At 63.0% G+C, this 100,818-nt stretch carries 98 protein-coding genes and 2 tRNA genes (1 of these 100 running past the window's edge); 42 read left to right on the top strand and 58 right to left on the bottom strand.

Going from position 1 to position 100,818, the window contains the following annotated elements; genetic code table 11:
• Positions 1-393, top strand: a 393-nt coding sequence (locus AC0Z42_RS08750; RefSeq protein WP_485467826.1) for an IS3 family transposase, incomplete at its 5' end; no start/stop codon positions are given.
• Positions 394-426: 33 nt separating this feature from the next.
• On the opposite strand, the gene AC0Z42_RS08745 is transcribed toward AC0Z42_RS08750, so the two are convergent.
• The 6 genes from AC0Z42_RS08745 to AC0Z42_RS08720 all read right to left on the bottom strand — a co-directional run bounded on the left by AC0Z42_RS08745 (position 427) and on the right by AC0Z42_RS08720 (position 4,074).
• On the bottom strand, positions 427-1,089 hold the full coding sequence (locus AC0Z42_RS08745; RefSeq protein WP_485467825.1) for a CerR family C-terminal domain-containing protein: 663 nt from the start codon (positions 1,087-1,089) through the stop codon (positions 427-429).
• A 106-nt stretch (positions 1,090-1,195) separates the two neighbouring features.
• A complete protein-coding gene (locus AC0Z42_RS08740) occupies positions 1,196-1,660 on the bottom strand; it encodes a copper chaperone PCu(A)C (protein ID WP_485467824.1) in 465 nt (154 codons plus the stop codon).
• A gap of 17 nt (positions 1,661-1,677) precedes the next feature.
• Entirely contained in the window at positions 1,678-2,277 is a 600-nt protein-coding gene (locus AC0Z42_RS08735; protein WP_485467823.1) for an SCO family protein, read from the bottom strand.
• Between the two features lie 66 nt (positions 2,278-2,343).
• Entirely contained in the window at positions 2,344-2,721 is a 378-nt protein-coding gene (locus tag AC0Z42_RS08730) for a DUF2946 family protein (protein WP_485467822.1), read from the bottom strand.
• Between the two features lie 7 nt (positions 2,722-2,728).
• Positions 2,729-3,328: a helix-turn-helix domain-containing protein gene (locus tag AC0Z42_RS08725; RefSeq protein WP_485467821.1), complete on the bottom strand. Its 600-nt coding sequence runs from the start codon at positions 3,326-3,328 to the stop codon at positions 2,729-2,731.
• Between the two features lie 62 nt (positions 3,329-3,390).
• Positions 3,391-4,074 carry a Crp/Fnr family transcriptional regulator gene (locus AC0Z42_RS08720; protein WP_485467820.1) on the bottom strand — a complete coding sequence of 228 codons (684 nt, stop codon included), beginning with the start codon at positions 4,072-4,074 and terminating at the stop codon, positions 3,391-3,393.
• Between the two features lie 136 nt (positions 4,075-4,210).
• Between AC0Z42_RS08720 and AC0Z42_RS08715 the strand changes: the two genes are divergently transcribed.
• Positions 4,211-5,845, top strand: coding sequence for an acyl-CoA synthetase (locus AC0Z42_RS08715; RefSeq protein ID WP_485467819.1), 1,635 nt, complete (start codon positions 4,211-4,213; stop codon positions 5,843-5,845).
• A 6-nt stretch (positions 5,846-5,851) separates the two neighbouring features.
• On the opposite strand, the gene AC0Z42_RS08710 is transcribed toward AC0Z42_RS08715, so the two are convergent.
• The 3 genes from AC0Z42_RS08710 to AC0Z42_RS08700 form a co-directional block, all read right to left on the bottom strand.
• Positions 5,852-7,234 (bottom strand): MFS transporter, encoded by a 1,383-nt coding sequence (locus AC0Z42_RS08710; RefSeq protein ID WP_485467818.1) that lies wholly within the window; start codon positions 7,232-7,234, stop codon positions 5,852-5,854.
• Positions 7,231-7,947, bottom strand: coding sequence for a ribonuclease T2 family protein (locus AC0Z42_RS08705; protein WP_485467817.1), 717 nt, complete (start codon positions 7,945-7,947; stop codon positions 7,231-7,233). The genes AC0Z42_RS08710 and AC0Z42_RS08705 overlap by 4 nt, the downstream gene beginning before the upstream one ends.
• A gap of 68 nt (positions 7,948-8,015) precedes the next feature.
• Positions 8,016-9,116: a branched-chain amino acid aminotransferase gene (locus tag AC0Z42_RS08700; RefSeq protein ID WP_485467816.1), complete on the bottom strand. Its 1,101-nt coding sequence runs from the start codon at positions 9,114-9,116 to the stop codon at positions 8,016-8,018.
• Between the two features lie 233 nt (positions 9,117-9,349).
• Between AC0Z42_RS08700 and AC0Z42_RS08695 the strand changes: the two genes are divergently transcribed.
• The 4 genes from AC0Z42_RS08695 (at position 9,350) to AC0Z42_RS08680 (ending at position 13,011) form a co-directional block, all read left to right on the top strand.
• Positions 9,350-11,896, top strand: coding sequence for a PepSY domain-containing protein (locus AC0Z42_RS08695; RefSeq protein ID WP_485467815.1), 2,547 nt, complete (start codon positions 9,350-9,352; stop codon positions 11,894-11,896).
• A gap of 105 nt (positions 11,897-12,001) precedes the next feature.
• Positions 12,002-12,184: a hypothetical protein gene (locus AC0Z42_RS08690; protein ID WP_485467814.1), complete on the top strand. Its 183-nt coding sequence runs from the start codon at positions 12,002-12,004 to the stop codon at positions 12,182-12,184.
• A 147-nt stretch (positions 12,185-12,331) separates the two neighbouring features.
• Positions 12,332-12,484 carry a hypothetical protein gene (locus AC0Z42_RS08685; RefSeq protein ID WP_485467813.1) on the top strand — a complete coding sequence of 51 codons (153 nt, stop codon included), beginning with the start codon at positions 12,332-12,334 and terminating at the stop codon, positions 12,482-12,484.
• Positions 12,485-12,612: 128 nt separating this feature from the next.
• Positions 12,613-13,011, top strand: coding sequence for a bacteriohemerythrin (locus AC0Z42_RS08680; RefSeq protein WP_485467812.1), 399 nt, complete (start codon positions 12,613-12,615; stop codon positions 13,009-13,011).
• A gap of 4 nt (positions 13,012-13,015) precedes the next feature.
• Here AC0Z42_RS08680 and AC0Z42_RS08675 read toward each other — a convergent pair whose 3' ends face one another.
• Positions 13,016-13,891 carry a hypothetical protein gene (locus tag AC0Z42_RS08675; RefSeq protein ID WP_485467811.1) on the bottom strand — a complete coding sequence of 292 codons (876 nt, stop codon included), beginning with the start codon at positions 13,889-13,891 and terminating at the stop codon, positions 13,016-13,018.
• A gap of 288 nt (positions 13,892-14,179) precedes the next feature.
• On the opposite strand from AC0Z42_RS08675, the gene AC0Z42_RS08670 reads away from it, so the two are divergent.
• Complete coding sequence (locus tag AC0Z42_RS08670) at positions 14,180-16,417, top strand: TonB-dependent siderophore receptor (RefSeq protein ID WP_485467810.1); 2,238 nt, start codon at positions 14,180-14,182, stop codon at positions 16,415-16,417.
• Here the strand turns inward: AC0Z42_RS08670 and AC0Z42_RS08665 are convergent.
• Positions 16,414-17,166 carry a nucleotidyltransferase domain-containing protein gene (locus tag AC0Z42_RS08665; RefSeq protein ID WP_485467809.1) on the bottom strand — a complete coding sequence of 251 codons (753 nt, stop codon included), beginning with the start codon at positions 17,164-17,166 and terminating at the stop codon, positions 16,414-16,416. The genes AC0Z42_RS08670 and AC0Z42_RS08665 overlap by 4 nt on opposite strands.
• A 79-nt stretch (positions 17,167-17,245) precedes the next feature.
• Here AC0Z42_RS08665 and AC0Z42_RS08660 point away from each other — a divergent pair, with 79 nt between their 5' ends.
• Positions 17,246-17,812, top strand: coding sequence for a methylated-DNA--[protein]-cysteine S-methyltransferase (locus AC0Z42_RS08660; protein WP_485467808.1), 567 nt, complete (start codon positions 17,246-17,248; stop codon positions 17,810-17,812).
• A 1-nt stretch (position 17,813) separates the two neighbouring features.
• Here AC0Z42_RS08660 and AC0Z42_RS08655 read toward each other — a convergent pair whose 3' ends face one another.
• A complete protein-coding gene (locus AC0Z42_RS08655; protein ID WP_485467807.1) occupies positions 17,814-18,530 on the bottom strand; it encodes a hypothetical protein in 717 nt (238 codons plus the stop codon).
• Between the two features lie 115 nt (positions 18,531-18,645).
• Between AC0Z42_RS08655 and AC0Z42_RS08650 the strand changes: the two genes are divergently transcribed.
• Positions 18,646-18,858, top strand: a complete 213-nt coding sequence (locus tag AC0Z42_RS08650) for a hypothetical protein (RefSeq protein WP_485467806.1) — start codon at positions 18,646-18,648, stop codon at positions 18,856-18,858.
• Between the two features lie 18 nt (positions 18,859-18,876).
• Here the strand turns inward: AC0Z42_RS08650 and cydX are convergent, their stop codons facing one another.
• From cydX to cydD, 5 genes are read right to left on the bottom strand one after another with little or no spacing between them, the layout of a single operon-like run.
• On the bottom strand, positions 18,877-18,990 hold the full coding sequence (gene cydX, locus AC0Z42_RS08645; protein WP_308920210.1) for a cytochrome bd-I oxidase subunit CydX: 114 nt from the start codon (positions 18,988-18,990) through the stop codon (positions 18,877-18,879).
• A gap of 24 nt (positions 18,991-19,014) precedes the next feature.
• Positions 19,015-20,169, bottom strand: a complete 1,155-nt coding sequence (gene cydB, locus AC0Z42_RS08640; protein WP_485467805.1) for a cytochrome d ubiquinol oxidase subunit II — start codon at positions 20,167-20,169, stop codon at positions 19,015-19,017.
• 11 nt (positions 20,170-20,180) lie between these two features.
• Positions 20,181-21,752 (bottom strand): cytochrome ubiquinol oxidase subunit I, encoded by a 1,572-nt coding sequence (locus AC0Z42_RS08635; RefSeq protein WP_485467804.1) that lies wholly within the window; start codon positions 21,750-21,752, stop codon positions 20,181-20,183.
• A gap of 59 nt (positions 21,753-21,811) precedes the next feature.
• The gene (locus AC0Z42_RS08630) at positions 21,812-23,491 is read right to left on the bottom strand and encodes an amino acid ABC transporter ATP-binding/permease protein (protein WP_485467803.1); all 1,680 of its coding nucleotides are present in this window, start codon (positions 23,489-23,491) and stop codon (positions 21,812-21,814) included.
• The gene (gene cydD, locus AC0Z42_RS08625) at positions 23,488-25,161 is read right to left on the bottom strand and encodes a thiol reductant ABC exporter subunit CydD (protein WP_485467802.1); all 1,674 of its coding nucleotides are present in this window, start codon (positions 25,159-25,161) and stop codon (positions 23,488-23,490) included. The genes AC0Z42_RS08630 and cydD overlap by 4 nt, the downstream gene beginning before the upstream one ends.
• Positions 25,162-25,295: 134 nt before the next feature.
• On the opposite strand from cydD, the gene AC0Z42_RS08620 reads away from it, so the two are divergent.
• A complete protein-coding gene (locus AC0Z42_RS08620) occupies positions 25,296-25,880 on the top strand; it encodes a GbsR/MarR family transcriptional regulator (RefSeq protein ID WP_485467801.1) in 585 nt (194 codons plus the stop codon).
• Positions 25,881-25,930: 50 nt separating this feature from the next.
• Here the strand turns inward: AC0Z42_RS08620 and AC0Z42_RS08615 are convergent.
• The 6 genes from AC0Z42_RS08615 to AC0Z42_RS08590 all read right to left on the bottom strand — a co-directional run bounded on the left by AC0Z42_RS08615 (position 25,931) and on the right by AC0Z42_RS08590 (position 31,378).
• Positions 25,931-26,005, bottom strand: a tRNA-Arg gene (locus AC0Z42_RS08615).
• Between the two features lie 97 nt (positions 26,006-26,102).
• Positions 26,103-26,179, bottom strand: a tRNA-Pro gene (locus AC0Z42_RS08610).
• A 92-nt stretch (positions 26,180-26,271) separates the two neighbouring features.
• Positions 26,272-27,609 carry a phosphoglucosamine mutase gene (gene glmM, locus AC0Z42_RS08605; RefSeq protein WP_485467800.1) on the bottom strand — a complete coding sequence of 446 codons (1,338 nt, stop codon included), beginning with the start codon at positions 27,607-27,609 and terminating at the stop codon, positions 26,272-26,274.
• A gap of 39 nt (positions 27,610-27,648) precedes the next feature.
• The gene (gene folP / locus AC0Z42_RS08600; RefSeq protein ID WP_485467799.1) at positions 27,649-28,494 is read right to left on the bottom strand and encodes a dihydropteroate synthase; all 846 of its coding nucleotides are present in this window, start codon (positions 28,492-28,494) and stop codon (positions 27,649-27,651) included.
• Between the two features lie 113 nt (positions 28,495-28,607).
• Positions 28,608-30,488: an ATP-dependent zinc metalloprotease FtsH gene (ftsH, locus tag AC0Z42_RS08595; RefSeq protein WP_308920202.1), complete on the bottom strand. Its 1,881-nt coding sequence runs from the start codon at positions 30,486-30,488 to the stop codon at positions 28,608-28,610.
• A 206-nt stretch (positions 30,489-30,694) separates the two neighbouring features.
• Positions 30,695-31,378 carry an RlmE family RNA methyltransferase gene (locus AC0Z42_RS08590; protein WP_485467798.1) on the bottom strand — a complete coding sequence of 228 codons (684 nt, stop codon included), beginning with the start codon at positions 31,376-31,378 and terminating at the stop codon, positions 30,695-30,697.
• Positions 31,379-31,420: 42 nt separating this feature from the next.
• Here AC0Z42_RS08590 and AC0Z42_RS08585 point away from each other — a divergent pair, with 42 nt between their 5' ends.
• Entirely contained in the window at positions 31,421-31,891 is a 471-nt protein-coding gene (locus tag AC0Z42_RS08585) for a YhbY family RNA-binding protein (RefSeq protein WP_065307652.1), read from the top strand.
• A gap of 91 nt (positions 31,892-31,982) precedes the next feature.
• Here AC0Z42_RS08585 and AC0Z42_RS08580 read toward each other — a convergent pair whose 3' ends face one another.
• From AC0Z42_RS08580 to AC0Z42_RS08555, 6 genes are all read right to left on the bottom strand, one after another.
• Positions 31,983-32,426 carry a DUF4149 domain-containing protein gene (locus tag AC0Z42_RS08580; protein ID WP_485467797.1) on the bottom strand — a complete coding sequence of 148 codons (444 nt, stop codon included), beginning with the start codon at positions 32,424-32,426 and terminating at the stop codon, positions 31,983-31,985.
• Entirely contained in the window at positions 32,426-32,902 is a 477-nt protein-coding gene (gene greA, locus AC0Z42_RS08575) for a transcription elongation factor GreA (RefSeq protein ID WP_308920198.1), read from the bottom strand. The genes AC0Z42_RS08580 and greA overlap by 1 nt, the downstream gene beginning before the upstream one ends.
• A 159-nt stretch (positions 32,903-33,061) precedes the next feature.
• Complete coding sequence (carB, locus tag AC0Z42_RS08570; protein ID WP_485467796.1) at positions 33,062-36,298, bottom strand: carbamoyl-phosphate synthase large subunit; 3,237 nt, start codon at positions 36,296-36,298, stop codon at positions 33,062-33,064.
• Complete coding sequence (gene carA / locus AC0Z42_RS08565; RefSeq protein WP_485467795.1) at positions 36,291-37,469, bottom strand: glutamine-hydrolyzing carbamoyl-phosphate synthase small subunit; 1,179 nt, start codon at positions 37,467-37,469, stop codon at positions 36,291-36,293. The genes carB and carA overlap by 8 nt, the downstream gene beginning before the upstream one ends.
• A gap of 295 nt (positions 37,470-37,764) precedes the next feature.
• Entirely contained in the window at positions 37,765-38,172 is a 408-nt protein-coding gene (locus AC0Z42_RS08560; RefSeq protein ID WP_485467794.1) for a GlcG/HbpS family heme-binding protein, read from the bottom strand.
• A gap of 69 nt (positions 38,173-38,241) precedes the next feature.
• Entirely contained in the window at positions 38,242-39,153 is a 912-nt protein-coding gene (locus AC0Z42_RS08555; RefSeq protein WP_485467793.1) for a patatin-like phospholipase family protein, read from the bottom strand.
• A gap of 487 nt (positions 39,154-39,640) precedes the next feature.
• On the opposite strand from AC0Z42_RS08555, the gene leuA reads away from it, so the two are divergent.
• A complete protein-coding gene (gene leuA / locus AC0Z42_RS08550; protein ID WP_485467792.1) occupies positions 39,641-41,347 on the top strand; it encodes a 2-isopropylmalate synthase in 1,707 nt (568 codons plus the stop codon).
• Positions 41,348-41,516: 169 nt separating this feature from the next.
• A complete protein-coding gene (locus tag AC0Z42_RS08545; RefSeq protein ID WP_485467791.1) occupies positions 41,517-43,097 on the top strand; it encodes a methyl-accepting chemotaxis protein in 1,581 nt (526 codons plus the stop codon).
• Here AC0Z42_RS08545 and egtB read toward each other — a convergent pair.
• The gene (gene egtB / locus AC0Z42_RS08540; RefSeq protein WP_485467790.1) at positions 43,094-44,371 is read right to left on the bottom strand and encodes an ergothioneine biosynthesis protein EgtB; all 1,278 of its coding nucleotides are present in this window, start codon (positions 44,369-44,371) and stop codon (positions 43,094-43,096) included. The two genes, AC0Z42_RS08545 and egtB, sit on opposite strands and share 4 nt — an antisense overlap.
• 9 nt (positions 44,372-44,380) lie before the next feature.
• On the bottom strand, positions 44,381-45,379 hold the full coding sequence (gene egtD, locus AC0Z42_RS08535) for an L-histidine N(alpha)-methyltransferase (protein ID WP_485467789.1): 999 nt from the start codon (positions 45,377-45,379) through the stop codon (positions 44,381-44,383).
• Here egtD and AC0Z42_RS08530 point away from each other — a divergent pair.
• The 3 genes from AC0Z42_RS08530 to AC0Z42_RS08520 all read left to right on the top strand — a co-directional run bounded on the left by AC0Z42_RS08530 (position 45,378) and on the right by AC0Z42_RS08520 (position 46,907).
• A complete protein-coding gene (locus AC0Z42_RS08530) occupies positions 45,378-45,608 on the top strand; it encodes a hypothetical protein (protein ID WP_485467788.1) in 231 nt (76 codons plus the stop codon). The two genes, egtD and AC0Z42_RS08530, sit on opposite strands and share 2 nt — an antisense overlap.
• A 146-nt stretch (positions 45,609-45,754) precedes the next feature.
• Positions 45,755-46,447: an ABC transporter ATP-binding protein gene (locus AC0Z42_RS08525; RefSeq protein WP_485467787.1), complete on the top strand. Its 693-nt coding sequence runs from the start codon at positions 45,755-45,757 to the stop codon at positions 46,445-46,447.
• A gap of 172 nt (positions 46,448-46,619) precedes the next feature.
• Positions 46,620-46,907 carry a hypothetical protein gene (locus AC0Z42_RS08520; protein WP_485467786.1) on the top strand — a complete coding sequence of 96 codons (288 nt, stop codon included), beginning with the start codon at positions 46,620-46,622 and terminating at the stop codon, positions 46,905-46,907.
• 172 nt (positions 46,908-47,079) lie between these two features.
• On the opposite strand, the gene AC0Z42_RS08515 is transcribed toward AC0Z42_RS08520, so the two are convergent.
• The 7 genes from AC0Z42_RS08515 to AC0Z42_RS08485 all read right to left on the bottom strand — a co-directional run bounded on the left by AC0Z42_RS08515 (position 47,080) and on the right by AC0Z42_RS08485 (position 53,819).
• A complete protein-coding gene (locus tag AC0Z42_RS08515; RefSeq protein ID WP_485467785.1) occupies positions 47,080-47,841 on the bottom strand; it encodes a GNAT family N-acetyltransferase in 762 nt (253 codons plus the stop codon).
• An 89-nt stretch (positions 47,842-47,930) separates the two neighbouring features.
• A complete protein-coding gene (fdhD, locus tag AC0Z42_RS08510; RefSeq protein WP_485467784.1) occupies positions 47,931-48,785 on the bottom strand; it encodes a formate dehydrogenase accessory sulfurtransferase FdhD in 855 nt (284 codons plus the stop codon).
• A 60-nt stretch (positions 48,786-48,845) separates the two neighbouring features.
• Positions 48,846-49,484, bottom strand: coding sequence for a hypothetical protein (locus AC0Z42_RS08505; RefSeq protein WP_485467783.1), 639 nt, complete (start codon positions 49,482-49,484; stop codon positions 48,846-48,848).
• A 91-nt stretch (positions 49,485-49,575) separates the two neighbouring features.
• Complete coding sequence (locus AC0Z42_RS08500; RefSeq protein ID WP_485467782.1) at positions 49,576-51,033, bottom strand: Ppx/GppA phosphatase family protein; 1,458 nt, start codon at positions 51,031-51,033, stop codon at positions 49,576-49,578.
• 158 nt (positions 51,034-51,191) lie between these two features.
• Positions 51,192-52,274: a calcium:cation antiporter gene (locus AC0Z42_RS08495; RefSeq protein WP_485467781.1), complete on the bottom strand. Its 1,083-nt coding sequence runs from the start codon at positions 52,272-52,274 to the stop codon at positions 51,192-51,194.
• An 88-nt stretch (positions 52,275-52,362) separates the two neighbouring features.
• Positions 52,363-53,514 carry a GGDEF domain-containing protein gene (locus tag AC0Z42_RS08490; protein WP_485467780.1) on the bottom strand — a complete coding sequence of 384 codons (1,152 nt, stop codon included), beginning with the start codon at positions 53,512-53,514 and terminating at the stop codon, positions 52,363-52,365.
• Between the two features lie 29 nt (positions 53,515-53,543).
• Entirely contained in the window at positions 53,544-53,819 is a 276-nt protein-coding gene (locus AC0Z42_RS08485) for a hypothetical protein (protein ID WP_485467779.1), read from the bottom strand.
• Between the two features lie 144 nt (positions 53,820-53,963).
• Between AC0Z42_RS08485 and AC0Z42_RS08480 the strand changes: the two genes are divergently transcribed.
• Together AC0Z42_RS08480 and AC0Z42_RS08475 are read left to right on the top strand one after the other, a co-directional pair.
• Positions 53,964-54,749, top strand: a complete 786-nt coding sequence (locus tag AC0Z42_RS08480; protein WP_485467778.1) for a spermine/spermidine synthase domain-containing protein — start codon at positions 53,964-53,966, stop codon at positions 54,747-54,749.
• Positions 54,750-54,876: 127 nt separating this feature from the next.
• Positions 54,877-57,756: a bifunctional diguanylate cyclase/phosphodiesterase gene (locus tag AC0Z42_RS08475; protein WP_485467777.1), complete on the top strand. Its 2,880-nt coding sequence runs from the start codon at positions 54,877-54,879 to the stop codon at positions 57,754-57,756.
• Here the strand turns inward: AC0Z42_RS08475 and AC0Z42_RS08470 are convergent.
• The 5 genes from AC0Z42_RS08470 to AC0Z42_RS08450 form a co-directional block, all read right to left on the bottom strand.
• Positions 57,753-58,802 carry an MORN repeat-containing protein gene (locus tag AC0Z42_RS08470; RefSeq protein ID WP_485467776.1) on the bottom strand — a complete coding sequence of 350 codons (1,050 nt, stop codon included), beginning with the start codon at positions 58,800-58,802 and terminating at the stop codon, positions 57,753-57,755. The genes AC0Z42_RS08475 and AC0Z42_RS08470 overlap by 4 nt on opposite strands.
• 80 nt (positions 58,803-58,882) lie before the next feature.
• Positions 58,883-59,764 (bottom strand): LysR substrate-binding domain-containing protein, encoded by an 882-nt coding sequence (locus tag AC0Z42_RS08465; protein WP_485467775.1) that lies wholly within the window; start codon positions 59,762-59,764, stop codon positions 58,883-58,885.
• A 69-nt stretch (positions 59,765-59,833) separates the two neighbouring features.
• Entirely contained in the window at positions 59,834-60,454 is a 621-nt protein-coding gene (trhA, locus tag AC0Z42_RS08460) for a PAQR family membrane homeostasis protein TrhA (protein WP_485467774.1), read from the bottom strand.
• A 58-nt stretch (positions 60,455-60,512) separates the two neighbouring features.
• Complete coding sequence (locus tag AC0Z42_RS08455; protein ID WP_485467773.1) at positions 60,513-62,021, bottom strand: NYN domain-containing protein; 1,509 nt, start codon at positions 62,019-62,021, stop codon at positions 60,513-60,515.
• Between the two features lie 89 nt (positions 62,022-62,110).
• Positions 62,111-63,217 carry a dienelactone hydrolase family protein gene (locus AC0Z42_RS08450; protein ID WP_485467772.1) on the bottom strand — a complete coding sequence of 369 codons (1,107 nt, stop codon included), beginning with the start codon at positions 63,215-63,217 and terminating at the stop codon, positions 62,111-62,113.
• Positions 63,218-63,448: 231 nt separating this feature from the next.
• On the opposite strand from AC0Z42_RS08450, the gene AC0Z42_RS08445 reads away from it, so the two are divergent.
• From AC0Z42_RS08445 to AC0Z42_RS08430, 4 genes are all read left to right on the top strand, one after another.
• Positions 63,449-63,865: a BON domain-containing protein gene (locus tag AC0Z42_RS08445; protein WP_485467771.1), complete on the top strand. Its 417-nt coding sequence runs from the start codon at positions 63,449-63,451 to the stop codon at positions 63,863-63,865.
• Between the two features lie 25 nt (positions 63,866-63,890).
• Entirely contained in the window at positions 63,891-64,415 is a 525-nt protein-coding gene (locus AC0Z42_RS08440; protein ID WP_485467770.1) for a hypothetical protein, read from the top strand.
• A gap of 102 nt (positions 64,416-64,517) precedes the next feature.
• On the top strand, positions 64,518-64,880 hold the full coding sequence (locus AC0Z42_RS08435; protein WP_485467769.1) for a flagellar basal body protein: 363 nt from the start codon (positions 64,518-64,520) through the stop codon (positions 64,878-64,880).
• A 64-nt stretch (positions 64,881-64,944) separates the two neighbouring features.
• Entirely contained in the window at positions 64,945-66,252 is a 1,308-nt protein-coding gene (locus tag AC0Z42_RS08430) for a right-handed parallel beta-helix repeat-containing protein (RefSeq protein ID WP_485467768.1), read from the top strand.
• Here the strand turns inward: AC0Z42_RS08430 and AC0Z42_RS08425 are convergent.
• The 6 genes from AC0Z42_RS08425 to AC0Z42_RS08400 all read right to left on the bottom strand — a co-directional run bounded on the left by AC0Z42_RS08425 (position 66,239) and on the right by AC0Z42_RS08400 (position 72,970).
• On the bottom strand, positions 66,239-67,864 hold the full coding sequence (locus tag AC0Z42_RS08425; protein ID WP_485467767.1) for a CehA/McbA family metallohydrolase domain-containing protein: 1,626 nt from the start codon (positions 67,862-67,864) through the stop codon (positions 66,239-66,241). The genes AC0Z42_RS08430 and AC0Z42_RS08425 overlap by 14 nt on opposite strands.
• Positions 67,865-67,972: 108 nt before the next feature.
• The gene (gene paoC, locus AC0Z42_RS08420; RefSeq protein WP_485467766.1) at positions 67,973-70,171 is read right to left on the bottom strand and encodes an aldehyde oxidoreductase molybdenum-binding subunit PaoC; all 2,199 of its coding nucleotides are present in this window, start codon (positions 70,169-70,171) and stop codon (positions 67,973-67,975) included.
• A complete protein-coding gene (locus AC0Z42_RS08415) occupies positions 70,168-71,148 on the bottom strand; it encodes an FAD binding domain-containing protein (protein WP_485467765.1) in 981 nt (326 codons plus the stop codon). The genes paoC and AC0Z42_RS08415 overlap by 4 nt, the downstream gene beginning before the upstream one ends.
• Complete coding sequence (paoA, locus tag AC0Z42_RS08410) at positions 71,145-71,780, bottom strand: aldehyde dehydrogenase iron-sulfur subunit PaoA (protein WP_485467764.1); 636 nt, start codon at positions 71,778-71,780, stop codon at positions 71,145-71,147. Before paoA ends, AC0Z42_RS08415 begins: the two co-directional genes overlap by 4 nt.
• A complete protein-coding gene (locus tag AC0Z42_RS08405) occupies positions 71,773-72,411 on the bottom strand; it encodes a carboxymuconolactone decarboxylase family protein (protein ID WP_485467763.1) in 639 nt (212 codons plus the stop codon). Before AC0Z42_RS08405 ends, paoA begins: the two co-directional genes overlap by 8 nt.
• 85 nt (positions 72,412-72,496) lie before the next feature.
• Positions 72,497-72,970, bottom strand: a complete 474-nt coding sequence (locus AC0Z42_RS08400; protein WP_485467762.1) for a (R)-mandelonitrile lyase — start codon at positions 72,968-72,970, stop codon at positions 72,497-72,499.
• A 260-nt stretch (positions 72,971-73,230) separates the two neighbouring features.
• Here AC0Z42_RS08400 and AC0Z42_RS08395 point away from each other — a divergent pair, with 260 nt between their 5' ends.
• The 8 genes from AC0Z42_RS08395 (at position 73,231) to AC0Z42_RS08360 (ending at position 81,413) form a co-directional block, all read left to right on the top strand.
• A complete protein-coding gene (locus tag AC0Z42_RS08395) occupies positions 73,231-74,067 on the top strand; it encodes an IclR family transcriptional regulator (RefSeq protein ID WP_485467761.1) in 837 nt (278 codons plus the stop codon).
• A 28-nt stretch (positions 74,068-74,095) separates the two neighbouring features.
• Positions 74,096-75,250 (top strand): acyl-CoA dehydrogenase family protein, encoded by a 1,155-nt coding sequence (locus AC0Z42_RS08390; RefSeq protein ID WP_485467760.1) that lies wholly within the window; start codon positions 74,096-74,098, stop codon positions 75,248-75,250.
• Positions 75,247-76,824, top strand: a complete 1,578-nt coding sequence (locus AC0Z42_RS08385) for a class I adenylate-forming enzyme family protein (protein WP_485467759.1) — start codon at positions 75,247-75,249, stop codon at positions 76,822-76,824. The genes AC0Z42_RS08390 and AC0Z42_RS08385 overlap by 4 nt, the downstream gene beginning before the upstream one ends.
• Before the next feature lie 75 nt (positions 76,825-76,899).
• On the top strand, positions 76,900-78,066 hold the full coding sequence (locus AC0Z42_RS08380; protein ID WP_485467758.1) for an ABC transporter substrate-binding protein: 1,167 nt from the start codon (positions 76,900-76,902) through the stop codon (positions 78,064-78,066).
• Positions 78,067-78,163: 97 nt separating this feature from the next.
• Entirely contained in the window at positions 78,164-79,036 is an 873-nt protein-coding gene (locus tag AC0Z42_RS08375) for a branched-chain amino acid ABC transporter permease (RefSeq protein ID WP_485467757.1), read from the top strand.
• A complete protein-coding gene (locus AC0Z42_RS08370) occupies positions 79,033-80,013 on the top strand; it encodes a branched-chain amino acid ABC transporter permease (RefSeq protein WP_485467756.1) in 981 nt (326 codons plus the stop codon). Before AC0Z42_RS08375 ends, AC0Z42_RS08370 begins: the two co-directional genes overlap by 4 nt.
• Positions 80,006-80,719: an ABC transporter ATP-binding protein gene (locus AC0Z42_RS08365; RefSeq protein WP_485467755.1), complete on the top strand. Its 714-nt coding sequence runs from the start codon at positions 80,006-80,008 to the stop codon at positions 80,717-80,719. The genes AC0Z42_RS08370 and AC0Z42_RS08365 overlap by 8 nt, the downstream gene beginning before the upstream one ends.
• Positions 80,712-81,413 carry an ABC transporter ATP-binding protein gene (locus AC0Z42_RS08360; protein WP_485467754.1) on the top strand — a complete coding sequence of 234 codons (702 nt, stop codon included), beginning with the start codon at positions 80,712-80,714 and terminating at the stop codon, positions 81,411-81,413. Before AC0Z42_RS08365 ends, AC0Z42_RS08360 begins: the two co-directional genes overlap by 8 nt.
• Positions 81,414-81,417: 4 nt before the next feature.
• Here the strand turns inward: AC0Z42_RS08360 and AC0Z42_RS08355 are convergent, their stop codons facing one another.
• The gene (locus AC0Z42_RS08355; protein WP_485467753.1) at positions 81,418-82,401 is read right to left on the bottom strand and encodes an HDOD domain-containing protein; all 984 of its coding nucleotides are present in this window, start codon (positions 82,399-82,401) and stop codon (positions 81,418-81,420) included.
• A 129-nt stretch (positions 82,402-82,530) separates the two neighbouring features.
• Here AC0Z42_RS08355 and AC0Z42_RS08350 point away from each other — a divergent pair, with 129 nt between their 5' ends.
• Entirely contained in the window at positions 82,531-83,115 is a 585-nt protein-coding gene (locus AC0Z42_RS08350) for a DinB family protein (RefSeq protein ID WP_485467752.1), read from the top strand.
• A 1-nt stretch (position 83,116) separates the two neighbouring features.
• Here the strand turns inward: AC0Z42_RS08350 and AC0Z42_RS08345 are convergent, their stop codons facing one another.
• Positions 83,117-83,509: a VOC family protein gene (locus AC0Z42_RS08345; protein ID WP_485467751.1), complete on the bottom strand. Its 393-nt coding sequence runs from the start codon at positions 83,507-83,509 to the stop codon at positions 83,117-83,119.
• 83 nt (positions 83,510-83,592) lie between these two features.
• Between AC0Z42_RS08345 and AC0Z42_RS08340 the strand changes: the two genes are divergently transcribed.
• From AC0Z42_RS08340 to AC0Z42_RS08320, 5 genes are all read left to right on the top strand, one after another.
• Entirely contained in the window at positions 83,593-84,132 is a 540-nt protein-coding gene (locus AC0Z42_RS08340) for a GNAT family N-acetyltransferase (RefSeq protein WP_485467750.1), read from the top strand.
• A 143-nt stretch (positions 84,133-84,275) separates the two neighbouring features.
• Positions 84,276-85,850, top strand: a complete 1,575-nt coding sequence (locus AC0Z42_RS08335; protein ID WP_485467749.1) for an oleate hydratase — start codon at positions 84,276-84,278, stop codon at positions 85,848-85,850.
• A 126-nt stretch (positions 85,851-85,976) separates the two neighbouring features.
• Positions 85,977-86,192, top strand: coding sequence for a hypothetical protein (locus tag AC0Z42_RS08330; RefSeq protein WP_485467748.1), 216 nt, complete (start codon positions 85,977-85,979; stop codon positions 86,190-86,192).
• 96 nt (positions 86,193-86,288) lie between these two features.
• The gene (gene lepB, locus AC0Z42_RS08325) at positions 86,289-86,963 is read left to right on the top strand and encodes a signal peptidase I (protein ID WP_485467838.1); all 675 of its coding nucleotides are present in this window, start codon (positions 86,289-86,291) and stop codon (positions 86,961-86,963) included.
• Between the two features lie 47 nt (positions 86,964-87,010).
• Positions 87,011-87,874 (top strand): NAD-dependent protein deacetylase, encoded by an 864-nt coding sequence (locus tag AC0Z42_RS08320; protein ID WP_485467747.1) that lies wholly within the window; start codon positions 87,011-87,013, stop codon positions 87,872-87,874.
• Between the two features lie 12 nt (positions 87,875-87,886).
• Here AC0Z42_RS08320 and AC0Z42_RS08315 read toward each other — a convergent pair whose 3' ends face one another.
• Entirely contained in the window at positions 87,887-88,951 is a 1,065-nt protein-coding gene (locus tag AC0Z42_RS08315) for an aldo/keto reductase (RefSeq protein ID WP_485467746.1), read from the bottom strand.
• Between the two features lie 140 nt (positions 88,952-89,091).
• Here AC0Z42_RS08315 and fghA point away from each other — a divergent pair, with 140 nt between their 5' ends.
• Positions 89,092-89,958 (top strand): S-formylglutathione hydrolase, encoded by an 867-nt coding sequence (gene fghA / locus AC0Z42_RS08310; protein ID WP_485467745.1) that lies wholly within the window; start codon positions 89,092-89,094, stop codon positions 89,956-89,958.
• A gap of 193 nt (positions 89,959-90,151) precedes the next feature.
• A complete protein-coding gene (locus tag AC0Z42_RS08305; RefSeq protein WP_485467744.1) occupies positions 90,152-90,562 on the top strand; it encodes a histidine phosphatase family protein in 411 nt (136 codons plus the stop codon).
• A gap of 206 nt (positions 90,563-90,768) precedes the next feature.
• On the opposite strand, the gene AC0Z42_RS08300 is transcribed toward AC0Z42_RS08305, so the two are convergent.
• The 5 genes from AC0Z42_RS08300 to AC0Z42_RS08280 all read right to left on the bottom strand — a co-directional run bounded on the left by AC0Z42_RS08300 (position 90,769) and on the right by AC0Z42_RS08280 (position 96,747).
• Positions 90,769-91,692: a restriction endonuclease gene (locus AC0Z42_RS08300; protein ID WP_485467743.1), complete on the bottom strand. Its 924-nt coding sequence runs from the start codon at positions 91,690-91,692 to the stop codon at positions 90,769-90,771.
• Positions 91,693-91,901: 209 nt separating this feature from the next.
• Positions 91,902-92,567: a dienelactone hydrolase family protein gene (locus AC0Z42_RS08295; protein WP_485467742.1), complete on the bottom strand. Its 666-nt coding sequence runs from the start codon at positions 92,565-92,567 to the stop codon at positions 91,902-91,904.
• Positions 92,568-92,643: 76 nt separating this feature from the next.
• The gene (locus AC0Z42_RS08290; RefSeq protein WP_485467741.1) at positions 92,644-94,959 is read right to left on the bottom strand and encodes a xanthine dehydrogenase family protein molybdopterin-binding subunit; all 2,316 of its coding nucleotides are present in this window, start codon (positions 94,957-94,959) and stop codon (positions 92,644-92,646) included.
• Positions 94,952-95,419, bottom strand: a complete 468-nt coding sequence (locus AC0Z42_RS08285; protein ID WP_485467740.1) for a (2Fe-2S)-binding protein — start codon at positions 95,417-95,419, stop codon at positions 94,952-94,954. Before AC0Z42_RS08285 ends, AC0Z42_RS08290 begins: the two co-directional genes overlap by 8 nt.
• Positions 95,420-95,439: 20 nt before the next feature.
• Positions 95,440-96,747, bottom strand: a complete 1,308-nt coding sequence (locus AC0Z42_RS08280) for a c-type cytochrome (protein ID WP_485467739.1) — start codon at positions 96,745-96,747, stop codon at positions 95,440-95,442.
• Positions 96,748-96,919: 172 nt separating this feature from the next.
• Between AC0Z42_RS08280 and AC0Z42_RS08275 the strand changes: the two genes are divergently transcribed.
• The 4 genes from AC0Z42_RS08275 to AC0Z42_RS08260 all read left to right on the top strand — a co-directional run bounded on the left by AC0Z42_RS08275 (position 96,920) and on the right by AC0Z42_RS08260 (position 100,349).
• On the top strand, positions 96,920-98,587 hold the full coding sequence (locus tag AC0Z42_RS08275; RefSeq protein ID WP_485467738.1) for a Na+/H+ antiporter: 1,668 nt from the start codon (positions 96,920-96,922) through the stop codon (positions 98,585-98,587).
• A gap of 97 nt (positions 98,588-98,684) precedes the next feature.
• Entirely contained in the window at positions 98,685-98,987 is a 303-nt protein-coding gene (locus AC0Z42_RS08270; protein WP_485467737.1) for a DUF3144 domain-containing protein, read from the top strand.
• Between the two features lie 124 nt (positions 98,988-99,111).
• Positions 99,112-99,426: a metalloregulator ArsR/SmtB family transcription factor gene (locus tag AC0Z42_RS08265; protein WP_485467736.1), complete on the top strand. Its 315-nt coding sequence runs from the start codon at positions 99,112-99,114 to the stop codon at positions 99,424-99,426.
• Positions 99,423-100,349 carry an acyl-CoA desaturase gene (locus AC0Z42_RS08260; RefSeq protein WP_485467735.1) on the top strand — a complete coding sequence of 309 codons (927 nt, stop codon included), beginning with the start codon at positions 99,423-99,425 and terminating at the stop codon, positions 100,347-100,349. Before AC0Z42_RS08265 ends, AC0Z42_RS08260 begins: the two co-directional genes overlap by 4 nt.
• Here the strand turns inward: AC0Z42_RS08260 and AC0Z42_RS08255 are convergent.
• Positions 100,322-100,818, bottom strand: partial view of a gamma carbonic anhydrase family protein gene (locus AC0Z42_RS08255; protein ID WP_485467734.1) — the 3' portion only. 46 nt of this gene lie beyond the right edge of the window; only the last 497 of its 543 coding nucleotides appear in the window; the start codon falls outside the window, past its right edge; the stop codon is at positions 100,322-100,324. The genes AC0Z42_RS08260 and AC0Z42_RS08255 overlap by 28 nt on opposite strands.

Genomic DNA, 100,818 nt, shown 5'->3' with positions numbered 1-100,818 from the left:
CTGCCGATCGCGGCCTTGAGGATGGCCATCGTGCAGCGCAAGCCGCCTGCCAATCTGATCTGCCATACCGATCAGGGCAGTGTGTACGGATCGGCCGCTTATCGTAGCGTGCTGCAGGAACATCAGTTACGGCCCAGCATGAGCCGGCGCGGTAACTGCCACGATAACGCCGTGGCCGAGAGCTTCTTCTCGCAGCTAAAAAACGAAATCACGCACAATACGACGTACGCCACACGCGAAGAGGCCAAGGCCGCTATCGTCGATTACATCGAGGTGTATTACAATCGGATGCGCTTGCATCAAAGCTTGAAATACCGCACCCCAGTCGAGGCTGAGGTGCAGTACGCATCGATTAAAAATCCCCCGCGCCGCGAGGGAGTGACTCTCCATTAAAACCGGGATACCTCAGAGACAGCTTAGGCGCCTTCATGCCGCCACCTCTGCCGTGTATTGCACCCGCATGCCGGCCAGCGCAGCCAGCGAAAACTGCGCCACATGGCTGGCGATGGCGGCGATGCCGGCCTGGTCGTAGGTGATTTCGGGCGCCACCAGTTCATGCACGATGCGCGAGCGCGCATAGAACACGGCCTGGCCGATCACGCTGAACACGCATTTCTGCACCACGGCAGCCGGCATGGCGTCGCCCACCACGCCGCGCACCAGGCCGGTGAACAGCGCATGCTGGGGCCGCACATTGCGCTCGGCCAGCTTGTGGATGGCGGCCGTCGGCTCGATCAGCTCGCGCGCCACCAGCCGGCTGAACAGCGACGCGGAACCGCTGCGCAGCATGTCGGACACCAGCGCTTCGATGCCCAGACGTAACTGCTCGACAGGCGGCAGGTTGGCCGCCGCACTTGCCTCGGCCACTGTCGGCGCCGAGGCGTCGGCCAGCTCGCGCGCATGGTCGAACGCGGCCAGGTGCAGCTCTTCCTTGCTGTGGAAATAGTAATTGACCATCGCCACATTGACCTGGGCCGCCTCGCAGATCTTGCGCACGGAGGTGCTGGCATAGCCATGTTCGGCAAACAGCTCGGCCGCCGTTTGCAAAATGCGCATGCGGGCCGGCTCGGTATTGTTTTCGATCGTCATGATTTATAGAAAATTAAACAGTTGTTTGAGATCATATCAAACAACCGTTTAATTTTCAAGCAGACGTAAAAAAACCCGGCGCACCGGGTTTTAAAAGAAGCAACGATCAGTGCTTCATCGCCGGCATCGCGCTCGCGCCCAGCGGACGGGCCACGGCATTGACTTCGATGATTTCGCGTTTCTTGTCGTCGCCTTCCAGCACCAGGGTCAGCGGCACCTTGTCGCCCGCCTTCACCTGGCCCTTGAGGTCAAGCAGCATCACATGATAGCCGCCCGGCTTCAATTCGACGGCCTTGCCGGCCGGCAGCGCGAGTTCCTTGACCTGGCGCATGCGCATCATGTTGTCGCTCATGCTCATTTCATGGATTTCGGCCACGCCCGCCACGGCGCTGCGCACTTCGACCAGACGCATGGCTTTCGGCGCGGTGATCTGCATGAAGGCGCCGGTGGCCTTTTGTTGCGCCACGGTGGCGCGCACCCATGGCTCGCTGACGGTGACCGTGCCTTGCGCGGCGACGGAGAAGGAAAGCACGGCCAGGGCGGCGGCGACGACGGTTTTCAGGTGGAACATGATGTGATCCTTTGTGGTTATAAAGTGTATTTGGCGGTCATCAAAGTCTTGATGTCCTGCGCGCATTCGTCGGCCGTCAGCTGGTGCTTGAGGCCCAGGCGCATGCGCCCTTCCTTGTCGAGCACATAGCTGATGGCCGTGTGGTCCATGGTGTAGGAACTGCCGCTGGCCACGCGGCGGTAGAACACCTTGTAGTTGAAGGCGGTCTGGGCGGTGCTTTTCGGATCGGTGCGCAGGCCGAGGAAGCCCGGATCGAAGGCGCGCATGTATTCGCCCAGCAAGGCCGGCGTATCGCGCTCGGGGTCGATGCTGATGAAGATCACTTGCAGCTTGTCGGCGTCCGCCCCCAGCTTGCTGCGGATTTCAACCGCGCGCGACAGCGCCGTCGGGCACACGTCCGGGCATTGCGTGAAGCCGAAAAAGACCATCACATATTTGCCCTTGAAGTCGGCCAGGGTGTAGACCCTGCCGTCGGGGCCGCTCAGCTTGAAGTCGGGCTTGTAATCGCCACCGGTCAGATCGATGCCGTTGTAATGGGGTTTGGGTTCTGGCTTGCCGCAGGCGGCAAGCGTCAGCAATCCCGCCGTGCCGGCGAGAAGGAGTAGGCGACGTTTCATATTGGTCAGGCCCGATAGGCGTAGTGCTGCGTAGACATGGAGCCGCGTGGCGGCAGGAATAGGGAATCAGGCGGCCGCAGGCGGGCCGCGCGGGCGCGCGCCGCTCCAGGCAAACTGTGGCTGCGGAGACTGGTAGAACAGTGGCGGGTACAGGTCGTGGCCAGTAATCACCGCGACCAGCACAGGCGCCGGTGGCGGCAAGGCCAGGTTGCCCGCATGGTGCATGCAGTACAGGCAATGTTCGATATGTTGAGGCTGCGGACCGGATGGCGGCGCCAGGTCGGCCTGCGTGTAGACGGCGCCGCTGGCCGAGCAGATCTCGACGGCGGCATTGCCCTGGCTGGCAGCAAACGCATGGGACAAGCCGGGCAACAGGGCATTAAGCAGCAGCGCCAGGCAGGCGAACCACAGACTCCACTGCTTGCGCTGTAAAAAATGTCCCATGCCGCGATTATAACGGAGTATCGGGTGCGCGCAGGAACAGCGTCGGGCGCACGCCAGCAACATCGGTGCAGGCGTCGCAAAACGCCGGCACCGAGGCAAAGCCGGAGCCGGCCGCCACTTCCGCCAGCCCCCGCTCATCACCAAGACCGGCTTGCGCGGCCGTATGCAGGGCATGCGCCAAGCGCTGTTCGCGCACCAGGCTGAGCAAGGCCTCGCCTTCGGCAAACAGGCGCGAGCGCGCCTTGTGCGGCGTCACCTGCCACAGCGCGGCCAGGCGGGTGGCCGTCCACTGGCCTTGCGGCGACTGGAAAATATGCTGCGCCAGCGCGCGGCTCCAGCGCTTGCCGCCGCCAGGCTGCGTTTCCCCTCCTTCCTCTGCCTCGTCCTGTTCCAGCGCCAGGCTGAACACGGCCGGTTTGCCACGGCCCGGCATCACGTCGCAGGCAAAGCGCAAAAAGGCCGGCACCACAAAACTGTCGCCGCTGCCCAGTTTCCGGGTGGCGATTTCGTTGTGCAGGGTAACAAAACCCTGGCGCACGGTGACGCGCAGGCGCAGCGGAAATCGCAGGCCCAGCAAGTGCTGCGGATAATGGGAAACCAGGGCCATGCGTCAGCTTGCCTCACAAGGAAAGCTGCCAGCATGCCATGCTTTGCGCGCGCAGTCTGTCATCACAGCGACGCCACGCCGTAATGGCGCAGGCCGTGCAGGTCGACCACGCGGATCGCCTGCCAGGCGATGCTGATCAGGCCCAGTTCGGCCAGCCGGCCCAGCGCCAGGTTGACGCGCTGGCGCGAAATGCCGGTCAGCATGCCGATTTCTTCCTGCGACAGTGCAAGCACGCTGGAAGTACGCGGATAGAGCATGGGATGAAACAGCTGCGCGATCGCCTGCGCCACCTGCGCATCGACATCGAGCAGGCGCTGGTTCTGGATGGTGGCGATGAACTGGCCCATGCGCTCGTTGAGCTGGCGTATCACGTAAGCATTGAACGACAGGCTTTCGGCCAGCAGGCGGTGGAACAGTTCGGCCGGCACCAGCAGCACGCTGGAGGCGCGCACGGCCACCACGTCGTAGCGGCGCAATTCGCGTTTTAACACGCTGCCCTCGCCGCACCAGCCGCCGGCCGGCACACCGGAAAACGTGGCGCCACGGCCATCGGCGTTGTACACGGCCAGTTTGATCAATCCGGCATGCACGCCGATCCAGTGCAGCGAAGGCTCGCCACGGCGCGTGATGTAAGCGCCGGCTTCAAACTGGCGCAGCTCGCTGCCGGCGCGCAGCAGCGCCTGGTGGCCGGCGTCCAGCGCCTGGAACCATGCATGGCTGTCGAGTTCGGGCAAAGCGTGATCCATTCCATCCTTCAGTTGTCACTACAGTTGTCACCTCAGTTGTCACCTCGGCGACATTGCATTTCCGGCAGCAGTGCTATGCTGAGGGACACCAGCCCCGTCTACAGGGAGCAGCATTTTTTCAATCAGGAGACACACCATGGCACCCGATTTCAACACCGGCTTGGGCAAGAACAGCGCCAATTATGCCGCCCTCACCCCGCTCGACTATATCGCCAGGGCAGCCGAAGTATATGGCAATCGCCTGGCAATTGCACATGGCGGCGTGCGCCAGAACTGGCGCGACACCTATGCGCGCACGCGCCGTCTTGCGTCTGGCCTGATGAAACTGGGCGTGGGCGTCGGCGACACGGTGGCCGTGATGCTGCCCAATACGCCGGCCATGGTGGAAGCGAGCTTTGGCGTGCCGATGGCCGGCGCCGTCCTCAATGCGCTGAACATCCGGCTGGACCTGGCCTCGCTGACCTTCATGCTGCGCCATGGCCAGGCCAAGGTGTTGCTGGCCGATACCGAATTTGCCGAGCTGGCGCACCAGATGGCGGCGCAGATTCCCGGCCTGCGCGTGATCCAGGTCAATGACGAACTGGGGCCGCAAGTGGATGCGTTTGCCGAACTCGACTACGAAACCCTGCTGGCCGGCGGCGACCCCGATTTCGCCTGGCAGCCGCCCACCGACGAGTGGGATGCGATCGCCCTCAACTACACCTCCGGCACTACCGGCGACCCGAAAGGCGTGGTGTATCACCACCGTGGCGCGGCGCTGAACGCGCTGTCGAATATTTTAGAGTGGGACATGCCCAAGCACGCGGTTTATCTGTGGACCTTGCCGATGTTCCACTGCAATGGCTGGTGCTTTCCCTGGACCATCGCCGCGCGTGCCGGCGTCAATGTGTGTTTGCGCAAGTTCGAACCGAAGCTGGTGTTCGACCTGATGCGCGAACTGCGCGTCACCCATTATTGCGCGGCGCCTATCGTGCATGCGGCGCTGGCCAATGCGCCGACCGGCTGGCGCGAGGGAATCGACTGGACCGTGCGCGGCATGGTGGCCGGCGCGCCGCCGCCGGCAGCGATGGTGGCGCGGATCGAAGCGATGGGCTTTGATCTGATCCACTCGTATGGCCTGACGGAAGTGTATGGCCCGGCCGCCATCTGCGCCGAGCAGGAGGAATGGGCGGCGCTGTCGCCTGAAGAGCGTGCCGTCAGGAAATCACGCCAGGGCGTGCGCTACCACTTGCAAAGCGAGGTGGCGGTGCTCGACCCGGAGACCATGCAGCCGGTAGCGCCGGACGGCGAGCAGATTGGCGAGATCATGTTCCGCGGGAATATCTGCATGAAGGGTTACCTGAAGAACGAACAAGCCACGCAAGACGCATTTGCCGGCGGCTGGTTCCATACAGGCGACCTGGGCGTGCGCTATCCGGACGGCTATATCAAGCTGAAGGACCGCAGCAAGGACATCATTATTTCCGGCGGTGAAAACATTTCAAGCGTGGAAGTGGAAGACGCCTTGTATCATCACCCGCAAGTGCTGGCCGCCGCCGTGATCGCCCAGCCCGACGAGAAATGGGGCGAGACGCCTTGCGCCTTCGTGGAACTGCGCGAAGGCGCCAGCGTGACCGAAGCCGAGCTGATCGCCTTTTGCAAGACCAACCTGGCCGGCTTCAAGGTGCCGAAAGCCATCTACTTCGGTCCCCTGCCGCGCACCTCGACCGGCAAGATCCAGAAGTTCGAACTGCGCAAGCGCATGCAGTCGGACCAGGCGATCGACGTCTGATCGCCGTCAGGTGTGCGCAGGCGGCTGCGCCACCACCAGCCGTGAAAAGCTGGCGATGCAGGCCAGCGCCGCAAAGCCGGCCGCCAGCAACAAGGCATAGGTGGTGCCGCGCGCGGCCGACACCGTGAAGCAGTAGGCCACCAGCGCGGCGCCGGTGGCCTGGCCGACCAGGCGCGAGGTGGCGACCACGCCGCTGGCGCCGCCACTGCGGTGCGGTGGCGCGCTGCCCATGATGGCTTTCAGGTTGGGCGCCTGGAAAAAACCGAAACCGATGCCGCACAGCGCCATGCGCCAGGCTATATCGATCACGCCGGGGTCGGCCGGTATCCACACCAGTGTCAGCAGGCCGGTGGCCAGCGCGGCCAGGCCGATGCCGCCCAGCACACCAGGCGAATAACGGTCGCTCAATCTGCCGGCAATCGGCGCCATCACCGCCACCAGCACCGCCCACGGCGTCATCAGGAAGCCCGTCTCGATCGGCGAGCGGCCAAGGGTCACTTCAAAATAAAACGGCAGCGACACAAACGCCAGGCCCTGCGCGGCAAAAGTGCAGATCGCCGTCATCGATGACAAAAAGAACAGCGGCCGGCGAAACAGGTCGACCGGCAACATCGGCGCCTGGTGGCCGCTTTGCCGGCGCAGCAGCAGAATGAAAAAGATCACCACCGCCGTGAGCTCTGGCAGCAAGATGGTCAATGGCGCATGATGGGCGGCGTCGCCGAACAGCAGGATCAGCAGGCCGAAGGCGCCCACGTTATACAGCGCCGTGCGCCCATCCATTTTATGCCCGGACAGCCTGGTTGCCGGCAGCATGCGGCTGGCCACAAAAAAACCGGCCACGCCCAGCGGCACATTGATGGCGAACAGCCACGGCCACGATGCGGTGGCCAGTATCAGCGAAGCGGCCGTGGGGCCGATGGCAAACGCCACCGCCACCACCAGCGAATTGTTGCCGAAAGCCCTACCCTGCAAGCGCTTGGGGTACAGCACGCGCAGCAGCGCCGTGTTGACGCTCATTATGGCACTGGCGCCGACGCCCTGGAACAGGCGCGCCACCACCAGCGACGGCAGCGACCAGGCCAGCGCGCAGGCCAGCGACGCCAGCGTAAACAAGAACATGCCGGAGATAAACACGCGGCGGTAGCCGACGATTTCACCGAGGGCCGAAAACGGCAGCAAGGTTGCCACCATCGCCAGCTGGTACACATTGACGATCCACACGGAGGCCGCCGGCGTCGTGTGCAGCTCGCTGGCAATCGCCGGCAAGGCGGTATTGGCAATCGCCGTATCGAGCGACGCCATGCCCACGCCGATCGCCAGCGACAGCATGGCCCAGCCGCGCGCGCCGGGCGGCAAGCCGTCCTCGCCCACCATGACTGCCTGCTTCATTTCTGACAATCGATCACCTTGAAGTCTTTCGAGTAGCAGATGCGCAGTTCGCCCGAGTGTTTTTCATAGCCCAGCCAGCGGCCTTTCAGCTGCGGATTGTGTTCCTTCATCCACTGGAACAGCGCGTTCTTGTCCATGCTGGTGTCGGGCAATTTCAAGGCCTGGAACAGTTCGCGCTCCTTCTCGAAATAGTCCCTGGCCGTGCCGAAATCGCAGGCGCCATGCTTTTCCCATTCGCCCTGCAGCAGCGCTTCGCCGGGCTGCATGCACATGTATGGCAGGATTTCGGCCGGCGCCAGTTTCGGCAGGTTGCCCTTGCAGTAGCGCGGGTGCAGGTCGGTCTTGCGCGGTGGCGTGACGGAAATATCGTCGCAGCTGGCCGGGTTGCTTGACTGCGCCCACAGGCCGTGCACGATCCAGCCGAACTGGTGGTTGTCCGAGCACTGGAACGCGGCCTTTTTGGAAATTTCACCACGGCGGCGCTGGCTGTCGCAAAAGCCGGGCGACCAGGACAGCGCCAGCATGAAGTAATCGGTGGGCACATTCGTGCTCTGCTTGTAGCAGGTATTTTTTTCGTCCGACGGCTTGACGTCGTAATCGGCATAACTGACATTGCGCGGAATGGCGCACTGGGCGTCGGCGGCATGGGCCAGGCCACCGGACAGGCTCAACATGAGTGTGGCAAGGGCGGGCAAGATGAAACGCAGCTGCATGGGATTCCTCCAACGATGTAAAAACGCCGGCAACAGGGTGCCGGCGCGGTATCAGCTCAGGCTGTTGATCAGCAGACGGTGTGCATCCAGCCGTGCGTGTCCGGCGCCGTGCCGTGCTGCAGGCCCAGCAGTGCTTCGCGCAGGGCCAGGGTGACGGCGCCGTTTTCGTTGTTGTTGATGGTCATTTCAAAGCCATTGGCCTTGGCCACGCCGACCGGCGTGATGACGGCGGCCGTGCCGCAGGCGAATACTTCGGTCATGCGGCCCGACGCGATATCGTCGCGCCATTGCTGTACCGACAGCTTGCGCTCTTCGGTGGCGTAGCCCAGGTCTTTTGCCATTTCCAGCAGGCTGCGGCGGGTAATGCCCGGCAACAAGGTGCCCGTCAGTTCCGGCGTGACAACCGTGACCTTGTCGCCGTCTTTATAGACGAAGAACAGATTCATGCCGCCCATTTCTTCGATGAATTCGCGGTGCACGGCGTCGAGCCACACCACCTGGTCGCAGCCTTTTTCCTGCGCTTGCGACTGGGCCATCAGGCTGGCCGCGTAGTTGCCGGCGCACTTGGCTTCACCGGTGCCGCCAGGCGCTGCGCGCACGAAGTCTTCGCTGATCCACACGGTAACCGGTTTCACGCCTTGCGGGAAGTAAGCGCCAGCAGGCGAAGCGAACAGCACGAACAGGTATTCTTCCGATGGACGCACGCCCAGGTAAGGATCGGTGGCGATCATCAGGGGACGCATGTACAGGCTCTCGCCGGTTTTCGTCGGCACCCAGTTGCGGTCGATCGAGATCAGGGCGTCGCCCGCTTCCAGGAACAGCTCGACCGGAATCGCCGGCATGGCCAGGCGCGCCGCGCTGCGGTTGAAGCGCTCGGCATTCTGTTCAGGGCGGAACGTCTTGATGCTGCCGTCAGGCTGGGCAAACGCCTTGTAGCCTTCGAAAATGGCCTGGCCGTAATGCAGCGACGAGGCCGACGGGTCCAGCATCAAAGGGCCGTAGGCTTTCAGCTCGCCCTGCTGCCACTTGCCGTCACGGTAAGGTATCACCACCATGTGGTCGGTAAACACGCGGCCAAAGGCCGGCTTGTTCATGCGCTCGCCGCGTTCGGCGTCGGACAGGGGGTGGGCGGAAGGCGTGATGGTGATGTTCGAGGTGGACGTGGTCATGGGAGTTCGATGAAAGTGTAAGTCAGGCGGCTATTGTAGTCCTTCGTTGCAGCGACGGCGGCAGGCTGGCCATGCGCACGGGACAAAATGGCAGTATGCATGGCAAAACGCGGCGAGACAAGCTTGCGGCAAGCGTTGCGGCCCAAAAACCGGCCTGAAGATTAGCGCGAATCATTCTCATTTGCGATATGATGTGTCCCTTGTCCGCTGCGTCCCTGCCTGAAAGCCGATTCATGAGTACACCTACCCTCGCCGGCGTACCGGCCACGCGCTCGACCACGCCAACGCAGCAGCGGGCCGCAGTCGCACGCCAGCGCAACGCCACGCGCCGCAGCTGGCCCAGCTGGAAGCAGGTCTGGTTCCAGCTGCACTGGTTTATCGGCATTACCGCCGGCACCGTGCTGATGGTCATCGGCTTGTCGGGCGCCACGATTTCGTTCAAGGATGAACTGCTGGACCTGATGAATCCCGGCGTGCGCCAGGTGCCGGTGGAAACGCGCGCGCTGCTCACGCCGGGTCAGCTGGCTGGCGTGGCGGCCGCCGAACATGGCCAGCGGGTCGCCTCCGTCACCCTGTATGCCGAACCCGGCGCCGCGCCGCGGGTATTGTTTGCGCCGAAAGCCGGCCAGCGCCGTGGCGAGTCGGTGTATGTGCATCCCTATACCGGCGCGGCGCGGCCCGAGATGCAGGGGGCAGGCTTTTTCGAGTGGACCGAGTCCCTGCACCGCTGGCTGCTGCTGCCGCGCGAACCGGGCCGCCAGGTAGCAGGTGCGCTGGCGCTGTGCCTGCTGGGCCTGGCGTTGTCGGGCCTGTATCTGCGCTGGCCGCGCCGCCCGCTCGACTGGCGCACCTGGCTGACGTTCGATCCGGCCCTGAAAGGCCGCTCGTTCCTGTGGAACCTGCACGCCGTAACCGGCACCTGGTGTCTGGTGGTGTACGTGATGCTGACCATGACCGGCCTGTACTGGAGCTACGACTTCGTACGCGACAATGTCGACGCCTGGGCCGGCAGGCCGCCGCGCATGGCGCAGGCGCCTGCCAAACCCGGCCAGGCGCGCGAGAAAAAAGCGCCGGCATCGATCGCGCCGGCGGTCGATGTCAGCCTGGCCTGGAATACCTTCCGGCAGCAGGCAGGAAATTGGACCCTGGCCACCGTGCGCATGCCGGTGCGCGCCAGCGAAGCGGTGCAGTTCACCTGGCTGGGGGCGGACGCGCCGCATGACCGCGCGCGCAATTCGCTGTCGGTAATGGCGGCCGACGGCGCCATCACGGAAGAAAAGTTGCACGACCAGCAGGCGCTCGGCTCGCGCCTGGTCAGCATCATCTACCCGCTGCACATGGGCACCTATTTCGGCTTGCCGGGCCGTATCATCGTCACCATCGCCAGCCTGTGCATGCCGCTGTTCGGCATTACCGGCTGGATGCTGTACCTGGGCCGGCGCAAGGCCAAGAAGGCCGTTGCCGCGCAGCGCGCCATGCTGGGCGCCGGCGCGCCCGGCCCGCATGTCAGCGGCTTGCCGACCCTGGTGGCATATGCCAGCCAGTCGGGCCAGGCTGAACGGCTGGCGCTGGAAAGCGCGCGCGCCCTGCAGCAGGCCGGCGTGCCGGTCGAGGTGCAGTCGCTCGATCAATTGTCACCGGCGCAACTGCGCCATTACGAACGCGCGCTGATCGTTGCCAGCACCTTTGGCGAGGGCGAAGCACCGGACGGCACGCGCCGCTTTGCGCGCCTGCTGGGCGATGCCGGCGCGCCGCAGCTGGCCGGGCTGGAGTTTGGCCTGCTGGCGCTGGGCGACCGCCACTACAGCGAGTTTTGCGGCTTCGGCCATGCGCTCGACTTGCGCTTGCAAGCGCTGGGCGCCACGCCGCTGTTTCCCCTGATCGAAGTCGACAAGCACGACGCCCATGCGCTGGCCGCCTGGTCGCAGGCGCTGGCGCGCACCAGCGGCAGCCCGATCGACGCCATCGGCCGTCAGGAAGAAGCATCCTACGACGCCTGGCGCCTGACGCGGCGCGTGCTGCTCAATCCGGGCAGCCAGGGCGGCGCGCTGTATGAAATCGGCTTGTCCGGCCCGGCTGGCAGCCATTGGGAAGCGGGCGCGCTGGCCGAAATCATCGCCTGCAATATCGACGGCAGCGAAGGCGAAGACAGTGGCGGCAGCGCGCCGCATGCACCGCGCAGCTATTCGCTGGCATCCATGCCGCACGATGGCGAGCTGCAATTGCTGGTGCGCCAGGAACGGCACGAAGGCGAGAACAACGGCGGCTATGGCGTGGCCTCGGGCTGGCTGACGCAGTTCGCGCCGCTGGGCGGCGAGGTCAAGCTGCGCCTGCAAGCGAACCCGGCCTTCGCGCCGGCGCTGGCGGACGTGCCGTGCATCTATATCGGCAACGGCTCGGGCCTGGCTGGCCTGCGTTCTCACCTGCGCGCGCGCCGGCAGGCCGGGTTCGGCCGCAACTGGCTGCTGTTCGGCGAGCGCCAGCAAAGCACCGACAGCATCTGCGCGCAAGAACTGGAAGCGTGGCTGCAAGACGGCCACCTGGCGCGCCTGGACCGCACTTTTTCACGCGACGGCACCGAACGTGAATACGTGCAGGACCGCCTGCGCCGCGAAGCGAACGCGCTGCGCGCCTGGCTGCTGGACGGCGCCATCGTGTATGTCTGCGGCAGCCTGCAGGGCATGGCGGCCGGCGTCGATGCGGTGCTGCTGGAGGTGCTGGGCCAGGAGGGGCTGGACGAGTTGCGCGCGCAGGGCCGCTACCGCCGCGACGTTTATTGATCGGGCACAAACGATGATCAAACCCGGCGCCCTGTGTGGGGCGCCGCACGGTCGGGCCATGCCATCGGCCTACAGTAGGGCCATCTTTCTACTCTGAGGTGTGCCATGAAAAACCCCTGGATGAGCATGTACCTGAGCGCCGCCAACCGCGTCGCCAGCACGGCGCGCGGCCAGGCCACGGCCGCCATCAAGCGTGAAGCGGCAAAGAACACGCGGCAGCTGACGCAAGTGTGGTTCGACTCCTTCCTGCCGGCGGGCAAGCCGCGCAAAAGTGGCAAGCCAAAGTAGCTGCAAGATGCGTCTGCGGCGTGCTGCAGTGCGTCACAGCAATAAGTTGAACTTATCGCCATCTGGCCTACACTGCAAGCATGGTGACATAGGAGTTCCGGCTGGCGCCGCATCCCCGCGCCGCCGCCGGCCTGCCGGGAGATAATCATGTTGACGCTCAAAGTGCTGGCCTGCCTTGCCCTCTCGTCGCTGATGCTGGTGCCGGTGATGCTGCCCCGCTCCAGTGCCGCGCTGGCGCAATTGATGCAGACGCCCTATGTCGATGCCCATGCCATGTGGTCGCACTGGCCCCAGCGCTGACACGCTCTGGGCCGTCATCTGCGCGTGGTCCCATCGAACCTTTGATACAGGTCATGGATTTCCACGGTCAGCACGCCCACACTGACACAGCCCGGTCAGCCCGATGACGGGCTTACACAGGAGCTGGCATGTTGACATCTCAATGGAAACAAGACATGGCGCTGGGCAACCCCGCCATCGACGCGGCGCACGAAGCGCTGTTTGACGAACTGGCGCGGCTGGACAAGCTGGGCGACCAGCATTTCAGCGCGGCCTTTCGCGAACTGATCGCGACCGTGGAGCGCGATTTCCGCGAAGAAGAAGACCTGATGGAGGCCATCGGTTTTCATTCGCTGGCCAACCACCGCGAGCAGCATGCGCGCGTATTGAGCGGCCTGCACCACGCCTGGGCCGCCGTCGACGAGGGCGACCTGGCACAGGGCCGGCACGCACTGACCTTGCTGCCGCAGTGGCTGCTGTTCCACCAGGCCACGATGGACCTGGCGCTGTCCGCCGCCCTGGAAATGGTGCAGCGCCAGCCTGGCTGACGCCTTACAGTATCAGCACCGTTGCCCGCTCGGGCATCACCACCCGGTAGTGGCCCGGGTATTTGTCTTCGCCATCGAACATTTTGCAATACACGGGCAGGTTGATGTCATTGACGGCGGCGTCGTTCATCGGCAAGGTGGCGATCAGTTGCTGGTCCTGCATCAGTTGCAGGGCGCTGCCGCGCTCGGGTGCGCAAAAAGCCAGCGACTGCACTTCGCTGGAGAACAAACGCTTGTACCACGGCGTGATCGCGTGCACGGCCAGCCTGGCGTCATGCAGAACTTGCGCCACGCGCGCCACCGTCCAGGCGTCGCGCGCCACCGCAGGCTGGATCACCATATTGGCCGTCAACTCGCCCTTGCCCTTGTTGACCAGGAAACTGCCACCCTCGGCAGCAATCTCGTCATTGATGGGCACGACGAACACGCCGCCCTCGCCCACCTTGATCGCCACAGGCGCGCCATCGCCCTGCAGCGCCACGCGCACATCGTCGATGGTGGCGCTGAGCTTGGCCGGTATCAGGCGCAAGGCCATCACCACGTTGCCGCGCGAGACCTGCCACACTTTCTTTGCCGTCAGGTAGCTGTCGCGGTAGGCGGTAAAACGTACGCGCGGCGGGGCCGCCATATTGCTGGCCGTAACCGTCACGGACTGGGGCGTCACTTCCAGCAGTTCCGCTGCTACCGGCTCGGGTTCGGGTACAGGCGCGGGAATATCTTGCGCCGGTGCTGCGGCGGGTGCGGCTGGCAGCGCCTGCGGCGGCGGCGCCAGCTGTTCCTGCGCCGTCACGGCAGGCGGCGTGTGCGCTTCCTGGGCATGGCCCGGCAGCACGGCGCACAGGCCGGCACAGGCGATCCCGATCCCGATTCTTCTACGCATGCAATTGCTTCCTCTGGCAAATATCCTGTCTGCATTATCGCAGAACCGTTTAAGCCATGTGTACGGGCGTCTCGGCCTGATTTGCAACACCAAATGCACCGTTGCGGTGCAAATACTTGCTCATTTAATCAATAAGACTTATATTGATAATGATTCTCATTCATATAATGAGAGATCACTGTATCGTTATCCAAGCCAGGCCGGGCCGGCAGCACGCCACCCCACCAGCCACTGCGCCGCGCGCCAGAAGTGATAGGACACCCACAATCAAAAATATCCAGGATGATCATGTCTTTACACGCCCCTACCACCCGCCCTGCCTTGCGCCCCCTGCCGCGGCTGTTGCGCCTTACCCTGCTGAGCCTGGCCGCCGGCACCTGCCTGCCGGTGCATGCGGCCGATACCGCGCCCGAAGCCGTTGCCGACCCGACCTTGCCGGCCGTCACCGTCACCGGCCAGGCGGCGCAAGCCACCGAAGGCACGCGTTCGTATACCAGCGGCGACGCGCGCAGCGCCACGCGCATGGAATTGTCGCTGCGCGAAACGCCGCAATCGGTCAGCATCATCACGCGCGAACTGCTCGACGACCTGGGCGCGATACGGCTGGACCAGGCGCTGGGCTTGACCACCGGCATCCAGGTGGGCCAGCAGGACAGCGAACGCACCAGTTTTTATGCGCGCGGTTTCAGCATCAACAATATCCAGGTCGACGGCATGCCGCGCGGCGCGAATTCGCCGCTGCAAGATACGGTGCTGTATGACAGGGTGGAAGTGGTGCGCGGCGCCAACGGCCTGATGGGCGGCACGGGCGACCCGTCGGCCACCATCAACATGATACGCAAGCGCCCCACGAAAACCTTCCAGGCCAGCGCCGGCGTCAGCCTGGGCCGCTGGGACAACCATCGCGTCGAAGCCGACATTTCCACGCCGTTCAGCCAGGATGGCAGCGTGCGCGGCAGGGCCACCGCAGCCTGGCAGGAACGCGATTCGTATTTCGACATGTATCACGAACGCAAGACGGTCGGCATGGCCGTGCTGGAAGCGGACTTGCGCCCCGGCACCATGCTGACGGCCGGCATCGACTTCCAGGACAACACGCCGACTGGCGCCACCTGGGGCGCCGTCCCCTACTGGAATGCGGACGGCAGCCTGGCCAACCTGCCGCGCAATACCAGCTTGACGACGCCATGGAGTACCTGGGCCAACGACCAGCACACCGTGTTCGCCTCGCTGGACCAGCACTTGCCCGGCAACTGGAAGCTGCACCTGGGCTATGCGCGCACGGAAAGCAGCAACAACACCACGGTGGCCTATGCGGGTTCCGGCTATCCGAATCCGCAAACAGGTACCGGCATGAGCTTGTGGACCGGCGCCTGGGGCGAAGGCAAGAGCACGGCCGACAATTATGATCTGTATGCCAACGGACCGTTCTCCTTGCTGGGCCGCAAGCACACGGCCATCATCGGCTGGAATGGCGGCAATACGAAGTCGACGTCATTAGGCGGCACGGCCGAGATACTGTATCCGGCCAAGGTGCCCGACTACCGCAGCTGGACCGGCAACATCCCCAAGCCCGTCTTCACGCCGGACGGCTCCCATACGCGCGATGTGACGCGCCTGGCCGGCGGCTATATGGCCATGCGCCTGAGCCTGGCCGATCCGCTGCACGTGATCATCGGCGCACGCAGCAGCAACTACCGCACCGAAACGCGGGCCTGGAACACCAGCGGCGTCTACACCGGCACCAGCGATGCTTCCGAAACGCGTAATGAAATCACGCCGTATGCGGGCGTGGTGTTCGATATCAGCCCGCAATACTCGGCCTATGCCAGCTACACCGAACTGTTCACGCCGCAGTCCAGCCGTGACCGCAACAACCATTTCCTCGATCCCGAAACGGGCGACAACCTTGAAGCGGGTGTCAAAGGCGAATTTTTCGACGGCAAGCTGAACGCCTCGGCGGCCGTCTTCAAGGTCAGGAAGAAGAACTTGGCCGAACTCGACACCACGGTGCCGCAAGGCTTTGTGCTGCCGGGCGGCGGCTCGGCCTATGTGGCCAATGGCGAAGGCATCAGCGCCAGCGGCATCGAATTCGACGTCTCGGGCCAGCTGGCGCCGGGCTGGGAAGCGAGCGGCGGCTATACGCTCCTGAAGGCCGAGGAAGCCGACGGCAAGCGCGCCGTACCGAACCAGCCGCGCCACTTGCTGCGCCTGTCGACGGCATACCGCTTCGAAGGCCGCTGGCAAGGCCTGAAAGTAGGCGGCAGCGCCACCGCGCAAAGCGCCACCTACAGTGAAACCTGGTACGGCCGGCCACCGGCGCGCGATACCACGGCGCGCATTCCGCAAGCGGGCTATGCCTTGGTTAACCTGATGGCCAGCTATGCAGTAACGCCCAGGACGACGCTGCAGCTGAACGTCAACAACCTGCTCGATAAAAAGTACTACCGCAACATGGGCTTTTATGACAGCGTGTTCTGGGGCGAGCCGCGTAATGTGAATCTCAGCTTGCGCACCACGTTCTAACGGCTGCGCCAGTGTGCCGGCGCCGGCAAGTCGTAGCCTTCAAGCAAAGGGCCGCCGGCTGGCGCCAGGATGGCGCCAGTCACTTGCGCATAGGCCTGCTGGCCGGCCGGCAAGTCGCTGGCCAGCAGCCGCTGGGCGCCATCGAGCTGGGCGGCGATGGCTGCATCGTAAGCCTGCAGGCGGCGAAACAGATGCTTGCCGCCGCCGCTCCACTGGCCTGCCGCGCGCAAATGCAGGTCGGCCAGCATGCCGTACAGGTCGCAGGCCACCGCCATCGCTTCGCCGGGATGGCGGCTGTCGACCAGGTCTTCCAGCGCGGTAGTGATCGCGTAACGGCGCTGCTGCAATTGCGGCAGCGCCAGCGCTGGCGGCCCTTCTGCATGGATGGCCTGCGCCAGCGACCGCAGCGCTTCATATTGCGCGCTGGGGGCCGCGATATTCTCGCCTTCGAGCACCATCATCGCCAGCGGCACCTTGCCGCCAGGCGCATCGATCTCCCTGCAAAAATACTCGAACGTGGCCAGGTCGTGCGCAAACAGTTCCACCGTCCGCCCTTCCCATACCAGGGTGCTGCGCCAGGCAGCATCGACATGGTCGAACAGCAACAGCAAATCGATATCGGAACTGGGCGTCTGTCGTCCGGTGGCAAACGAGCCGCCGATCATCGCCGACACGGCGCCCGGATAACGTTCCTGCACCAGCCGCATGGCCTGCGCGCGGATTTCTTCGTAAGTAGCAATAGTTTCCATCGACATCCTCCTTGCCGCCATGCTACACGGGTTTATATCCTGATAAACTGGACGCTATCGCCGCTGACAAGGAATGTCCATGCACTGTGTCTACAAGATCATGCCCTCGCCGGTGGGCGAACTGACCCTGGTGGCGCGCGGCGAGGCGCTGGCGGCCATTTTATGGCAGGACGACAAGCCGACACGGGTACGCCTGGGCGAGCTGCGCGAAGACGGTGCGCATCCGGTGCTGCTGCAAACACAGCAGCAATTGCGCGAGTATTTTGCTGGTACGCGCCAGCAGTTCGAGGTAGCGCTGGACTTTGCCGGCACCGATTTCCAGAAAGAAGTGTGGCAGGCGCTGCTGACAATACCCTACGGCCAGACCCGCAGCTATGGCGACATCGCGCGCCAGATCGGCAAGCCTGCCGCCGTGCGCGCAGTGGGGGCGGCCAACGGCAAGAACCCTGTTTCCATTATCGCGCCCTGCCACCGGGTGATCGGCGCCAGCGGCGCGCTGACCGGTTTTGCCGGCGGCCTTGAGGCCAAGCAGACCCTGCTGGCGCTGGAGGGCATTGCCTTGTCAAGCGACCGGGACGCGGAAAAAACCGGCCTGGCCTTGCGCCGCGCCAAACAGGTCGACCTGGCGCAAGGCAACCTTTTCTAGTTTATTCCCCCAGCAAGGCCAGCGACTCCAGCCACGCCGCTTTCCAGGCCCGCAGCAGCGGCTGGGTGGCAAACGCTTTTTTCAGGTGCGGCATCGGCACGCGATGCACATCGTGCAGGCCGAAAGCCAGGGTGACGGGATTCCACAGGTAATTATTCTTGCCGCCGCGCGAATTCTTGCGCACGCGCGCGCCGTCGTCGCCAAAGATGCCCTCGCCTTTCAGCATGCCTTGCTCCAGGTTGATCTTGCCGATGCCCGCAAACGCTTGCAATATCTCGTTGCGCTCCAGGCCTTTCAGGCTTTCCTGCGGCATGGCCGGCGGTTCAGGCGCCACCGGCGTGGGATTCAGCAATTCCTTCACCAGTTTCAGCAGGTCGCGCTCCTGGAAATGCAAACCGTCCAGCGAGGCGCGCAAGCCTTGATCCTTCAGGGCGATGGCCAGGTTGCCCGAGTCGCGCGTAAAGCGCAGCCACACATCCTTGCCGCCAGCGGCCAGGTGCTGCTTGTCGTCGATAAAGACCACCGGCGCCGCATAGCGCGTCACGCCGTCATGGAACAATTCGGCCCACTCATCCGAATGCTCGATCCACACATATGGCAAGCCGCCCTCTTCCAGCAGCCGCGCCAAAGTCCAGGGCGTGCCGGTCTGCGCCTGCAGCCAGCTGCAAGCTTCGTCGGCGGTGGCACGGTAGGGCAAGGAAGGGAGAGTGGTGGTCATGATGCGGTCCAGTCAAAAGAATGGTGCGCAGTGTAGCACTGCGCTGCATCCAAAGCGGCCCCGGCCGCGTATACAAAGAAGTCCACGCAGCCGTTCTTTCATGAAAGGAAGCATCATGCGCCACTTCAGCAGACAAGCCGACGCCATCGAACAGTCCCTCTACCTGGCCACGCGCATGGACCAGGCGTTTGAACGACTGCGCCTGCATGACAATGCGCAGGCGCGGCTACGCTGCGCCCAATGGGTGACGGCCTGGGCGGTGGCGGCCGGCGCCGATGCGCCGCGCGGCATGAAGCTGCGCATCCGCGGCGAATTCATCCTGCTGTAGAGAATGCCGCGCCGCGTTTCAGCGATACTTCTCGGGCGTCGTGTCGCCGTCGACCATTTCGTACCACATTGCATTGAGCACGGCGAACATCGCCGCCAGCGGAAGGCCAAGTATCCAGGCGAAATACCACATGATGATTTCCTTTACAGTCAATGATTAGTAGGCGTGGCCGTTGCCGTCTTCGATGGCCTGGCCATCGACCTTGCCCCACAACACTTTATAAACCCAGCTCGTGTAGGCCACGATCAGCGGAATAAAGATGCTGGTGGCCACCAGCATGATGAACAGGGTCATGTGGCTGGACGAGGAATCCCATACCGTCAGGCTGGCGCGCGGATCGAGCGAGGACGGCAGAATGAACGGAAACATCGATGCGCCGACGCTGAGGATGATCGCGGCAATGCCCAGCGCGCTGGCCAGCAGGGCCGGCACGGCGCGGCGCTGGCGCAGGAAAACCAGGGCCAGCAGCGGCGCGGCCAGGCCCAGCACGGGAGCGGCCCAGGTCCACGGGTGGGCCGCGTAGTTGGCGAACCAGGCGCCGGCCGCCACTTCGGCCGTCTTGAACATCGGGTTCGACGGGCCAGCCACGGCAATAGCGCTGGTAATGCGGTAGCCGCCGACCGTGGCCCACAACGCCACGCCGGCGGCCGCATACAGCAGCACGGTGGCGACCGCCGCCACGCTGCCATAGGTGCGCGCGCGTTCGGCGACAGGACCGTCGGTTTTCACTTGCAGCCAGGTGGCGCCATGCATCACCAGCATCGCCACCGACACCAGGCCCGCCAGCAGCGCAAACGGGTTCAGGAGGCCAAGGAAGCTACCTTCGTAAAAGATATGCATGTCGTCGGAAAAGCGGAACGGCACGCCTTGCAGCACATTGCCGATTGCCACGCCGAAAATCAGGGCCGGCACGAAGCCGCCGATAAACAGGGCGATATCCCAGCGCGCGCGCCAGCGCGGATCGTCACGCTTGCTGCGAAATTTGAAGGCAACCGGACGCAGTATCAGCGCCACCAGGATCACGAACATGGCCAGGTAAAAACCAGAGAACGAGACGGCATACAGCTGCGGCCAGGCGGCAAAGATGGCGCCGCCCCCTAAAATCAGCCACACCTGGTTGCCTTCCCAGACGGGGCCGATGCTGTTGATGATGACGCGCCGTTCCAGGTCCGTCTTGCCGGCAAACGGCAGCAAAATGCCGGTGCCCAGGTCAAAACCGTCGGTGACGGCAAAGCCGATCAGCAGCACGCCGATCAAGAGCCACCAGATCAGGCGCAGGGTTTCATACGAAATCAGTTCATGCAAAATCACGATGCGACTCCTCAGGCAGGTTGGACGGCGGGTGGAACATGCAATGCGGCAGGCGCATGCACTTCCGGCCCCTTGCGGATGGTTTTCAGCATCAGCTTCATTTCGATCACCAGCAGCACCGTATAGATGGCGGCAAAGCCGGCGATGGTGATCAGCAAGGTCGTCACGCCCAGGTTCGACACCGCCACGGCGGTCGGCAGCACGCCTTCGATGACCCACGGCTGGCGGCCCACTTCGGCCACGATCCAGCCCGCCTCGGCGGCCACCCACGGCAGCGGTATGGCGAACACGGCCACTTTCAGCAGCCAGCGGTGGGCGTCCAGGGTGCGGCGCACCGACAGCACAAAAAACGTTCCGGTCAGCAAGATGAAGAACATGCCCAGCCCAACCATCACGCGGAAGGACCAGAACAGGGACGGCACGGACGGCACCGTGTCTTGCGCGGCCCTGGCGATCTGCTCTGGCGTGGCCAGGCGCGGATCGTCGACATAGCGTTTCAGCAGCAAGGCGTAGCCGAGCGACGGGCCTTTCGATTCGAACATGGCGTTCGCCTCTTCCGGCACCACGCCGCCGGGCGGCACGGCGCGGATGGTTTGCAGCGCGTCATAGGCCTTGATGCCGTCGCGTATCAGCAGTTCGCCGCGCTCGACCAGTTGCGCGAGGCCGGGAATTTCGGTATCGAGTGAACGCGTGCCGATCAGGCCCATCACCATCGGGATATGCAGCGCATAGTGCGTTTCGCGCGCGGCCTGGTCGGGAAAGCCGATCGCCGTGAAGGCCGCCGGCGCCGGTTCGGTTTCCCACATCGCCTCGATGGCGGCCAGTTTCATCTTCTGGTGTTCGGACGCCAGGTAGCCGCTTTCATCACCGAGCACCGCCACCGACAGCGACGCCGCCAGGCCAAAGGCGGCGGCCACCGTCATCGAACGCTTGGCCAGCGGCACGTGGCGGCCCTTGAGCAAGTACCAGGCCGACACGCCCAGCACGAAGATGGCGGCCACCGTATAGCCGGCCGACACGGTGTGCACGAACTTGGCCTGCGCCACCGGGTTGGTCAGCACGGCGCCAAAGTCGGTCACTTCCATGCGCATGGTTTGCGGATTGAAGGCCGCGCCGACCGGGTTCTGCATCCAGCCGTTGGCGATCAAGATCCACAAGGCCGAAAAATTCGAGCCAATGGCGACCAGCCAGGTGGTGGCCAGATGGCCGCGCGCGGACAATTTATCCCAGCCAAAGAAGAAGATGCCGACAAAGGTCGCTTCCAGGAAGAAGGCCATCAGGCCTTCGATCGCCAGCGGCGCGCCGAAAATATCGCCCACATAATGGCTGTAGTAGCTCCAGTTCATGCCGAACTGGAATTCCATCACGATGCCGGTGGCCACGCCCATGGCGAAGTTGATGCCGAACAGCACGCCCCAGAATTTGGTCATGTCGCGCCAGATGGTGCGGCCCGTCATCACGTAGACGGTTTCCATGATGGCGAGGATCACTGACAAGCCGATGGTCAGCGGAATGAAGATGAAGTGGTAGAGCGCTGTCAGCGCAAATTGCAGTCTTGATAGTGCAACAATATCGAGGTCCATAGGTGTTCCTGTTTGTTCCCTTAGGTGTATTTCATTAAAACAACGGTGCTGCAAACTTGTTAATCGGCCCGCAGGCTGCCGAGCGCCTGCTCAAATTCGGCCGTGCCGCGCCGCGCTTCGGCCACGATGCGGCCGTGGCGCAGTGTCACCAGGCGGTCCGCCAGCTGCGCCTCGCGCCGCAGATGCGTGGCGATCAGGAGGCTGCGTCCGGCGCTGCGCCCGGCCAGCCTTTGCAGCACGTCACGCGCGGTGCCGGCGTTCAGCGCCTCGGTGGCTTCGTCGAGCAGCCACAAGGGCGAGTCGTGCAGGAACAGCCGCGCCAGCGCCAGGCGGCGCGACTGGCCGCCCGACAGGCCCAGGCCGCCCTCGCCCAGCGGCGTGTCGAGGCCCTGGGTGAGCGCACGCACTTCCTGCGCCAGGCCCGCCGCCTGCAAAGCCTGCCACAGGCGCGCATCGTCGGCACCGGGGTCGGCCAGGCGCAGGTTGTCGCGCAGGCTGTCCTGGAACAGTTCGGTTCTTTGGGTAAACAGGCAGGCGCGCGGCGCGCTCACCGTGCCGGAGAGCGCCGTGATTTCACGCGCCGCCAGCGCCAGCAAGGTCGACTTGCCGGCGCCGCTGGGGCCGATCAGCGCCACCTTTTCGCCGGGCGCCACCACCAGACTCACGCCATGCACGACGGCCGCATGGCTGCCGGCATGCATCGCGCTGACCTGCTGCAGGCGCAAGCCCGCCGTGGTGGTCGGGACGGCTGGCACCGCTGGCTCTTCTGCGCGCGGGTTCAGGCGGCGCAGCGCCAGCAGCATGCGCCCCGCTTCCAGTGCGCCACGGCGCAGGCCGGCAAACGGTTCCATCGCGGTCAAGGCCAGCAGCACGGCCAGCGCCGCCGCCGGCACGCCGATCTGTTGCTGTTCGACCAGCGCGGCGGTGGCCAGCAGCACGCCGGCCAGAGTGAGGCTGCCAACGGCGCCATAGGCGGCGCCGGCGTTGGCGTCCAGGCGCTGCAGCGCAATATCGGTAGCCGCCAGCGACCGGTCGAGCTGCGCCAGGGACTGGCACTCGGCGGCGAGGCGCCCGGCCATCACCAGGTCGGTCTGGCCGGCCACCAGGTCGATCGCGGCCGAGCGCAGTTTTTCCATGTTTCGTGCACGCAGCGCGGCATGGCGGCGCGCGCGGCGCAGCACATGCCAGCCGATGGCGCCGCCGCTGATCAATAGCCAGGCGGCAAACACCAGGCCCAGCGTGATATCGAGGAATGCCAGCGCCAGGCCGGCCAGCAGCGCCGCGCACACGGCCGAGAACACCGGCACCAGCAGGCGCAGGTACAAGGCTTCCAGCGCGTCGATATCGGCCGTCAGGCGAAACAGCATTTTGGTCGGCTGGCGCAGCAAACGGCTGCCGGCGGCGGGCAGCGACCAGCGGCGAAACAGGCGCACGCGGATGGCGGCCAGCGCGGCGAACGTGGCGTCGTGCGTGACCAGGCGCTCGGCATAGCGGGTGCCGGTGCGACCGATCGCCAGCAGGCGTATGCCGGCCGAAGGGGCAAACACATCGAACGCCAGCGCAGTGGTGCTGGCCAGGCCGGCAAGCGAGGTGGCGGTAATGAACCAGCCGGACAGGCCCAGCAGCGCCATGCCGGCCACCACTGTCAGCGCTGACAGGGCCGCGCCCAGCAGCATTTTGCGCGGCTGGCCCAGCAACAGCTGGCGCAACAGGGGATTGCGTATCAACGACGTTTTCATGCTTGCAGCTCCCGGGTTTGCACGCCCAGCAGCACGCGGCGGGCCAGGCGCGCCGCCAGAACCGGATCATGCGTGGCGACGATCATGGTCTTGCCTTGCGCCAGGGCCAGCAAGGCGTCGGTCACGCGCGCCGCCGTTTCGCTGTCGAGGTGGGCCGTCGGCTCGTCGACCAGCAGCAGATCGGCGTGCGGATGGATGGCCACGCGGGCCAGCGCCAGGCGCACCGCTTCGCCGCCGGACAGGCCTTGCGCGCCGTCGCCCAGCATCACGCCAGGCTGCGCCTGGGATACCGTGGCCAGTTCGGCCAGGTGCAGCGCGGCGCCAACGCCGGCGGCGTCCGCCCCGGCGCGGCCCAGGGTCACGTTGTGGCTGACGGAGGCGGCAAACACGTGCGGCCGCTGGCCCATCCAGGCCATGCGCTGGCGCAGGCCCGCAACCGTGGCGTCGTCCAGCGCCACATCGCCAATCCGGATGGCGCCGCCATCGGCCGGCAGCAAGCCGGCGATCAGCGACAGCAAGGTGGACTTGCCGGCGCCGCTGGCGCCCAGCAGGGCCACATGTTCGCCGGGCAGCACCTGCAAATCAAAACCGTCAAACAGCGCTGCCTCGCCGGGATGGGCAAATTGCAGCTGCTGCAGTTGCACGGCCGGCGGCGTGGCGTGCGCAATGGCAACGGCAATCGCAGGCGCGCCCCCGCCCGGCATGGCGACGCCGCCATCGGCCAGGTCGGCCAGAGCGGCCAGGCCCGCCTCGCCGGCCGCCTTGTCATGCCAGACCGCCGCCAGTTCGCGCAGCGGCTCGAAAAAGGCCGGCGCCAGCAGCAGGATAAAGATGCCTTCACCCAAGCTGAGCTTGCTGCCCCAGCTGCCGAAGTTGAAGGTGCCCAGCAACGAGAAACCGATATACGCCGCCACCATCGCCAAGCCCAGCGCGGAAAACAGTTCCAGCACCGCCGACGACAGAAAGGCAATGCGCAGCACGGCCATGGTGCGGCGGCGCAGGGATTGTGCGCTGGCGTCAAGCCGCTCGGCGGTGGCGTCGACGGCGCCCAGCGCGCGCAAAGTCGCCAGGCCGCGCAGCCGGTCCAGCAAAAACGCGTTCATGCCGCCCATTTCCACCATCTGCGCGCGGCTGGCCGCTTGCGCGCCGATGCCCACCAGCGCCATGAAGACAGGAATCAAGGGTGCCGCGACCAGCAGCACCAGCGCGGCAAGCCATGACAGCGGCGCGATGGCGGCCAATATCACCAGCGGCACCAGCAGCACTTTCCAGCGCGTGGGCTGGTAGCGCACCAGATAGGGCACGATGGCTTCGGCCTGCTCGGCGATCACGCTGGCGGCCTGGCCCGACTGGGCCCGCTGGCGGTCCAGCGGCGAGCGCTGCGCCAGGGCCAGCGCCACCCGGTCCCGCAAGGCCGACAAGTGAACGCGCGCCGCCGCATACATGGCGCGCGCGCCCCATGCCTCGCCAGCGGCGCGCAGCACGCCCAGCAGCAGCACTGCGGCGGCCGGCAATACTGCCTCGCGCCAGCCCGCGCCGGCCGTCATCGCCGCTATCGTCCCGGCCAGCAAGGCCGCCTGCGGCAGCCATAAAAGCGCGGCGCCGCCCTGGATGACGCTGGCAAGACGGGGCAGGACGAAACGCGGCAAGGCAAGAGGCGTGGTGGACATGACAGATTTTTCGTTTGCTAGAACTTCTTGAGTTTTCAGTAATTTCTGTAAATTCGATTTTTTGTATAATACTGCGAAACGTGACAAATATCAATTGACCCGCTGCAAATAGAGTGCAAAACTTCCAGATAATTATGAAAACTCACCATATTGAAATGACGCCGCTGATCCTGACTTTCGTCAGCCATTTCGGCGAGATGGGCAGCCGCTGGGGCTTCAACCGCACGGTGGGCCAGGTGTATGCCCTGCTGTTCGTGTCGGAACAGCCGCTGCATGCCGATGAAATTGCCGAGCATCTGAGCTTTTCGCGCTCGAACGTCAGCATCGGCCTGAAGGAATTGCAGGGCTGGGGACTGATACGGCTGACGCGCATTCCGGGCGACCGGCGCGAGTATTTCTCGTCGCTGGGTGACGTATGGCAAATTTTCCGGGTGGTGGCGGCCGAACGGCGCCGTCGCGAAGTGGCGCCAACTTTGACGGTGCTGCGCGAATCGCTGATGGCACCGGCCAATGAACCGGGCGACAAATATGCGCAGGAGCGCATGCGCGAAATGTATGAACTGGTCGACCTGGCCAATACCTGGTTCGACGACCTGCAGCGGCTGTCGCCCGAATCGATGGCGCAACTGATGAAGATGGGCGCCAAGGTGCAAAAGCTGTTGAATGCCAAGGATCGCCTGTTTGGCACCGGCAACAAGAAGGAACAGGAAGAAGAGTAGAGACTGAAAATCCATGCGGATGCGCGAGCGCATCGAGGGCCAGCGATCGCTGGTCCGCCCAGAGGGAATCGAACCCCCATTCACGGTTTAGAAGACCGTTGTCCTATCCGTTGAACGATGGGCGGAAAGGTGCAGTATTTTAACTGATGCAAAGGCAGGATAGCCTATCCCTGCCAGCAATGAAAAACGGGCTGTCATTTCTGACAGCCCGCTTTATGACTTTGGTCGGAGTACAAGGATTCGAACCTTGGACCCCCTGGTCCCAAACCAGGTGCGCTACCGGGCTGCGCCACACTCCGAAGACAAGATAATAAGGCCTGGCAACAATTTCGTCAATTGCCAGAGGCAAAATAGATGGAAATAACTATCGCCCTTCCCTGTGAGGCCGGCACTACATGGCCAGCTTGTCGGCGATGCGGCGCGCCATGCTTTCCGCCTTCGCCGCATCTTTCGCTTCGACCATCACGCGTATCAAAGGTTCCGTGCCCGAAGCGCGTATCAGCACGCGACCGGTGTCGCCCAGCTCGGCTTCCACCCTGGCGGTCTCTGCCACCATGGCGGCGTTCTGCTGCCAGTCGGTACCGGGCGCCACGCGCACGTTGATCAGGGTTTGCGGGAACAGCACCAGTTCGGCGAGGCACTGCTGCAGGTTCTGGCCACTGCGCTTGAGCGCCGACAGCACTTGCAGCGCCGACACGATGCCGTCGCCGGTGGTGTGCTTGTCCAGGCACAGCAGGTGGCCCGAGCCTTCGCCGCCCAGGATCCAGCCCTTTTCCTTCATCACTTCCAGCACATAACGGTCGCCCACCTTGGCGCGCGCAAATCCGATGCCCTGCTGCCTGAACAACACTTCCAGCGCCATATTGGTCATCAGGGTGCCGACGGCGCCAGCCACCGCGCCGGTTGCCAGGCGGTCTTTCACCATCACATACAGCAGCTCGTCACCGTTATACAGGCGGCCAGTGGCGTCGCACATGATCAGGCGGTCGGCGTCGCCGTCGAGCGCGATGCCGAGGTCGGCGCCGTGCTCGACAACAGCGGCAGCCATCGCCTTGGTGGCAGTGGCGCCAAAGCCGGCGTTGATATTGAAGCCGTCCGGTTTGTTGCCGATGGCAATCACTTCCGCGCCCAGCTCATGGAATACGTGGGGCGCGATATGGTAGGCGGCGCCATGCGCGCAATCGACGACGATCTTCAGGCCATGCAGGTCCAGCTCGTTCGGAAACGTGCTTTTGCAAAACTCGATATAGCGCCCCTGTGCATCGTCCAGGCGCTTGGCGCGGCCCAGCTTTTCGGAGGGCACGCAATCCATCGGCAGCTCCAGCGCCGCTTCGATTTCCTCTTCCAGGCTGTCGGGCAGCTTGGTGCCCTGGCCGGAAAAGAACTTGATGCCGTTGTCATGGTAGGGATTATGCGAAGCGGAAATCACCACGCCGGCCGTCAGGCGCAGCGCGCGCGTCAGGTAGGCGATCGCCGGCGTGGGCACCGGGCCGGCCAGCAGCACGTCGACGCCGGCGGCAGCCAGGCCCGCTTCCAGCGCCGCTTCCAGCATGTAGCCGGAAATGCGCGTGTCCTTGCCGATCAGCACGGTCGGGCGCACCTTGGCGCTTTGCGACTGGGCCAGCACCTTGCCGGCCGCGTAGCCGAGGCGCATCACGAAATCAGGAGTGATCGGGGCCGTGCCCACCAGGCCGCGGATGCCATCGGTACCAAAATACTTGCGCGTCATATTGTTCTCTTTTTGTTGTTTATCATAAATCTTACTAGGTCAGCTTGCCATTCGCCAGACCTTCAGCGCATCGACAGTTTCAGCAACATCATGCACACGCACAATTTCGGCGCCTTGCGCTACCGCAGCAAGCGCGCCGCCGATGCTGCCTGCCAGGCGCTGCTCCACCGGGCGGCCGGTAGCGGCGCCCAGCATCGATTTGCGCGACAGGCCGGCCAGCACCGGCAGGCCCAGCTCGCCGCGCAACTGCTTCGTTGCGCGCAGCAAGGCGTAATTCTGCTCAACCGTCTTGCCAAAGCCAAAGCCGGGATCGATGCACAGGCGCTCGCGCTCGATGCCGGCGGCCATCATGGTATCGACCCGTTCACGCAAAAAATCCGTCACTTCGCGCACCACGTCGTCGTATTGCGGCTGATCCTGCATGGTTTCGGGCACGCTTTGCATGTGCATGATGCACAGCGCGCAGTCGCTGTCTTTCACGGCCTCGATGGCGCCGGGGGCGCGAAAACCATTGATATCGTTGATCATGTCGGCGCCGGCCAGGATGGCCTCGCGCATCACTTGCGGCTTGTAGGTGTCGACCGATAAAGGCTTGCCGCAGTCACGCAGCGCATACAGCACCGGCATCACGCGCTGCAGTTCGTCCGCCAGCGGCAACGGCGGCGCGCCAGGGCGGCTCGACTCGCCGCCGATATCGATGATGTCGGCACCGTCCGAAATCATCTGCTCGGCGCGCGACAGGGCAAACTCCAGGTGCTGGAACTTGCCGGCGTCGGAGAACGAGTCAGGCGTGATATTGAGGATGCCCATGACCAGGGCGCGCCTGCCCTGCTCTTGCGCCTGCAGCTGGAAGCCGAAGCGGCCGAATTGTAAATAGTGTCGCATGTGAATCTGTGTGATCGGAAAAAAGAGGGAAACGGTAACAAAAAAGGGCAAGGATTGCTCCTTGCCCTTTTCTTGTCATTGCCGCCTGGCCAAGTATCAGCAGGCAGCGACGATCAGGCTGGCGCCGTCACGTTCGGCGAGATGCCACCGGCACCGCTGTCGCCAGCGTTGCGGCGTGGCGGGATGACTTTTGGCGGACGCGGCTCCAGGCCGGCCATGATGTCGTTGATCTGCTCGGCGTCGATGGTTTCCCATTCCAGCAGGGCCTTGGTCATCATTTCGACCTTGTCGCGGTTGCTTTCCAGCAGCTTGCGCGACAGCGCATATTGCGTGTCGAGGATGCTGCGGATTTCGGCGTCGACCTTTTGCTGGGTCGCTTCCGAGATCGTTTTCGTGGCGCCACCGAAGAAACCTTCGTTTTCGCTGTCTTCATAGACCATCACGCCCATGCTGTCGGACATGCCGAAGCGGGTGACCATCGAGCGGGCGAGCTTGGTGGCGCGCGAGAAGTCGTTCGAGGCGCCGGTCGACATTTGTCCGACGAAAATCTCTTCGGCGATACGGCCGCCAAACAGGATGGAAATTTCTTCCAGCATCTTGTCCTTGTAGGCCGACAGATTGTCGTGTTCCGGCAGCTGCCAGGTCAGGCCCAGTGCCCAGCCACGCGGCATGATGGTGACCTTGTGTACCGGGTCGGCTTTCGGCAGCAACTTGGCAACTACTGCGTGACCGGACTCATGGTAAGCCGTATTGCGGCGCTCTTCCTCGCGGATGATCATCGACTTGCGCTCGGGACCCATGTAGATCTTGTCTTTCGCGTCTTCGAAGTCGCTCATTTCCACCAGGCGCTTGCTGCGGCGCGCGGCGAACAGGGCAGCTTCGTTGACCAGGTTGGCCAGATCGGCACCCGAGAAACCAGGCGTGCCGCGGGCCAGGATGTCGGCCTTGACGTCGGTGCCGATAGGCACTTTGCGCATGTGCACGTTCAGAATCTGTTCACGGCCGCGGATATCGGGCAAGCCTACCGACACCTGACGGTCGAAACGGCCCGGGCGCAGCAGCGCTTTATCGAGCACGTCGGCACGGTTGGTGGCGGCCACGACGATCACGCCGGAGTTCGCTTCAAAACCGTCCATCTCGACCAGCAACTGGTTCAGGGTCTGTTCGCGCTCGTCGTTGCCGCCGCCGGTACCGGCGCCACGGTGACGACCGACCGCGTCGATCTCGTCGATGAAGATGATGCAAGGCGAGTGTTTCTTGGCGTTTTCAAACATGTCACGCACGCGGGAAGCGCCCACGCCGACGAACATTTCAACGAAGTCGGAACCCGAGATCGAGAAGAACGGTACCTTGGCTTCGCCGGCAATCGCACGTGCCAGCAGGGTTTTACCGGTGCCCGGAGGACCGACCATCAGCACACCGCGTGGAATGCGGCCGCCCAGTTTCTGGAATTTGCTCGGGTCCTTGAGGAAGTCGACCACTTCGTTGACTTCTTCTTTCGCTTCGTCGCAACCGGCGACGTCGGCGAAAGTAACGGTGTTGCTTGCTTCATCCATCATGCGGGCTTTCGACTTGCCGAACGAGAAAGCCCCGCCCTTGCCGCCGCCCTGCATCTGGCGCATGAAGAAGACCCAGACGCCGATCAGCAACAGCATCGGGAACCAGGAGACAAAAATCGATTGCAGGAACGATGGTTCCTCAGGTGGGCGCACGTCGAAGTGCACGCCGTTGTCGCGCAGGTCACCGATCAGGCCCTTGTCGAGACTGGTCGCGGTGGTGCGCACCTTGGTATCGTCCATCAGCTTGGCGGTAATCGACGAACCTTCGATCACGACGTCCTTGACGCGCTTGGCTTTGACCTCATCCAGCAAATCGGAATAAGCGATGGCCTTGCTGCCGCCCGTGGCGCCATGGCTATCAAACTGCTTGAACAGCATGAACAGCAGCAGCAGTACGACGACCCAGATGGCAGATTTGGAAAACATGTTATTCACGAAGACTCCTTGGATGCAGTGCGCATCTTTTTGCTATAGCTAGAAACACGATTTTACTCGCAATAAGCGGGCCGTGCCAAAGCCCGACTATCCGTGTGCGCCAAAAAAACCGCGCTCACGTCAAGAAATGAAATGCAGTATAAACAATTTGGCCATATTCACCGGCATCGCCACTGCACTTCTCGTCCCCATGTGCGGATACCGGGTCAAATATCAAGAGCGGAATCGTCTTCTTCAACGGCATTTTTCAGCGGGTTCTTCAGCCCCCGGCCCATCAGGAAGATTTCGGATGACTTGTCGCGGCTGGCCTTTGGTTTCTTTTGCACCACGACTTTGAATTCAGCACGGAATTTTTCCACGATCTGGCTGAAGCCCATATCCTTGAAGCACTTGACCAGCAATACGCCTGAAGGCTTCAAATGCAACTGCGAAAATTCGATGGACAGGTCAATCAGATGCTCCATGCGCGCCGCATCGGCCGTGGCGATGCCCGACAGATTGGGCGCCATGTCCGACAGCACCAGGTCCACTTTGCGTCCCTGCAACACCACTTCCAGCTGGCGCAGCACGCGCGCTTCGCGGAAGTCGCCCTGGATGAAGTGGAAGTCGGCGATCGGCTCCATCGCCAGCATGTCCAGGCCGATCAAAGTACCATTGACACCGCCGCCATCCTTGCCGGCCAGCTTGCGCCGCAGGTACTGGGCCCAGCTGCCAGGCGTGCAACCGAGGTCGACAATCACCTGACCATGCTTGACCAGTTTCTCGTCTTCATCGATTTCCTTGAGCTTGTATGCGGCCCGGGCACGGTAGCCCTCTTTTTGCGCCAACTTCACATAAGGGTCATTAATGTGGTCATGCAACCAGTTTTTGTTTAATTTCTTCTTTGCCATTCGCGTAGAATACTGCTTTTAAGGGAATTACTAAAAATTATTATGCTAAAACTTACACCCGTTGAGCGCAGCGCACTGCGCGCCGAAGCACACGCGCTGAAGCCTATCGTCATTATCGGCGAAGCGGGCTTGACACCTGCTGTCCTCAAAGAGATCGACCTCGGCCTGGATTCACACGGCCTGATCAAAGTACGCGTGTTCGGCGACGACCGCGAAGCGCGCGTCGGAATGTACGAGACGATTTGCGGCAATCTCGGCGCCGCTCCCGTACAACACATAGGCAAACTGCTGGTAATCTACCGTCCGAAAAAAGAAGTGGTGAAGGAGAAGGTCAGTTCCGGCAAGGGCATGCGCGAAGTGACCATCGTCAAAGCCAGCGCCAGCGGCACCAAGCGCCCGAGCGTGACGAAAGTCATGATCAAGGGCAATGAGCGCGTGACCGAAGGCGGCTCCATCAAGCGTGCCAAGCCGCGCCAGAAGAGCGCCAAGAAAAGCGCGCTGGGCAGCAAGTAAGCCCACCCTCAGCCGCCGCCAGGCGGTTGAAACAGGAAGCGGAGCATGGAATTTTCCATCGCTCCGCTTTTTTATTGCCATTACAATATGGTCAGTGTTGTTTCCAGATCAGCACACCCGCCAGCAAGCTCTGTACCGCAAACACCAGGGTCGACACGCCGTGCAGCATGCCGAAGCGGCTGCGCATGGCGTCATCCATGATGCCCGACGGCGCCTGCGCCTTCAGTTCGCTCATCAAAGGCGTGATGCCGAAATGGCTGACCAGCGCGCACACCAGCATGGACAGCACCAGCGCGCCGAGCAGGCGGCGGCGCTTGGGCTCCAGCGCACCGGGCGCCCATTGCAGCAGGGCCAGCAGCGCCAAAGCACAAGCGATCGACAGCCAGGCTTCGGCACGGAACATGCTGCCGGCGATATTGCCTGCCAGCACACGGTCGCTCAGGGTGCCAAACAGCGTGGGCGCGACAACAAAGCCGATGGTCCACAGGCTGCCGGCCCACAGGGTGGCCACCAGGATGCGCAGGCGGACCAGCATCAGATGTACAGTACTTCCAGGATTTCGTATTCGCGCGGGCCGGACGGCGCCTGCACTTCGACCACGTCGCCGGCATACTTGCCGATCAGCGCGCGGGCGATCGGCGAGGTCACCGATACCTTGTTCAGCTTCAGGTCGGCTTCGTCGAGGCCGACGATCTGGTACGTCACTTTCTGGCCCGACTCCAGGTCTTCCAGGTTCACGGTCGAGGCGAACACCACGCGGCCTTCCGCGTCGAGGGTGGTCGGATCGATGATCTGGGCGGCGCCCAGCTTGCCTTCCAGTTCGGCGATACGGCCTTCGACGAACGCCTGGCGTTCCTTGGCGGCGTCGTACTCGGCGTTTTCCGACAGGTCGCCGTGCGAGCGCGCTTCGGCGATCGCATCGATGACGATACGGCGTTCCTTGGTCTTCAAATGATGCAGCTCTTCCTTCAGGAGTTCTGCGCCGAATTTGGTCAATGGGACTGAGGTCATGTTATCTCTACTATCTGCTAGTTATCAGTGTCAGGTCGTGCAAACGACGTCACCAAGTGAAAACCACAGAGGCCGCGCGCTGCTCTGCACGGAACTCTGTGGTTGATAAGCATGCAGTGTACCGCCTAACGGCGGCCACTGCAAATAACACGCTGGCGATTACGCCTCTTGCAAGGTCTTGTGCAGACCCTGCAGATCGTACACGCGCAATTCGTCGAGGTGACGGATGCCTTCGACGGCCGCTTCCGCGCCGGCGATGGTGGTGTAGGTCGTCACGCGCGAGGCCAGGGCCGAGGTGCGGATGGCCCGCGAATCGACGATGGCGCTGCGTTTTTCTTCGACGGTGTTAATCACCAGCACGATCTCGTGGTTTTTGATCATGTCGACCACGTGCGGACGGCCTTCGATCACCTTGTTCACCGGCGTGACGGCAATCCCGGCCGCCGCGATCACGGCCGCAGTGCCCTTGGTGGCGACCACCGTAAAGCCGGAATCGACCAGGTCACGCGCCACTTGCACGGCGCGCGGCTTGTCGGACGACTTCACGCTGATGAAGACCTTGCCGGTCTTCGGCAGGTTGACGCCGGCGCCCAGCTGCGATTTGACGAAGGCTTCGCCGAAAGTCAGTCCCACGCCCATCACTTCGCCGGTCGACTTCATTTCAGGGCCCAGGATGGTGTCCACGCCCGGGAACTTGACGAACGGGAACACGGCTTCCTTGACGCTGTAATACGGCGGCACGACTTCCTCGGTGATGCCTTGCGACGCCAAGGTCTGGCCAACCATGCAGCGGGCGGCAATTTTCGCCAGCTGCAAGCCCGTGGCTTTCGATACGAAAGGCACGGTACGCGAAGCGCGCGGATTGACTTCCAGCACGAACACCACGTCTTTCAGTTCGCCCTCGATTTCCTGCTTCTGGATCGCAAACTGCACGTTCATCAGGCCGACCACGTTCAGGCCCTTGGCCATCAGCGCGGTCTGGCGTTTCAGTTCGGCGATGGTGTCAGCCGACAGCGAATATGGTGGCAGCGAGCAGGCCGAGTCGCCCGAGTGCACGCCAGCCTGTTCGATGTGTTCCATCACGCCGCCGATAAACGTGGTTTCGCCGTCCGAGATGCAATCGACGTCGCACTCGATGGCGTCATTCAGGAAGCGGTCCAGCAGCACCGGCGAGTCGTGCGAAACCTTGACCGCTTCGCGCATGTAGCGCTCGAGGTCGCGCTGCTCGTGGACGATTTCCATCGCCCGCCCGCCCAGCACGTAGGAAGGACGTACCACCAGCGGGTAGCCGATTTCCTGTGCCAGCGCCAAAGCGTCGGCTTCGGTGCGGGCGGTACGGTTCGGCGGCTGGCGCAGTTCCAGCTTGTGCAGCAGTTGCTGGAAGCGCTCACGGTCTTCGGCCGCATCGATCATGTCGGGCGAGGTGCCGATAATCGGCACGCCGTTCGCTTCCAGGTCCAGCGCCAGTTTCAAAGGCGTCTGGCCGCCGTACTGCACGATCACGCCGACTGGTTTTTCAATCGCGACGATTTCCAGCACGTCTTCCAGGGTCAGGGACTCGAAATACAGGCGGTCGGAGGTGTCATAGTCGGTCGACACGGTTTCCGGATTGCAGTTGACCATGATGGTCTCGTAGCCGTCTTCACGCATGGCGAGCGCGGCGTGGACGCAGCAATAGTCAAATTCGATACCCTGCCCGATACGGTTCGGGCCACCGCCCAATACCATGATCTTTTTCCTGTCGGTCGGATTCGATTCGCACTCTTCGTCGTACGTTGAATACATGTACGCGGTGTCGGTCGAAAATTCTGCCGCGCAGGTGTCGACGCGCTTGTAGACGGGACGGATGCCCAGCGCATGGCGCTGCTGGCGCACGGCCGTATCGGTCGTCTGCAACAGGAAGCCCAGGCGGCGGTCCGAGAAACCTTTTTGTTTCAGCTTGTACAGCGTGGTCTTGTCCAGGCCGTCCAGCTTCTGCGTGTCCAGCCACAGTTCCAGGTCGACGATTTCCTTGATCTGGATCAGGAACCATGGGTCGATCTTGGTCAGATTGTGCACTTCTTCCAGGGTGAAGCCCTGGGCAAACGCGTCGCCCACGTACCAGATGCGTTCCGGACCAGGCTCGCCCAGTTCTTCTTCGATCTTTTCGCGGTCCTTGGTCTTTTCGTTCATGCCGTCGACGCCCACTTCCAGGCCGCGCAGGGCTTTCTGGAACGATTCCTGGAACGTGCGGCCGATCGCCATCACTTCACCGACCGACTTCATCTGCGTCGTCAGGTGCTGGTCGGCGGTCGGGAATTTCTCGAACGTGAAACGCGGGATCTTGGTAACCACGTAATCGATCGACGGTTCGAACGAGGCCGGCGTGGCGCCGCCCGTGATCTCATTGCGCAGTTCGTCCAGCGTGAAACCGACTGCCAGCTTGGCGGCAATTTTCGCGATCGGGAAACCGGTGGCTTTCGACGCCAGTGCCGACGAACGCGACACGCGCGGGTTCATCTCGATGACGATCATGCGCCCGTCAGCAGGGTTGATCGAGAACTGCACGTTCGAGCCGCCGGTGTCGACGCCGATCTCGCGCAGTACCGCCAGGCTGGCGTTGCGCATGATCTGGTATTCCTTGTCCGTCAGCGTTTGCGCCGGCGCGACCGTAATCGAGTCACCCGTGTGTACGCCCATCGGGTCGAGGTTTTCGATCGAGCAGATGATGATGCAGTTGTCCGCCTTGTCGCGCACCACTTCCATTTCGTACTCTTTCCAGCCCAGCAAGGATTCTTCGATCAGCAATTCCTTGGTCGGCGAGGCTTCCAGGCCGCGCTTGCAGATCGTTTCGAATTCTTCCTCGTTGTAGGCGATGCCGCCACCGGAACCGCCCATGGTGAACGATGGACGGATAATGGTCGGGAAGCCGACCGTGCGCTGCACCGCCCACGATTCTTCCATCGAGTGCGCCACGCCGGACTTGGCCGAACCGAGGCCGATCTTGGTCATCGCGTCCTTGAACTTGGAACGGTCTTCGGCCTTGTCGATCGCTTCCGGCGACGCGCCGATCAGCTCGACGTTGTATTTCGCCAGCACGCCATTGTTGAACAGGTCCAGCGCGCAGTTCAGCGCGGTCTGGCCGCCCATGGTCGGCAGGATCGCGTCAGGACGCTCCTTGGCGATGATGCGCTCGACCACCGACCATGTGATCGGTTCGATATACGTGACGTCGGCCATTTCCGGGTCGGTCATGATGGTTGCAGGGTTGCTGTTGACCAGGATGACTTTGTAGCCCTCTTCGCGCAAGGCCTTGCACGCTTGCGCGCCGGAATAGTCGAACTCGCAGGCCTGGCCGATCACGATCGGGCCAGCGCCAATAATCAGAATACTTTTGATATCTAAACGTTTAGGCATTTTTCTTTTTCTCCTCCGCGTCCATCAGCTTGATGAAGCGGTCAAACAGGTAAGCAACATCCATCGGGCCCGGCGACGCTTCAGGGTGGCCCTGGAAGCAGAAAGCCGGCTTGTCCGTGCGGGCAAAGCCCTGCAGGGAGCCGTCGAACAGCGATTCATGGGTAACGCGACAGTTGGCAGGCAGAGTGGCCGCGTCGACGGCGAAACCGTGGTTTTGCGAGGTGATCAGCACCTGTTTCGTTTCCAGGTCTTGTACCGGGTGGTTGGCGCCGTGGTGGCCGAACTTCATCTTCAGCGTTTTCGCGCCGGAAGCGATCGCCATGATCTGGTGGCCGAGGCAGATGCCGAAGGTCGGGATGCCCTTTTCGATCAGCGCCTTGGTAGCGGCAATCGCGTAGTCGCACGGCTCCGGGTCGCCGGGGCCGTTCGACAAAAAGATGCCGTCCGGATTCAACGCCATGGCCTCTTCGGCCGTCGCCTGCGCCGGCAGCACGGTGACCTTGCAGCCGCGCGCCGTCAGCATGCGCAGGATATTGCGCTTGACGCCATAGTCGAACGCCACCACGTGGTATTTCACGTCGGCATCCAGAAGCTGGCCATAGCCCTCGCCCAGGGTCCATTCCGTTTCGCGGTATTCATAGGCGGTTTTCACGGACACGACTTTCGCCAGGTCCATGCCGGCCAGGCCGGGGAAGGAACGGGCCAGGTCCAGCGCCTGCGCGGCGGATGGCTCATTGCCTTGCGTGCCGACCAGGATGGCGCCGCCCTGCGCACCTTTTTCACGCAGGATGCGCGTCAGCTTGCGGGTATCGATGCCGGCGATGGCGACGATATTTTCAGCTTTGAGGTAGTCGGACAGGGAAAGGGTGGAACGGAAGTTGGATGCCAGCAAAGGCAGGTCACGAATGATGAGGCCGGAAGCATGAACCTTGGAAGATTCGACGTCTTCCGGATTGACGCCCGTATTGCCGATATGCGGATAGGTCAGGGTGACCATCTGGCGGCTATAGCTGGGGTCGGTAAGGATTTCCTGATACCCGGTCATCGAGGTATTGAAAACAACCTCGCCCGTGGTATGACCGGCGGCGCCGATCGAAAATCCTTTGAAGATCGTTCCATCAGCAAGCGCTAATATGGCTGGAACGGCAGGGCCAGAAAAAAATGGCGGCAAGGGCAACTCCTGATAAAGTTACCGTAGCTGCGCCACGTCAGACCGACCGCCAAGATACCCGAGCTGCGTGCGCTCAGGGTGTTTCAACGGTCATTTTGAATGATGGGATGGGTAGTCGCTACGGTATGTGTGTGATTGGCTAAACCTTTGAATTATAACCAAAAGGCAGCTTTTCCACAAGGAAGAAAATAGAGAATCGGCGGCAAAATATTTTCAAGCCAGCACAAAACACGCGCCCATGAAAAAAGCCGTCCGGCTTGCGCGGGGCGGCTCGTCAGGCAATAGCGGTTATTACTTATGCCGTCAGCGCGGCAATACCGGCTTTCGCGACCTGCGCATCTTCATTCGAGCGCACGCCCGAGACGCCGACCGCGCCCACATAGTGGCCTTCATAGATGATGGGCACGCCGCCTTCGAGCAGGCCGTCGATTTCCGGCGCGCTCAGGAACGACACGCGCCCGCCGTTGATCATCTCTTCATAGATGCGCGATTCGCGGCGGCCCAGCGCGGCTGTCTTGGCTTTCGATGGCGCGATATGCGAAGAAATCGGCGCCACGCCGTCCATGCGCTGCATCCACACCAGATGGCCGCCATCGTCGACGATGGCGATCGCCACCGCCCAATTGTTCTTGACCGCTTCCGCTTCGGCGGCGGCGGCGATTTTCTTGATGTCTTCCAGGCTCAGTACCGGTTTCGATTGCATGATGCTTCCTTGTGATGGTGATTCGATGATGCAAAATTGTAGCTGAAACAGCCCTGCCAACAACAGCATTTACTGTTCGCGCTTTGCTTTCAGTTTCTGCTTGAGCTGCGCCATCACGGCAAACGTCGCCTGCTCGCCGGCCAGAATGGCCTGGTTGCGGCTGGCGAAATCATTGCCTTTCATGGTACCCAGGCTGGGCTGAATCACCACATCGGCATCCTTCAGCTCGAACTGGTTGATGCGCTGGCCCATGATGGCGAAGGTCTGCATGATCACCTCCATCGAGCTGATGGCTTTTTGCGTGTCGGTTTGCGAGGAAATATTGACGGCGATAATGAAGTCCGCGCCCATGTCGCGCGCAAAACGCACCGGCACCGGCGCCACCAGGCCGCCATCGACATAGGTATGGCCGCCGATTACCACCGGCTGGAACACGCCCGGCACGGCCGACGAGGCGCGCACGGCCATGCCAGTATTGCCGCGCTGGAACAGGATCGGCTGGCCGTTTTTCAAGTCGGTCGCCACCACGCCAAACGGAATCTTGAGTTTTTCCAGCGATACGCCGCCGACGGCCTTGTTCACATAGCTTTGCAGCGCTTCGCCTTTCAACACGCCGGACGATTTGCCGAACAGCGGCAGCGCCCAGTCCGAGATCGCCGCTTCATCCATGTCAAACGCCATCTTTTGCAGCGCAAAACCGGAGTTGCCCGCCGCATACAAGGCACCGACCACGCTGCCGGCGCTGGTGCCGGTAACGATATCGGCATTGATGCCCTGCGATTCAAGCGCCTTGATCACGCCGATATGCGCAAAACCGCGCGCCGCCCCGCCACCGAGCGCCAGCCCGATCTTGATCTTGCGCGGCGTGACGGCCACCGGCACTGGCGGCGTCAATACTTGTACGGGTTTCGGGGCAGGCGTTTCGCAGCCGGCCAGCACAAAGGCGGCCAGGGCAAGCAGGGTCAGGCGTTTAGGGAGCATAGTGGACGAGTAGAAGCCGCGCGCGGCAGTGACAGCAAAGGAAGCGCCGATTGTAGCGCAAGCGGCGGCACGCCCGCTGAGGCGGTGCTTAAAAGAACTTTCCGCAAACGCAGCAGCACGCGTGCGCAAATTGCCCGATCGCCAGAAATCTGCTTGACAGCCAAACACAAACTCCATTACATTGAGTGCATGTCCTCCTTCAAACTTCCATCCCCTTCCCTGCTGTCGCTACCGCGACTACTACTAGCACGCGCTTGAGTTTGCCGCTTTGCTGCGCCTGGCCACACGCCGGCGTGTTTTAAAAAAACCCTGGAAGGTTTGATGATGTTTGCACCATCCCCAATACACACCGCAATCCCTGCAGCCGCTGCCGCCGCTACTGGCCGCCTATCGCTACCGACCGCTTGCCTGGCCTAGCGTTGCGTGGCCGCCCGGCAAGCTTGCGCCACACCCCATTTCGCTTTCCCCCTTTCAGGAGTACCCGATCATGATGTTGCAAAATCCAGCTTCCAAATACCGCGCCTTTCCTCCAGTCAAATTGACCGACCGTCAGTGGCCGAACCAGATCATCGACAAGCCGCCGATCTGGATGAGCACCGATTTGCGCGATGGTAACCAATCGCTGATCGAACCGATGAGCGCCGAGAAGAAGCTGCGGTTCTTTGAAATGCTGATCGCCATCGGCCTGAAGGAAATCGAAGTGGGTTTTCCATCGGCTTCGCAGACCGACTTCGATTTCGTGCGCAAACTGGTCGATGAAAAGCGCATTCCCGATGACGTCACCATCATCGTGCTGACCCAGTCGCGCGAAGAGCTGATCCGCCGCACCGTCGAATCCGTGGTTGGCGCCAAGCGCGCCATCGTCCACCTGTACAACTCGGTGGCACCGGTGTTCCGCAAGGTCGTGTTCGGCATGTCGCGTGAAGAAATCACCAATATCGCCACCACCGGCACCACCCTGGTAAAACAACTGGTGGCGCAGCATCCGGAAACGGAATGGGGCTTTGAATACACACCAGAGTCGTTTTCAACCACCGAACTCGATTTCTCCAAGCATATCTGCGACGCCGTCAGCGCCATCTGGAAGCCGACCCCGGCCAACAAGATGATCATCAACCTGCCATCGACCGTGGAATGCAGCACGCCGAACGTGTACGCCGACCAGATCGAATGGATGTCGCGCAAGCTGGCGCGCCGCGATTCCATCATCATCAGCGTGCACCCGCATAATGACCGCGGCACCGCCGTCGCATCGGCCGAGCTGGCGGTGATGGCCGGCGCCGACCGGGTCGAAGGCTGCTTGTTCGGCAATGGCGAGCGCACCGGCAACGTCGATTTGGTCACTTTGGCGATGAATTTGTACACCCAGGGCGTGCACCCGGGCCTCGATTTTTCCGATATCGACACCGTGCGCAAGTGCGTGGAAGAATGCAACCAGTTGCCGGTGCACCCGCGCCACCCGTACGCCGGCGACCTGGTGTTTACCGCGTTTTCCGGCTCGCACCAGGATGCGATCAAGAAAGGTTTTGTCAAGCAACAACCGGACAGCATCTGGGAAGTGCCGTACTTGCCGATCGACCCGGCAGATCTCGGCCGCAGCTATGACGCCGTGATCCGCGTCAACAGCCAGTCCGGCAAGGGCGGCATGGCGTATTTGCTGGAACAGGAATACGGCCTGGTGTTGCCGCGCCGCCTGCAGATCGAATTCTCGCGCGCCGTGCAAGCCGTGGCCGACGCCACCGGCCGCGAAATCGCCGCCCAGGATATCCACGACATCTTCCAGAAGGAATACCTGGAGCAGACGGCACCGTACGCCTACGCCTCGCACCGCATGGTGGAAGACACCAGCAGCGACGAATCGGTGCAGATCGACATCAGCCTGTCGCACCGCCAGTCGCCACTGGCGCTGCAAGGCGGCGGCAACGGTCCGATCGACGCCTTCGTCAATGCGCTCGGTCTCGACATCAAGCTGATGGACTACCACGAGCACTCGATCGGTTCGGGCGCCAACGCCCAGGCCGCCTGCTATGTCGAACTGCGCCTCGATAACGGCCCTACCCTGTTCGGCGCGGCCATCGACAGCAATATCGTTACCGCCTCGTTCAAGGCCGTGCTGTCGGCCGTGAACCGCCGCCTCAAACAAGTGGAAGGCGAAAAAACAACAGCCGCCGCTACGCCCGCAACTGCTGTGTAGTCCCAATCCTACAGGGCGTCAGCAGCATAAAAAGCGGAACGACTTGATTGTCGTTCCGCTTTTTCATTTCTTGCTTTCAATTGTTGATGCAATCGAAGTATTACAAACCGTATAATCAAATGAGAAGAAGACCATCGGGGACAGATTTCTCGCTACCGAAGGAAGCATCATGAAATTGACGGATATAAAGATAGGCGTGCGGCTGGGTGCCGGTTTTGGCATGGTATTGCTGCTGATGGTGGTGCTGATCGCCACCGGCCTGTTGCGACTCGACAAGATAGGCGCGCTCAGCGAGTCCATCATCCACAGCGACTGGGCCAAGGCCGACGCCATCGCCACCATCCGCAGCACCACGCGCTCGAATGCGGCGCTGGTGCTGGAACTGTTCATCCATGACGATGCGGCCCGCTCGAACGCCATCCACGGCGAGATCGACGCCAACAAGGCCACCATCACCAAATCGCTGGAAGTACTCGACCGCCTGGTGCATACGCCCAGCGGCCTGGAACTGCTGGCGACCCTGAAACAGCAGCGCAAGGCCTATGTTGTCTCGTTCAGCCAAGCCGACAAGCTGCTGATGGCCGGCCAGCGCGAGCCGGCCGCCGAGCATGTGCGCAAGGACACCCTGCCCGCCCTGGCCCGCCTGCAAGCGACCGTCAATACCCTCAACGATCTGCAGCGCGGCATGGTGCTGCAAGGCGGCGAACAGATCCAGCAAAACATTTCGCTGGCCAATATCATGATGTCGGTTCTGGGCACGGCCGCCGTGCTGATCGGCGTGGCCTTTGCCTGGTATGTGACGCGTTCGATCACCGCCCCGCTGGCGTATGCATTGAACGTGGCGCGCGCGGTGGCGGCAGGCGACCTGAGCAGCAAGATCGTGACCGATGGCAAGGATGAAACGGGGCAGCTGCTGCAGGCGCTGCGCGAAATGAACGACAACCTGGCCGGCCTGGTGGGCCAGGTGCGCGGTGGCACCGGCGCGATTGCCGTGGCATCGAGCGAAATTGCCAGCGGCAATGCCGACCTGTCGGCGCGTACCGAGGCGCAGGCCAGCGCCCTGGAAGAAACTGCCTCGTCGATGATCGAAATGACCGGCACCGTGCGCAGCAACAGCGACAATGCCCGCCAGGCCGACCAGCTGGCCCGCTCGGCGGCCGAAGTGGCGCAGCGCGGCGGCACCGCGATGGCGCAGGTGATCGGCACCATGGACGCCATCAATGCCTCGTCGAAGAAAATCGTCGACATTATTTCCGTGATCGACGGCATCGCTTTCCAGACCAATATCCTGGCCTTGAACGCGGCGGTGGAAGCGGCGCGCGCCGGCGAACAGGGGCGCGGCTTTGCAGTGGTGGCCTCGGAGGTGCGCAACCTGGCACAGCGCTCCAGCGCGGCGGCCAAGGAAATCAAGGACCTGATCGCCGACTCCGTCAGCCAGGTCGGCCAGGGCGCGCAGCTGGTCAGCCAGGCCGGCAGCACGATGGAAGAAGTGGTGGCCAGCGTGGGCCGGGTCAGCGCAATCGTCGGCGAGATCAGCACGGCCAACCACGAGCAAAGCGAAGGGATCGAGCAGATCAATGCGGCCATCATGCAGATGGACCAGACCACCCAGCAAAATGCGGCGCTGGTGGAACAGGCTGCCGCTGCGGCGGCGGCCATGCATGACCAGGCCAGCGCACTGGAGGCGCTGGTCAGCCAGTTCAAACTGGACCAGCAGCCGGCCGGCCGCCGCCAGCTGGCGCTGGTTTAATCTACCTGATCTACCTGGCGCGCCAGGCGTATGCCGGTGAATTGCCAGCGCGCGCCGGCCGGGAAGAAATTGCGGTAGCTGGCGCGCGCATGGCCGGCCGGCGTGGCGCATGACGAGCCGCGCAGCACATACTGGTTCAGCATGAACTTGCCGTTGTATTCACCGAGCGCGCCCGGCGCCGTGCGGTAGCCCGGGTACGGCGCATAGCTGCTGCTGGTCCATTGCCAGCAGTGGCCAAACATTTGCCGCAAGCCGGCGCCCGACATTGCCGCCGCCGGATGCAGCCCGCCGCACTGCATCGGCACGCCGTGCGCCGCCAATTCCCACTCCGCTTCCGTCGGCAGGCGCGCGCCGGCCCAGTGGGCATAGGCGTCGGCCTCGAACAGCGACAGATGGGTGGCCGGCCGGTCCAGCTCCAGCGGCTGCAGGCCGTGCAGGGTGAATTCCAGCCAGCCGCCCGCATCATTTTGCTGCCAGTACAGAGGGCATGCCAGGCCCTGGCTGCGCACCCAGTCCCAGCCTTCGGCCAGCCACAGGCTGGCATTGCGGTAGCCGCCGGCCTCGATAAAGGCCAGGTACTCGCCGTTGGTGACCAGGCTGGAAGCCAGTTCGAACGGGGCGACGAATTGCTGGTGGCGCGGCAATTCATTGTCGAAGCAAAAACCGTCGCCCGCGTAACCGATTTCGCTCAGACCGCCGTCAAACGCGATCCAGCCCGCCTTGCCGCTTGGTGCCGCCACCGCGCGCGCGGCAGGTGCGTCCAGATAGGCGGGAAACAGCGCGCTTTGCGCCAGCAGGTGCTTGACGTCGGTCAGCAACAATTCCTGGTGTTGCTGTTCGTGTTCCAGGCCCAGGGTCAGCAGCATGGCCAGGCGCTCCTGCTGCGCCGGGGCCAGGCCGCTGTCGAGCAGGCGCGCCATGCGCGCGTCGACGTCGGCGCGGTAGGCGCGTACCTGCGCCATGCCGGGGCGCGTCAGCAAGCCGCGCTGGGCGCGCGGGTGCTTGTCGCCGATGCCGTTGTAATAGGAATTGAACAGCACGCGGAAGGCCGGATGAAACGGCGCGAAGCCGTCTTCCAGCGCTTCCAGGATAAACGTTTCGAAAAACCAGGTGGTGTGGGCCAGGTGCCATTTCACGGGACTGGCGTCGGGCATCGACTGCGCGCCGCAATCCTCGTCGGACAGCGGCGCGGCCAGCTGCAGCGAGTGCTGGCGCACGCGGTGGTAGTGCGCCAGCAAGGGGTCGCTGGCATGCGGGGCATTGGCAAGGTGCATGGTTATTCCTTAATCGCGAATCGCGCGCGCGTGAATCACGGCAAACCAGTTTTGTTCATCGGTCCAGACATGGTCGGCGGCAAAGCCGGCCTGCTCCAGCAGACCGACGAAGCTGGCGCGCGTATATTTATAGCTGTCTTCCGTGTGTATGCGTTCGCCTTGGGCAAAACGCCGCTGGCCGCCCTGCCAGCGCACCAGCTGCTCGCTGCGCGCTTCCAGGTGCATCTCGACGCGGCTCTCGCTGGCGTTGAAAAAGCCGTGGTGACGCCACTGGCGCACGTCGAAATCGGCGCCCAGCAGCAGGTTCAGGTGGCGCAGCATGTTCAGGTTGAAGGCGGCCGTGACGCCCAGCGCATCATCGTACGCGGCGTCGAGCACGGCATCGTCCTTGATCAGGTCGACGCCGATCAGCAGGCTGCCGCTGGCACCGGCGCTGGCGCGTACCGAGCGCAAAAAGGCGATCGCCTGGTCCGGCGTGAAATTGCCGATCGAGGAACCAGGATAGAAAAACATGCGCTTGCTGTCGCGCACGGACGCGGGCAGTTCGAGGCCGCTGAAAAAGTCCAGCCCCAGGCCCAGCATGTCGATCGCCGGGAAGCGCTGCCGCAGACGGCCCAGCGATTCGCTGAGGAAATCATACGAGATATCGATGGCCACGTACTGCGCCGGCTGCAACAGCGGAAACAGGCTGGCGGCCTTGGCGCAATTTCCGGCGCCCAGGTCGACCAGGGTGCTGCCCGGCCCCACGACTTGCGCAATGTCGGCGCCATGGCGGGCAAAAATGGCTGCCTCGGTGCGCGTCGGGTAGTACTCGGGCAAGACGCAGATGGCTTCGAACAATTTGGAACCGAGCGCATCGTACAGGTACTTGGGCGAGGTCCAGGCTGATGGCGCCAGCAGGCCTTGCGCGACCTCGGCTATCGTTGCGGGAGTGGCTGTCGCCTTCGAAAGCGGCGTGGTGTCGGACTGGCGAAGATCTGTCGATGGCGGCGCAAAGGTCTGGGTCATGGGCTGGCTGAGATTGTTAGAGGTGGCGACAATGGTAGCGGCCCGCGCCGCCAGGGCGGCACGGCGCAGGCATCGCGTCATTGGGGAAACCGGCGGCAAACAGCCGTTTCGCAATGGCATGGCGATGACGTTTTTCCATCATAGCCGAATATCAAAACCCCGGTTGTACGGCAGTTCACTTACCTTTTCTTTGAAAACAGTTGAATCCGATTTGCAATTTGTTGCGTAAATGAAGTTGTGCAAGCAAAAGAAACAAGCCTGTCGTATACTCCACATTGCCGGCCAAACAATCCGCCGCGCGCCAATGCAGTTTCCAGGCACCCCTTTCCCCCGCGTGCCGCCGCTTTTAATATTGCTACGAAGATCGCGACCATCATGCTCGAATTGCGCCACCTGTCCAAGTCCTATGCCAACGCGCGCCCCGTGCTGGCCAATCTGTCATGCCGCTTCGAGGCAGGCGAATTCATTGCCATCATGGGCGACTCCGGCGTCGGCAAGTCGACCCTGCTGAACCTGATCGCCGGCCTCGACACGCCCGATGGCGGCGTCGAAGCGCAGCCTATCCTGATCGACGGCATCGCCATGTCCAGCCTCGACGACGCAGCCGCAACGCGCTTGCGCCGCGCCCGCATGGGTTTCATCTTCCAGGCCTTCCACGTGCTGCCGCACCTGACCCTGCTGCAAAACGTGGCCCTGCCCTTGCTGCTCAACGGCCTGCCGCAAGAACGCGCGGCCAGCATGCTCGACGCGGTGGGACTGGGCGGGCGCGGCGGCGACTTTCCGCAGCAGCTGTCGGGCGGCGAAATGCAGCGCGTGGCGATCGCCCGCGCCTTGGTGCACAAGCCGGCGCTGGTGCTGGCAGACGAACCGACCGGCAACCTCGACCCGGAAACCGCGCACGGCATCCTGCAACTGCTGCGTGCCGAAATCAAGGCCAACGGCAGCTGCGCCATCATGGTCACGCATTCGCTGGCAGCGGCCGAGATGGCCGACCGGACCATGATACTGACCCGCAACGGCTTGCAAAATACAACACCAGCCCCAAAAATGCGCGAAACACTTAGTTAATTTTACTGACCATCTATCACATTTTTTGTTATCGTAGTATTATTCTTTAAATTGCTTTCATGTTAATTTTATTAAAAATATGGTCATCGAAAGCAGCACTGCAGTACTGCGATAACGACCACTGCGGAACCGGAACACGGTTTCGCCCCACCCTGGCCTGAAGGAGGAGTATATGAACGTTCGGCAAAAAAAGATGGAAATGATCGAAGCGATGAACCGGGCGCGTGCGCTGGAACCATCGAGCTTTGTTCCCAACAAACTGCTCGACACCCTGATTGAAAAACTCAATCTGAAAAACGATGCGGAATTGTGTCGCGTGCTGGAAGTGCAGCCGCCCATCATCAGCAAGATACGCCACGGCAAGTTGGCCGTGGGCGCGACGATTTTGTTGCGCATGCATGAAAAGTCGGATATCTCGATCCGCGACCTGAAAGAATTGTCGTCGACCGCAACCCACTGATCTTCGTGTCCCTGCCTGGCCTGGCCCGCGCTCACGGCGCCGCCCGTTTCGGCCTACACAACCTGCAGTCCGCTCTCTACAGAGCAACCCTGGCAACATCAAGGAAGCACAGCCCAAACCATGCTGTCTGTTTCTGCCACCAGGATCTATCCCGCTCTGCCCCACTATTGCATCAGCCCGGCGTCACCCCGTAATGACGCGCATAGCGCTCGTCCAGATTCGCCAGCGGCATCATCATGAACATGTCGGCACTCTCGAAATCAGGATCCCAGGCCGGCTCGCCACAAATCCACGCGCCTGAACGCAGATAACCCTTGATCAATGGTGGCACCTGCGGCTTGTGCGCCGCTTCCACCTGGTGGATCGGAAATGGCAGGTGCGGCGTGACGCGGTATTCGGAAGGCGCCAAATGCTTTTCCGCCAGCGCCTGGTACACCGCCACCGCATTGTGGCCACCGTCGGCCAGGCTGATGCTGGCGCAACCGACCAGGTAATCGCAGCGCTCGCGGCGCATGTATTCGGCCAGGCCCGACCACAGCAGCATGATCACGCTGCCGCCACGGTACTTGGGATGGATGCAGGCGCGCCCCGCTTCGACCATGCGCCCGCGCAGGTGATTCAGGCGGCTGAGGTCGAATTCATTCTCGGAATACAGGCGGCCCAGCTTGGCGGCTTTTGAGGCGCTCAGCACGCGGTAGGTGCCGACCACTTTCAGCGTATCGGCATCACGCACGATCAAATGATCGCAATGGGCGTCGAACTCGTCGCTGTCGAGGCCATCGGCATTCGCCAGCGAAGTGAGGCCCATGGTCTCGATAAAGACCTTGTAGCGCAGGCGCTGCACTTCGCGCAATTCCTCGGCCGTGCTGGCCTGGCTCAGTACCAGTTGTACTGGCCGCGACTTGACGTCATTTGTAGCGATTATGTTTTGCATGGTGTCATCCCTGGTGAACAAGACAACCCCAGCGTACTTGCCTAATATGTCAGGAAAATGACAGTGGAATGTCATTTCCATGACGCATCTCAGCTCACCCGTGGCGGCGACAGGCTGATGTGTGGCGTGTAATCAACAAACGCATCCTGGCGGCAGAAACCCACCAGTTTCATGCCCGCATCGGTGGCGATGCGGATCGCCAGCGAGCTGGGGGCCGAGATGGTCGCCAGCAAGGGAATGCGCATGCGCGCCGCCTTGCGCGCCAGCTCGTAGCTGCCGCGGCTGGACAAAAACACGAAGCCGCGCCGCAGGTCGGTGCCTTGCAGGGCCAGGTGGCCGATCAGCTTGTCGAGGCCATTGTGGCGGCCGATATCCTCGAACACATACAGGATCGCGCCGTCTGGCGTGCACCAGGCGGCAGCATGCACGCCGCCGGTAGCCTGCATCAGCGCCTGGTGAGCGCGCAGGCCGTCGGCAGCCTTTGCCAGGGCCTGCGGCAAGTCGACCGTGATCAGCGCCGGCGGCAGCGCTGCGGGCTGCAGGTCGAGCATTTCCAGGCTGTCGATGCCGCACACGCCGCAGCCGCTGCGCCCCGTCAGCGCGCGGCGCCGGTCTTTCAGGCGCACGAAGTCTTCCTGGGCGATGGTGAGGGCCACTTCGGCGCTGTCCCCGCGCAAGAATACTTCACAGTCGAAAATGGCGGCGGCCGACGCCACCACGCCTTCGGTCAGCGCAAAGCCATAAGCAAATGCTTCCAGGTCGCGCGGGGTGGCCATCATGACCACGTGGGAAATGCCGTTAAAGACCAGCGCGACCGGGATTTCCTCGGCGACGTGGTCGATGGCGGGGGTAAAGGTGGCGCCGCGATGGCGCACGATGGCGCGCTCGACGAAGCCGGCGCGCTCGATTTCAAATGTTTCGGTGTCTGCTGACATGGCTACCATGGGATTTCTATGCAAGCCCCATGGTAAACCAGAATCGCCGCGCCGGCAGGACGGCCGCTATCAGTCCTTCTTTGGACGGCCGGTTTTCAGCTGCGGCAGGCCGGCCAGCACGTTTTGCAGGGTGGCCAGGTCGATTTGGCTGATCAATGCCACGCCAATGCGCAGCAGTTCGCTTTTCTTGATCTCGAAGCCGGCCTTCAGGCAGGCTTTTTTCACCTGCCCCAGCACTTCATATTCGGCTTCCGGCATGGTGAAGCTGTCGCGCACCAGCTTCGGCTTGCGGGCTTTTTCCTTGGCGACTACGGCGGCCTTGGCGGCAGGCGCTTTTTTCACGGCGGCTGGCTTGGCTGCCGGTTTCACGGCGGCCTTGGCTGCTGGCTTGGCCGCTGGTTTGGCTACCACCTTGGCGGCAGGCGCAGGCTTGGCAACTGCAGCGACCTTGGCTACGGCAGGCTTGGCGGCGGGTTTCGCCGCTGCTGGTTTCGCCGCGGCGGGCTTGGCTGCCGCAGCTGGAGCTGGGACTGCCGGCTTGGCAGCCGCCTTGGCACGTGGCTTGGCCGGGGCTTTTGCCGCCGGCTTGGCTGCCACAGCGGTCGCTGGCGCGGCGTCAGCGGCGGCTGCCGCATTGATCGATTCGGTGGTCGGGAACATCGAAGCAGGAGCGGCGACGGGCTTTTTAGCTGGCGCGGTTTTGGTCATGAGTCATCCAATCAGGTAAATAATATAAACAATATATACGGTTTTTAAAATTTTTGCTCGTGAAAAAAATTTATGGCAGTCGCGCAAGCGCTCAGGCACTGGCGCGTATCGTGAAATCGACGCCCACTTCATCCCAGAATTCCTGCTCTTTTTCGATCCAGAACGACACGGTGGGATGGTGCGCCACCCAGCCGCGCTTGATATCGAGGTCGATGCGGTTCTTCATGCGCAGGCGCAGTTCGCTGAAATCGGCCTCGATGCGCGCGTGCATCAGCAAAATCGACAGTCGCAGCGCCAGTACCGCCTTGGCGAAGTCGGCATCGGCCAGCACGTCGTCGACCTTGCGCAGGTTGCCCTTTTGGACCAGGATCAAACGGCTCATGATCTTCTGTTCGCGCGTGGTAAAACCGGGCAAGTCGGCGTTTTCAATGATGTAGGCGGCATGCTTGTGATACCCCGTCTGCGACACCACCATGCCGGTTTCGTGCAGCAGGCTGGCCCAGCGCAGCGGCTTGACCAGCGCCTCGGAGGTCGGTTTCAACTGCGCGTACAGCGCCAGCGCCTGCTCGGCCACGCGCTGTGCGCGGCGCTGGTCGACATGGAATTTGTCCATGCAGGCCTGCACCGACTGTTCGCGCCGGTCGCGCTTGGTCGAGCGCAGGAACAGGTCCCACATCACGCCCATGCGCAAACCAGCCTCGATCGGCGTCATGGCGGGAATCGCCAGTTCGCGGAACAGGCCGATCAAGATCGCCAGGCCGCCGACGATGGTGCCGGCGCGGTCGGGCCGCAAGCCCGGCAGGTCGATCTTGCTGGTGTGGCCCAGTTCGATGAAGCGGCGCGCCAGCGCGTCCAGGCTGGGCCCGGTCAGCAGGCCGTCGCCGAGCTTGTTGCGGGCAATGATGTCGGCAATCGTGCGGATGGTGCCGGAAGAACCATAGGCGGTCTTCCAGTGCTGCGGCATGTACGGCGGCGCGCCATCCTCGAAGTGGCTGCGCGCCGACAGAATTGCCGCTTCGAACGATGGCGCGTCGATGCGCCCGCCGATAAAGAACGACAGGCTCTGCTTGACTGTGCCCAGGCTAAACGATTCAACCCGTTCCACGTCCTGGCCGCGGCCCAGTATCAGTTCGGTCGAGCCGCCGCCGATATCCATCACCAGGCGCCGCTCGCCGGGAATCGCCAGCGAATTGGCCACGCCCATGTAGATCAAACGCCCTTCTTCCTCGCCCGAGATGATCTCGATCGGGTAGCCGATGGCTTCTTCGGCCAGCGGCAAAAAGACGGTGCCGTTGCGCGCCACGCGCATCGCCGAGGTGGCCACCACGCGCACCGCGTCGAGCTGGTAGGTATCGAGCACGGCGCGAAAGCGCTGCAGGCACGCCAGCGCGCCCTGCATGGCCGCCTCGGTCAGGTCGCCATGAGCGTCGAGGCCGGCGGCCAGGCGGATCGGGTCGCGCACGCTCTTGATGACGCGGATGGTGTCGCCATCATGCTTGCCGACGTGTAAACGAAAACTGTTGGACCCCAGGTCCACCGCTGCATACATACTGGCCTCTTGTCTGGTCACTGCCATGCCCGCCGGCCCGGAACAGGCCGGCGGGCATGGAAATTATATAAATCATTTAAACGATTTAAAAATCCTACCACACTACCGCCATGATATGACAGGGGCATGACAGGATCGTGACAGGCAATCGCCGGTTTTTACGGCACGATGGTGGTAAAGAGGTAGACCGCAAAGATCACCAGGTGCACCGTGCCCTGCATCACCGTGGTGCGTCCCGTGCCCAGCGACAGGGTGGCCACCATCAGCGACAGCAGCAGCAAGACGGTCGACTTGATGTCCAGCCCCAGGGTGATCGTCAGGCCGGTGGCCAGCGACACCACCACCACCGCCGGAATGGTGAGGCCAATGCTGGCCAGGGCCGAGCCGAGCGCCAGGTTCAGGCTCGTTTGCAGGCGATTGGCGCGCGCGGCGCGCACCGCTGCCAGGCCTTCGGGCAGCAGCACGATGGCGGCAATCACGATGCCGACCAGGGTTTTTGGCGCGCCCATGGCGGCGATCGCCGTCTCCAGCGCGGGCGCCAGCGACTTGGCCAACAGCACCACGGCGCCCAGGCACACCAGCAGCGCGATGGCGCTGATCCAGGCCACCGTCGGGGTGGGCGGCTCGGCATGCACTTCTTCGTTGCCGACCGCTTCCTTGGGCAGGAAGTAATCGCGGTGGCGCACCGTCTGCACCAGCACGAAGGTGCCGTACAAGACCAGGGAAATGACGGCGATGAAGATCAGCTGGCTGGAGTTGTAGTACGGCCCGGCCGCGCTCGACGTATAGTTCGGCAGCACCAGCGTCAATATGGCGATCGCCGCCAGCGTGGCCAGCGACGCGCTCACGCCCAAGAGGCCAAAGGTCTGTTCCCTGTGGCGCCCGGCACCCAGCAGCAGGCAGATGCCGACGATGCCGTTCAGGATGATCATGATGGCGGCAAACACGGTATCGCGCGCCAGGCCGGTGGTTTCGGGGCCGCCGGCCAGCATCAGCGAGACGATCAGCGCCACCTCGATCAGGGTCACGGCCAGCGCCAGCACCAGGGTGCCGTACGGTTCGCCGATGCGGTGCGCCACCACTTCGGCGTGGTAGACGGCAGCGAGCACGCTGGCGATCAGGCCAAGCACCAGCAGGATCTGGTAGGCGCCGCCAAAGCCGAAGCTGGCGCCGCCCAGGAACAACCAGCCCGCGATCGGGGCGGCCAGTGGCCATACGGGCAGGGAGGTGAGACTTTTCATGAACAGGCCTGGCAAGAGTGGAAAATGAGTGCAAAACACAATGTCTTTCGCATCATAACTTGCTTGGCTTAAATATAAGTTAGAGCGTTCAGACGTCCAGTGCGCTAGTCTCCGGGGCCGCCATCACGCGGTTGCGTCCCGCTTGCTTGGCCGCCTGCAGCGCCTCGTCGGCGCGCTTGAACAGGGCCACCGTGCTGTCGTCGGCGCGGATGGTGGTCACGCCCAGGCTGGCCGTCAGGCTGAGCACGGCTTTTTCCGTTTTCACCGGCAAGGCGGCGACGGCGGCGCGGATGCGTTCGGCCACCATCAGCGCGTCATTCAAGCTGGTGCGGGGCAGCTGGATGGCGAATTCGGCGCCGCCCAAGCGGCCCATCAGGTCGCTGTCGCGCAGTTGCTGGCGGCAGATGTCGACCACGCTTTTCAACACCGCGTCGCCGACCGGGTGGCCATAGCTGTCGTTGACGCGCTTGAAGTCGTCTAGATTGAGCACCACCAGCGCGGTCGGCAGGCCGGGCCGGCGCGCCAGCGCCATCCACGGCGCCAGCGCCTGGTAAAAGCCGCGCCGGTTCGGCACGCCCGTGGCAGCGTCGACCACTTCCAGGCGCGCCAGTTCGCCGCCCAGCTTTTCGCGCGACAGCAGCAGATAGCCGAAGGCATTGGTCAACATCATCAGGTACAGCGCGCCGAAGCCGGCCAGCTGCATCAGCTCGGCGTCAAAACCGGGCACGAAGGCGGCCAGCACGCCGCGCACGGCGATCAGCAGCGACAGCAGGCCCATGGCGACGGCCAGGAAGCGGCGCAGCATGCTCGCCTCGCGCCACTTCAGGCACAAGGCGGCCACGCCGGACAGGAAGAAACCGGCCACGATCAGCGAACCGCCGGCGCTGCGCAGCAGCGGCGCGACGTCAAACACATGGCACAGCGCGAACAGCAGCACGGCCACGCCCAGCGCCGGCAGCAATCGCCGGCGCCAGCCGCTCTTGCCGGCCGCCTGCCACAAGGCGCCCGCGTCGAGCGCCATGCCGGCAAACAGCAGGCTGTTGCCGAGCAAAACGGACAGGAAATCGGGCACCACGCCGCGCAGGTACAGCAGGCACCAGGCTACAGCCTGGCACTGCTTGGCCAGCGCCCAGGTCGACATGGCGAACGACTTCTTGCGCTCGTATTCAAAGAAAAACAGCGCGGCGCACAGGCTCAGGTTGCCCAGCGCCAGCGCCAGGACCAGGGTCTTGATATCCATGCTTCAGTCCAGAGCGCGTGCGTGCGCCATCAGATCTCGTGTTCGACATTGGTGCTGCCGTCGCCGACCTTGCTGGCCCAGGCCTGCACGAAACAGTGCTTTTCCTCTTCGGTGGGCGCGTCGTACCAGAACACGATCAAGGTACCCTTGTGGTCGTGGATCTGCGCCACTTTTTCGATGAAATGCGCGTTGCCGGCCTGGTCGGCCATGGCCGCAGCGTAACCGTAGACGCGCGTCAGCCGCTCAATACGGTCGGGCTCGGTAAAACTGTTGGTGGCGGTAATGGTGGGGTGATCCAAAAACATGCTTGTCTCCATGGTGCCCGATCTTGCCGGCAGCTTGCCGAGGCGCCGCGGCCCTATGGGGATAATAAATCGGGTATGCTGTCAGGAGCTTATCAGATTTCTCTGAATGCAACAAAACCTGGCCTGTTTTCCACCGATTCATTGATGCCCATCGACGCACGCACTACCGCCCCTCCCCATCCTCTGGTGCACACCGAGGGCGACCGGCGCCGGCTGGAGTTTTGTCCCGGCATGATCCAGAGCGAAATGCTGCTGTCGCGCCCCGATCACCTGCTGCTGCGCTACGCGCGCGCGATGATGTGCTTTACCCTGTTCGTGCCGCGTCCGCGCCATATCCTGATGGTGGGCCTGGGTGGTGGCTCGCTGCTGAAATTCTGCCACCGCTACCTGCCTGACGCGCGCATCACGGTGCTGGAGCTGCGCGCCGACGTGATCGCGCTGCGCGAGCAATTCATGGTGCCGCCCGACGACGCCCGCCTGCGCATCATCGAAACCGACGCCGTCAGTTATATCCGCCAGCATCCGGCCAGCGCCGACGTGCTGCTGCTCGACGGCTTCGACGCCAGCGGCCTGCCTCCGGCGCTGGGCAGCGCGCGCTTCTATGCCGACTGCCTGCGCGCGCTGGTGCCCGGTGGCGTGCTGGTGGCCAACCTGTTCAATTACGATCCGCACTATGCGGCCATGCTGGGGCGGCTGATGCTGACGTTTCGCGGCCAGGTATGCCACTTCGACGGCATCGCCGGCAACAACCGCATTATCTTCGCGGCCAAGCCGGAACGCATGCAGCCCGGCCAACGCTACACAGGCCGCTCTGCCCGCATGGTGCGCCTGGTGCGCTGGCGGGCGCTGTTCGGCCTGGGCTTCCTGAACCGCCTGCTGCCAGCGTGGCAGCTGTGGCGTTTGCAACGGCGGGCGCAGCGGCCGGATTGAAACGGTGTTGCATAATGGCACTGCACGGCTGCAAAATCAGCACGCCAGACAGCGTTTATGACACACTACGGCTGCGCCGGCCCGCCCTCGCTGTTGGCTACATCCATCCTGAACGAGAACTCTTTCCATGCTGCGTGGCCGCCTGCCCTACTCCCTTTCCGCCGCGGCCGCGCTGACGTTTGCCTGCGGGGTGTCGGTGACGGCGGTGCTGTTTGCCGCCATCAGCCAGCTCGAGTATGACAAGATGAGCCTGAGCCTGCAGCAGCGCGCCGGCGCGCGCGTGGCCGCCATCGAGCAGGGCCTGGACGACGCGGTCGAAGTGCTGACCACCACCAACCAGCTGTTTTCCGCCATCGTGCCCGTCACGCGCCAGCAGTTCCATGACTTCACCACGCCGCTGCTGCAGCGCCATCCGTTCATCCAGGCTTTCAATTTCCACCGCCGCGTGCCGCATGCGCAGCGCGCCGGCTTCGAAGCCGAGCTGCGCGCCATCGTGCCCGGCTACCGGATGCTCGAGATGCATGACGGTGCAATGCTGCCGGCCCCCGTGCGCCCGCACTACATGGTGGTCGACTACCTCGAACCGATGCAGGGCAACCTGCCCGCCTTCGGCCTGAACGTGCGCCCCGACGGCTTGCTGGCCGGCGCCCTGGAACAGGCGGTGACGGGCAACCTGACGGTGGCCACCGGCCTTTTGAGCCTGGCCCAGGGACCGGAAAAAGGCTTCGTCATCCTGCGCCCCGTGTACCGCCAGGGCGCGCCGCTCGACACCCCCGAGCAGCGGCGCGCGGCCGTGATCGGCGACACGGCCGCCATCATCCGCGCTGGCGAACTGGTGCAAAAAATCCTGTCGGGCGCCGAGCTGCTGGACGATCCGCAACTGGAAGTCGAAGTATTTGCCGGTGCCGGCGCCGCAGCGAACACGCGCATCTTCCGGCACGGCGCGGTGGCCGAACAGGACGGCAACACCGGCTGGCACCGGCTGCCGCGCTGGCTGCATTTCGCCTATCACAGCCGCTATGACAGCGGCTTTGCCGCCGCCGGCCGCTCCTGGCACGTGCGCGTGGTGGCGCACCCGCGGCCCTTCATGGCCGACCACCTGGGTTCGTTGTTTACGCTGATCACGGGCTTTCTGTTCAGCCTGCTGACGGCCGCTTTCGTGCAGTCGCTGACGCAGCGCTCGCGCCGCGTGCAGCTGCTGGTCGAACAGCGCACGGCCGACCTCAAACGCAGCAACGAGCTGCTCAGCGAAGACGTGCGGGCGCGCCAACGCACCGAACGGGCGCTGCAGGAAAGCGAAAAGCGCTTTCGCCGCCTGCTGGCGCTGTCCTCGGACTGGTACTGGGAACAGGACGCGCATTTCCGCTTCACGCACATCACCAGCGGCTTTGCCGACAAGTCCAATATGCCACTGGAGCGCTTTATCGGCGCCACGCGCTGGGACCATAATCCCGACATGCGCAATGCACGCTGGGGCAAGCAGCACATCGCCACGCTGCAGGCCCACCTGCCATTCTTCCACCTCGAATATGCGATGGCCGACCGCGACGGCAAACTGCGCTGGTTCAGCATCAATGGCGAGCCGCTGTTCGATGAGCTGGGCGACTTCAAGGGCTACCGCGGCACCGGTTCCGAGATCACCGAACGCAAGCTGGCCGAACAGCAGATACAGCATATCGCCCACCATGACGTGCTGACCGGCCTGCCCAACCGCGCCCTGCTGCACGACCGGCTGGTGCAGGCGATGGCACTGTCAAGGCGCAAGAACCGCGCGCTGTGGGTGCTGCTGATCGACCTGGACCGCTTCAAGTTCGTCAATGACAGCCTGGGCCACAAGGCTGGCGACCTGCTGCTGAAAACCATCGCCGCGCGGCTGCAAACAAGCCTGCGCGAAAGCGACACCGTGGCGCGCCTGTCGGGCGATGAATTCGTCGCCATCCTGTGCGAGCAGGCCGATGAAGCGCTGGGCCAGGCGGTGGTGCAGCGCATCATGGACGCCGTGGCGCAACCGGTGCTGTTGGACGGCAAGGAATTTTTTGTGACCTGCAGCATCGGCGTGGGCGTCTACGACATCACGCAGTTCGACGCACCCGGCGACGTGACCCTGAACGGCGAAACGCAGAACCTGATCGAGCAGGCCGACATCGCCATGTACAGCGCCAAGAAACAGGGCCGCAACAACATCAAGTTTTACACCAAGGCGATGAACCAGGCCACGCTGGAACGGCTGCGCATCGAAACGGCGCTGCGCAACGCCCTCGAGCGCGACCAGTTCGTGCTGCACTACCAGCCGCAGCTGGACCTGGCGAGCGGGCGCATCGTCGGCGTCGAAGCGCTGCTGCGCTGGCGCCATCCGGAGCTGGGCATGGTCGCGCCCAACCGTTTTATCGCGCTGGCCGAAGACACCGGCCTGATCGTGCCGATCGGCGCCTGGGTGATGCGCCAGGCCTGCGCGCAGATGCAAGCCTGGCATGCGGCCGGCCTGGGACAGCTGCGCCTGGCGGTGAACCTGTCGGCGCGCCAGTTCAATGAACCGAACCTGGTGGCCTCGATCGCCGAAGTGCTGGCCGAAACCGGCCTGGCGCCGGCCTGCCTGGAACTGGAACTGACGGAAAGCCTGTTCATGCACGACGTGGCGCTGGCGGTGAGCCAGCTGCACGACATGAAGGCGCTGGGGGTGCAGCTGTCGATCGACGATTTCGGCACCGGCTATTCCAGCTTTGCCTACCTGCGCACCTTCCCGATCGATGTACTTAAAATTGACCGCAGTTTTGTCGGCGACGTCGCCAGCGACCTTGATGACGCGGCCATCGTGGTGTCCATTATCGCGCTGGCGCACAACCTGAAACTGCGGGTGGTGGCCGAGGGCGTGGAAACGGCGGAACAGCTGGACTACCTGCGCCGCCACGGCTGCGACGAGGCGCAGGGCTTTTACTTCAGCCACCCGCTGCCGGCGCATGAGGTCGAGCTGCTGCTGCGCGGCGAACTGGTCACGCCGGCAGGCTAGTGCGTGACGCTCAGCGTGTAATTGAACGGCACCACCATGGCGCAAGGCTGGCCGGCACAGCGCCCCGGCGTATACTTGACCAGCATGAGGATCGAGCCGGCCAGCTTGCCCGCTTCGCTGTCCGGGCTTTCCAGCATGGTCACATGCTGCGGCACGCCTGCCTCATTGATGCTGACATTGGCGCGAAAGGTGCCCGTGGTGTAGCCATACGAGATCATTTTTCCCATCGCGCGCGAAATTTGCAGCATGCCCTTTTCCGGATAAGGCGGCGCATCGTCCTCCTGCAAGGCCTTGTACCTGGTTTTCACCAGCGCTTGCTGATCCGGCGTCAACTCGGCATACGGCTTTTCCGGCGGCACCACAAAATTGCTGCCGGCGACCTGGCGTATGTTCGAACCGGTACGCGCATCCTCGCGCTTGATGTTGTAAAGCTTGGGCGTCTCCGGCTGCGGCCGCTGCGTCAGCTGGAAACTGCCATTGAATCGGGCTTTCAGCACCTGCCCGTTCGGGTACAGTATCTCGCCGTCCCCGACCGGCTTGCCCTCGTGAAATGGGCCATGATAGGCGCCGCCCAGCGCAAAGGTCATGCTGCCGGTTCCTTCCGGGCCATGGCTCCAGCCGCCTTCATAACGGTCGCCACCGGCAAAGGCGGCCTTGACGTTGCCAACCGGCTTGCCTTGCTCGAAGCTGGCTTCCAGCTTGTTGCCGCTTTTGAACACCACCACCGCAGGCCCATGCAATTCGCCGTTCCGGTACGTGCCCTCGTGCACGCTGCCATCGGCCCACTGCGCGATGCCGGCCCCCTCCGGCACGCCCCTGACCAGCGGACCTTCATACCGCTCGGTTGGTTTGCCATCCTTGCTCCATTGCAAAGCACCGGGTCCGCTGGCATAACCTTCCTGGCAGGCGCCACTCCAGTACGCCACCTGACCGGCAACCCGCGCATGTTCGGCAATGCGGCAGTCCGGCTTGCCGGCGTAGTCGATCCCGGCGGCAGCGGCGCCGGAGGTGCACAGCAAGGCAATCAGGGAAAAGCTGGCATTCATAATACTTTTGCAATAGTTAAAGTTGCAAGATATTAACATAAGCTATACGGAGGAAAACACACGCATTCTCACGCCTAGCCTTAAAGCTTATGCTGCAAAAATTCGAGGAAACAGCTGATGCGCTGCGCCAGCTGGGTGTTGCGGTAATACACGGCGTGGATCTGCTGGCGGTAGCCGGTGTAGAACGGCTGCAGCACTTTCACCAGCCGTCCTGCCGCGATGTCGCCCTTCGTCATGAAGTCCGACAGGCAGACGATGCCCTGGTCGTGCAGCGCCAGCTGGCGCAGGGTTTCGCCGCTGGAGGCGGCCAGCGCCGGCACGATCTGCAGGCTGTTGCCGGCCTCGTGGCGCAGCGGCCAGTTGTTGCCCAGGTCGTACTGGGCAAAGCCCAGCAGCGCGTGATTGGCCAGCGCTTCCGGCGTGGCCGGCTCGCCGTGGCGCGCCAGGTAGGCCGGCGTGGCCAGCAGGTACAGCGGGCTGGAACTCAAGGCGCGCGCATGCAGGGTCGAGTCGGCCAGGGCGCCGATGCGGATGGCGATATCGGTGCGGTGTTCCAGCAGGTCGGCGATCTGGTCGTTGCTGGTCAGTTCCAGGCGTATCTCCGGATACATGGCGCGAAACTCGGCCACGTGCGGCACCACGCAATGCAGCATGAACGGTGACGCGGCATCCACGCACAGGCGCCCGGCCGGCTTCTGGCGGCGGATGCGGATGGACTCTTCCACGTCTTCCATGGAAGCGAGGATGGTGCGTGCGCGCGCCAGGAACAGCTGACCTTCTTCGGTCAGCTCCATGCGCCGCGTGGTGCGCGTGAGCAAGGATGTGGCCAGCTTGTCTTCCAGGCGCGACAAGGCCCGGCTCACGCCCGAGGTGGTTTGCCCCAGATGGACGGCAGCCGCGCTCAGGGTGCCGCTGTCGATCACGGTAACGAAAATTTTCAGGTCGTCCGAGTTGATGTCCATTCTTGCCCTTGTTTCACAGATCCGGGCATTATAATGGATTATCGGCAATAGTCAGGGCGGCGCCCAACGTCAGGCAACGTAGAACAAAATGGCGACAAAATGGCAGCTGCTGCCGGCCAGCACGAACAGGTGCCAGATGCCGTGGCCATGGCGCAGCTTGTGGTCGGTAGCGTAAAAGCCGATGCCGCCCGTATAGCACAGGCCGCCGGCAGCCAGCCACAAAAACCCGTTCCACTCCAGCGCCGCCAGCAGCGGCTTCAGGCCGATGACGATCAGCCAGCCCATCAGCACATAGATCACCAGCGACAAAATGCGCGCGCCCCTGGCATACAGATATTCCTGCACGATGCCGATCAGGGCCAGGCCCCACACCACGCCAAACAGCGACCAGCCCCATGGCCCGCGCAGGGTCACCAGCATGAAGGGCGTGTAAGTGCCCGCTATCAGCAGATAGATGGCGCAATGGTCGAGCCGCTGCAGCACCGTCTTTGCCTTGCTGGCGCGCACGCTGTGATACAGCGAGGAAGTCAGGTACAAGGTCAGCAGCATGGCTGCATACACGCTGCAGCTGACGATTTTCCAGGCGTCGCCGGTGCGCGCCGCCGCCACGATCAGGACCACGCCGCCGATCGCGGCCAGCGCCGCGCCAGCCACGTGGGAAATGCTGTTGAAGCGTTCGCCGGGGTACATGGTTACAGACCCCAAGCAAAGACTGGGGTCGGTCCCTGCCCTTGCTTCAGGGATTCAATCAACTTTCTTCAACCTTCTTGCGCGCAGGACGACGTGCAGGCGTCTTGCGTGGCGGCTTGGCCGGCTGTTCTTCCACCGTTGGCACGACCTCGACCACCGGCGCCACTTCGACCACAGCGTCAACAGCTTCAACCGCCGCCTTGGCCGGCTTCTTGGCAGCTGCCGCCTTGCGGGCCGGCGTACGCTTCGGTTTCGGCTTGACTTCGGCTGGCGTTTCGACCACAGCCTCGACGACCGGTTCGATCACCGGCTCCGGGATGAACTCGATCACCGGCGCAGCTTCCACGATCTCTGCAACAACAGCGCGCGCTTCGCGGTTGTTGCTGTTGCGCCCGCCACGGCCATTGCGGCGCGAACCGCGCTTGCTGTCTTCCGCCACGGTCTCGACCGCCTCAGGCGCTGGCTGCACCGGCTCCTGCACCGGTTCAACGGTGTCGACCTGCGTTTCCACTTCGGCCACCGGCACGAAAGCCTGTGGCGCGGTGTCATTGCGGCGGTTGTCGTTCTGCTTGCGCCCGCCACGGCCATTGCGGCGCGTGTCGCGGCGGTTGCCGGCGTTGCCAGGATTGCCATGCTCGCGGTTGCCTTCTTCCGCCATCACCGCGTCAGCAACAACGATGTCGCTGACGGTGTCGACGCTGGCCGCGACCGGCGCGGCGGCGGCCACCTGGCCGCTGCTGCGGTACACATAGGCGCCCGATTTTTCATCGCGGCCGAATTCCAGCAAGCCGCGCGCCTGCGCTTCTTCCAGCAGGTTGCCGAAGGTGCGGAAACCGTAGAACGATTCGCTGAAGTCGGGCTTGCGGCGCTTGATCGCTTCTTTCAGCATCGAGGCCCAGATCTTGCCGCTGTCGCCGCGCTCGGACACCAGCGCATCGAAGGTCTCGACCGCCATCTCGATCGCCTCGGTCTTGCGCAACTCGTATTTTTCCTTGCGGCGCACTTCTTCGTCGGCCGAACGTTTCGGCGCCGGGGTATCACGCTCATCGCGCTCGTTGCGCGCATCGCGCTTGGCGGCCGTGCGGCGGCTTTCACGCACCAGGTCGTCATAAAAGATGAATTCGTCGCAGTTGGCCACCAGCAGGTCGGACGTCGACTGCTTCACGCCCACGCCGATCACCTGCTTGGCGTTTTCGCGCAGTTTCGATACCAGCGGCGAAAAGTCGGAGTCGCCGCTGATGATGACGAAAGTGTTGACGTGGGCCTTGGTGTAGCACAGGTCGAGCGCATCGACCACCAGGCGGATGTCGGCCGAATTCTTGCCGGACTGGCGCACATGGGGGATTTCGATCAGCTCGAAGTTCGCTTCGTGCATGGTGCCCTTGAAGCTTTTATAGCGGTCCCAGTCGCAATAAGCCTTCTTGACAACAATGCTGCCCTTGAGCAGCAAGCGTTCGAGGATCGGTTTGATGTCGAATTTTTCGTAGTTTGCATCGCGTACGCCGAGGGCGACGTTTTCAAAGTCGCAAAACACGGCCATGCTGAGGTTTTCTGGGGATGACGCCATAGGGATTTGTTCTCAAGTGATTGGGTAGGCTTGCCCCGATTATACCGAAGCGGACAGTTGCAGCAGGCCTTATCGTACGCGCCACCGTGTTACCCGCCCGCCGGCCACACCACATCGTCATTGACCACGTACAAATGACAGGGCGCGCTGCTGCCCTGCTGGCAGGAATCGAGCGCGCGAACGTCCGGGCTTTCGCCCTCCTCGGCCCAGCCCCAGGCGCCGCTGGCCGAGACGGCAAACGCGCGCGGCTGCAGCTTGTCCAGGAACGCACGGTAGGCGGCGCGCCCGCTGCCGGCCAGGTAGGGCACGGCGCCGATATCGGCGGCACTGGCAAACTGGGTGGCTGGCGCCGACGCCAGCTCGGGCAGCGCCACCACGGGCGCAGCCGGCATGCCGATGCGGCGCAGGAAACGCTCGGTGGGCGCCAGCCACACTGCCACGCCGTCGCGGCTGCCCAAGGTCAGGTGGGCGTCGCGCTTGAAGGCGCCATAGGCAAACAGCTCGGCCTGGCCGCCAGCCTCTGCATAGGCTTGATACAGGCGGCGCACCAGCGACGGCGCGAAATAGCCATCGTTCTCGCCATACAGCCACAGGCTGGGAACCTGGCTGGCCGCGCCCAAAGTAGCAAAAGCTGCACCCAGCGCCGACTGCCAGTCGCACACGCCATCACTGACGCGCAGACCGCCGGCAAAGTTGAGCACGCCGCGCACGCCGGGCGGCGCCTGCGTGGCCAGCGACAGCGCCGCCAGCCCGCCATACGATTGGCCGGCAACAACCATGCGGCTGGCGTCGACCCAGCGCTGGCGCCGTGCATAGGCCAGCGCATCGCGCATGTCGCGCGCCTGGCCGGCGGCATTGGCCGCCATGTCGCAGCCATGGTCGCGGTATTCGCCGGTCGAACCGGCATAACCGGCGCGCATCGGCAGCATCACCGCGTAGCCGCGGCGCACGAATTCGGTAGCCATATAGATGAAGCGCTCGCGCGGCTGTTGCCGTGCCGGCCCCGGCTGCTTGCCATGATTCATCAAAAGCAGCGGAAACGGACCCGGTCCCGGCGGCCGGAACACGGTCGTTTCCAGCCGCTCGCGGCCACCGTCGCCAGACGGCACCATCACGATTTCTTCACGCAGGCGCGCATCGAGCGGCAGCGGCAACGCGTGGGCAAACAGGGGCAGGCTGAAAACGAAGAAAAGCAAAAGGCGGCGGACAAGCGGGAAAATAATCAACTCCGGGACGAGAACAATTAGTTGCTTCGAGTCTAGTCCACTAATTCCGCAAGGCAATATTAAATAATTATCGCAAGTAAGTTTTTTTGCGGCAGCTATTTACTTTGCCGCAACGTGAAGTACTTAACACCATGCCAATCTTGCCTGCTTTATGCTGAAGTTCTCGGCACAACAACCGCCGGTACTTACAAGGAGCATGGAATGCGAAATACAATAAAACTGATCAGCCTGACCCTGGCACTTGCCTGCAGTGCCTCGATCGCCACGGCGCAAACGGCGCCGCATGCCAAGGATCAAACCAAACCTGGCGTGACCAGCCCGGCCGCCGACAATTCGGACATGAACGAACGCGACAAGAACACTGCCAGCCAAACGCCGCAGAAGCAGTCGAACGCCAAGACCGACCGCGCCCTGCTGGCCGAAGCGCGCAAGGCCGTGGTCAAGGACGAGTCGCTGTCGACCACCGCCCATAACGTAAAAATCCTCGTGAAAGCCGGCGTGGTCACACTGCGCGGCCCGGTCAAGTCGGCCGAGGAAAAAGCCAAGGTCGAAGAACTGATCAAGCCGCTGGCCGGCGTGAACAGCATCGACAACAAACTCGATATCAAAACCAATTAAGCAACATCAATCAAGGAGAATCACCATGAGCAAGAACGCCGTTTATTGCATCGCCCAGGAACACACGCAAGCCGAAGTCATCGTCAACTCGCTGAAAGACGCTGGCTTCTCGAACAACGATATCTCGGTGCTGTTCCCCGACAAAACCGGCACGCGCGATTTCGCCCATGAGCAAAATACCAAGATGCCGGAAGGCGCAGCCACCGGCGGCGTAGCCGGCATGGGCACCGGCGCCGTGCTCGGCTGGCTGGTGGGCATTGGCTCGCTGGCGATTCCAGGTGTCGGCCCCTTCATTGCGGCCGGGCCGATCATGGCGGCGCTCGGTGGCGCAGCCATCGGCGGCGCAGCGGGCGGCATCGTCGGCGGCCTGGTCGGCATGGGCATTCCGGAACTGGAAGCCAAGCAGTACGACGACAAGGTTCGCAACGGCAATATCCTGATCTCGGTACATACCGAATCGTCGGACCAGATCAAGGTCGTCAAGGAAATTTTCGAGCGCGCCAACGCGCATGACATCAAGTCGACCTCGGAAACCCACGCACCAACCTGATCCGTTGCTGGTATCTGACTGCACAATGCCACCTTCGGGTGGCATTTTTCGTGGGCAACAGCAAACAGGAGTAAACTGGAATGCTATTTCCAGGGAGCCATCATGTCCATCTCCGCCCTCACCACCGGCACGTCGGGCCTGAGCGCCAACCAGCGTGCGCTGGACGTGACCGCCAATAACGTCGCCAACGCCAATACGCCAGGCTTCCAGCCGCAGCGCGCCAATTTCCAGGAAAGCAGCCCGGCGGGCAGCGGTGTGACCCTGTCCGCCGAGGGACGCAGGCTGTCGGCCAGCGAAACGGGCGGCGCGCCACCGGATGCCAATCCCGCCAGCCGTCCGAACGGCGTGGGCCTGTCCTCGGAACTGACTGATACCCTGGTGTACAAGGCCGGCTTCAACCTGTCGGCCAATGTCGTGAAAGCTGCCGACCAGGCGCTGGGCAGCCTGATCGATGTGAAAAGCTGACGCAGGCGGCTATCGTCATGCAAGCCCGCGCCAGGGCTTGGGTGGCCGCTCTACAATAGGTGGCATGAAGAAATATTTTGCCGCCCTGCTGCTTGGCGCCAGCCTCCTTCCCCTCGCGGCGCAGTGCGCCGATTTTTATGTCGCCCCTCAAGGCAATGACCAGGCCGATGGCAGCCAGGCGGCGCCCTGGGCCTCGTTCACGCGTGCGCAGTCGCAGGCGGAGCCGGGCGACACCATCTATTTTCGTGGCGGACGCTACTCCATCACGGCCGGGGTCAATACCTGCGCCAGCCGCACTGCCGTGGTCGATGCCATCCTCGTCAACAAGAGCGGCCGCGACGGCCAGCCGATCCGCTACTGGGCCTATCCGGGCGAGCAGCCAGTGTTCGATTTCAGCGCCATGAAGGACGATTGCCGTGTCAAGGGTTTTACCGTCAAGGCCAGCTGGGTGCACCTGAAGGGGCTGGAAATCACCGGCGCGCCACAACAGCCGCAAAATCGCCTCAATCACGAATCATGGGGTGTGTGGATCAACGGCAGCCACGATATTTTCGAGCAGCTGGACCTGCACCACAATATGGGACCGGGCCTGTTCATCCAGAACGGCAGCCATAATCTGGTGCTCAACAGCGACTCGCACCACAACTACGACCCGTACACCTCGAATGGCGCCGGGCAAAGCGCCGACGGCTTCGGCGCCCATATCAAGGCAAACCAGCCTGGCAATGTCTTTCGCGGCTGCCGCGCCTGGGCCAACAGCGATGACGGCTTCGACCTGATCAACGCCTATTCTCCCGTCACCATCGAGTCGTCCTGGGCCTGGCGACAAGGCTACCTGCCTGGCACCACCACGCCGCTGGCGGCCGGCAATGGCAACGGCATCAAGGCCGGCGGTTATGGCGGCGTGTATGTGCCCAACGGCGTCACGCACACGGTGCGCTTTTCGGTCGCCTTTCTGAACAAGGCGGCAGGCTTCTATGCCAACCACCATCCGCTGGCGATCAAGTTCTTTAACAATACGGCGTTTGGCAACGGCAGCAACTTCGACATGCTCGGCATAGCGCCCGATGGTTCAAGCATCAGTGTCGGCATACTGCGCAACAACCTGGCCTACAAGGGCCGTCTGGTGGTCCATGCGGACGGACTGGACATGGCGCACAATTCGTGGACCTTGCCGGCGCCGGTGACCGACCGCGATTTCGACGACGTATCAATCACCGGCTGGGACGCGCCACGCCAGGCCGACGGCAGCCTGCCGCTGCTGCGCAGCTATCACTTGCGCAGCAGCAGTGCCTTGATCGGCAAGGGTGTCGATGTCGGGCTGCCGTTCAAGGGCGCCGCGCCCGACCTGGGCGCGTTCAGCGCACCGTGACAAACACCGGGTTCGAATAGAACCACAGGCTGCGGTAGTTGCGGTCGTTGATGTCGTTGAAGCGCTGCAAGTTGTCGGCGCCGGCGGTGCGCTGGTCGGCCAGCGGTTCGCCGCCCTGCGTCAAGCCAGCCTCGTCCACGCCCAGGTTGGTGCCGCGCAGGCGGTAGTACTGGTTTTTCGAAGCGACGGTGTCAAAGCTGATCGTGTAATAGCCATCCGCGCCCAGCTTCCAGTCGGCGCTGGTAAAACGTTTGAGCACGCGGGTCGAGGCGTTGGTGGCCACCGCATACGCGGTTGTACCCGGCACAGCTTTTGCGCCCACATCGCCGGCAATCAGGTCGATATGATCGACCACCGGCTTGACGCTGGCCGCCATGCCGCTGTCGACCGGCTTTTCGTAGTTGTTTTTTGCCGGGCTCTTGAAACGGATGGTAATGGTAACCTTCTCGCCGCTGACGACCTGGAGTTCGCCGCCCATTTCCTTGCGTTCCCTGGCGCCTGACAGGTTGAAGTCGAGCGCGTTGATCAGGTCACCATAGACCGAAAACATCTTGCCCGAGCGCAGACCCTGCAACAAGTCTTTGGCGGTGGCGGCACCGGTGGCGCCGTTGAATACGTAGTTCTTCGCGTACTCGCCGGGAAAGTAGCCGCTGCTGTTGTTGCCGACGATCTTGAAGTGGGTGTCGGAATCGGTCAGGTTCCAGACGCGGCGCCCTTCGCCCAGCAAGGCATCCCACACGCCGCCCACTTTGGCCACCACGTAATCGACACCGCCATAGGCGCGCAGCGGCGCGTTTTCCGGCGTGTAGGCGGCGGTATAGCCGCCACGGTCCGGCTCCATCTGGTTGCCGACCATGCCTTCGATGGCGAACATGATATTCGGTGCGAGATCGTTGAAGCGGCGGAAGTCTTCTACCGTGTAGCTGCCCTTGTTGCGCGACGGGTGGTTGACTACCGCATAGCTGGTGTTCGGGTAATTGTCCTTGAGCCAGCTGATGGCCTTGAGCGCATCGTCGGCGCTCTTGTTATAGCGCGTTTCGCCATATTTGGCCTTCCAGGCAGCGACATCGGCGGCGTCGAACATGGCCGCATCGCGCGTGGTAAACAGGTATTCGAATTCGCGCACGCCGCGGGTGCTGACGGCCAGCTTGTCGCTGCCGTCGAAAATGCCGATGCCGATATGGTCGTGGGTCGGCATGTCCCATTCGAAGCCCGAGAAAATCAGTTTGCTGGCGTAGGTGGCACCCGGCGCCTGCAACGCGGCCAGGCGCGGCAACTCGTAGCGCTCGACGCCGGTCGCCATCGGAATCGGCGTGGCCAGCAGATTGCCCTTGTCGTCGCGGGTCGACACGCGCAGGTGGTTGGTTACCGCCATCCAGTCCAGGCCGTAGGTAGTGAAGGCCTTGGCCAGCACCTTGTCCAGGGTCTGGCTGACGTCGGCGTCGGCCGACTGCGTGGTGTGCGTATGCAGGTCGCCGGCGAGCCAGCGCCCCTGGACGGCGGGCGGGACGACAAAGGTATTGTCGCCGCCGCAGGCAGCGGCGACAACGCCAATGGCAATCGCGCTGGGGATCAGCAGGTGGCGCAGGGACAGGCGTGAAAGGTGCAGCATGATGGTTTCCGGAACGTTGGGTTGACAGTGCCGGCACGATAGCACCGGCCTGTGACCGCTTGATGACGGTGCCTGATGACGGCCCACCTGCCCCGCGCCGGCTGATACTCAGGCCAGCCCGGGCAAATGATCGAGCAGCTTGTCGAGCGTGATTGGGTAATCGCGCACGCGCACGCCGGTGGCGTTATATACCGCATTGGCGATCGCCGCCGGCACGCCGCTGATGCCCAGCTCCCCCACGCCCTTGGCCTTCAAGGGGCCGATGGTGGAATCGACTTCATCGAGGAAAATCACCTCCTGGTGCGGAATGTCGGCATGCACCGGCACTTCGTAGCCGGCCAGGTCGTGGTTGACGAAGAAACCGGCACGCTTGTCGACCACCAGTTCTTCCATCAGCGCCGCGCCGGCACCCATGGTCATGCCGCCGATGATCTGACTGCGCGCGGCCATCGGGTTGATGATGCGCCCCGCCGCGCACACGGCCAGCATGCGCCGGATGCGGATCTCGCCGGTGGCGCTATCGACGCCGACTTCGACAAAATGCGCGGCAAAGGTCTGCTGCGCATAGCGCTTCGACAGGTCGCCGTATTCCATCGCGTCTTCGGCCTGCAGTTCGCCTTGCTCCACCGCGTCAGCCAGTGGCCGGCTGTTGCCGCCGGCGCGCACGCGCCCGTCGGCGAACTCCACCTCGCCGCCGCTGAAACCCAGGCGCTGCGCCACCAGCGCGCGCAGCTTGACGCAGGCCGCATACACGCCGGCCGTCGACGAAGCCGCGCCGAACTGGCCGCCCGAGCCGGCGCCTTCCGGGAACTGCGAGTCGCCCAGGCGCACCACCACCTTGTCGAGGCCCACGCCCAGCATCTCGGCCGCCGTCTGCGCCAGGATGGTATAGCTGCCGGTGCCGATATCGGTCATGTCGGTTTCCACCGTCACGATGCCGTTGCGGCCCAGCCTGACGCGCGCGGCCGATTTGATTACCGGTGCGCCACGCACGCCGGCCGCCACGCCAAGACCGATCAGCCAGCGCCCGTCGCGGCGCGCTGCTGGCACAGGCTGACGCTGGCTCCAGCCGAACTTGTCGGCGCCGGCCTTCAGGCACTCGACCAGCTGGCGCCGCGAAAACGGTTTTCCAGGCGACTCGGGGTCGACCTGCGTGTCGTTCAGGATGCGAAATTGCACCGGGTCAAGGCCCAGCTTTTCGGCCATTTCATCCATCGCGATTTCCAGCGCCATCATGCCCGGCGCCTCGCCCGGCGCACGCATCGCGCTTGCTTCAGGCAAGTCCAGGTGCGCCACGCGCAGGCGCGTCATGCGGTTGGCGCCCGCGTAAAGGATGCGCGTGGGGGCCGTCGCGCTTTCAGGGCGTTCACCGAGGTTGCCGGACCAGCTTTCGTGGCCGATCGCCGTGATCTTGCCGGCGCGGGTGGCACCGATGCGGATGCGCTGGATGGTGGCGGCGCGGTGGGTGGTGTTATTGAACATCAGCGCGCGCTGCAAGGTCACTTTTACCGGCCGGCCCACCTGTTTCGCGGCCAGGGCCGCCAACACTGCGTCGCACAGGATGGAGCCCTTGCCGCCAAAGCCGCCGCCGATATACGGCGCGACGATGCGCACGTTTTCTTTCGGCATGCCGAGGATTTTGGCGATGTCGCGCAGGCCCCAGCCGACCAGCTGGATCGCCGTCCACAGCGTCAGCTTGTCGCCGCTCCAGGAGGCGATCGTCGCATGCGGCTCCATCATGGCATGCGCGTGGTCTGGCGTCGTATACGTGGCGTCCACGGTGACGGGGGCACCGGCAAAAGCGCCGTCAAAGTCGCCGATGCTGGACGCTTGCGCGGGCTTGGCCGGCAGCAGTTGCGCCGTGTCCTTGGCCACGGCCAGGTCGAACGCGCCCTTGCCGCGCGCATAGCGCACGCGCACCAGCCCGGCGGCGGCGCGCGCCTGTTCGAACGTTTCCGCCACCACAATGGCCACCGCCTGGTGATAGTGGTCGACCTCGGGTCCGGCCAGCGCCCGCGCCACGTAAAAAGCGCCGACATCGAGCTTGCCCGCATTCTGTGCCGTGACCACACCGAGCACGCCGGGCGCGGCGCTGGCGGCAATATGGTCGATCGCCTCGATGTGGCCCTTGGCGATCGCCGCGCCGACGATATAGCCATACACGGCGCCTGGCGCCGCCGCATGCTGCTCGTAGGCGTACGGCGCCTGGCCCGTGGTTTTCAGCGGGCCGTCGATGCGTGGCGTGGCTTTGCCGACCACCTTCAGGCGGTCGATCGGGTTGCGTACTGCCGGAGTATCGAATTTCATGCTTGCTTGCTCCTGTGTTCGCGGACATCATCGCGGGCGTCCAGCAGCACCGCTGCCAGGGTGCGCTCCACCAGCGTGATCTTGAACGCATTGTCGTGCGTCGGGCGCGCGCCTGCCAGCAAGGCAGCGGCCACCGCGCCGGCGCCATGGGGCAGATGAGCTTCCGCCGCCTCGATCCGCCATGGCTGGTGCGCCACGCCGCCGATGGCCACCCTGCCGCTGCCGTCAGCCTGGACCACCGCCGCCACCGACACCAGCGCGAACGCGTACGACGCGCGGTCGCGCACCTTGCGGTAGACATGCACCCCGCCCAACGGTGGCGGCAGGATCACGCCGGTAATCAGTTCGCCCGTTTCAAGCACTGTTTCAAGCTGCGGGGTGTCGCCGGGCGGGCGGTAAAAGTCGGCGATCGGTATCACGCGTGCGGCGCCGCCGGCACGTACGGTTTCCACGCCGGCGTCCAGCAGCCGCATCGCCACCGCCATGTCGCTGGGATGGGTGGCGATGCAGGCGGCGCTGCCCCCGATGACCGCATGCTGGCGGCTGGAGCCACCGATGGCCGAACAGCCGCTGCCCGGAATGCGCTTGTTGCACGGCTGGTTGGTGTCGTAAAAATACGCGCAGCGCGTGCGCTGCAGCAGGTTGCCTGCGGTGGTGGCCTTGTTGCGCAGCTGGCCCGAGGCGCCTGCCAGCAGGGTGCGCGACAAGACGGCGTAATCGCGGCGCACGCGCGGGTCGGCCGCCAAATCCGTATTGCGCACCAGCGCACCGATGCGCAAGCCGCCGCCTGGCGTGGTGTCGATGCGGTCGAAACCGAGGCCGTTGACGTCGATCAGGTGGTCTGGTGTCTCGATTTCCAGCTTCATCAGGTCCAGCAGATTGGTGCCGCCGGCGATAAAACGCGCGCCAGGGACGCGCTGCGCCGCTGCCGCTGCCTCTGCGGGCGTGGCCGCGCGCTGATAAGTGAATGCTCTCATGGCTGGCCTCCCGCTTCGGTGACGGCATCGACGATATTCGAATACGCGCCGCAGCGGCACAAATTGCCGCTCATGCGCTCGCGGATTTCATCAGGGCTCAACAGCGGTGGTTCGGTCAGGCTGGCGCTGGCATGACTGGGCACGCCGCGCCTGATTTCATCGAGCACGGCGACGGCCGAACAGATCTGGCCAGGAGTACAGTAGCCGCACTGGTAACCGTCATGCTTGATGAACGCCGCCTGCATCGGGTGCAGCTTGCCTGGCGTGCCCAGCCCCTCGATGGTGGTGATCCGTGCGCCTTCGTGCATCACAGCCAGGGTCAGGCAAGCATTGATGCGGCGCCCGTCGAGCAAAATGGTGCAGGCGCCGCACTGGCCTTGATCGCAGCCCTTCTTGGTGCCGGTCAGCTGCAGCCGCTCGCGCAGCACGTCGAGCAAGGTGGTGCGGGTGTCGACTTCCAGCTGCTGCGGCTGGCCGTTGACGGTGAAGGATACCTTGGCGAGCACGGGCGCGGCGGCGGCGGTATCGCCACTGGCCGTCTGCGCCAGGCCCAGGCCCGGCACGCTGCCCAGTACCGCGCCAGCCTTCAACAAGCTGCGCCGGCTGATTTTGATCTCGCTGAAATCATTCATGGCCGGCTTTCTGCAGGGCCGCTTGCGCCCGTTGCGCCGCCTCGGGGGCGCCGCGCTCGGCCAGCACCGTGAAGAATTGCCGCAGTTGCGGCACGCTCAAGCCCACGTTCAGGCTGACCGTCACATGCGACAGCAGCTGCGCTTCGACCCCGTTCATGGCGGCCAAGGCGGCAACGGTGGCCAGCTCGCGGCTTTGCCAGTCGAGATTGCTGCGCGCAAAAATATCGCCGAACAAATGGGTTTTCAGATAGCCGTCGATCTGCGGCGCAAAGTCGAAGAGCGGCCCTTTGACAGGCGCGCCGACCAGGCGCGTCTGGTTGGACGTACCCAGCGCCAGCAGCGCTTCGCCGGTCGGCACCGGATCCGATTCACTGCCTTCAACATCCTCGATGCCGCGCACCTTGCGCTGCTCCAGCACGGCCATCAGGGCGCCGAGCGCGTTGAGGCTGCGCGGAAAACCAGCATAGGCGTACAGCTGCACCAGGATCTCCTTGCAGTCATTGACGCTCAAGCCGGCGTCAAGTCCCTGGCCCAAAGCCACGCGCAGCAGCTCCATCTGGCCGGTGGCGGCAAAGGCGGCGATCGGTGCGATGGCCTGCTGTTTCGGCGAGAGTGTCTGTTCTGTTTGCATGTTCGTATTCTCCTGCGGTGATTGAGCGGCGGCGGCATGTTGGCCAGCCGATAAAGCCAGCGCCAACAGCATCGCGCGTGGCCACTTAATGTGATTGATATTGTTCATCGCTGACTTTCTCCATCCATTGCACGGCTTTTCCATCGAGAGTGCCGGTCATGGCGATATGCGTCAGCGAGCTGCCGGGCGCCGCGCCATGCCAGTGCTTGACGCCGGGCGGGCACCACACCACATCGCCTTCGTGCAGCGCTTGCACCGGCTTGCCCCATTCCTGGGTCAGGCCGGCGCCGGCCGTGACAATCAGGTACTGGCCACGCGGGTGGGTATGCCAGGCCGAGCGCGCGCCCGGCTCGAAGGTGACATAGGCGCTGCTGGCGTTGATCTGTTCATTGGCCGGTGACAGCATCTGCACGCGTACCTGGCCCGTGAAATACGCGGCCGGCCCGGTCGCAGGTGGAACGGCAGTGGCCGCCGTAATGGTTTGCGCTGCTTGCGCTTGCGCGTCAATGCTGGCCAGGTTGCTTGCCGCCAGCAGTGCGCAGGACAGGACATGTTTCATGAGGGGGCTCCTTTGCGTTCAGCGCATATCGCCGATGGTCTGGTGAACAATATAGCGGCTAGGCAACCGTGCGAATATGGCTGTTTCTCGCATGGGCTTATTAGCTGCGCTAATCAATTGCGATGCTGGCGAACGCTTGAGGCGGAAAATCCGGCACCATTTTAGTGCAGCGCACCATTTCGCTGTGCGAACCGATGTTTCATAAAACGGTTGACATGAGCAATCTGGCTAGGCAAACTGATTTGCAGGAGCGAGACAAAATGAACGCCAATCTGAAAAACATGCAGCCTGCAATCGATCCGGACATCGTTGTTTTCAGCGACGAGGACGAAGGCAAGGACCGCCAGTTCGTCAACGCGCTGGCGCGTGGGCTGGAAGTGCTGCGCTGCTTTCGTCCCGGTGAAATCTACCTGTCGAACGCCGACATGGCCAGGCGCACGGCGATCCCCAAGCCGACCATTTCGCGCCTGACCTATACCTTGACGAAACTGGGCTACCTGAATTATTCCGAACAGCTGGGCAAGTACCAGCTGGGCGCCGGCGTGCTGGCGCTGGGCTACCGCATGCTGTCGAACCTGGACGTACGCAAGCTGGCACGCCCGCTGATGGAAGAACTGGCCGAACATGCGCAGGCTTCGGTGTCGATGGGCACGCGCGACCGCCTCAGCATGGTGTACGTGGAAACCTGCCGCAGCAGCGCCAACGTCACCTTGCGTCTTGATGTCGGCTCGCGCATACCCTTGATGACGACGGCGATGGGCAAGGCGCTGCTGTGCATCCTGCCGCAGTCCGAACGCGACTACCTGATGGACCATGCGCGCACGCACGACACCGAACGCTGGCCACGCATCAAGGCCGGCATCGAACAGGGCTTCAGGGACTACCAGGACCGCGGTTTTTGCATCTCGGCCGGTGAATGGCAGAACGATATCCACGCCGTGGGCGTGCCGATGCTGGGTGCCGACGGCGAACAGGTGATGGCCTTCAATTGCGGCGGCCCGGCCTTTCTGCTGTCACGCGACAAGCTCGAATCGGACCTGGGGCCGCGCCTGGCGGCGCTGGTGAAAAACATCGAATCCAATCTGGGCCGCAGCTAGGCGCCCTTCCACATACGCAAAGGATCACATGATACGCGACGAAGAAACCTTGAATATCCTGCTCGACAGCATCAGCCGCTTCGTGCGCGAAGTACTGGTGCCGAACGAAAACCTGGTGGCCGAAACCGACACCATTCCACCGGCCATCGTCGCGCAGATGCGCGAGCTGGGCCTGTTCGGCCTGTCGATCCCGGAAGCCTACGGCGGTCTGCAGCTGAGCATGGAAGAAGAAGTGCGCGTGGCCTTTGAAATCGCCCGCACCTCGCCGGCCTTCCGCTCGCTGATCGGCACCAACAACGGCATCGGCTCGCAGGGCATCGTAATCGACGGCACGGAAGCGCAGAAACAGCACTATCTGCCGAAACTGGCGGCCGGCGAGATCATCGGATCGTTCGCATTGACCGAAGCCGGTTCGGGTTCGGACGCGGCTTCCCTGCGCACCACGGCCGTGCGCGATGGCGACTTTTATATCCTGAACGGCAGCAAGCGCTATATCACCAATGCGCCCGAGGCCAGCATTTTTACCGTGATGGCGCGCACCGACCCGGCCAAGCGCGGCGCCTCGGCGATTTCCGCGTTTATCGTGGAAAAGGATACGCCGGGCCTCTCCTTGGGCAAGATCGACAAGAAGATGGGCCAGCAAGGCGCGCACACCTGCGACGTGATCTTTGAAAACTGCCGCGTGCCGGCCGCGAACATTATCGGCGGCAAGGAAGGCGTGGGCTTCAAGACGGCCATGAAGGTGCTCGACAAGGGCCGTTTGCATATTGCCGCTGTCTGCGTGGGCGCGGCCGAACGCATGCTGGCCGACGCCCTGGCCTACGCGATGGAGCGCCAGCAGTTCGGCCAGCCGATCGCCGAATTCCAGTTGATCCAGGCCATGCTGGCCGACAGCAAGGCCGAGATCTATGCCGCGCGCAGCATGGTGCTGGACGCGGCGCGCCGGCGCGACAACCAGGAAGATATTTCAACCGAAGCGTCGTGCTGCAAGCTGTTCGCGTCCGAAATGTGCGGCCGGGTGGCCGACCGTTCGGTGCAGATCCATGGCGGCGCCGGCTATATTTCCGAGTATGCGGCCGAGCGCTTCTACCGCGATGTGCGCCTGTTCCGCATCTACGAGGGCACGACGCAGATCCAGCAGATCGTCATCGCCCGCAACATGATCAAGGCAGCGCAAAAATGACAGCGGCCGCGATGGAGGAACTCCCCGCCCTGCTGGCCAGCTTGCCGGCGCGCCTGTCGGCGATTCCACAGCGCTGGGCCGCCAGCACACCGGACGCACCGGCGCTGCACGAAGGCGGCCGGCACTGGACCTACGCTCAGCTGCAGCACAGCGTTGACGATGCGGCGCGCCTGCTGCGCACTCTCGATGTGCGCGCCGGCGACCGCCTGATGGTGGTTGGCGAAAACTGCGCGCTGCAGGTGGCGCTGATTTTTGCTGCCGCCAGCATCGACGCCTGGATCGTCAACGTCAATGCGCGCCTGTCGGCACGCGAAATCGATACCATCGCTGCCCATTCGACGGCGCGGCGCGTGCTGTACCTGCACCACTCATCGAAGGAAGCGGCTGCCCATGCGCAGCGCGTGGATAGCAGCACGGTGATGGTCGACGGCATGGGCGAGCTGCTGGCTGGCCCCTTGGACGAGGACGCGATGGCCGAAGCGACGCAAGCAGGCAACGAACAGGTGGCGGCGCTGATCTACACCACCGGCACCACCGGACACCCCAAGGGCGTGATGCTGACGCACCGCAACCTGCTGTTTATCGCCGCCGTGTCGAGCCGCCTGCGCGGGTTGACACAGCTCGATCGCGCCTACGGCGTGCTGCCGATCTCGCACGTGTATGGTCTGGCCTCGGTGGCGCTCGGCACGCTCTACGCCGGCGCCGCCTTGCTCCTGGTGCCGCGTTTTTCGGTCGAAGGCCTGCTGTCGGCATTGAAGGACGAAGGCCTCACCATCGTGCAGGGCGTGCCGGCCATGTATGCCAAGCTGCTGCAAACCCTGGGCGGACCCGCCACGCCGCTGGCGACGCAATTGCGCTTTGCGTATGCAGGCGGCTCGCCGCTGGCGCCGTCGCTGAAAAAAGAAGTCGAGCAGTTGCTGGGTACCGCGCTGCACAATGGCTACGGCATGACGGAAAGTTCGCCCACCATCAGCCAGACGCGATTGGAGTCGCCGCGCCAGGACGATTCGGTCGGCTCGCCGATTCCCGGCGTGGAAACGCGCATCGTTGACGCCGACGGCGCCGACGTGGCGGCCGGCCAGCCGGGCGAACTGTGGATACGCGGGCCGAACGTGATGGCCGGTTACTACCGGGAGCCGGAAATGACGGCCGCCACCATGCGCGACGGCGGCTGGCTCAACACGGGCGACATGGCGCGCCAGGGCGACGACGGCGCGCTGTTCATCGTCGGGCGCACGAAAGAGCTGATCATCCGCTCGGGCTTCAATGTGTATCCGCTGGAAGTGGAAACGGCGCTCAACGCCCATCCGTCCGTGATCCAGTCGGCGGTGGTCGGCTGCGGCACGGCCGATGGCAATGAGGACGTGGTGGCGTATGTGGAGCTCGATCCGCGCCAGCCGGTCACGCTCGCAGCGCTGCAGGCATGGCTGGCCGCCACGCTGTCGCCGTACAAATGTCCATCGGCCATTATCGTGATGGAGGCACTGCCGGCGGCGGCCACCGGCAAGATCCTGAAGGGACAGCTGCGGCAGATGGCGCAGCAGCGGCAGGCGCAGGAAAGAAAGCAGCAATGATTTGCACTGAAAGCCAATACACCCGACAATAAAACACCAGCGGGCTGCTTTAAACGAATAACAGAGGAGACAAACATGAAACGCACACTCACACGCATCGCCATGGCCACCCTGGTTGCCAGTGCCTGGATGTCCGGCGCCAGCGCCGAGGAATTCCTGGTCGGCGCCGAAATTCCGCTGACCGGCAACCTGGCGCGGGTCGGCGCCGGCATGCAGGAAGGCATCATGGTCGCGGCCGAAGTCTTCAACAAGACCAATGGCAAGCACACGGTGAAAATCATCACGGTCGACGACGAATCGGCGCCGGCGAAAGCGATTGCCGCTGTTGAAAAACTGGCCAGCCAGGGCGTGGTGGCGATCACCGGCGGCTACGGCTCGAACAATATCTCGCCCGCCTCGGACACGGCGAATAAACTGGGCCTGGTGTACATCACCTCGGGCGGCGTCGACGACAGCCTGGTGGCCAGCGGGCGCAAGAATTTTTTCCGCATCAATAACACGGCCGGCTACGAAAAAGCCATGCTGGGCATGCTTGCCGACGTGGGCGCCAAATCGGTCTCCATCGTCTATTCGACCAAGGACGCCACCACCGGTCTCGCCAAGGACGTGGAAAAAGCGCTGGCAGCGAAAGGTGTAAAAGTCACCTCGCACTCATTCGATCCGGCCATTACCGACTTCAAGCCCATTATCAACAAGATCAAGCTGCAGGACAAATCGGAAGTCGTCGCCATGGTCGGCTATGAAAATGATTATGTCGGCATCATTCGCGCCGCGCGCGTATTGAAACCGAAGATCAAGGCGATGGTGGGCGTGTGGTCGCTGGCCACGCCAAAAATGGCGGCCGACTTCCCCGACCTGATGCCGAACGTGTTCGGCACGGCGCTGTTGCCCTTCCCGACCGAATTCAAGACGGCCGACGGCAAGGCCTTCAGCGACGCCTACAAGCAGCTGTACAAGAAGGAACCGGACTACCTGGGCCAGTTCGGCTATGTGCAGTCGATGTTGCTGTTCGAAGCGATCGCGCGCGCGGCCGACAAGGGCACGGTGAAAAAAGGCGGCGTGACCGAGGAAATGCGCAAGACCGATCGTGAAACCCTGATCGGCCGGGTGCAGTTTGCCGCCAACGGCGACAACATCAACTTCGTGCACCGCATGGCCCAGCACCAAGACAAGAAAGTGGTGATCGTCTGGCCGAAGGAAAGCGCTACCGGCAAGCTGATCTACCCCGCACTGCCCTGGTAACAAGTCCTGCGCGCCAGCATTGGACGCGCACCGATAAACGACAGCCTGGCTATTCGCCCCTTGCGGGCGGCGGCCGGCTGCCTGACGGGATAACGACATGACAGAATTAATCCTGCAGGCCCTGTATTCGGGCCTGCTGCAGGGCGGCTCTTACGCCCTGATCGCGCTCGGTCTGGCGCTGGTGTTCGGCACCATGAAGATCATCAACCTGGCGCACGGCGAGCTGGTGCTGCTGGCCGCCTATATCGCCTACAGCGTGGAGTCGGGCCTGGGCCTGGGCCCGATGTTCGCCATTCCCATCGCTTTGGTGATCGTCAGCCTGACCTCGGTCGGCGTCTACTACATCGTCAGCCGCATCAAGAAAGACCGCGAAATCAATTCGCTGATCCTCACCTATGGCATCGGCGTGATCCTCACCAACTTCATTTTGCTGGTATGGAAGGCCGACATCCGCTCCACGTCATCGAGCTGGCTGCAGGAAGGCTTTGAAATCGGCCCGTTCTTCAGCATGCGCAGCGAAGTGATTTTCTTCGGCGTCAGCCTGGTGCTGATGGCGGCCCTGTGGCGCTGGCTGGCCACCAGCTGGTATGGCCGCGCGGTGCGCGCCGTGTCGAGCAACCGCGACGCGGCCAAGCTGATGGGCATCGACCCGGGCCGCACCGAGATGGTGTCGTTCCTGGTGGCGGGTATTCTGGCTGCATTTGCCGGCGTGGCCCTGTTCAGCTATGGCGTGATCCAGCCGGCCTACGGCGGCGCGCTGACAGTCAAGGCCTTCATCATCACGGTACTGGCCGGCATCGGCTCGATCCCGGGTGTGCTGATCGCCGCCGTGCTGCTGGGCGTGGCCGAAGCGCTGACCGTCACCCTGGCCAGTTCGGCGCTGCAGGAATTGTCGGGCATGGTGCTGTTCCTGCTGGTGCTGTTCATTATGCCGAACGGCCTGTTCGGCGCGGTACGGAGGCGCGGATGAAATCTTCTTCGATACGTTCCACCACGATTTTGACTATCCTTCTGCTGCTGGCTGCGTATGTGGCAGTGCCGCTGGCGCTGGGCAGCAACCACTATGTGATGAGCATGGTGGTGGCCGCCCTGATCATCGGCGGCGTGGCCCTGTCGTGGGCCTTGCTGGGCAACCTGGGCGGCATGGTCAGTTTCGGCCATGCGGCGTTCTTTGGCGTCGGCGCGTATGTGTCAGCGCTCACCACCGTGAAACTGGGCCTGCCGGTGTTTGCCGCCATGCTGCTCGGTGGCGTGGGCGCGACGATTTCCGCCGTCATCATGCTGCCCGTGCTGCGCCTGCGCGGGCCGTATTTTGCGCTGGCGATTTTGGCCTACGCGCATATCTTCCGCATCGTTGCCACCGAATGGAGTTCGCTCACCGGCGGCTCGGGCGGCGTGGCCAATATCCCCACCTTGCCTACCGTGTTCGGCTTTGATCTGGCCAGCAAGACCGGCGCCTATCTGGTGGTGCTGACCTTGGTGGTGGCGTGCGCGTTTGCCTATAGCCGCATCCGCTCCAGCCACTACGGCATCGCCCTGCGCGCCATGCACGACAGCGAGGATGCCACCCGCGTGGTCGGCGTCAACAGCACCTTGCTCAAAGGCGCGATGCTGCTGGTGTCGGCCTTTATGGCCGGCCTGTTCGGCGCCTTCAATGCGCACTACATCAACTTCCTGGAACCGGATTACGCCTTCAACAGCCTGTGGGTGACCTTGCCCATCGTGGCGGCGATTTTCGGCGGCTACCGCACCATTCTCGGCCCGGTGCTGGGCGCGGTAGTGGTGTACCTGGTCGACCAGCTGATTTTCAAGTCCATTATCCCCACTGGCCACCAGCTGGTGCTGGGCGTGCTGCTGGTGGCGATGATTGTGTTCAGCCCGAACGGCCTGCTGCCGCTGCTGCGCAAGCTGGTCATGGGAAAGGGAAAGGATAAAAAACATGCTTGAACTCGATAATGTGTCGGTGCGCTTCGGTGGCCTGACGGCCGTCGATTCGGTCACCCTGTCGATTGCCAGCAATGACGTGATCGGCCTGGTGGGCTCGAACGGCGCCGGCAAGACCACCCTGTTCAATGCGATTTCCGGCCTGGTGCGCCCGACCAGTGGCGCGATCCGCTTCGAAGGGCGCAACGTGATGGCCACGCCGATGTACCAGCGCGCGCGCCTGGGCATCGGCCGCACCTTCCAGATACCGCAGCCGATGCATGAACTGACGGTGCGCGAAAACCTGATCGTCGCGCAGCGCTTCGGCACCGGCAAGGTCGATCAGAAAAAGATCGATGAAATCCTCGACTTCACCAGCCTCACCGCCAAGGCCGGACGCGACGCCGCCAGCGAACTGGCGCTGACGGAGTTGAAGGCGCTGGAAGTGGCCAAGGCGCTGGCCACCGACCCGAAACTGCTGCTGCTCGACGAAGTGCTGGCCGGCCTGGAAACGACGGGCAAGCGCCGCTTCATGGGCATGCTGAAGGACCTGCATGCGAAATTCGGCGTGGGCATCGTGATGATCGAACACGATATCGAGACCATCAGCAATCTGTGCCCGCGCGTGGCGGTGCTCAATTTTGGCCAGCTGATTGCCGACGGCACGCCGGACGCGGTATTTCGCGATCCGGCCGTCATCAAAAGTTATACGGGAGCCGCAGATGCTTGAAGTGACCAATTTGCGCGCCGGCTATGGCGCCATCAATGTGCTGTGGGATGTGTCATTGAGCGTCCAGAAAGGCAAGCTGACCACCATCATCGGTCCGAATGGCGCCGGCAAAACGACTTTGCTGCGCGCCATCATGGGCCTGGTGCCGGCCAGCGCGGGCAGCATCAGCCTCGACGGCAAGGTCCTGAACGGCACGCCGACCTGGAAGATGAGCGACGCTGCCGTCACCATGATCCCGGAAGGACGCATGACGTTTCGCGACATGAGCGTGGAAGAAAACCTGATCATGGGCGCGTTTCCCAAGGCGCACCGGGCCCATATGCGCGATCGGCTGGAACAGTCATATGTGATGTTCCCGCGCCTGCGCGAACGCAGGAAACAGCTGGCGGGGTCCCTGTCGGGCGGCGAAGCGCAGATGCTGGCGATGGCGCGCGGGCTGATGTCGGACCCGCAGCTATTGATTATCGACGAGCCGTCGCTGGGCCTGGCGCCGCTTGTGGTCAACGAGCTGTTCGAGATACTGGCGCGCCTGAACGACGGCCGGCGCACCATCGTGCTGGTCGAGCAGAACACGGCGCGCGCGGTAGGCGTGGCCGACCATGTCTACCTGATGCAAAGCGGGAAAGTGGCGCTGTCGCAAAAGGCCAGCGATGTCGACCTGGAGCACCTGCACGAGCTGTATTTCGCACGCTAGGCCGTTATTCCTCTTCGTCGGCCAGCTTGTCAAACACACCCAGCGCGCGCTTGCCCAGCCCGGCCACCACGAGCGGATCATCGGCATCGAACTGGGCGGCATCGACCAGCATCCGCAGCTTGCTCAGGCGTTCGCCCAGCGCCAGCGCTTGCGCTTGCGGCTCGGCGCCGGCTTGCCCCGCCTGCCCGATCGCATTGGTAACCGATTCGGGAAACTCCCATAATTCGGCGATTTTGACCGACAGGATACGGGCTTGCGCAAACACCTGGGCAATAAAGGCATCCGACTGGGGAAATGCTTCGGGCGCATGCAGCTGGTCGATCAGGCGGAACGCCACCACCAGGCCGACATTGGTCATCAGGCCCGCCAGGTAGGCGTCGAAGGCGTTCGCCTGCATGCCTGGCGCCAGCAGGCTGGCGGCCAGCGCGCATTTTTCGGACTGGCGCCAGATCAGCGGCGCCGTGCGCACGGTCAGCCCACCACTTTTCATGCTGACGATGGGACGGAAGGCGACGCGGGCCAGCAACATGCGCATATTATTTTGCCCGAGCAGCATGATGGCGCCTTCCATGGTGCTGATCGACGGGCTGGCGTTGTAGCGCGAATGGTAACAGGGCCGGTTCGCTTCGCGGTAGACCTCGGCCACCAGCACCACGTCCTGCGCCAGCTGGCGCGACAGCTCGGCGGCGCTCATGTTTTCTTCTTGCAACGTACGCATCAACTGCGGAATGATGGCCGGAATGCGCGGTACCAGGGCGGCGCCAGCGATCGGTTCGCGGGCCAGGCGCGTCAACTCGTCGAGGATCTGCTGTTCGGCCTGTTCTGGAGCCTGCGTCGAGCCCACGGCCGCCAGCCAGCGATAGTAGATGGCATCGATCTCGGTAATCGTGGCGGGCTCGCGGGCAGCCTCGGGCGGCGACGCCGCTGTCGTGACTGGTGCAGGCTTTTTATCGTCGCCACCGCTCAGTAATTTTCCTATCCAACCCATTTGCTGTCCAAGCTCTCTATGCATCACTATCGGGAAATCCAACCACGATTTTACCTGATGCGAAGTGCTACAGTGGCGCCTGGACGGAAAACGTCCGGGCGCACACCCGGGCATGGCACAGAGGTCATCATGAACAACAGTCTTGCGCACTACATCAGCACCCAGGCATACAACAACGCCTGGGCCAACCACCGCCTGTACCGCGCCTGCGCACAATTGTCGCAAGCCGAATTCCAGGCCGTGCGTACCAGCTTTTTCCCCACCATCCAGGCCACGCTGAACCATATCCTCACGTGCGACTGGTTTTATCTCGATGCGCTCGAGCGCGAACTGCGCGGCGATGCACCCCACCCTGATTGTTACGTGTTTTTTGCGCGCGACGAACCGTTCGACAACTGCCTCGACCTGCATGCTGCCCAGCGCGCTGCAGACCAGCGATTGATCGCGCACTGCCGTCAACTCGCCGATGCCGACCTGGCGCGCCCCGTCACCATCCTGCGCGACACGCCGCAGATCGACACGCGCATGCGCCTGCTGGCGCACCTGTTCCAGCACCAGATCCATCACCGCGGCCAGGTGCATGCGATGCTCGCCGGCACGCGCATCGAACCGCCGCAACTGGACGAGTTTTACTGCGCCGGCGAGGCGGACCTGCGGGCGCAGGATTTTGCCGAACTGGGCTGGACCGAGCCGGAGATATGGGGCGAGCGCTGAACTATTGCTCCTCGTGGCAGCAAACACACAGCTTGTTGCCATCAAGGTCGCGGAAGTAGGCGCCATAGTAATTGGCATGGTAATGCGGCCGTAAACCTGGCGGCCCTTCGCAGACGGCGCCATGTGCCAGCGCCGCCTGGTAGCTGCGATCGACCTGCGCGCGGCTGCCAGCCAGCAGCGCCGTCATCTGGCCGTTGCCGGGCGATGCCGCCTGGCCATCATGCGGCGCACCGAGTACGAACAGCGGGCGCGCCACCCCAGGCGTCATCCAGCCGGCCCAGGGCCTGGTCGGATCGTGGAATTTTTCCACCAGGCCCAGCTCGCCCAGCAGGGCCGAATAAAAATCATACGCGCGTGCAAAATCATTGGTGCCAAGACAGAGGTGGGACAGCATGCAATTCCTTTCAACAGACGGCGGTGCGATCGGTAAAACCCTTGTCTGATTATAATGGCGCATCTCTTTTTTGATACGCCACCATGACCGACGCCCACCGCCTCGCCTTGCATCCCCCCACCCCCGCCGACACACATGATCTGCTGGCGTTCGAGATCGACAACCGCGCCCACTTCGAAACCTGGGTCACCGCCCGTGCAGAGTCGTATTACAGCGCGGACGCGATCGCCGCCATGATCGAACAGGCGCAGCGCGAACGCGAAGCGGACCAGTCTTACCAGTTCCTGGCCAAGCTCGATGGCCAGATCGTTGGCAGGGTCAACCTGACGGCGGTCACGCGGCCGTATTTCAACAAGGCGCAGCTGGGCTACCGCATCGGCGCGCAATTTGGCGGCCGCGGCTATGCCAGCCGCCTGGTGGCGCTGCTGCTGGAACAGGCGTTCGGGCCGCTGGACCTGTGGCGCCTGGAGTCGATCGTGCGGCTACCCAACCTGGCGTCGGCCAAAGTGCTGCAGCGTAATGGCTTTCATCAATATGGCATGTCGGAACAAGCCATGTATTTCGACGGCGCCTGGCGCGACTTGCTGTATTTTGAACGCCGCAGGCAGCAAGATCTCACCTAGGTCAAGAAAAACCGAGCAATTGCTCTGCAAATCAATTATTTCTCCGGGAAAGTTATAAGATAGGCAAATCCAGCGAACGATTCCTTCGCTGGCAACCCTGTCCTGTACGCACTGGCGTGCGCTCACTTTTACGGAAAAATACCATGACCCCTACAACGAAAAAAGCCTGGCTGGTCGGCGGCGGCATCGGTTCGCTGGCTGCGGCCGCCTTCATGCTGCGCGACGGCGGCATGCAGGGCAGCAATATCACGATTCTGGAAGCGGCCGCCGTCGCCGGTGGCAGCCTGGACGGCGGCGGCAATGCCAAAGACGGCTATACCCTGCGTGGCGGGCGCATGCTGACCACCGACAATTACGAATGCACCTGGGACCTGTTCAAGAGCATACCGTCGCTGGAAAACCCGGGCCAGAGCGTCCATGACGAGACCATCGCCTTCAACCAGCGGCACATCGCCCACTCGCGCGCGCGGCTGGTCGACCGCAACCGGTTCAAGGTCGATGTCAGCAGCATGGGGTTTTCCATGCAGGACAGGCTGGAACTGCTGAAACTGGCCGAAGCCGATGAAGAGACACTGGGCAACAGCGCGATTACCGACTGGCTGTCGCCCGGATTTTTCGACACCAAATTCTGGTTCATGTGGGCCACCACGTTTGCCTTCCAGCCCTGGCACAGCGCGGTCGAATTCAAGCGCTACCTGCACCGTTTCATGATGGAGTTTTCGCGTATCGAGACGCTGGCCGGCGTCAAGCGCACGATCTACAACCAGTACGATTCGCTGGTGCGCCCGCTGGTAGCCTGGCTGCGCGAGCAAGGCGTGATCATCGTCATGGATTGCACCGTGACCGATATCGATATCGACGAACACGATGGCAAACTGACAGCCACCGCCCTGCACTGCCAGCGCCGGGGACTGGCCGACGTGATCGCCGTCGAGCCGGGCGACCTGGTGTTCTTCCAGAATGGCTCGATGACGGATGCCTCCAGCTATGGCTCCATGGACAGCGCCCCGGCCAGGCTGACCAAGGTCGACAGCGGTGGCTGGCGCCTGTGGGAAACACTGGCAGCGGGGCGTCCGGACCTGGGGCGCCCCGCCGCTTTCAACAGCAGTATTCCCGAATCGTACTGGGCCTCCTATACGGTCACGCTGAAAGACCCGGGGTTTTTCGAGAAAATGGAACAGTTCACGGGCAACAGCGCCGGCACGGGCGGCCTGGTTACCTTCAAGGACAGCAACTGGTTCATGTCGGTGGTGCTGGCGCACCAACCGCACTTTGCCGGCCAGCCGGAGGGCGTGCAAGTGTTCTGGGGCTATGCGCTGCACCCCGACCGCATCGGCAACTTCGTTGCCAAACCGATGTCCGAATGCAGTGGCAAGGAGATTTTGCGCGAGCTGTGCGGCCACCTGAACTTTGACCTGGCGATCATGGAAAGCGCCATCTGCATCCCCTGCCGCATGCCGTATATCACGAGTATGTTCATGCCACGCAACAAAAGCGACCGCCCACTGCCCGTGCCAGCACGCTCCACCAACCTGGCCTTTGTCAGCCAGTTCGTCGAACTGGCCGATGACGTCGTGTTCACCGTGGAATACTCGGTGCGCGCGGCGCAGACGGCCGTGTACCAGCTGCTCGACATACAGCGCGAGGTACCCGTCATCCATGCCCACGACAAGTCGCTCAAGGTCAAGCTCGACGCCGTGATCAAGGCCTTCAAATAAGCGGCTTTCCTGGCATCCAGACTGTTTTCTGCTGATGGCGGACGACTTTACGCCAGCGCAAAGCGCGGACTCTTCTGACTGAAAAACTCAAAGTTCGGGAATTTTCTCGACTTTGAGGAGCCGAACATGAAACTGCGCAACCGCCTGTTTGAACATGTTCTGCTGATGCTGCTGTTGGCGATTGCCATTTTTGGCGCCGCCATCGTGCTGGCGTGGATGGCACAGTGGGCTGAAACGCTGCAAATGCCGGCTTACCTGACCCACGGCATGCATCCGATCGCCACCCTTGATGCCAGCGCGCAACAGTGTGCGGCAAGTTGCACAGGCCAGCACCCGGTTTAAGAATGGCTTCAGTCTCGCCAGGCATCGTCGGGGGTGTGCTGTAAAAAAGACAGCACCCACACCATCACACCCTGACAAGAAAGAATCACCATGCGAATGAGCACCTGGCTGCGCGCCAATAAAGGTTTCATCATGTTCCTGATGCTGTTCGGCGTATTCCGCACGGCCGTGGCTGACTGGAATCCGATTCCCTCGGCCTCGATGCGGCCCAACCTGGTCGAAGGCGATGTGGTGTTTGTCAACCGCCTGGCCTACAACGTGAAAATACCGCTGACCGACATCGTGCTGCAACATACGGGCGAGCCGCAGCGCGGCGATATCGTCACTTTTTCCTCGCCTCTTGACGGCACGCGGCTGATCAAGCGCATTATCGGCCTGCCCGGCGATACGGTGGCAATGCGCAATGAACAGCTGTTCATCAATGGACAGCAGGCACAGTATTCCCTGCTCGATACGGTAGCGGAAACCGTGGCACCCGTGGGCCAGTTGCAGGCGCAGCGGGTCAGCGAACAGGGCAGCGGCCAGGCGCAGGCGCATCGCATCCAGCTGCTGGCGCAACTGCCGGCGCGGCGCAACTTCGCTGCCGTCACCGTGCCTGCCGGCCACTACATGATGCTGGGCGATAACCGCGACAACAGCGCCGACTCGCGCTACTTCGGCTTCGTGCCGCGCGCGCTGCTGATCGGCAAGGCCGAACGCATCCTGGTATCGGCGAACATTCAGGATTACTGGCAGCCTCGGTTTGATCGCTTCGGCATGAAGTTGCAATAGCAGCGTAGCGCATGGGCAAGGGGATTTTGGCGTAGCATGTGGCCATCATGCATACACTTCTTTCCATTAGCTCGCCCTTCGCCAGCCACAGCGAGGCTACTGAACAGCTGTCGCAGTTCCTGCAACGCCATCCGGACGTGCTGCTGCTGACGGGCGCCGGCATCAGCACCGCGTCCGGCATCCCCGATTACCGCGATACCGATGGCGTGCGGCGCGGTAATGCGCCCGTGCAAGGCCCCGACTTTCGCCGCCAGCCGGCAGTGCAGCGCCGCTACTGGGCGCGCAGCATGGTCGGGTATCCGACGCTGGCGCGTGCGCAAGCCAATCCCGGCCACCTGGCCATCGCGCAACTGGCGCAGCAGGGCAGAATCGGCAGCCTGGTCACGCAAAATGTCGACGGCCTGCACCAGCAGGCCGGCAGCACAGGCGTCACGGAATTGCACGGCAGCATACATGCGGTAGTTTGTATCGATTGCCATGCGCACTATGCGCGGCGCACGGTGCAGGACATGCTGGAATACGACAACCCGCAGATGGCGGGCGCCACCGCCACGCCGGCGCCCGATGGCGACGCCCTGCTCGAACCGACCCAGCTGGCCAGCTTCGTGGTGCCGCGCTGCCTGCACTGCGGCGGCACCCTGAAGCCCGACGTGGTGTTTTTTGGCGATGGCGTGCCAGCCGCCTGCGCCGCCGAAGCGGCGCAAAAGATGCAGGACGCCAGCGCGCTGCTGGTGATCGGTTCGTCGGTGATGGTGTATTCCAGCTTTCGCCTGTGCCGCATGGCGGCCGAAAGCGGCAAGCCGGTGGCCGCCATCAACCTGGGCAAGACGCGCGCCGATGCGCTGCTGGCGTTCAAGATCGAAACCCCGGCGCAGGATATCCTGCCGCTTGTCGCCGCCTTGCCGGCCTGAGCACTGCAGTGCTCAGGCCACCGGCAAGAACGGCGCGCGCAGCAACTGGCCCTGGCCACCGGTGATGCCGGCCGCGCTGTTGGCAATCGCTTCCAGCGGTGCACCAAGCGCAATCGCGCTGGCCGTGTCCAGCCGCTGCAGCTGCTGCGGCGTCAAGACCAGCGCCAGCGTACCGAGCGTGGCGTCAAGCTGCGCGCGCGTGCGCGAACCGAGGATGGGCACCAGCGCCGTGCTGGACTTGCCGGCCTTGGCCAGCAGCCAGGCAATCGCCACTTGCACTGGCGCCACTTCGTGCTCGCCGGCGATTGCCAGCACGGCATCGACCGTGGCGGTTTCACGCGCACCCTGCTCAGTACGCACCAGCACGCCGCCAAAACCCGTCAGCCGGCCTTCGCGGCTGTCGCGGTATTTACCGGTCAGCAAGCCACCGCCCAGCGGCGACCATAGTGCGGCGCCCAGCCCCAGCGCTTCGGCCATCGGCAGCAGGTCGCGGTCGGCGCTGCGCTCGGCCAGGCTGTATTCGGTTTGCACGCCAATCAATGGCGCCCAGCCGCGCAGCTCGGCCATCATGTCGGCGCGCGCCACCCGCCAGGCGGGAAAGTTCGACAGGCCCGCATACAGGATTTTGCCCGAACGCACCAAGTCGTCAAACGCGCGCATGATCTCGTCCATCGGCGTGGCGCCGTCGCTGAAATGTGCCCAGTACAGGTCGATGCGGTCGGTATTGAGCCGCTTCAGGCTTGCTTCGACGGACTGGATCATGGTCTTGCGGCTATTGCCCGTGCGCGACAAACCGGCATTGGGCGCGCTACCCAAGGTGTATTTGCTGGCCAGCACGAAGTGGTCGCGGTCGGCGGCGATAAACTCGCCCACCAGCTGCTCGGACTGCCCCACCTGGTAAGTGTCGGCCGTATCGATGAAGTTGCCGCCTGCGTCAACGTAGCCATCGAACACATTTTTTGCTTCCTCGCGCTCGGAACCGTAGCCCCAGCCCGTGCCGAAATTGCCGGTACCCAAAGCCAGTTGCGACACGCGCACGCCCGTGCGTCGGCCAAATGTGGTGTATTGCATGGACATGATTTCTCCTGGAAGGTTAAATGATATGCATAATATTTGAAGCATAGACCACTTTTATATAAATGTCGATCGTAATTTAAATGACCGTACTACAACACTTCTTCACTCTGGCTATACTATGCAATTGACAAGGAGAATTCATGCTGGAACTGTTGAGTGAACATGCCTGCTTTGGCGGCGTACAACGCTTTTATCGCCACGATGCGCAAGCGATAGGCTTGCCGATGCGTTTCTCGGTGTTTATCCCGGCCAGCGCGGCGAGCAAGACAAGCACATCCCCCGCCCTGTTTTACCTGGCCGGCCTGACCTGCACCGAAGAAACCTTCATGATCAAGGGCGGCGCCCAGCGCGTGGCGGCCGAAGAAGGCCTGATATTGATCACGCCCGATACCAGCCCGCGCGGCGCCAATATCGCCGGCGAAACGGATGCCTGGGACTTCGGCGCCGGCGCCGGCTTTTATGTCGATGCTACCGAAGCGCCATGGAGCGCGCATTACCGCATGTACAGCTATATCCTGGAATTGCGCGCACTGCTGGAAACGCAACTGAATATCGATCCGCAACGCACCGGCATCTTCGGCCACTCGATGGGCGGCCACGGCGCGCTGGTACTGGCCCTGCGCAACCCTGACCTGTTCCGCTCGGTATCGGCCTTTGCGCCGATCGCCGCGCCCTCGCAATGCCCATGGGGCAAAAAGGCTTTTACGGGATACCTGGGCAGCGATGAAAGCACCTGGCAGCAGTACGACGCCAGCGCGCTGATCGGCAAGTTGCAAGGTCAGCGCGTGCCGTTTCCTGATGGCATACTGATCGACCAGGGCCTGGCCGACAAGTTCCTGCCGGACCAGCTGTTCCCGGAAGTGTTCGAAGCGGCCTGCCGCGACGCCGGCCAGCCATTGGAGCTGCGCCGCCACGAAGGCTACGACCATGGTTACTACTTCATTTCCACTTTTGTCGAAGACCATCTGCGCTTCCATGCGCGCAATTTGCGCAGTCTGGCAGCATAAGATAGCGGAGGAGGACATCCTCCTCCAGTCTGCCGCATGGAAGAACTGACTGCACATGCAAATAACGTTGATGCGACACGGCAAGCCGCTACTCGCCAGGACGCGGTGGATAGCCCCGCAAGAAATGGCCCAGTGGATAGCGCGCTACAATCAGGCTGAGGTCGAGGCCGCGGATATACCCGCAGAGAGCGCCATGGCAGCGATGTCTGCCTTGACCATGGTAGCGAGTACCGCACCGAGGGCCTTGTCGTCGGCAAGGGCACTGGATAAGCCGACATTCTTGGAAGATGCTGTTTTTTCCGAGGCAGAGCTTCCATTTGCGCTCTGGCGAGCCCCCTGGCTGCCACCTGCGGCCTGGGCTGCGATTTTTCGAATATGGTGGTTCTTCGGCTATTCGCGAGGATCTGCTTCCCTCAAGGACACGCAACACCGTGCCAAGGCCGCCGCCCGGCAGCTCATTGCGCTGGCCTTGGATGGCCCGGTGCTGCTGGTCGGCCATGGCATCATGAATCGCCTGATCGGCAAGGAGCTTCAGGCATTGGGGTGGATTGCCCGCACTAGGCACGGCAGCCGCTACTGGAGCATGAGCGTTTATGATCTATAAGTGGTGTCCGCTGCAACGCTATACCACCGCCATGCCTGCGAAGAGGTGATAGCCGATGGCAATTTTAAATTTTTCTGTCGTATCGCGTTGCAAAATAATTTGAGTTGCTCTCCATATCTCAAGAATTACTGCACTAATCAAACGATGAAGCCTCATGTCAGCGCTCTGAAGATAAGTATTTGGCGAAAAAATTTATGATTGGATTTTCACAAAAAATTCAGATCTAGTGCGCCATCAATACGCTTAAAGCTTCCTGAACTCGCCTCAACATGCATTTCAAAGAAGTCTGATTTTTTCCAAGTATCATCTGATCTTGGTTTCCAAAGAGAAAAGTCCATTGGAGCTCCCTCTGTCAGAATCATCGCCCCAGGTGGAAATGTCACTTCCTTGGATTTCCAGTCAAAAAAACCTTCCCCTGTGATTCCCACTCTATATTCCAAGCGCTCGTAGGTCCGTTCAACCTTAAACGACAGGCCTGTGCATAGACGTTCAACACCTGGAGAAACCATAACCATCTGCGGGACATCGAAAACAGCAGACATACCAAAAATACCACTTAAATCTTTGTATACTTCCTCGTTATCTAAGAGATAGTTCGTGCATCCATCGACAATGCGCTTATTCTTTATTTCCGGTTGGTCGATAGAGAACATCAGTTCATTATCTTCTGGATCGACAAAAGAAAGTGACAATGAAAACTGCAACCATCTTGTGAAATCGGCGGTCAAGCGTGTACCCAAGAAAAATTTCTTATTAACTGGGTCTTTTTCAAGCAGCGATATTGCACCAATACCGTAATCAGCGCATTTTTCAAGAGCATGCTTCGTGAAGCCGGAACGCGACATTAGAATTTTAAAGTTCGCGTTGACATCTCTTGCTTTTGTGGCAAACGCATCGACATCAGGATTCCCAACCTTTCTTCGCATATCCTTGCACTCGATTACCCCAAGCATTTTTTGCGCAGCAAACATCCCACGTATGACCACATCAAACTGCCGAGAATGCCCTAGACGATCAACAATATTCTCGTTGTGCGTCACTTGAGACGTAGGGTCAATTCTGGATTGCATAGCGGCAACAAGCTTTTCAAAAGCGACTCCAGGCCGATCTTTATTTATTTTTTCAGGCATGCTCCACCTTTTAAATTTACGAACATAGACATTACTACATAGAATTCTTTTGAAAAAAAATTATCGAAAGTCTTTTTAACATCGACCTGCGCACCGCTTACCAGCCAGAATCGCGCCGCTATAACGACCAAGACAATGTTTACTATATTCTCTGCAAATTTATTGGATAACACTTGCGCAACAAAGACTGTAACACGCCAAGATGGATGTCAAGATGACGGGCTGGCATGACCGTTGAAATGGCGAGTGTACCAGTCGCAGGCCAGCATCGCGGCCTGGTGGCGTGCTTCGCTGCTGCCGGGTGCGGCGATCTGTTCGAGTTGCTTGTCGCAACGCAGCGCGGCAAACGCCATGCGGTTCAGGCCGGCCACGTCGGGGTCGCGTCCGCTGACGATCAGTAGCGAGGGTACGCGCACATTGTCGAGAGCAGCCTTGCCGGCCAGTTCCACCTGCGCGTCGCACACGGCCAAGGCCGCCAGTTCGCTGCCGCGCCAGGCGGCCAGCTGCATCACTGCCGCCGCGCTGGCGCCATGGCCGTACAGGCCACACGGCAGCGCGCGCGTGGAGGGGTCGATGCGCAGCCAGCCCAGCGCTTTTTCCAGCTGGCGCGCCAGCTGGACGATATCGGCGTGCACGAAATACCTGTGACCGCCTTCGCCGCCGCCAGGAACCACGCCGGCCTGGTCAAAGCAAAGTGTAGCAAGGCCGGCGCGCACGAAATCGCTGGCGGTCGCTTGCGTGGCGGCACTCTGATAGCCACCGCCGGTGCTGGCCCCATGCGCAAACAGCACCACGCCAACCGGTCGCTCCGGCAACACCAATACCCCGTCGAGCTGCAGTTCATCGGCCGTAATGCTGACAAATTGTTCTTGCATGGTTGCCTCCACTCAAGATGAGCCCGATGGTCAAGCGCCAGGCCACAAGCCCAGTGTAGCAAATTCGCCGCCAGGGTCAAACCGCGCCGTAGCGGTCCAATCCCTTCAGCACGGCTTCGGGGCGGATAGGCAGGTGCCGCACCCGCGCACCGACGGCGGCAAAAATGGCGTTGGCGATCGCCGGCGCCACCACCGTGGTGGGCGGCTCACCCATGCCAGTCGACGCCTCGGTGCTCTGGATAAATTCGATATCGAGTTCGGGCACGTCGGCGATGCGCAGCGGCGTATAGCTGGTGAGGTTGGTGTCGCGCACTTCGCCGTTCAAGAAAGCCGTGCCTTCGTGGATCGCCATGCTCACGCCCCACAGCGCGCCGCCTTCGGCCTGCGCCAGCGCACCGTCGGGGTCGACGATGGTGCCTGCATCGATCACCATGGTCAGTTTCTCGACTTGCACCATGCACGTATTGCGGTCGACGCGCACCCGCGCCACGCAAGCGGTCCAGGTCGGCATGTCGCGTTCCTGGCCAAAGGTGGCGGCGATCCCCAGGCCCGTGTCTTTCGGCATGGCCTTGCCCCAGCCCGCTTTTTCCGCCGCACGCAGCAGCACTTGCACCAGGCGCTGCGCGCCGCCGACAGCGTTCGGCGCGCTGCCCGCGTTGCGGCCCGTGGCCTGCAGCAGCGACAAACGAAAATCGAGCGGATTGACCTTGGCTGCCTGCGCCGCTTCGTCGATAAAACTCTCCACCGCCCAGTTGGTCCAGCCCGGCCCCACCGAACGCAGCCAGCCCGGCCGGAAAGTACTGTTGGCCAGGTCGTTGGAAATCGCGCGCACGCGCTGCGCGCCGACCGTGTACCAGTGGTCGGCGCCGGCGATCGCGAACGGATCGTAGGGGCGGCCCTGCTTGTCTTTCGATAAAAAGGCAGGAATCATGGCCTGCGTGGGCCAGCCGGCGCTGGCGTCGTGCTGCATGGCGGTGACCTTGCCTGAGGCATCAAACGCCATGCGCAGGTGCTGCACCGACGGCGAACGGGGCGAATCGAAGCGCGCATCGTCGACCCGCGAACAGATCATTTTCACGGGCCGCCCCAACGCCTTGGCGCCCAGCGCGGCCGGGATGCAATAGTCGCCGTTCAGGCGCCGGCCAAAGCCGCCACCCAGCAGATACGTATGCAGCACCACCTGGCTTTCCGGCACCTGCAGCGCCTTCGCCAGCACCGGCAGGGTCAGTGATTGCCATTGCGTGCCGGCATGGATATGCCAGACGCCATCGATTTCCTGCGCCGTGGCGTTGACCGGTTCGAGCTGGAAATGCAGCACCGTGGCCGTCGTGTACTGGCGCTCCAGGCTCAGGCCGGCGTCGGCAAACGCCTGCTCCACGCCATCGTCGTCGACCACCCGCGCGCCCAGGCTCGGGTCGGCGATCTGCCTGCTGCCGTAATGCAAAATATCCTGTTCCGACACATGGGCTGCCGGCCCGGCGCGCCATTTCACCTGGACCAGCTCGGCCGCGCGGCTGGCGGCCGCATAGCTTTCCGCATACACCATGACCCAGCCCGGCACCGTGCCGCTGGGGTCGACCAGGGCTTCGGCTTTCAGATAGCCCCTGATCTTTTTCGCCGCCGTATCGTCGATCGACAATACCTTCGAGCCGTAACGCGTCGGCGGGATCTTGGGCCGCGCATACACCATGCCTTCGATCTCGGCATCGATACCGTAGATTGCCTTGCCGTTGGTTTTCGACGGCACGTCCAGCGCCTGCACGGCCTGGCCGACCAGGCTGCGCTGCTGCGGCGTCTTCAACACCATGGCGCTCAGTTGTTCGGGCGTGTAGTGCCGGCCCAGCTTGCCGCGCCGCACGATCTCGCCATAGCTGATTGAGCGGCCACGTCCGTGCACCACGCCCAGCTTTGCCGTGCAGGTCGCAACCGGCACGCGCAGCAGCCGCGCGCCCTCTTCGATCAGTGCAATGCGGCCGGCCGCACCTGCCCGGCTCAGCGGTTCGAAATTCTGCCACACCGACCAGCTGCCGCCGGTCACCATCAGGCCCCACTTGGGATCGCTGTCCACATAGTGCAGCCGGACCTTGCTCCAGTCCGCTTCGAGCTCGTCGGCCACGATGCGCGCCAGCGCCGTGCCAATATGCTGGCCCATTTCGGCCTTGGCGATATTCACGGTAACGACGCCCTGGCGGTCGATTCCGAACCAGATGGTGGGATCGAACACGGGTGCGACCGGCGCCGCAGCCGGCACGCTGGCCTTGCCGGCCGCCATGGAACTGTCGGCGCGCAAAAAGGCCAGGGTAAAACCGGTGCCGGCGGCGGCGATCAGGAAGCCGCGCCGTCCCGGAAGGCTGGGCGCGGCAGCGTTCTTGTCTTTCGGCAGCTTAAGCATCGGCCTTCTCCTGCATGGCGGCGGCCAGCTTGATCGCCTTGCGGATGCGCACATAGGCCATGCAGCGGCACAGGTTGCCGCTCATCACGGCGTCGATATTGGCGTCGGTCGGCTGCGGATAGTCGCGCAGCAAGGTGGCCGCCTGCATGATCTGGCCCGACTGGCAATAGCCGCACTGCGGCGCCTGGGTGGCGATCCAGGCTTGCTGCAAGGGATGCTTGCCGCCTGGCGACAGGCCTTCGATGGTGGTGACGGCCGAGCCTGCCACGGCCGACACGGGCGTGATGCACGAGCGCACGGCGCGGCCATCGACATGCACGGTGCAGGCGCCGCACAGGCCGATGCCGCAGCCAAACTTGGTGCCTGTCAATCTGGCTTCGTCGCGCAGCACCCACAGCAGGGGTGTTTCGGCGTCGACATCGGCAGAAAACGGCAGGCCATTGATGGTCAAATGATGCATGAGCTTGCTTTCTTGAAGATTTACTTGCCGGCACGCACACGCGCCACTGTCGCTTCCAGGTTGCTCCAGGCCGGCTGGTGGCTGCGGCTGCGGCGCAGATAGGCCGCCAGCTGGGCAATGTCGGCGTCCGACAGCGAGTGGGCAAAGGCCGGCATCAGCACGCCGCGCAGGCCCTCGTCCTTGCCCACGCCATGCAGGATCACCTGGATCAGGTTGGACGGGTCAGGCGCGCTGACGGCGCTGTTCAGGCTCAGTTCAGGGCGCAGCAGCGAAGGCTGGCCGTCGCTGTTCGAGTGGCAGGAAGCGCAGGCAGCCACGTACAGGCTGGCGCCACGGTCGTTGTCGATCATGCCGACCTTTTGCGAGCGCTTGATGCCGGCCGCTATCACCGAGGCCGCATCGACCGGCGGCGCGACCTTGTCCTGCGGCCTGCCCAGGTCGGCAAAATAGGCCGCCAGCGCGCGGATATCGGCGTCAGGCGAAGCATCCATGCCCTCGTGCACCACCTCCGACATTGGCCCGGCCGCCACCCCATGCAGCGCGGTGGCGCCGGTGCGCAGGAAGGCGTACAGCTCGTCCCTGGTCCACGGCAGCGGCGCCGTGTTGGCCGCCGTCAGCGGCGGCGCATACCAGTGGTCGATGGCGGCGCCCTGGTAGGCCGAACCCTGAATTTCCGCGCCCAGCGCATTGCGCGGCGTATGGCAGGCGGCGCAATGGGCCAGCCCTTCGGCCAGATAGCGGCCGCGATTCCAGTCGGCGCCTTGCGCACGATTGCCCGGCAAACTGCCAGGCCTGAAAAACAGCAATTTCCAGCCCGCCTGCAGGGCGCGCTGGTTGAAGGGAAACGGCACGGTATTGGCTGGCGTGGCCGCATACACGGGCGGGCGCGTCATGAACCAGGCATACAGGGCGGCAATGTCGGCATCGCTGGCCAGCGCAAAATGCGTGTAGGGAAACACCGGAAACAGATGCTCGCCGTTGCGCGCCACGCCCTCGCGCATGGCGCGCTGGAACGCTTGCTGCGACCAGCGGCCGATGCCGGTCTGCGGATCGGGCGTGATATTGGTGGCGTAAATGGTGCCGAATGGCGTGGCCATGCCGCGCCCGCCCGCATACGCCGCGCCACCCTTGACCGTATGGCAGGCAGCACAATTGCCCATGCCGGCCAGGATGCGGCCCTGCTCGATGGACTGGGCAGAAAACAAGGCGGGCGACGGCGGATTGATGGGCGCGAGCGCGGGACGCCAGTAAGCGGCGTAAATGGCGCAGGCGGCAACCACAAGCAGGCCCAGCAATATCAGCAGGCCGGTACAGATTTTCTTGAACAAAAAGATCTTTCAGATAACAGTTGCACAGGCGGTGGGCGCCAAAGGCAGAATTTTACGCGGATTGCGACTTGTTGTATGCAAGCAAAGCTACTGGCTGTTGGCAAGCGCACAGCGGCAAGCGGGTGCGGCGACTTATAATCGTCGTTTCTGCACGCACCAGCCCCCTTCCTTCATGCATACCGTTACCATCATCCTCGTCCTGGTCCTGACCGTCGTCCTGTGCGGCTTTATCGCCCGCTCGCGTTGGGTCAAGCTGCCGCTGCCCCTGATCCAGATCGCCGGCGGCACGGGCCTGGCCCTGTGCGGCCTGCAACTGCCACTCGACCCCGATATTTTCTTTCTGCTGTTCATTCCCCCGCTGCTGTTCCTCGATGGCTGGCGCATCCCCAAGGGCGCGTTTTTTTCCGATGCGCGCTCGATCCTGATGCTGGCCATCGGCCTGGTGCTGTTCACGGTGCTGGGCATGGGATTTTTCATCGACTGGCTGATCCCCACCGTGCCGCTGGCAGTCGCCTTTGCGCTGGGCGCCATTTTGTCGCCGACCGACCCGGTGGCCGTGTCGGCGATTGCGGCCGGCAATCCGATTCCGCCGCGCCTGATGCATATTCTCGAAGGCGAGTCGCTGCTCAATGACGCCTCCGGCCTGGTGTGCTTCACGTTTGCCGTCGGCGCCATGATGACGGGCGGCTTCTCGATCGGCGCGGCGTCGTTGAGCTTCCTGCAGGAAGCGGGCGGCGGCATCGTCATCGGCCTGGCGATTTCCTGGGGCGTGGGCCTGGCCAACAAGTGGCTGGTAAGCAAGGTCGGCGAAGAGCCAGGCCTGCAAATCCTGATCAGCATCCTGATTCCGTTTGCGGCGTATCTTGGCGCCGAGCAGATCCATGGCTCCGGCATCCTGGCCGCTGCCACGGCCGGCGTGTCGATGCATTACGCCGACCTGATCGGCCGTCCGCTGGCCGCCACGCGCACCCAGCGCAAGGCAGTCTGGGACACCGTGCAACTGGTGCTGAACGGCGTCATCTTCGTGATGCTGGGTGCACAATTGCCGACCACCATCTCCAGCCTGCAGGCGGCCTCGGCCGAAGTGGGCGCCGGCAGCGCCTGGAAACTGCCGCTGTACGTGGTAGCCATCACGGTGGGACTGACCTTCATGCGTTTTATCTGGGTCGCCATCTCGATGAAGCTGACCCTGTTCAAGCAGCAGAAAAAGGCCGACAAGGCCAGCCTGGGATCGGACACGAAAGACAACGTCTCGCTGGCGCGTCCCAGCCTGCGTTTGCTGCTGGTGGCCTCGTTTGCCGGCGTGCGCGGCGCGCTGACCCTGGCCGGCATATTGACCCTGCCCTTGTTCCTGCCCGACGGCACGCGCTTCCCCGCGCGCGACCTGGTGATTTTCCTGGCCATGGGGGTGATTCTGCTGTCCTTGATACTGGCCAGCGTCACCTTGCCGCTATTGACCAAAGGCCTGGTGTTCGCGCCACCGGCGCGCCGCTCCAGCGAAGAGCGCAACGCACGCTCGGCCGCCGCCGAAGCGGCCGTGGCGCGGCTGGAAAAAGTCTGCGCCGGCATTGGCGCCGACGGCAAGGAACAAGTCGTCACCGAAGCGGCCAATCGCCTGATCGAAGCCTACCGGCGCCGCATGGCATATGGCGAGAGCAGCAACGACGAAGCGGCGCGGATGCAGGAACTGGCCAGGGCCGAGCGCTCGCTGCGCCTCGAAGCGCTCAATGCCGAACGCGATGAACTGTTCCGCCGCCGCATTTCGGGGGAACTGGACGACGCCATCCACCTGCGCCTGCTGCGCGAGATCGACTTGCTGGAAGCGACGCTGGAGGAGTAACTGGCATTTCACCATCAACGTGGCGTGCCGGCCGGGCAGTTGCTGGACAGTGGCCGGCGCGCTGTGTAGACTGGCACGCACTTTCATGAGGAGCCGTATGAGCACACCAAGAACAGGCCCGGAATTCTGGGAACGCGCAGACCAGATCATTGCCTTGGCCAACGAACAATGCACGCAAAACACCGGCAATGAAGTGGCCACCTCGCTGCTGTACGCCGCCGCCCGCTTCAATGCCTTCCTGATCGCCAGCAAGGGCGATGCCGCCAGAATGCAGCAGGAAAAGGACGGCGCCATCGCCTTTTTCACGGAACAGTACAAGCGCATGCTGACCGACAACTTCAACGACTACATCAACAACTTCGACAAGTACACCCAGCCTGGAGCCGGCCCGCAGGCCTGATGACCGGGGCCGGCGCCTTGCTGTCCGGCCCATCCTTGAGCACACATGGCACGCTTGACTTCGCCATTTTTTCGATTAAACTATTAACGAATTAGTTAATATGTGAAAAGATCGGGGAATCATCATGCAGGCAGATAAGATCTTTGAAGCACTGGCGTCGACGGCGCGGCGCCAGATACTCGCCTATCTGTCCGAAGCCCAGCTGAGCACTTCCGAGCTGGCGGCGCGCTTTGCGATGAGCGCACCGGCCATTTCGCGCCATTTGTCGGTGCTGGAAAATGCCGGCCTGGTCAGCAGTGAACGGCAAGGCCAGTTCGTGCTGTACCGCTTGAACCAGGACCATCTGATCAACACCCTCAACAACTTCGCCTTTGAAATCTGCCCGGTCGCGCGTGGCCTGAAACGCGAATCGGCGGCCTTGAAAAAGCCCGCGCAATGATGGCGCACCGCGCCAGCGCGGATGGGCCTGACAGCGTCGTCGATGGCGTGGTGCGTTACGCACCAGTTCAGTCGCTGTGGCTCACCGCCATGCTGGCCGGCGCGCTGATCGGCGGCGCCCTCACCTTCAGCTGGCCGGCGCTGCTGCTGTTCGTGGCCAGCACGGCCACGGTGCTGCTGTTCGGCCACTCGCTGGGCAGCCATCGCAAGCTGATCCATGACAGCTACCGCTGTCCCTTGTGGCTGGAACACGTGCTGGTGTACCTGGGCGTGCTGGTGGGCCTGAGTGGCCCGCTGGGCCTGCTGCGCCAGCATGAGTTGCGCGACTATGCGCAGCGCCAGCCCGACTGCCATCCCTATTTGCGCCATGGCGGCGGTTTCTGGCGCGATTGCTGGTGGCAACTGCACTGCCGTTTGATCCTGGCCCGGCCGCCGCGGATCGCCATCGAACCGCGCATCGCGCACGACCGTTTCTATCGCTTCCTGGAATCCAGTTTCATGGCGCAGCAACTGCCATGGGCCGTACTGTTCTTTCTGTGCGGTGGCTGGGGCTTTGTGTGGTGGGGCGTATGCGCACGAGTCAGTGCCGGCGTGATCGGCCACTGGCTGATCGGTTACTTCGCCCACAACCATGGCGGCATGCATTTCGAGGTAAGCGGCGCCGCCGTGCAAGGCAGGAATATCCGCTTCAGTTCCTTGCTGACCATGGGCGAATGCTGGCACAACAACCACCACGCCTATCCGGGATCGGCCAGGCTGGGCCTGTTTCCCGGCGAATGGGACCCGGGATGGTGGGCCTTGCTGCTGTTGCAGCGCATGGGCCTGGTATCAGGCTTGCGCCTGCCGCAGGACCTGCCGGCGCGGCCGGAATTGCGGCAGCTCGACAGCCAAGCGCCTCAGGCGTCGTCCTTGCCTTCCAGATAGTTATTCTTCACCCGCACATAGTGCTCGGCCGAATAGCGCAAGTACGCGATCTCGGCTTCGGTCAGCGCGCGCACCTTGGCGGCCGGCCGGCCCACATACAGGTGGCCGCTTTCCAGCACCTTGCCGGGCGACACCAGGCTGCCGGCACCCAGCATCACGTTTTTCTCCACTACCACGTCATCCATCACGATGCTGCCCATGCCGATCAGGCATTCGTCGCCGATGCTGCAGCCGTGCAGGATCACCGAATGGCCGATGGTCACGTATTTGCCGATGGTAAGGGGTGAGCCGTCGGGCTTGGCGGCATTTTTATGCGACACATGGCCCATCGAGAAATCCTGGATATTGCTGCCCTCGCCGATGACGATGCGGTTGACGTCGCCACGCAGCACGCTGTTGCACCAGATGGAACAGTCGTCGCCAATTTGCACGTCGCCGATCACTTGCGCCGTGCCATGCAGGTAGACGC

The sequence above is a fragment of the Janthinobacterium sp. 1L-D-8-B-C4 genome, from assembly GCF_057291295.1.
This window is presented reverse-complemented; position numbering and strand designations above follow the sequence as displayed.

What these genes read in the sequence shown, in the direction of transcription:
- AC0Z42_RS08745 (WP_485467825.1), bottom strand. Translation starts at nt 1,089, where the DNA reads ATGACGATCGAAAACAATACCGAGCCGGCCCGCATGCGCATTTTGCAA.
- AC0Z42_RS08740 (WP_485467824.1), bottom strand. Translation starts at nt 1,660, where the DNA reads ATGTTCCACCTGAAAACCGTCGTCGCCGCCGCCCTGGCCGTGCTTTCC.
- AC0Z42_RS08735 (WP_485467823.1), bottom strand. Translation starts at nt 2,277, where the DNA reads ATGAAACGTCGCCTACTCCTTCTCGCCGGCACGGCGGGATTGCTGACG.
- AC0Z42_RS08730 (WP_485467822.1), bottom strand. Translation starts at nt 2,721, where the DNA reads ATGGGACATTTTTTACAGCGCAAGCAGTGGAGTCTGTGGTTCGCCTGC.
- AC0Z42_RS08725 (WP_485467821.1), bottom strand. Translation starts at nt 3,328, where the DNA reads ATGGCCCTGGTTTCCCATTATCCGCAGCACTTGCTGGGCCTGCGATTT.
- AC0Z42_RS08720 (WP_485467820.1), bottom strand. Translation starts at nt 4,074, where the DNA reads ATGGATCACGCTTTGCCCGAACTCGACAGCCATGCATGGTTCCAGGCG.
- AC0Z42_RS08715 (WP_485467819.1), top strand. Translation starts at nt 4,211, where the DNA reads ATGGCACCCGATTTCAACACCGGCTTGGGCAAGAACAGCGCCAATTAT.
- AC0Z42_RS08710 (WP_485467818.1), bottom strand. Translation starts at nt 7,234, where the DNA reads ATGAAGCAGGCAGTCATGGTGGGCGAGGACGGCTTGCCGCCCGGCGCG.
- AC0Z42_RS08705 (WP_485467817.1), bottom strand. Translation starts at nt 7,947, where the DNA reads ATGCAGCTGCGTTTCATCTTGCCCGCCCTTGCCACACTCATGTTGAGC.
- AC0Z42_RS08700 (WP_485467816.1), bottom strand. Translation starts at nt 9,116, where the DNA reads ATGACCACGTCCACCTCGAACATCACCATCACGCCTTCCGCCCACCCC.
- AC0Z42_RS08695 (WP_485467815.1), top strand. Translation starts at nt 9,350, where the DNA reads ATGAGTACACCTACCCTCGCCGGCGTACCGGCCACGCGCTCGACCACG.
- AC0Z42_RS08690 (WP_485467814.1), top strand. Translation starts at nt 12,002, where the DNA reads ATGAAAAACCCCTGGATGAGCATGTACCTGAGCGCCGCCAACCGCGTC.
- AC0Z42_RS08685 (WP_485467813.1), top strand. Translation starts at nt 12,332, where the DNA reads ATGTTGACGCTCAAAGTGCTGGCCTGCCTTGCCCTCTCGTCGCTGATG.
- AC0Z42_RS08680 (WP_485467812.1), top strand. Translation starts at nt 12,613, where the DNA reads ATGTTGACATCTCAATGGAAACAAGACATGGCGCTGGGCAACCCCGCC.
- AC0Z42_RS08675 (WP_485467811.1), bottom strand. Translation starts at nt 13,891, where the DNA reads ATGCGTAGAAGAATCGGGATCGGGATCGCCTGTGCCGGCCTGTGCGCC.
- AC0Z42_RS08670 (WP_485467810.1), top strand. Translation starts at nt 14,180, where the DNA reads ATGTCTTTACACGCCCCTACCACCCGCCCTGCCTTGCGCCCCCTGCCG.
- AC0Z42_RS08665 (WP_485467809.1), bottom strand. Translation starts at nt 17,166, where the DNA reads ATGGAAACTATTGCTACTTACGAAGAAATCCGCGCGCAGGCCATGCGG.
- AC0Z42_RS08660 (WP_485467808.1), top strand. Translation starts at nt 17,246, where the DNA reads ATGCACTGTGTCTACAAGATCATGCCCTCGCCGGTGGGCGAACTGACC.
- AC0Z42_RS08655 (WP_485467807.1), bottom strand. Translation starts at nt 18,530, where the DNA reads ATGACCACCACTCTCCCTTCCTTGCCCTACCGTGCCACCGCCGACGAA.
- AC0Z42_RS08650 (WP_485467806.1), top strand. Translation starts at nt 18,646, where the DNA reads ATGCGCCACTTCAGCAGACAAGCCGACGCCATCGAACAGTCCCTCTAC.
- cydX (WP_308920210.1), bottom strand. Translation starts at nt 18,990, where the DNA reads ATGTGGTATTTCGCCTGGATACTTGGCCTTCCGCTGGCGGCGATGTTC.
- AC0Z42_RS08635 (WP_485467804.1), bottom strand. Translation starts at nt 21,752, where the DNA reads ATGGACCTCGATATTGTTGCACTATCAAGACTGCAATTTGCGCTGACA.
- AC0Z42_RS08630 (WP_485467803.1), bottom strand. Translation starts at nt 23,491, where the DNA reads ATGAAAACGTCGTTGATACGCAATCCCCTGTTGCGCCAGCTGTTGCTG.
- cydD (WP_485467802.1), bottom strand. Translation starts at nt 25,161, where the DNA reads ATGTCCACCACGCCTCTTGCCTTGCCGCGTTTCGTCCTGCCCCGTCTT.
- AC0Z42_RS08620 (WP_485467801.1), top strand. Translation starts at nt 25,296, where the DNA reads ATGAAAACTCACCATATTGAAATGACGCCGCTGATCCTGACTTTCGTC.
- glmM (WP_485467800.1), bottom strand. Translation starts at nt 27,609, where the DNA reads ATGACGCGCAAGTATTTTGGTACCGATGGCATCCGCGGCCTGGTGGGC.
- folP (WP_485467799.1), bottom strand. Translation starts at nt 28,494, where the DNA reads ATGCGACACTATTTACAATTCGGCCGCTTCGGCTTCCAGCTGCAGGCG.
- AC0Z42_RS08590 (WP_485467798.1), bottom strand. Translation starts at nt 31,378, where the DNA reads ATGGCAAAGAAGAAATTAAACAAAAACTGGTTGCATGACCACATTAAT.
- AC0Z42_RS08585 (WP_065307652.1), top strand. Translation starts at nt 31,421, where the DNA reads ATGCTAAAACTTACACCCGTTGAGCGCAGCGCACTGCGCGCCGAAGCA.
- AC0Z42_RS08580 (WP_485467797.1), bottom strand. Translation starts at nt 32,426, where the DNA reads ATGCTGGTCCGCCTGCGCATCCTGGTGGCCACCCTGTGGGCCGGCAGC.
- greA (WP_308920198.1), bottom strand. Translation starts at nt 32,902, where the DNA reads ATGACCTCAGTCCCATTGACCAAATTCGGCGCAGAACTCCTGAAGGAA.
- carB (WP_485467796.1), bottom strand. Translation starts at nt 36,298, where the DNA reads ATGCCTAAACGTTTAGATATCAAAAGTATTCTGATTATTGGCGCTGGC.
- AC0Z42_RS08560 (WP_485467794.1), bottom strand. Translation starts at nt 38,172, where the DNA reads ATGCAATCGAAACCGGTACTGAGCCTGGAAGACATCAAGAAAATCGCC.
- AC0Z42_RS08555 (WP_485467793.1), bottom strand. Translation starts at nt 39,153, where the DNA reads ATGCTCCCTAAACGCCTGACCCTGCTTGCCCTGGCCGCCTTTGTGCTG.
- leuA (WP_485467792.1), top strand. Translation starts at nt 39,641, where the DNA reads ATGATGTTGCAAAATCCAGCTTCCAAATACCGCGCCTTTCCTCCAGTC.
- AC0Z42_RS08545 (WP_485467791.1), top strand. Translation starts at nt 41,517, where the DNA reads ATGAAATTGACGGATATAAAGATAGGCGTGCGGCTGGGTGCCGGTTTT.
- egtB (WP_485467790.1), bottom strand. Translation starts at nt 44,371, where the DNA reads ATGCACCTTGCCAATGCCCCGCATGCCAGCGACCCCTTGCTGGCGCAC.
- AC0Z42_RS08530 (WP_485467788.1), top strand. Translation starts at nt 45,378, where the DNA reads ATGGGCTGGCTGAGATTGTTAGAGGTGGCGACAATGGTAGCGGCCCGC.
- egtD (WP_485467789.1), bottom strand. Translation starts at nt 45,379, where the DNA reads ATGACCCAGACCTTTGCGCCGCCATCGACAGATCTTCGCCAGTCCGAC.
- AC0Z42_RS08525 (WP_485467787.1), top strand. Translation starts at nt 45,755, where the DNA reads ATGCTCGAATTGCGCCACCTGTCCAAGTCCTATGCCAACGCGCGCCCC.
- AC0Z42_RS08520 (WP_485467786.1), top strand. Translation starts at nt 46,620, where the DNA reads ATGAACGTTCGGCAAAAAAAGATGGAAATGATCGAAGCGATGAACCGG.
- AC0Z42_RS08515 (WP_485467785.1), bottom strand. Translation starts at nt 47,841, where the DNA reads ATGCAAAACATAATCGCTACAAATGACGTCAAGTCGCGGCCAGTACAA.
- fdhD (WP_485467784.1), bottom strand. Translation starts at nt 48,785, where the DNA reads ATGGTAGCCATGTCAGCAGACACCGAAACATTTGAAATCGAGCGCGCC.
- AC0Z42_RS08505 (WP_485467783.1), bottom strand. Translation starts at nt 49,484, where the DNA reads ATGACCAAAACCGCGCCAGCTAAAAAGCCCGTCGCCGCTCCTGCTTCG.
- AC0Z42_RS08500 (WP_485467782.1), bottom strand. Translation starts at nt 51,033, where the DNA reads ATGTATGCAGCGGTGGACCTGGGGTCCAACAGTTTTCGTTTACACGTC.
- AC0Z42_RS08495 (WP_485467781.1), bottom strand. Translation starts at nt 52,274, where the DNA reads ATGAAAAGTCTCACCTCCCTGCCCGTATGGCCACTGGCCGCCCCGATC.
- AC0Z42_RS08490 (WP_485467780.1), bottom strand. Translation starts at nt 53,514, where the DNA reads ATGGATATCAAGACCCTGGTCCTGGCGCTGGCGCTGGGCAACCTGAGC.
- AC0Z42_RS08485 (WP_485467779.1), bottom strand. Translation starts at nt 53,819, where the DNA reads ATGTTTTTGGATCACCCCACCATTACCGCCACCAACAGTTTTACCGAG.
- AC0Z42_RS08480 (WP_485467778.1), top strand. Translation starts at nt 53,964, where the DNA reads ATGCCCATCGACGCACGCACTACCGCCCCTCCCCATCCTCTGGTGCAC.
- AC0Z42_RS08475 (WP_485467777.1), top strand. Translation starts at nt 54,877, where the DNA reads ATGCTGCGTGGCCGCCTGCCCTACTCCCTTTCCGCCGCGGCCGCGCTG.
- AC0Z42_RS08470 (WP_485467776.1), bottom strand. Translation starts at nt 58,802, where the DNA reads ATGAATGCCAGCTTTTCCCTGATTGCCTTGCTGTGCACCTCCGGCGCC.
- AC0Z42_RS08465 (WP_485467775.1), bottom strand. Translation starts at nt 59,764, where the DNA reads ATGGACATCAACTCGGACGACCTGAAAATTTTCGTTACCGTGATCGAC.
- trhA (WP_485467774.1), bottom strand. Translation starts at nt 60,454, where the DNA reads ATGTACCCCGGCGAACGCTTCAACAGCATTTCCCACGTGGCTGGCGCG.
- AC0Z42_RS08455 (WP_485467773.1), bottom strand. Translation starts at nt 62,021, where the DNA reads ATGGCGTCATCCCCAGAAAACCTCAGCATGGCCGTGTTTTGCGACTTT.
- AC0Z42_RS08445 (WP_485467771.1), top strand. Translation starts at nt 63,449, where the DNA reads ATGCGAAATACAATAAAACTGATCAGCCTGACCCTGGCACTTGCCTGC.
- AC0Z42_RS08440 (WP_485467770.1), top strand. Translation starts at nt 63,891, where the DNA reads ATGAGCAAGAACGCCGTTTATTGCATCGCCCAGGAACACACGCAAGCC.
- AC0Z42_RS08435 (WP_485467769.1), top strand. Translation starts at nt 64,518, where the DNA reads ATGTCCATCTCCGCCCTCACCACCGGCACGTCGGGCCTGAGCGCCAAC.
- AC0Z42_RS08430 (WP_485467768.1), top strand. Translation starts at nt 64,945, where the DNA reads ATGAAGAAATATTTTGCCGCCCTGCTGCTTGGCGCCAGCCTCCTTCCC.
- AC0Z42_RS08425 (WP_485467767.1), bottom strand. Translation starts at nt 67,864, where the DNA reads ATGCTGCACCTTTCACGCCTGTCCCTGCGCCACCTGCTGATCCCCAGC.
- paoC (WP_485467766.1), bottom strand. Translation starts at nt 70,171, where the DNA reads ATGAAATTCGATACTCCGGCAGTACGCAACCCGATCGACCGCCTGAAG.
- AC0Z42_RS08415 (WP_485467765.1), bottom strand. Translation starts at nt 71,148, where the DNA reads ATGAGAGCATTCACTTATCAGCGCGCGGCCACGCCCGCAGAGGCAGCG.
- paoA (WP_485467764.1), bottom strand. Translation starts at nt 71,780, where the DNA reads ATGAATGATTTCAGCGAGATCAAAATCAGCCGGCGCAGCTTGTTGAAG.
- AC0Z42_RS08405 (WP_485467763.1), bottom strand. Translation starts at nt 72,411, where the DNA reads ATGCAAACAGAACAGACACTCTCGCCGAAACAGCAGGCCATCGCACCG.
- AC0Z42_RS08400 (WP_485467762.1), bottom strand. Translation starts at nt 72,970, where the DNA reads ATGAAACATGTCCTGTCCTGCGCACTGCTGGCGGCAAGCAACCTGGCC.
- AC0Z42_RS08395 (WP_485467761.1), top strand. Translation starts at nt 73,231, where the DNA reads ATGAACGCCAATCTGAAAAACATGCAGCCTGCAATCGATCCGGACATC.
- AC0Z42_RS08390 (WP_485467760.1), top strand. Translation starts at nt 74,096, where the DNA reads ATGATACGCGACGAAGAAACCTTGAATATCCTGCTCGACAGCATCAGC.
- AC0Z42_RS08385 (WP_485467759.1), top strand. Translation starts at nt 75,247, where the DNA reads ATGACAGCGGCCGCGATGGAGGAACTCCCCGCCCTGCTGGCCAGCTTG.
- AC0Z42_RS08380 (WP_485467758.1), top strand. Translation starts at nt 76,900, where the DNA reads ATGAAACGCACACTCACACGCATCGCCATGGCCACCCTGGTTGCCAGT.
- AC0Z42_RS08375 (WP_485467757.1), top strand. Translation starts at nt 78,164, where the DNA reads ATGACAGAATTAATCCTGCAGGCCCTGTATTCGGGCCTGCTGCAGGGC.
- AC0Z42_RS08370 (WP_485467756.1), top strand. Translation starts at nt 79,033, where the DNA reads ATGAAATCTTCTTCGATACGTTCCACCACGATTTTGACTATCCTTCTG.
- AC0Z42_RS08365 (WP_485467755.1), top strand. Translation starts at nt 80,006, where the DNA reads ATGCTTGAACTCGATAATGTGTCGGTGCGCTTCGGTGGCCTGACGGCC.
- AC0Z42_RS08360 (WP_485467754.1), top strand. Translation starts at nt 80,712, where the DNA reads ATGCTTGAAGTGACCAATTTGCGCGCCGGCTATGGCGCCATCAATGTG.
- AC0Z42_RS08355 (WP_485467753.1), bottom strand. Translation starts at nt 82,401, where the DNA reads ATGGGTTGGATAGGAAAATTACTGAGCGGTGGCGACGATAAAAAGCCT.
- AC0Z42_RS08350 (WP_485467752.1), top strand. Translation starts at nt 82,531, where the DNA reads ATGAACAACAGTCTTGCGCACTACATCAGCACCCAGGCATACAACAAC.
- AC0Z42_RS08345 (WP_485467751.1), bottom strand. Translation starts at nt 83,509, where the DNA reads ATGCTGTCCCACCTCTGTCTTGGCACCAATGATTTTGCACGCGCGTAT.
- AC0Z42_RS08340 (WP_485467750.1), top strand. Translation starts at nt 83,593, where the DNA reads ATGACCGACGCCCACCGCCTCGCCTTGCATCCCCCCACCCCCGCCGAC.
- AC0Z42_RS08335 (WP_485467749.1), top strand. Translation starts at nt 84,276, where the DNA reads ATGACCCCTACAACGAAAAAAGCCTGGCTGGTCGGCGGCGGCATCGGT.
- AC0Z42_RS08330 (WP_485467748.1), top strand. Translation starts at nt 85,977, where the DNA reads ATGAAACTGCGCAACCGCCTGTTTGAACATGTTCTGCTGATGCTGCTG.
- lepB (WP_485467838.1), top strand. Translation starts at nt 86,289, where the DNA reads ATGAGCACCTGGCTGCGCGCCAATAAAGGTTTCATCATGTTCCTGATG.
- AC0Z42_RS08320 (WP_485467747.1), top strand. Translation starts at nt 87,011, where the DNA reads ATGCATACACTTCTTTCCATTAGCTCGCCCTTCGCCAGCCACAGCGAG.
- AC0Z42_RS08315 (WP_485467746.1), bottom strand. Translation starts at nt 88,951, where the DNA reads ATGTCCATGCAATACACCACATTTGGCCGACGCACGGGCGTGCGCGTG.
- fghA (WP_485467745.1), top strand. Translation starts at nt 89,092, where the DNA reads ATGCTGGAACTGTTGAGTGAACATGCCTGCTTTGGCGGCGTACAACGC.
- AC0Z42_RS08305 (WP_485467744.1), top strand. Translation starts at nt 90,152, where the DNA reads ATGGCAGCGATGTCTGCCTTGACCATGGTAGCGAGTACCGCACCGAGG.
- AC0Z42_RS08300 (WP_485467743.1), bottom strand. Translation starts at nt 91,692, where the DNA reads ATGCCTGAAAAAATAAATAAAGATCGGCCTGGAGTCGCTTTTGAAAAG.
- AC0Z42_RS08295 (WP_485467742.1), bottom strand. Translation starts at nt 92,567, where the DNA reads ATGCAAGAACAATTTGTCAGCATTACGGCCGATGAACTGCAGCTCGAC.
- AC0Z42_RS08290 (WP_485467741.1), bottom strand. Translation starts at nt 94,959, where the DNA reads ATGCTTAAGCTGCCGAAAGACAAGAACGCTGCCGCGCCCAGCCTTCCG.
- AC0Z42_RS08285 (WP_485467740.1), bottom strand. Translation starts at nt 95,419, where the DNA reads ATGCATCATTTGACCATCAATGGCCTGCCGTTTTCTGCCGATGTCGAC.
- AC0Z42_RS08275 (WP_485467738.1), top strand. Translation starts at nt 96,920, where the DNA reads ATGCATACCGTTACCATCATCCTCGTCCTGGTCCTGACCGTCGTCCTG.
- AC0Z42_RS08270 (WP_485467737.1), top strand. Translation starts at nt 98,685, where the DNA reads ATGAGCACACCAAGAACAGGCCCGGAATTCTGGGAACGCGCAGACCAG.
- AC0Z42_RS08265 (WP_485467736.1), top strand. Translation starts at nt 99,112, where the DNA reads ATGCAGGCAGATAAGATCTTTGAAGCACTGGCGTCGACGGCGCGGCGC.
- AC0Z42_RS08260 (WP_485467735.1), top strand. Translation starts at nt 99,423, where the DNA reads ATGATGGCGCACCGCGCCAGCGCGGATGGGCCTGACAGCGTCGTCGAT.